We start from the raw sequence: 114,150 nt of genomic DNA, 5'->3' as shown, positions 1-114,150 counted from the left end.
TCTTGAGTTTCCGCAGAATTATCCCCTTAGATAAATCTACCGTATTTCGTTATCCACAACTTTCAAAAAATGGCCAAAATATAAGGAATCCTAATCCTTTTTGATGTAAAATTAAGCTACCAAACAAAAACCTTACTAAACAAAAAAGAAAGGGGATTCCTTATGGCTAATTCTACATCAATTACTTACCGTTTGAAAAGAAAAATTTTGACTTTTACAAATAAAATCTCCCGCAGACTTTCGAAACCAGACCGGAAGTTCACAGCAGATATGGTTTATGGCATTCTGGCATCCAGAAGCTGTCTGCTCACTGATATTTCCGACCAGCTTCATGAAACGGTACATAAGGTGAATACTGTAAAACGGCTTTCAAATCATCTTTCGGAAGGAACGCCGGCTTCTGCTACCGCTTCTTATCTCCACACCGTAAAGAGACTCGTTCCCTCTGAACCAGTGGTCCTCATTGATGAAAGTGATATCGTAAAACCAGATGGAAAACAGTTTGAAGCTCTTGGTATCGTTCGCGATGGTTCTGAAAGCACACAGACGAAAAGTGTTTATAAAAAAGGATACCATGTAACAGAGGCCTGTGTCCTGACTGCCAACAAGCATCCTGTCAGTGTTTTTTCCATGATCCATTCTTCTGTTGAGAAGGACTATAAATCTGTAAATACCATCACATTTGATGCGATCAAACAGGCATCTGCTCTTTTCGGAAAGGCCACCTTTGTTATGGACCGCGGTTATGATGACAATAAGATCTTTCTCATCCTCGACCATCTGAAGCAGGATTACGTGATCCGCCTGAAATCCAACCGGAAACTTCTTTATCACAACAAATGGACAAAGGCAACGGAACTGCAGAATCGGAGGAAAGGGAAAGTAAAAGCGGATGTTTTCTATAAGGGAAAAGAGCATACCGCATATCTTTCCCACGTAAAAGTTCAGATCACTGCCTCCCGGAAAAATATTTATCTGGTCCTGGTCTATGGGATCACGGAACATCCCATGATGCTGGCTACAAACAAAGAGATCCGTTCAAAGGATGATGTGATCCGCATTGCCAGAACTTATTTTTCCAGATGGCGGATCGAGGAATATTTCCGTTGTAAAAAGCAGACCTATCAGTTTGAAAATTTCCGTGTAAGGAAACTGGAAGCCATTAATGCGCTTAACTTTTATATTACTTTAGCCATGGCATTTTTAGCTCAGGAAGAATTAAGTCCTGAGACAAACGCCCTGAAAGTTTCAATCATACAGGAAGCAGACCCGATCAAGGAAAAAGTCAGTTTCTGCTATTACCGGCTGGCAAAAGGCATCTCCGGCATACTGTCACATGCCAAAGAGGGCATCCGGCTCTGGTACAGGACAAAGCGTCCGACATACCGTCAACTCTGCCTTAAGCTGACCGCCTGAATAGATAAAAGTATATGTCTCCCAAAGCCCGGTTCCGGCGGGGCTTATAAAAGTGCCTCTACTCTCGGTGCTGCCATTCTAAATCTCTCAAAAAATGGGCAGATTGGTACTTTGGGTAGACATAGCTATTTTTTTATTGCAGTTTGCGGAAACTCAAGGCTTTTTTTCGTTTCAATACTGGCTATATCCTTCTCCAGCTGTTTTACCCGTTTTAATTCCCTATCATCTTTCAATACATCTTCAATGGTACACAATACGGAATCCAGAACATCATCAAAGTTATCTGCCAACAGCCGGAATGCATCCAGGAATGCATTTTCAATAATTACCTCATCAATCGCTTTACAATTCGGACAATTACTGATTCCATTCTTGGTTGCATTCATGCACTGCCAGACTGGTTTTTTCGTTGTGGTCGTCTGGTGTCTTGTTCTGCGGGAAAGTTTATGACCACAATACCCACACTCCAGCATACTGCTGAATGTAAATTGTCTGGTGTAGCGTTCTCTGTTCCCGGTTGTCTCCATCAGCCTTGGTCGTACACGCTTCAGGCGAATTTGTTCTGCTTTATCCCAGATTTCCCTTGAAACAATGGGTTCATGATGATCCCGGATATAATACCGCTCCTCTTCCCCCATATTAGCAAGCCGTCTCTTCGATATGGGGTCAACGGTAAATGTTTTACCAAAAAGAACATCTCCCTTATATTTCTCATTTTTGATAATACCCATCACACCATGCGTATGCCACTCTACAGTTCCACGCTTATTTTTGATTCCTAATTCCATCAACCTTCTTGCAATACTCGAGGTACCATATCCCTGCAGATACAAATCATAAATAAAACGTACCGTTTCAGCTTCCTGCTCGTTCACAGTAATTGTTTTAGTCTCCCTGTCGTAATCATACCCCAGGCATCCATTGAATCCAATCAGTTCGCCCCGCTTCATTTTCATTCGTAATCCCATCTTCACATTCTCCGAAAGGGATTCCACTTCTCCCTGCGAAAGAGAACTAAGGATGGTAAGAAGCATTTCACCATTCATATCCAGTGTATTGATATTTTCTTTTTCAAATATAACGGCTATATTCCGGTCACGGAGCATACGCACATATTTCAACGTATCCTGTGTATTTCTGGAAAACCGTGAAATAGATTTTGTAAGGATCATATCAATTTTTCCATTCTGACACTCCCTTATCATTTCCTGAAATCCTTCCCTTTTGTCCACTTTCGTTCCGGTGATTGCTTCATCTGCAAAAATGCCTGCCAGCACCCATTCCTTATTTTGGCGTATTTTTTCTTCATAATAAGATTTCTGAGATACAAAGCTGCCAAGCTGTTCATCTCCGTCCGTAGATACACGGCAATATGCCGCAACACGGATACGCTGAATCGGCATCCCCATACTTCGTCTTCCCACACTGTTTGTTGTTGTTTTCGTTGCTTCCAAAATCTGAACTTGTCTCATACCCATAAACTACCTCCATTTCTTTTACCTGCCACATTTTTCTTCTTTTCCATCTGGCTTGTTTCTTATTTTGCAATATGATTTTATCTAAAATAATAAATGTGAACCAATGTTGCATTGCTGTGTCTTCCATTGTCTTTCTCAACTTCCTACTTTTTATGCGATTGCCTTCCTTGGATCATCACTGCGTTCCCCTGCAATCAGATAACTGTCCATCAGCTTCCGTCTGATTCTTTCATATTCTTTTTCTGTCAGAAGTTCCAAACGGAATAACTTTGCAAGCAAAGCTATTTTCTTTACATATTCCAGTTCTTTCCTCATTTCTTCTCCCCCTTTCCTCATGATTTTTCGGCATCACTCCCTTCGATTAAAAATCTTGTACTTGTTTTGGCTTCCATTTGTACTATCTGCTGTCAGTGTTACAACTGACCTCTATCAGATCTGAATCTGAAAACTGGCAGCTTCCTCTAGGGCATACCAGCCGTTGCCGGAGTATCTTCAACGCTCGCCTGAATATAAAATATTACAGGGTCGTGGCATTTGTGTTGGCAGATCATACAGCTCATTTCATTTTCAAAGTCCAAGCATTCGCTTTTATGCGAATCATATTGTACTGTCATTATATTTCGCTTTTCTGCTAATGTCAAGCTTGTTATTCGCTTTTTAGCGAATGTTTCTGTTTACAAAACCGCATTATGAGGTTAAAATATTAATATCAATAAGAAAGCAGGGATCTGATATGACGATTGGAGATAAAATAAAAAAAATCCGGACATTCCGGAAAATGACACAGGCTGAGCTTGGTGCAGCCCTTGGGTGGGGTGAAAAAGGGGCAAATCGTCTTGCCCAATACGAAACCAATTACCGGGTTCCAAAAAAAGAACTGGTAACAGAAATGGCTAAAATCCTGGATGTAAATCCATGGACACTATATGATACCACAACAATGGATGCTACTGAATTCATGGAGCTTCTGTTCTGGATAGACGAATTCAATCCGTTTGCAATCAACTTATTCCAACTGGAAACTTATCCCGGAGAAAAATGCAATTCTTCCGAAGATACCGCTGTCCGTTATCACGATAACGATAGCTGGCCTGCACATCCACCTGTGGGATTATGGATTAATTATGGGCTTGTCAATGATTTTATGAAAGAATGGGTAATCCGGAAAGAAGAACTCAAATCCGGTAAAATTACAAAAGACGAGTATTTTGAATGGAAAATCAACTGGCCGCAGACCTGTGATGATTGTGGAAAACATGAACCGATGAAACAGTGGAGAAAAACATTTCCTCTTTAAACCTGGAGTGGTAACGTTTAAGTAGAGTCGTAAAATTCACCAAATCTATGATATTATCAATACATGGAAGGTGAGAAAAAATGCAATACGACAAATCATTTAAAGAAGAAGCACTGAAGCTTTCCGACGAAATCGGAGTAAAAGCACCCGCCGCTCAATTAGGTATCCCATATTACACGCTGTCCGGGTGGCGTAATAATCGAAAAAAATACGGAGCGGATTTATATTGTGGCAGTGGTCATAAACAGATGTCTGCAGATCCTGTAGAGCAGCGTATCCGGGAACTGGAAAAGGAAAATGCAGAACTCAAACATGCCAATGAGATTCTTCAGGAAGCACTTGGTTTTTTCGCACAACGCCGAAAGAAGTAAGAGCTCATCAGCGTTATCAGTTCATCTATGAAAAACATCATGGCAAATGGACTGTGAAACTGACGTGCAGAATCCTTTGTGTCAGTGTTTACGGTTACTATAAATACCGGAGAAACCTTGGCAAACCAGATAAAGATACTGTTCTTTCGGCAGCGATACAGTTCATTCTGGACGAATCGGCGGTGTGAAAGTTTTTCTGTAAATACGTAAATATAAGAGGTTCTTCTATGATAAAATCTAAATCATAGGAGGGCCTTTTATTATGGCAAAACAAAAGAAACCTGTTCATCGGGTACAAATGACGGAAGGAAAACGAAACATTATCCATCAACTCCTGGAAGAATACGACATTCAGACCGCTGAAGATATCCAGGATGCCTTGAAGGATCTTCTTGGCGGGACCATTAAAGAAATGATGGAAGCAGAAATGGACGATCATCTTGGCTATGAAAAGTCCGAACGCTCTGACAATGACGATTACCGGAATGGCTATAAGCGCAAACGGGTAAACAGCAGTTACGGATCTATGGAAATCGAAGTCCCGCAGGACCGCAAATCAACCTTCCAGCCGCAGGTGGTCAAAAAACGCCAGAAAGATATCTCGGATATTGACCAGAAGATCATATCCATGTATGCAAAGGGAATGACAACCCGGCAGATTTCAGAGACCATAGAGGATATTTACGGTTTTGAAACATCTGAAGGTTTTATCCCAGATGTGACGGATAAGATCCTGCCGCAAATAGAGGATTGGCAAAACCGGCCTTTGGATGAAATATATCCGATCCTTTTTATTGATGCAATCCACTATTCTGTGCGGGATAACGGCATCATCCGAAAACTGGCGGCATATGTGATTTTGGGTATCAATACAGATGGCAAGAAAGAAGTCCTAACCATTCAGGTTGGTGATAATGAGAGCTCCAAATACTGGCTGTCTGTCCTGAATGAATTAAAAAACCGCGGTGTAAAAGACATCCTGATCCTTTGTGCAGATGGTCTGACTGGAATCAAGGAAGCTATTGCAGCTGCCTTTCCGAAAACAGAGTATCAGCGCTGTATCGTACATCAGGTACGGAATACGCTGAAATATGTTCCGGATAAAGACAGGAAAGCCTTTGCAACGGATTTAAAAACAATCTATCAGGCATCTGACGAGAAGAAAGCCCTGGACGCACTTGACCGGGTAACAGAGAAATGGACGCCGAAATATCCGAACTCCATGAAACGCTGGAAAGATAACTGGGATGCGATTTCTCCGATTTTCAAATTTTCAACAGATGTGCGGAAGGTCATATATACGACCAATGCCATAGAATCATTAAATTCCACCTATCGGAGACTCAACCAGCAGAGAAGCGTTTTCCCGAGCGATACAGCACTACTGAAAGCCCTGTATCTGGCCACCTTTGAAGCCACCAAAAAATGGACAACTACCATCCGAAACTGGGGCCAGGTGTATGGTGAGTTGAGTATTATGTATGAAGGACGGCTGCCAGATTAAATTCATATCCAGGTTAAAACAGGCGGAAAAGCCGCCTGTTATTGACATGCCATCAAACGGATGGTATATATAAAACAAGGGTGAAAAGCTTATTTTTCAAAACTTTCACCCGTTCTTATCATAGAAGAATCCTATTTACAGACTTTTCTTCACAGGCTCGACGAATCTCCATATAATGATAATTATGGGGCTCCCCGTATGCAGTTAGCACTTCTGCAAAAAGGAATCAAAGCAGGAATCCGCCGTATTACCCGTATCATGCGGCAACACGGATGGCTTCACAAACCTCATCGCAAACCGAAAGGACTTACACATGCAACAACCGAAATCCAGGAACAGGAAAATCTCATCAAGCAGGTTTTTTCAGCATCACAGCCATTAAAAAAGTTGTTAACAGATATTTCGCAGATCCCTTGCCAGGATGGAAAACTGTATATTTCTCCGATTTTGAACTGTTATAATGGAGAAATCCTTTCTCTGATCATGAGGGACAATATGAAGAAGGAATTATGTATCGATACTTTTCGTGCTGTTACAAAACGGTATAAACTTAACGGCTGCATCCTGCATTCCGACCGCGGAAGCCAGTATACCAGTGAAGCATTTGGAGATGCATTATCCAAAGCGGGAGTGAAGCAGAGTCGGAGTGGTGTGAATCACTGCTATGACAATTCCCGAATGGAAAGCTTTTTTGCAACACTGAAAAAGGAACTTCTCTACCGGATCCCTACATACAAAATGAAACGGGATACAGTGAAGACTATCATTTTTCGTTATGTCTTTACTTATTATAATCGAATGAGAATTTATACATCTAACCCGGGTGGATATCCACCTGTGGTATATCGAACGCTGCAGGAGGAACTTCTTGCGGCATAGGTACTGAAAAAATTTAGTGAGTTTATACGACTACACTTTTCTTGACAATTCCAGATTGCTAATTTTCGGGTGGCTTGTTTGCTATACTCTTTTTTGGTGGTTTACCTCTACTTCTTTGTTTCAAACTTCTCCCCTCGTACCTTATCGCATTCGATTATTTCAGGGCGCAAAAGCCCTTTACCCACTTAGCTTTGACCTCTGTCTGGCACAAAATAATTTACAATTGTTTTTACTGCTCTTTTTCATCATCTTTAGGCTTTCCCAACTGAAAAACATTCATCTATGTCCACTTAGTCCCTATCGTATTCGCATTATCAAACTGAGAAATACATTCCATCACCACAAGAATCTCAAGGAGCGATCTCCCACATTTCTCGCTCAACTTATTTTTTATTTCCGCAAGTTCTTCATCCAGTTCCATAATCTTCTCAATAAACTGGCATGTTCCTGTTCTATCAATTCCTGTTTTTCATATATTGATGCCAGATTGTTCAGCGATGTCAGCGTATGGGGATGATCCTCCCCTAGCACCTTACAGCTCAGCTCATATACTTTCTTGGTCAACTCAAGCGCTTTTTGGTACTCCCCGTGTTTCCCGTATTCATATGCCAGATTGTTCAGCGACGTCAATGTATGGGGATGATCCTCCCCTAGCACCTTACAGCGCAACCCATATGCTTTTTTTCTTACCCTAAGCGCTTTTTGATGCTCATCAAGTTCACTGTATGCTGTTGCCAGATTGTTCAGCGATGTCAACGTATCGGGATGCTTCTCCCCCAGTACCTTACAACGACGCTCATATGCTTTCTTGATTAACCCAAGCGCTTTTTGATATTGACCGAGTTCACTGTATGCTGTTGCCAGATTATTCAGCGACGTCAACGTATCGGGATGATCCTCCCCCAGTACCTTACAGCGACGCTCATATGCTTTCTTGGTTAACCCAAGCGCTTTTTGATATTGACCGAGTTCACTGTATGCTGTTGCCAGATTATTCAGCGACGTCAACGTATCGGGATGATCCTCCCCTAGCACCTTATAGCTCAGCTCATATGCTTTCTTGGTTAACCCAAGCGCTTTTGAGCACTGACCGAGTTCACTGTATGTTGTTGCCAGATTATTCAGCGACGTCACCGTATCGGGATGATCCTCCCCTAGCACCTTACAGCGACGCTCATATGCTTTCTTCTTTAACTCAAGCGCTTTTTGGTACTGACCGAGTTCACTGTATGTTGTTGCCAGATTGTTCAGTAATGTCAACATAGCCGGATGATCCTCCCCTAGCACCTTACAGCTCAGCTCATACGCTTTCTTGGTTAACTCAAGCGCTTTTTGGCACTCCCCGAATTCACTGTATGTTGTTGCCAGATTATTCAGCGACGTCACCGTATCGGGATGATCCTCCCCTAGCACCTTACAGCGACGCTCATATGCTTTCTTGGTTAACCCAAGCGCTTTTTGATATTGACCGAGTTCACTGTATGTTGTTGCCAGATTATTCAGTGACGTCAACGTATCGGGATGATCCTCCCCTAGCACCTTACAACGTAGCTCATATACTTTCTTCCTTAACTCAAGCGCTTTTTGATGCTCACCGAGTTCGCTATATATTGTTGCCAGATTGTTCAGAGACATCAGTGTATCGGAATGATCCTCCCCTAGCACCTTACAGCGACGCTCATATGCTTTTTTCGTCAACTCAAACGCTTTTTGATGCTCACCGAGTTCGCTATATATTGTTGCCAGATTGTTCAACGATGTCAGTGTAGCTGGATGTTCCGCCCCTAGCACCTTACAACTCAGCTCATATGCTTTCTTGGTTAACCCAAGCGCTTTTGAGCACTGACCGAGTTCACTGTATGTTGTTGCCAGATTATTCAGCGACGTCAACGTATCGGGATGCTTCTCCCCTAGCACCTTACATCTCAACTCATATACTTTCTTCTTTAACTCAAGCGCTTTTTGGTACTGACCGAGTTCACTGTATGTTGTTGCCAGATTGTTCAACGATGTCAGTGTAGCTGGATGTTCCGCCCCTAGCACCTTACAGCGACGCCCATATGCTTTCTTCTTTAACTCAAGCGCTTTTTGGTACTGACCGAGTTCACTGTATGCTGTTGCCAGATTGTTCAGCGACATCAACGTATCGGGATGATCCTCCCCTAGCACCTTACAGCTCAGCTCATATGCTTTCTTGGTTAACTCAAGCGCTTTTTGACACTCACTAAGTTTGCTGTATGTTGATGCCAGATTGTTCAGCGATATCAACGTATCGGGATGATCCTCCCCTAGCACCTTACTGCGCAGCTCATACACTTGCTTCGTTAACTTATACGTAGCGCTATATTGTCCGTTTTTGCCATATGCAAAAGCAAGCTTGTTTATGGCTACAAGCGTATACCCCTCTTTTTCCCCATAATCTTTTTCGCACTGCTCCACGATTCTCTTCGCCCAGTAAAGTGACTTGCGGTAATCAAGTTCGACACCTATGCCGGCATTATACATATCATAAAGTTTTTCCATTGCCTCAATAAGTCCTGCTTCGGCGGCTGCGGTGATGAGTCCAACAGCGCGTTCCCTGTTTATCTCCACGTCAATGCCATCAAGATATGCAAGGCCAATCAGGAAATTATGCTCCGGCTCGCTGCCGTTTTCAGCAGTCGCTATTTTCTTTATTCTTTCAAGCAGCGCTTGAGTTACAATGTCCCCATCTTTAGCGTTAATGCATTTCGGTATACCTTCAAACTGCTTTTCAAGTTCTTTTCTGTCCGTCTTTTCCGCTTCGATAGGCAGTATCGGCTTGCCGTTGCTGCGCGCCTGAGGGTATTCATATGTGCGGACGTAGTTTTCCTCATTTATTAAATTTGGCGTTACTAGCAACGTGAAAAGCTCACTCTTTTCAAGTGCTTTTCGGATGTTTTCGTCAAATTCTTCACTCGGCACAAGGTATTCGTCATACCATATGGCAATATCCCTGCAAAGTGGATCTTTATGTATAAGCCGCATAAGATCGTTCGCAAACCGCCTGTCCTTTTTTCTGTAACTCAAAAAGATGTACGCGTCAAATGCACGGCGTATCCTCTGTGCCGTATCATCATCCACAAGCACGGAATGAAGGAATTTCTTTAGCTTCTCCGCATACGGCACGGCGGTAGGATCAGTGGTTACGCTGTCCAAATACTGCCTTTTGCCAAATTTATCCGGGCGAGCATAAACAGACTCAACGCCCGACTCTATCATTATTGGCAAAACAGTTATGCCGTGGTTCTGTGCAAAAGGAAAATCGACATCCATTGCCCTGTTCGGCTCAAGTAGCAACTTAAGAGAAACAGGTATAACAACAAGGTTCATGGCTACGATATCCACCTCCATATCCTCCTGTGGGATACGATATTCCATATCAGGCGTGTAAAATATCGCACAGTTCTGTGCAGCAAAAATATCGGCACATATTTTTTCAAATGAGCGTTCAAAATCCGCTGGATGACAGGTAAAAAACACTCTGGGCTTTCCGTTTGTGCTTCCCCCGCCCAGCGTTTTGCATTTCAAATATTCATTGTTCATGAAATCATCCCCTTTGCTTTTGCGTTTATTGTACGTCACTGTTTATTCCTTTGTCCTTGATGAATCAAAAAGTTCTCACGTAAAATGTTTTGTTTAAGTGTTAAAATATTTATCAAAACATAAAATTCTTTCTTCCTGCTGATTCTCTTGGTAAAAAGAATATTCGAGAATAACCCAGTATCATTAAACCTATTATACATCTCAGCACACCTGCCAAACAATGGAAATGATACCAAAGCTTCTCTCACTGCTATTTACCGTTTACTCCGCAGATTGATTTATCAAGTCCTCATAAAATTTAACTCTTTCTTCTGCATATTCTCTGGCATCAGTCTCGCATTGCTGTTCATAATAATCCGAATAAGTATCTTCTCCATCATTGTAATGCTCAAATTCTTCTGCATATATATTGACTTTACGGAAAATCCATAAATTTTTATTACTTGAATCTATTTCTTTATACAAATCTACCATACGATGCTCGAAGGAATGGAATGCCTCATGAACCAGACACCGCAATAAGTCTTGTACACTTCCATTTAAAAGTAAATCTATGTCTATTACTATTTCATGTGTCGAATCGTCATAGTATCCCCAGAGACCTTCCTCCTCCAAATTGGCAACACAAATATTCAGCTCATTTGATATTCCTAAATTACTTCTCTCCAGATTCGCAATTTTCTGAAGTACTCCCGCCTTTTCCTGTACAGTAATCGAAGACCAACTATCTTCATCTAATAAAGCAATTGTTTCCGCACTTTCAGAAAGAAGTTGATTATATGAATCAGCTGTAACTGAAGGTTTTACGGATGATTGAATGATGGACGAGCCAAATAGAAAGTTTCCACCCGCAACAATCAGAATAACCAGAAACCCCAACCCGATGATCCTTTGCGTGGCTCCAGCGATAGTAAGTATGGCTGACCGGATAGTTTTCCTGAAATAATTTCTCCGTTTTATCTGGCGTTGCATAATATAACCACCGATTATAATTGAAATGCTCACTGTAATTGAAAGGACTGTTATAATGAGATTTCGTTGGATTTGAAAATATGTAAGAACTGTATATAATCCATATCCTGTCACAATATTAAAGAAAACACTAACATCATTTCTATCCTTTTTTATATTGCAGAGAATCCCCTGGATACAAGCCATTCCAAAAATAAGTAAAAATATAATTTTAGATTCCGTAAACGAATAGTTCCCAACACAACAGAATAATATATTTTTATACCAGATCCAACTAACAATCGCCCAGAACAAATGTCCTGAAAGAAATTCCGATTTTGTAAGCGTATTGTTTCTCTTCATATCCTACTTTCACCAATCATTTGAATTTATTAAACACAACATACATCATTTCTTTGTCATCAAATGCTGTCCTGTCCATTTTCTTTGCAAGCACATTCTGCCATCTGCAGGCAGTTTCATCATCCAGAGGTATTTATCAGGGCGAAAACAATTTTTTGAAACTTCTAATCCTCAGATGTGGTGCCGAAAAGTTCATCGAAACGCCTCTCGAGCTCCTTCTGCAGATCATACTCTTCCTGTCTTGTCATATTATGAACCTGATTGCTCTGTGTCCCCTGCCCACTTCTTCCGTTGTCAGCTTCCTCTGATGGAAGTCGTATACTCTTCAGAAATTCTAAACGCTTATTTCCCTTCATTACACTCCCCGCTTTCCCTGTGATATAATCCATCCGTCTGTGTCAATCTCATATTGATCCTAACGTGTGGACTGAGACAGCTCTTTCTCAACATGCTTCTCATATGCTGCCGTTATTTTCTTATACATCTCGTTCTGGAAGATGTTATATCTCTTTGTAAAGATCGGCTTCATGCCACGCCGGAAGATGATTTCTGATCCAATCGGCATGTACAGGACATCCTCCAGGGGTCTGTTCGCTCTCGCTGAAATGCTCCTTCCCGTATCCAGATCCATAGATCCCAGGAACACGATCGTGTCGCAATTGTTAATGATGGTGGTCGCCTTCTCGCTGCCATAAAGGGAGCTTAACTGCGACTCTGACTGGATCAGAGCTGTGACAGACAGCCCCTTCTCACGGAAAATGGACACATACTGATCGAACATATTCACAGGACAGCCAGTGGCGAAATCGTCGGCAAGAACATCTACAGGTATCGGCAACTTTCCGTCTACCTGGTCTTCCGCAAACTCAAACAGTTCCTTAAACACTGAACTATAGAAGGAGGAAACGAAGCTGTTCAGCGAAGAATTAACCGGGCTGGTTGTTATAAATAGCACCGTCTTTTCAGAAGCCAGCTTCTCAAAATCCACCATCTTTTTCATGCGAAACATTTCCTTTAGTTCCGGAGTGAAGATAGAATCGATTGTAGTGTTCAACGCCGAAAAAATACAACTGGCCGTCTTAATGGGGAGCTGTTTGAACGATTTCCAGCAGGATACAGCAAAGGACGACGGATCTTTCTCTGCAAGATACTCAAACTTCATGTCATAGTTCGTGGTAACAACACCGTTTCTCTCCTCAAAAGTCAGCTTGTTGTGAAACTCCAGCACATCTGCGAATGTGGGGTTGTCTTTTGTCTGCAATATATAGCACAATTCCGCACTGAAAAGACTTGTTGCGCCATCATCCCAATACGGATCGGCATTTGACAGAGCCTTTTGAGGATTGGCCATGACAATGCTGCGTGCCAGGAAGGTGATGTCGTTATAGGAGCCGATATGCATCAGGGGATCGTATCCACAGTTTCCCTCACTGGGATGCACAAAATTCAGATCCAGAACCTTATACCCTCGCTTCTTCATCACCATAGAGTACTTCTTCACAATCCTGCGTTTCGTTACCGTGGCAATGAGACTCTTGTTGAATGTCTCAAGAATACGAGGTTCCATGATACTGACCGTCTTTCCACAGCCGGAAGTACCGATCACGAGGATATTATTGTTCAATCCAGTCTTCTGCGAATCTGAACTGAAGATGCAGTTCTCGCCGTCTCCAAGAATCAGTCTATCGGTATCGCTGCCGTTGCCGGATTTCAAAAGCACTCTCTCGTTAAAAGAAATATCGTTTACATTCATCTGTCCATCGTTATTAATCATGCACAGCCCTCCATCATTTCCTTAAAGCTTCTAATGCCATCCGCAAGTCCCATCTCAACCGCTTCCCGGGCTGAAAAGTAATGGTCATAGGATGTCAGTTCATCCATCTCTTCTTCCGTCTTTCCGGAATGGAAGGCCAAAAGTTTATTTATCATGGCCTTCGTCTCCAGCAGACTTTCAGAAATGGATTTGATAGAGGATGCATTGCCGCCAATCTTGCCGCCAAGCAATGGTTCATGGAGCATAAGCTTGCTGTGCGGAAGCATGTATCGCTCTTTCCCACAGGTAAACAAAACTGCCCCCATACTGTAAGCACATCCGCTGCAGAAAGTACGGACAGGGGCTTTGGAGTCGACAATCGCATCATAGATCAGCAGACCATTATCAATCTCGCCTCCCGGAGAATTAACGAACACCGAAATCGGTTCCTTATCATCCTCCAGATTCAGGAGCATCATCTGCTTGAAGAAATCCATAGCGCTGTCAGCGTTGATCTCGCCAGTGATAAATAACCTGCGGTCACTCATCAATTTAGATTCAATCGCAACCGTCTGAACGCCGCTGCTGCTCTTCAGTAATATTGGTGTACTCATCATTCCTCATCCCCTTTCATGGCAAAAGGATTCAGATGGATGCCTTCCGGGCTGTCATAATGCCAGTCGTCCTCTGTCAGAAACTGCTTAACAACATTAACGATTTTGTCTGAAGATTCATATCTACGCATAGCTTATTCTCCCTTCCCGGGAGACCTTAAGGCCTCCCTATGCGCTCCTTCCCATATCTGTAACCATCTGCCGCTCCGGCAGGCTGTACCAGGTACGGTTTCCCGCCTCATCCAGTTCATACAGGTTCTGCAATGTCTGACGGACATAAAACAAATCCTCTGTATACAGCAGACTGTCTGTCTCACTGATCAGACCTCTGCTTCGAAGATACTGATCGATCTTTACGCAGTGCTCATAGTTCTCTCCGCAGATGACAAGCTGCGGGACTGCCTCGTGCCCGTAATAGTTGTTTTCACGATAACGTCTGTCATTGATCAGGATGTAGTAACGATTCACCTTGTCTGCCAGCTTGCGCATCGCGTGCGGTGTGGATCTGACCACCTCATACAGGAGGATTGACTCCTCATCCAATTGAATATTTGCAGCTGTCCGAATGATACAGCCATCTGTAATCGGAGGTTCCTGTACAGGACGCATCGTCTCCATGATACCGAAGCGCTCACAGGCTACCCCGTTCATCAGACCAGAGAGAGCGATCATATTGCCAACAAGGATTCTCTTGATATCCTCTGCTGTATCGAACGCGTCCAGTTCCTGTTTCTTTGTGTTGCTGAGGTATCTGTTGCCCTTGTGGAAAAGCACTCCTCTGTGGCGGGCAATCAGGAAACCTTTATAATCCAGATCATATACCTTCAGGCCTCTTTCTGCCTCCGGAGTCTTTAGCTCATACTCGCGAATGACCCGCAGCTTCATCATTTTGTTCAGTCGATTGCGAACGCCGTGTCTCTGGACTTTGAAACCACGGAGTCCTACAAACTGGTATATCTGCAAAGAGCTTAAATACTTGCTGCGTCCCAGTTCCTCAACCAGAGCATAGTCGACCGCGTCAAAGGACTCTTCGATTTCTTCAACAGGCACCCCATTGAAAGGTAGCACAGTCATAAAGACCTCTTCTCCCTCGCGAGTCGCATATACCGGAATATCCGGTATATGGTCCGCTCTGAAACCAAAATCAAAAGCTCTGTTGCTGTAATTCACAGTGCCATTGAACTTTTCCATCTTCTTCATATATACTACGCCCCTTTCACGCTGCAAAGTCGCTCATGACCATCTTGGTTACCTTCTCCTGAAGGGTATTTCCCGACAGGTTACACACATAGTAATCACAGAAGTACTCGATACATTCCGCCTTGCTGTCTGAGATATAGGCATCTACCAAGAGCAGGTGGTCCGGAACGATGTTATAGGTCACTCCCAGCTCAGCAAAACTGCTCCAATCAGAGAAGCATTGACCGCTCTTGCATTCCACAATGTACCAGATTCCGTTAAACTGAAAAGCAATGTCGAACTCATTTTTCAGCTTGCCTTCGCTGTCTGCCACACGGACATTCCGGTAAATCTCATATTCTGCTTTATATTTCACCGACAGTTTCTGCAGTACGCCCTTGATTGTCTGATAAACCGCAAGCTCCAAATACTGTCCTGTCAGGAACATCTGTGCCTTTGGCATCACAACCAGTGAGCCATTGAGAGACTGGAACGCCGGGAAGTAACGGACATTGCTGACCAGTCCGGCCATATCCTGAAACAGAGAAATAATCTGCTTCTTCTCCGCATCACTTTTGCCCGCCAGTGACAGACGGAAGTCTTTCTGTCCGCGGATGTAAAACTGGCGAAGCTCATGCAACAGATCCTTGATGAGATCATTGTTCTTCATCATTTTGATTGCCAGCTGTCCAACTGCCTCTGGTATCTTTTCATCACTGCCGACCGACTCGATCACGATGTTCTGTATACCGTCGATCAGGTCACGAAGACCATTGCCATGTGTGTCAGCTGTTGGAACCGGAGCCTCCCCCACTGACATCAGTGGTCTGATCTCCGGAGCCAAATTGCCATTCACCGCACAAAGTGCTTTTGCTTTCAACATATGAAGTATCCCTCCTCTCTGATAAAATGGCTGCCTCCCTTTGCTACTACAGTCTCTCATAGTATTTCTGTTTCATAAACCGACAGGTTTCGCTTTGAAAGAAGTCTGTACCTATTCACTTAAAATATCCTTTGCAGTATCGCTCGATGCATCCAGCAGCACCACTTTGCGGTTTTCTGATGCAATGCTGCCTTCGTAACCGGCACCATATACATGCCATGGATCGCTGGATCCGAGCCCCACAGTAACAATACGAGACTCATCAACGCCAAACTGGATCAGCGTATTCCTGACCGCATCCGCTCTTTCCTGCGAAAGTTTTATGGTGTAATCGCTATCTTCATCCCCTGCCGTGGTACCGGCGAGCAGGAGCTTGATCTGCTCATGTTCGATGAGGTAATCCGCGATCGGCTGGATTGTCGCCACTGCCTCTTCTTCGTTCAGATATGTGGATTTATCCGGTACAAAGGATACCTGCTCTTCAGGGAGGATGACCGGCTCCTCCAGAATGCTCTCATCTTCCGTATCAAACATCGTTTCGTCAAAGCCAATAGGGGTTTCCGTTGGGAGATCTACTGTGTCTACCGCAGGATAAGATGCCTCTGTATCCACCGGATTCGCCATGATGTCATTGTAAACAAATGTCCCGCCGCCACGTTCTACAATACCACTCCAGATTTCCTGCAGACGCTTTCTCTGTGTCTGCGAAAGATCCTCCTGTGGAGAAGCCACATCACCCATCTGCTGCCAGACTACCGTAATACCGGTAAAATCCGGAATCTCATTCTTCTCTTCCAGCTGATCCAATACAGCCTCCGGCTCAACAGAAAGGAGATTATTCTGGAAGTTGAGCGTTCCCTGTGTGGAAAGGCCTGTTCCGACGACCACAATCGTCTTGGAATCATAACCTTCCAGCGAGGACAAGGAGCGTACCGCCATTCTCAGCCCTTCCAGATAATCCACCTGGGCATCGTTGGCAACCTGACTCTCCATATAGGCAATCAGATTCGTCGCCTTTGCACGGGCATCTGTCTTCAGTTTCTCTTTGGATGCTTTCTTATACTGTGCATCGATATCATAGCTGTCCGCCGCAACCATTTCTGGCTCACCATCAACCACCACCACTGAAATATAACCGTATTCAAGAATCGTATCATAGATGGTATCCTGTACCAGCGGAGAACTCATGTTCAAACCCTGACTATTGGCGGTCGGTGCGATTGCGTAGCATACTGCATTCATGCTGGATGTCGTTTCTGCAGAAGTCTGGTCTCCGCAGCCGGTAAAACCAACTGCAGAAACTGCCAGGCATATGGTTAAAAATAATGCTGTAAATCTCTTTTTCATAGCGCGTCTCCTCCTTATGCTGTAGCTTTGTTAGCGGGGATCATAGTTGTATATCTTGTTTCTTTTTCTGCTGGTACGTCCATCGCAGGAACTGCCACAGCCGGTGTGTCAGTGACAGCCTGCGTGTTCAGCAGCCCCAGTTCCTTATCCAGTCTGTCCAGGATAGTCTCACAGACAGATTTGGAAAGTACATTATTGGATGTCGGATTGCCAAGCTGTTCCTTCAAACGTTCTCTGACATAATCGCAATATCCGATTACCTGGGCTATATGCATCATCTGCATTTCCTTATACTTCGCCTCATCCTCCATCTCGAGATTTTCCGAAAAATCCGGTTCAGCATCATAGTCATCCAGAATGGCCTCAAAACGTCTGACCTCATCTCTGGTATCTTCCATCATCTCTGCTATACGCTGCTTTTTGATCTTCAACGGATTATATGTAATAAAGCTAATCAGGAAACTGCCAACGGAAGTCACAACAGGAATACCCATACCAAAGATGGTTAGCGCAATTGTCGTAGCATCGATGCCGGATTCTGCAGTCTCCTGTGCCATCGTACTCATATAGCTTGTTGCAATACTGACCGATGAAGCTGAAGTCTGATTAATTGTTAAAATACGAAGAACTATGTTCATAGCAAATGCCAGACCACAGACAACCAGTGCCATAATCAGTACAAACTTGTCTTTTGTAATTCCCTGCCGCAGACGCTTATACTGGATGCCTCCAAAGATTGGCGTTATGTCAAATCCAAACAGTAACGCTCCAATCTGTACCCAGAGCATCAGCGGGCTGTCATAAGAGAGTCTGCTGAACAGGCTGTAGAATACAACACCGTCTACCGTCGCACAGAAGATCATAATCAGGTACGGCACAATACTGTTATCAAATGGAGTATCCGCCTTGAAGCGCTTGCGATTGTTATAATGAAGGCATTCGTTCGTAATCTCGCCTGTTTTTCTGTCTACCGAGTAGATCTCTTTATATTTTTTACTCATAATGCTTAACCCTCCTCTACTGCTGCCATCTTACTGCATACATCTTTATATTCCTGTTCCAAGCGTTCCAGTTCTTCCTTGCGCTCATCGCGGATCCTTTCGAAATCCATACGGTCAGAAACCCTGCGTGCAACCAGACGACGGTTCATATCCTTGTGGTTAAGACGCTGAATATTCAAATACGGCACCGACTCTCTGTACGGTCCAAAAATGATATTGTCGAGCATATCGCCGTTACCATCGTCCACGTCCCCGGCAAACAAAGCTTCCAGATGCCTGTCAATCTTCGGCTTCATCTCTTCCTCACTGAGCCCGGTATAAAGTCTGTAATCAGTGGAACGATAGGACTCAAACAGACACTGTATACGACGCTTGAAATCATATACAGTCACTCTGGAATCATCCATCGTATTGAACTGAGCCTGCTTCTTTTTTCTTCCGAACATTTACGCCACCTCCTTTTCTGCTGCCTCATCCTGAATCGCATCACGGATCGCAGCCGCACGCTTCATCAGTACCTTATGCAGGCTAAGATATGCTTCCTCCGCCTCATCCTCCAATTCTATTACAGGTACAACCGGCATGGATGCGCCATCCGGATGACGTCTCAACGCAGAATTCCAGTACACATCAAGGCGCATCCGAATGTGATCTCGAACACGATGGCAGATCAGACGAGTCGTGTTGTCATCCTCGACCAGCTTGCTGTACAGAGCTGAAAACGCCTCTTCCGCATTTTTCAACTCCCGCTCCAGACCTGCTACCTTTTTCTTTACCGGAGCCAACTTCTTTTCCTTTTCAGCTTTACGTCTTGCCCGGATCTGAGCATCCGTCAGATTATCCTCGCCTTTCTTGCGGGCAAATTCCGAATCATTCTCCCTTGTAGCAACAACGGCAAGATCCGCTTTTGCCATCTCCAGAAGTCCCTTCTTCTGGCTAATACCGTCCATTAATTCCTCCAGACGGGCATACTCTCCTTCATTCTCAATCTGGAGACTTCCCCAAGTATGACTGCAGAACTCCCCAAAGCTGTTAGCCTCTTGGTTCATAAATGGTGAATACCAATCGTTACTATCGGTCTGGCGCGGAAATCCGTTGCGCCCATCACAGAAACCTCTGATATTCAGGCAAATGGCTTCAAAGGAACCAATCTTCTTTCCTTTTCCATTATTCACCTTTTTATAGCGCTGCTTACGCATCTTCTCTCTATCCACAAGTGCAGCCTCCTTTCCTCTTCTGGTAGATTTGGTACTATTGGTAATGTTATCTCTCATAGCAGATCACCTCCTGTCTTGCTGCTACAGTCTTTGCATTGGTTAATGAGTGCTCCAGTTCACGGAACAGCGTCGTTACGACGCTTGTAAGCTTCTTGTTATACCAGGCCTTAAAGCCATAAAGCTCGCCGATGGTGTGGCCATGGCAGCCAAAGTACTTCTTGACCGAGAGAGAAAACGGAATCTCATAAAAGCAGGTAGCTTTCTCTCTTCTGTTGCTGTTGTTATAGTAGAACTCGATACGATCACCGGTGTTATAGATGGTGATGCGGTCGGTATTCTGGATTGCGAGTTTTACATTGAGTTTTTTCATGTCTATTTCCTCCCTCTGTGCTACAGTTTTCTTGATGATTCTATATTAATTCAAAAAGGAGATTTCAAATATGCTCATAACAAGCCTTCTCTGAATGAAACCATCCTGTTCTGGAACGTTCTTTTGAAACTTCTTTTCGAGGAAATATTGAGCATGTATCTTTTTGTGGGTATAATAACTTTAAGAATTATTATTATGATGGTCTTTAAATCCGATTTCAATTATGCAAAGGAGGCTAACATGATACGTATTACCTGGAATAATTTAATCCCGCCTGGCTATCAATCCGAAGACATTGTAGAATATTTGCTGAAGCCAGCGATTTTCGACAATCCTGAACTTAAAGAAAAAATTAAGACATCCGCTTTTTATGAACGAGAGCAGCGGGGAAAAACAAATAATTTTTATACTTATCTTGTTGAGAACAAAACCGCACGAACCAGACTTTTTTCACGCACACAGAACCCACTTGATTCTAAAAGTATCTCCGAAAGGATGCTACATTTGTTATTAGAAAACACAACTTCTAAAGGCATTCCGTATAACATGAATTCATTTCCTATTCGCCATGAATTTAAAAGACAATGGATGAAGGTATTGACTCCTATTGAAAAATTAACAGCAGAAGAACGGAAGCACTTGGAACCCGACAAAAACGATCAGTATACTCTTAATGGTCGAAGAATCCTGAAAGAGTCAGATATCGAACTTTATTGCGAATATATTTGTGACATTCTAAAGGTGGATATAGATAACAAGAATCTTAAGGAAAATGGGGATAGCGATAATCTTAATAAAAATAATAATCTATCAAAATTGAAGAAAAACCTTGATAAATGGTCAGCAGGTAATCGAAGTAAAAGAGACTTTGAAAATGTAGATGTTCAGTTACACTATAGAGAAAAACAAATTTCGTTATATTCACTTATCAAGGACATTCCATCCTGTGACGGCCGCTCCAAATACTATAAAGACGACGAAGAATTTGCCCAACTTTCGGAAGAAAAAAATCTGTTTTTTGAACGTATTGCCTCATTATCGGTCATTGCATCTATATGGTATATTTGGGAAAATGCGACCGATAAGAACACTTACTATCAGGAAGAACTATTTCGAATAGCGAATATGCTTTTTCCGTCAGAATCATTGTCAATTTTTAATACGTCTAATCAAACAACTGCAACTAGTAGCCAAGTTGATGAAAACGATGACACCAAACAGGCATATGGTGAATTACAAAAAATAAAGGCAAAATTAGGAGCGCACGAGTTTAACTCTGCCGGAGAACTATGCGAGAAAATATTTTGTACTTATAAGAATGCCTCTGACGAAATTATGGCAAAAACCTTAAGCCATCTTATTATGTGTTGTGAAAATGGTTATCCAGTTCCCGCTTATTTTGGAACAATAAAAAATATTATTCGTGGAGCTATCTATTATAAAAGTTCCTATATTTCTAAAGAGAAAACCGAAATAAAAAATCACCCGTTACCTTCCAATATAGATAGCAATGGGACGTATACATTAAACTGTGATTATGAAAGTTCAATTTGTGATTGGATAATTCACACCGCACCTCCTAAATGGCATGAAATTATATCCGAAGCGCCGGAATCTACTTTAGTAAGCAATCAGAATCAACGGATTCTTCTTGTAAATGATGATTATAGTTTAAATCTTCGTGACGCAATCAATATATTAGATAAAATAAAATCCAGTATCACACAGGGTGAAACAAGTATCTCTGATTGGCAAAATCTGGATTTATACATTCGTTGTCACGAGGCAGAGATCACACCTCTACTGGACACAGCCCTCAGCTATTTTACAGAAGATAGTGAAATAACTAAACAATCTGGATTGAAGTTGATAAAAATATATCTAATAGATGAAGCAAAGCGAAGCGCAGACTTTTTGTTTGCTCGACATCCACACTTTTATCCACTTACCCTTGCCAGAAATGCTGGTAACGATACTCAGTGCATACATATTGTGTTAGCAACAGATAATAAAAATCTTAAATATTCAGAATGGCTTATTAAAGAAGCATTTTGGACATTACCTCGCTTTGATACTAACGTGAAATCAAAAATAAGTATAATTTCACCTTATGCTACTGAATTATATCATTCAATAATATCACAATGCCCCGGACTAGCCTCCGTTTCATTACTGAATGGAAAAATTGAAAACCCGGGTGCTCGTGACATTAAGGCTAAGATAACGGATATAAATTTCCCTGATATAGAATTCACACACACTTCCTTTTCCAGCCAGGCCTTACAAGCAGAACTGGAAAAGCTGTGGAATCCTTCTGAATATCTATATTATATAGTTGATTCCTCTTCTGATACAGAAGGTATAAGCCTTGCTATAAAAATACGTGAACATACGGTCCGTCAATCTGTATTAACCGGTCACAGTAATAATTATTCAAAATATAATGCTACTATTGCCGTGCGCTGTTTTGATCCGGATATTGCTGGACTAGTCAATGAACTAATTGTCCCGAAAGAAGAAGAACATGGAAAACAATGGTTCAATGACTACAACTTGATTCCCTTTGGAACTAAAGAGAGTTTATATTCCTGGGATCAATTATCTGGCGGCATAATAGAGACCGTATCTCAGTGTATACATCTACAATATCGTAAGGCGAGCCTGGATAATAATAGTTGCAATAAAGAACTAAATTCATACTTTAAAAGACTATATAATCGCGACTCTTCCTTCGGAGCGGCTGTCAGCATTCCCTACAGACTCTATGAGGCAGGGGTTTTCCCCGACTCATGGTTCATACAGAATAGTGATGCTTGGTGGAATAAAAAAATCCGTAAAGAGCTTGCCTCTAATTACAAGGCCAAAATCACGTCAAATAAAAGGTTGATTGAACAATTAGCGCGTTACGAACATATGAGATGGTGCTGTTTCCAACTGACACGTGGATGGTTACCTGTCGATTCCAACCGGGTAATTCAGTTTATGAGTTCTGGGGTCAAACGACATGTTTTGCAAATTGCTAAATTACATCCTTGTCTTTGTTCTTGGGATGACTTGATTGACTTACATCGACAATTAAGTGTAACCGCCATGCGCAAGGTAAACTGGAAAGATTATGAGAGTTTTAAATCTCGAGAAGAAATTGAACCGTATTTGGATAAAAGATTTAGTCGTTATTTCTCCTTTGAAGAAATCTATACTTATTTCCAGGAAGTGGATAATACCAATATCGAGCAAACAGATTTGATCATTGAAACTGCTTGGGATATTGAAGGAGAGAAAAACAATACTTTTGAGAGGTAAAACTCCTGCCTGAAACTATAAGAATACTAAAGAACCATCTGTATTGGTGCTTCAATACCGATGGTTCTTTCCTGCTTATTCTGCTCACGCCTTGAACATTGAATTCCACAGCGTCTCCGTCCCCCAGAGCGTAACATTCATCTGATTTGCCCGCTCCACAAACGCAGCTCTGCTCTTATTCCGATAGTCCGAAGAGACCGCCAGCACACCCTTTGACTGGAAGTGATCCGATACCGCTCTGATCTCATATACCCACTGCATATTATCATTATCGGTATTAGCGTCGGGTTAAAATAACCATCTAGTGTCAGGCTAAAATAGCCAATCCTAGTCAAATTAAAAAAGCCATTACATACAGGTCTTCATCCTCTTATACTGATGATAAGCCAATGCATCAGAAAAGGAGGATTTATGCACGAAGATGCTACATGTAATGACTTACAAAAAATCATAACACAAGCAATCAACGAAATAAAGCAGGAACAAGGCGAAAATTTCAACCTTGCCAAAATTAATCTTGCAGAACTGGAACGCCGAACCGGGCTCAGCAGATCCAGGCTAAGGCACTTAAAAGAAAATAACTTTATTGTTACGCCACATGGGAGGACAGGACAAAAATCAACAGCTACGGTTCTGACCGGATATAGCGGCATTATTGACGGACTGCTCCGAAAAGGCGTCACGAATTCTTCTGTATGCTTTGAGCGGCTGCAGGAAGCTGGATATACCGGTGGGTTAACAACCGTAAAAACTTATATCGCTGATCACCGGGATCTTGTCCCGCCCAAGCGTCAGCTCGTTGCCCCTCAGGGAAACCGGGGACGCAGATATCAAACTTCCCCTGGGGAATCCTATCAGATGGACTGGGGCTTTGTCCAGGTAGATACAAATACCGATGCTTCCTATAAGGTCGCATGTTTTGCTATGATCTGCCATCATTGCGGGGAAAGATACATCGAATTCTTCCCCAATGCCAGACAGGAAAATCTTTTCATAGGGATGATCCATGCTTTTACTTATATGGGAATCCCGCACTATATACTGACAGACAACATGAAAAGTGTCGTGATCCGGCGTGATCCAGAGGGACATCCTATCTGGCAGAAAGATTATAAAGTGTTCATGGAAACGATCGGTTTCCAGACGAAGCTCTGTAAACCAAGGCATCCTTTCACCAAAGGAAAGGTGGAGCGCCTGATCCGCTTCGTAAAAGATAACTTCCTTGCTGGCAGAGTTTTTGGCACGATTACCGAATTAAATCTGGAAGCCATCGGATGGTGCAACCGCCAGAACAGCATATACCATAAAGCGGTGGACTGTATCCCCTGTGAAAAGCATCAGGAAGACTGCATGGCTGTTGCTTCCGTATTAACAAAAACACAGGCACTTGCTTTCTATCTCTGTCCGGAAAGAAAAATTTCTTTCGATGGATTTGTCCATTATGAAGGGCGGCGCTTCGGCGTCCCGTACTGGTACACCCAGAAGACCTGCAGGATCCGGAGAGATTCCTTTACCCTCTATATCTACGCATCCGATCTCAGCAAAGTCCTGACCACCCATGATGTTACCTGGATGAGAAGAGACAGTTTCTGCCGGGATCAGTATGTGACAGAACAGCCGGAAGAAGTCCCATCAATGCCAGTCAAAACCCGGATCTTTCAGATAGAGCCACCCAAACAGCACTCCGGATTTGAAAAATTCAACTTTGAGGAGGGCCTGTGGGATGAATGAATCAATACTTGAAAGAATCCAGTCCAGTGCAAAGGCACTGAAGATCGATCTTTATACAACAGAACTGGCCAGCTATGCCGATGAAAAAGAACTTTCGCCGGAAGCTCTGGAGGCAGTCTGCGGAGTTTTTGAATACCTGGAGCAGAAAAAATATGACTCCATGGTCCACACAATGCTAAAACTGAGCAAGCTTCCTATGAATGAGCCGAAAACCTTTGAAAGATTTGATTTCAGCCGGCTCCATGGAAAGCATGTGCAGTCACTGAAGAACCTCTCTTCTCTGTCCGCTCTGTATGCAGGAAAAAATCTGGCATTTATTGGGCCGCAGGGTGTAGGCAAAACTCATCTGGCCATGGCTTTTGGGCGGGAATGCTGCCTGAAAGGATATAAGACTTATTTCTTAAGGGCAAGCGAACTCAACCAAAAGTTGACGGATGCAAGGAAACACGGCCGGGAGGGGGCTGTCATCAACGGGCTGGTAAAGCCTTCCTGCCTGATCATTGATGAGATCGGCAGGTGTGTGTTCGATAAAGAGAACACCCGTATGTTCTTTGATGTGATTGACCGCCGCTATAATAAAGATGGTCCCAGCACCATGATTTTTACCAGCAACAAAACACCAAACCAGTGGGGCGAATATTTCAGCGAAGATGATACGCTGCTTTGTTCTTTAGACCGGGTTTTTGATGACGCCACTGTATTTATGATCAAAGGTGACAGTTACCGGGGACGCAAGCTGGAAACACTTGGTCTTGAGGCTGGTATCGCAAAACATACGGAGTATAAAAATGCGTAACTGTTAATAACATACATACATGATGCATTGGCGATTTTAAATTGACTGAGATTGGCGTTTTTAATCCGACTCTGAATGGCGAAACTCGCCCGACGCTAACACGGATGTCTTGCAGGAAACCATCGTGGCATTCATTCCGTTTAAAGCGATGATATCAATCTCATTTTTTACAGATTCACTTTCACCAATGATGGTCTGTTTGATTACTTCTGGCTTTTACATATTCACTGTATCCAAAGCAAGATGGCCCCTTTCGATCAAGCATTTCAATCAACTGTTGCTCCTGTGGAATATCTTCAGAATCCCAGGCAATCTTAACGCCGGTTTCCACATCATCATATTTTCCCGATTCACGCATCAGGTAATAGACAATCAACTCAAAAATCAGTCCCTGTGTTTTCATAAGTCTCATGGTGGCTGTATCGCGGAATGCAAAGGAAACCGTATCGTCATCCGAATTAATCTGCAGATTCTCTATGTATCTCCTCTGCTGAAGATCCTGCAAGAAAGCCATTTTCACCTTTCTATGTGCTTCCGTTTCACCGGGAGATATGATCGGCGCCTGCTGCACAAGGCGGCTGGAAACCTTCAAACCGCCATTCATTGGAATAAATTTTAATGACTTATACTGATCTTCTTCGGTTACCTGCCCCAGTTCAAACCGTCGTAGCAAATCTCCAATCTCTGGATTTATATATACAAAATCAACCGCAATTATGTTGCCTGCAATATTCCTCTCATAATCACGAATGATGTGATACGTCTGCAATTGTTCCAGCACATTGCCGATCATTGAATTTCGGAAGATAGCTTCGGGGAATGAACCTGTATAATGTAGTTCATCACCTTCCAGTTCCTGCTTTATTCCATCGCCGTAATTCGTGTCTTTTGCCGACTGAGAAAAGAATTTTGTAACTGCGGCCCAGGTATTGAAACTGCCAGAAGCCTTTCCATTGGCACATTTAAGATGCGTCGGCTCACAATATTTCTTAAACAATGCCATGATAGACTCATACTCACTGCTGTCATAAAGACCAGCATATTCATTGGCAATCCTTCCGCCCATAAGCTGGATATATTCCGCAAGCGAAAAATTCCTATTATCCAATCCAACACCAACATTTTTATCTGTCGAAAACGATACGATCCCCTTATTTTGCAGATACTGGACAGCATTGATATTTCCCGGATACTTTTCCATCAGTCGCCCGATAGCAAGAGCCGCATCATACCCCCGATTTGGCACACAATTAATGACGATATCATGATGTCCATACTTTATAAGTTGCTCCTCAAGGCAAGCAAATATCGACTCCACATCCATGGATGATAGTGTTATAAACTCCGGCATCGTATTCTTTCCACGACTCTCAAAATATTTTGCAATCGCCTTCTGGTATTTCCGGCTGTTGACTGCTTTCCCAATAAATATAGCATTCTGCGCACAGAAAAGCGTTGGAATGATTACATCATATGTAGATGTGGTCATTCCATCACTCAAAGTGATTACTGTTCCATACTTCTTCCCATACCAAAGCGCAAATGGCAACATTTCCACCAGCTGTTCATCCAGGCTGAAAAAATCCATCCTGGCATTTCTGATTTTAATCGTTGAAAGCATCTGGTCTACTTCTGTAAGGCGGTCTGCCTCCTCTGAGGAAATTGATAACGCATATTCCATTGCTACATCCAGAGACTTCTGATAAAGCACCAGAGAATTATCGTCATCATTGGCCAGTTTCGAAATCGCACGTCTCAGGTTGGAATACTCGGGACTACTGCCGGCAACATGATGAAGAACAGCTTCTATGTCAACCTGGCTGGATAGCTTTTTGGTGAGCTGATGTGCTCTCAAGCTGGCCCGGTCAAGTTCAGACGGATCGTTTACCGGGCATTTTTTTCTGATCCATAAATCATACTGATGATCAAAGTCATTTGTCAACGAAGCTTTCGTTCCACAATCACACAGACACATATGTAGGAGTCGCTGTTTATCCTGATGGGTATTACCATTTTGGTAAAGCAGTGTTTCCTCTTCCTCAGGTGTCGGTGCACGGAACCCGCGTGTTACGGTATATGCATTCCAGCGACGATGTTCCAAAGCAACCAGACTCCAGTAAAGCTTATTCTTCTTTCGGATAGCTTCCTTTAGTGTATCCACGGGATCCTTCTTTTTGTCCGCTTTTCTGCACATAGCCAGCTTTACCGGAATATGAACTGCAGATGCAAAGGAAGAATCCGCCGCGTACTTTGCACCGATAAAATTGGCTATGACGCTGATATCCCCAACCTCATAGTCCTTTGGAGACTCCACAAATTCGGCAATTCGGCTTTCCTCAAACTGATTATCCGCATCCTGTTTGTTAATGCGCTGGTCATATTTCATACTATAGCTAAAATTGATATTGCGGGCGATTTGATCAAGTTCTGTGCCAATCACAGATTCATTACCAAAGAAATGTACCTCGATGCCATTGTCCCGACCTTCATCCATCAGCATCTCCTGCTCATCTGTACTGATACTGTCAGAAAATTCGTTGAAGATATTGACAAGTACTCCGTGTTGCTGCTCTGCCGATTCTGCCTGTGCCTCAGAAATCTGCGTAATCAGTTCCGAAGCCGCCAGCCAGTTATATTCTGCATCACCCAGAGAGATGATAACATAATTATATCTATTAGCAGCAAAATCAAGCGGAGCCAGTCCGGCAGCATCCACTCCTTCTTCAACATCAATATCGACAAAACACAGATTCGCATAATGTTTCTGCTCCGCATATAATTTAAGCGCAGGCATATATGCTCCAGCCTTTGCAGAAAGGACCTGCTCCTTATAAGCTGCCGCATTCTGAGAAGCCACGGTGATATTCAGTTCCGTATCCAGTGCCTGACCGGCCCAGAATGCCGCCTTGAATGCCTCGTTTCCGGTCCATCCGGTTCCAAGGATCAGAACATTACTCTGCTTCTTGTTTCCTCTGGTTTCTGCATATTCGCAAATAGGTTTTTCATATAGAAGATCATAAATCCGCAGTCGGTATTCTCCTATCTTTGCCATAAGTTATTCCCTCATCTAATTCACATGGAAAACCAGATACGATGTTTGCTCTTCGAAAGTCTTAACGACATTCGCATAACGATTATCATTTAAATATTTAGCGCTTACTATTATTCATTCAACATCTTAACTATTTCCTTTAAAATTTTAGTTGCTTGGTCTATATCCACTGTATGAACTACTAATTGACAGACATCACTGGTATCCAATTCCATCACCGCTGTCAAACACTTTGCGTCCACGCAAAATCTATTCTGACAAATATCGAATTCTAACTCCGATTTTGATGTAAAGTCTATTAGCCAACGAATTTTATCAAATGAGTTTATCATTATCTCGTGTGATAGCAATTCTACGTCATCTTCTTCACAGCTTTTTAGAATTTGGGGACTGGTAATCAATTTTCTGGAGTATTTCTTTATAGTTGGTCTGAATTTTCCCACCTTAAGAAGCTCCGTTTCAATTTCCCACAAACTAATTATTGCAAATCTAGTTGCCTCCTCTGTTCTATTAACCGTAGTTTCATCTTCATACCCATGGTATACAGTGACATCGTTCCATTCCCTGCCGTAAAACACACCATTGTTCTGAATCGTCTCCAAAACTTCCTGATATAAAATTTTTGCTCTTAATAATTTGCCACGCTTTTGGCAAAAATCACCAAATTCACACAATGACGTCAGCAGATTTGTATATGTAATAGAGTTATATGTAGAATTTCCATCATTCAGCATACGATCAGTATCAACTGACTTTTTATAATACTCTTCTGCTATGTCATAATCTTCCAATGCATCATATGTCTTTGCCAGCAACAAACTTGCCACGCTCAAATACGTATATAGCTTACTTGGCTCTTGTTTCTCTAATGGTTCAACATATTTATAAAAAAGGAGTAGCGGCTCCAAAGCTTGTTTGAACATATTCTCATTCAAATAAAACTCACCATATTTTCTAAGACAATCAAGCAAGGGAATAAAGCAACTTTCAGTCGAATTTATCTCATATCTTTCCTTTAGAATCTTAATATATTCATCAAAAAGTCTCTTAGCCTCAACAATATCTTTATAAGATTCTTTATAAATTATGGGTTTGTTATCATCCTTTTTTTTTATACAATCGTTCAGACATTTCACCGTTGTCATCATTCAACTCTGAATTATCTTCTATCCCCTTCAAGTGATTCGCTTGAAAATATCTATTCATTACAGATTTCTCATACTCTCCAGTTTTAATTTCAATCAATTTTGTATACGCATCATGATATTTGTATTGTATAGCCTGATATAACAACCCGCATGCAATTTGCATATTACATTCAACATCATTGCCATCTATATATGCTGTTGCAAGCCTATAAAGATGACGTGGATATGAATCTATCTCTGGAACAGGAATTCCAGCATCAAATAAGATATCGGTAAATGAATCCCATTTTTGTATTCTATATATTTTTTCTACTCCATATAAGTCTCGTATGACCTTCAAATCGGTTTCTTCCATCATAATACCGATTATAGGCTTACCACATTCTTTTGCAAATGGCACTTCAACCCTTAACACATAGTTATTAGGTTCCAATAAGTGTGGGGTAATTACTAATATCACAGCAGAACATTTATCAATAATTCTCAGCAAATTATTATCGTAATTCTCCCCAGGCACAAGATAGGCATCATACCACAACTTTGTATCTACAAGAGATGATTCTTTGTGAATTCTATGCTGTAAATAATCAATGTATTTGCCATCAACCTTCCTATAACTGATAAAATATGTCTGAGAAAAAGATTCCATATTCCTGTTTGAGAGTTCGAACCACTGATTTTTCCTTTTTTCATGTAACGGGAGTCCTTTAATAAATTTTTCAATAGCATCAAATTTTAACGTTTGATTTTCATTATACTTAACAAAATGTATATGCCCATACTTCTGTTCAAATATCTGTTCCAAATTTTTGCCATCTAAAATTGGGAGAAACGGATATTTTTTTTCTATTATTATCGGAATCAGATCATCTCCAATTACATTTGATGTTAAGACCAGGAGTTCTGTTACAAAGCAGATTACTGCATCTACCTGATCAACTTCTTTCAGCAGTTGATTCTTGTCAGCAATTTCTAAATTAGTCTGCCATATTGTAATGTTTGTAAAGCGTTCCCAAATAAAATCCTTTAGTTTAGGAAGATAAAATGGAATTTGTTGAGGATGACATATTACCAAAACATTCCTGTTATTGTGTGATGGACAATTCCACTTTACATTAGGTATTAATTCAGTATATTTCATGTACTTCCCCCCTTCAAGTCTATGGTAGTGTCATTAATTTGCCTGAATTATTGAATTTCGACATACTTTTTTGATATGAAAAGTTTTAGCTGTTATATCCATTAAACCTTGTGAAAATAACCTAACCTATCGAATCACACTGTATGTTCTATTAAATTCACCTCTCTCAACGAAATTCCAGTCACAATCGGTTACATTGCCTGCATCATCATAAGAAATACTGTAGAAAACGATCATTGCATCCTCTGCTGCTGCCTCTGTGGTTCCCCATAGCTGCGCCGTATATCTTCTGTCTGAAGATGCCTTATCAATGACCAGTTCCTTCTTTTCTACCAGAAACATTACCTCTGGGCACATCTCAAGCTTCGCATCCCAGGCTGACAGAGGCTTCGGAAACTGCTCAAAAGTATCGCCTTCGATGTGTCTGTGATTCGCCTCAAAGTATTCCTTATCATTGGGATATGGACTGCCGGTACTGTCCAGCTTGATCCAGTCACCGACCATCGCTTTCTCTCCGCCGACAGCTCCGTTGACTGCCTCCTGCGAATGAATTTCATACCTGCCATCACCAAGATCACAGATCTTTCCATTCTGCACCAGTTCTTTTATCACAGTATTATCGCTTCCCAGCTGATAAGCCTTCACCAATTTGCCTTTATTCTTAATCACTTCATACATGATTTTCACCTCATAATGCTACAGTTTACATCAACCCTTGCTTTCTGTTTGCTTTAGGGGCTATGATTAAAGATTAACAGAGAAGCTGTTAACAGCTTTCTTTATTTTATCATAGAATCTTCCTATGAACCATTGCAAAATGCTGCCCGCCTCTCCGTTTTCTAAAGTTGTATAGTTACCTCCGTCCTGGGATTTACTCTGATCACCTCCTTCCCAAGAACGGAACTCGCTGTTATGCCGTTTTTTCGGATTTATTGTCGCTTTCCACCTCCTTTACCATGATTCCCTTCCCACTGAAACTGTCTTTCAAACTTTGAAACACATTTCTGATCAAATCATGCCTACTGTCAGGCCCCGACAGGAAGAACTGTCTCCTTCTCCGGTACAATCGTTATAACAATATTTTCGATATCACCTGACAGTAAAACCTTGTGGCCTTTGTATCGACCAATATTACGATCATACACAGTTGCTGCTGTGATTGCCTCTCTCACAGCGTCCCTGACGCCCCTGGCGCCATAATTGCTATGCTGTTCCTTCAGTTGCACCATCAGTTCCTCGTCCATATGCTCAAGTTCCATCTCGTAATTCTGCAGCTCTTCCACCACAAATTTGCTGACAATGTCTGTAAGCGCATCTGCAGGAAGCTCACGGAAAGCCAGACAGTTCGTAATCTTGCCGGCGATTTCCGGATGACCGCATGCCTTAGCGAGAGTGTTTCTGCAAATCTCCTTCTTTCGGAATGCTGACGCCTCTTCATAAGCCTTCATATCTACCGGAATATTACTGGTGATAACAAAGATCACATGGCTCAGGTCAATATCCGGTGAATTGTCCGCAAGGTGAACCACACCGCTGGAAAAGCATTCCATAAGCCCGGTATAGATGCGATCCGTTGCCTTCTCAATCTCGTCCAGCAGGAAAACCTGGTATGGATTGGAGCGGACAGGCTCAAACACTGTAGGATCCTTATAGCCTACATAGGAAGGTGGGGATCCGAAAAATCTGTTGACCGAATGCTCGCCAATGAACTCGTTGAGGGCAATTTGGTGGAACCCATAAGCCTGTCCTGTCAGCTTCTCCAGTGCTCCTGGAAGAGCTTTTCCAACCTCTGTTTTGCCAACACCGGTCGGACCAAAGAGAACTATAACCTCAACCTCCGGCTTTTTTCTACGAAGATTTGCTGAAATCAGTTCACTGATCTTTTTGATAGCTTCGTCCTGCCCGTAAATATCACGCTTCAGTTCCGCAGCCAATTCATCCGGCCAGACCGTTTTTGTCTGCTTCTTCTGCTCAAGTTCACGAACTTTATCTTTATCCACAATGCATTTTAGACTATCTGCATTTGTCTTGTTCTCACTCGCCTGCGGCAAAGATCTTGCAGATTTCATCGGATTCTCCTCAGATTCCTGCGGTTTTTCCAACACTGTATAACTCCACACCTGATTGGTATTACAAATCGTTACAGTTCCACCGTCCTCCTCCGGTTTGAATTCGATAACCATATCTACAGCCGGAATGTCCTGCGGCAGGCTCACACGTGCTGTCTCCATACAGGTTTTATCAGCAAAGTTAATGTGGTAAATCTCCATCTCCTTTTTCCCGCTGATTCCCTGAATCATTTTCTTCAGTCCACTTTTACCGCTCATCAAAATGACAGAAGTCAAATGAACACGGTCTTCATCGAAACCAATTACGATACAGTCTTTATCTGAATATCTCACGTGAGATTCCCCCTTTCATTTTGATAAGTCCATTTCCTGCATCTACCGATATTTGCATAACAGTTCAACGTTTGCCTTCTCATATGCATTAAATTCATTAGCGATTTCTTCATCGGACTTACCGAGTACCGGCTCATACCAGTCCTGTGCACTGAAATAGTCAATATTCTCCTGTGTATGGAACTCACGTCCATGCTTCGCATATATCTCATTGATAATCATCTGAATCTCATCGCGGCTGTAGCCTTTAATATCTGATACCTCTAGGTATCGATCCGCACTATCCGGCATTAGATAAAGTGCTGATGCCGAATCCTCTTCTGATGTCGTTGCTTCATCATCTGAATCCGTATCCTCAGCATTCATGTAGTTGGTGATGGCCTGCTCTTCCGAAGATACATGAGAACGGTTGTAAAAAAATGCTCCGATAAACAAGATAATTACAGCACAGGCAATAACAGCCTTCCACGGAAAGCCTGCATGGACAGTTGTACCAGCCGTGCCAGTAGTATGAATCACATTGCCTGCATTACCTGTTGTCCTGCCGTTTCCGGCTGCTGTCTGCGGACGATATGTCCTGGTTGTCCTTGCTGTCCCCTGATTTCTCTGGGTCCTGCGATCAGCTTCCGCCTGAGACACATTGTCCAGTGTGGTTCTTCCGGTCCTATCATCTTTATAGTATCGTTTTCCATTAATCAGTACATAACTCATTAGAGATACCTCCTGCCCTTTGATGATTTAAGGATAAACTCTTCTGCTCATTTCATCATCAGGCGGCTTTTGTTCCTGCCGAAACTACGTTTGAAACTTATGCCACAGTATTACATCTGATATCTGAAGATGGTTTCTCTGCTCCGCAATAGGAACAGGATCCATTTTTCTGCGCCGGTCCGGACTTCCAGGTAAACGGCCTGCGCTCGGCCTCTGTACCAAACAGATGCATGTACGGATTAACATCCTGATCCATCGGATAATTTAGTAGCACCGTACACTGATTGATGTATGGAAGCAGCTTTGCCTCATATCCTTCCTCATTCTCCATCAGAAGATCAATGGCCAGCTTTGCTTCAAAGATTGCAGTAAGCTGAATATCCAGATACATCCCCGGCTGGAAATGAAGCTTCTCAAGCTCTGTCTCCGTCGCATAGAAACGTCTGCGCACCACCTGATTGGTGTAATCGACACCCTTATCCTCACCATAGGCACAGGTGTAGCATGCCATGCCGGAATTCGGTTTGTACCAGAACACTTCTCCTGTGGAGGCTCTCGGACCACAGCCTGCATCGATCATTGGAATGCCGTATTTATCTGCCAGCTCGTTACAAACATATCCGCAATGACGATTATCAGCACAGCAAAGGATAATGGAATCCTTCCAAATCACCTTCTCAAGTTCGGCAGGATCCACGTGCTGGATCAGATCCCTAAAGGTATAAACCCTGCAGTTTGGATTGATGTCAGCAGCTCTCTCCTTAAAACAGTCAACCTTATAGCGACCCACATCGTGGATACCGCATTCGTGACGGCAGACATTGTGATAAGCAAGGATGTCATTGTCAGCTACGATCAGAGAACCAATCCCTGCCCTTACCAGTTCCAGGCCAACCTTGAAACCACCGGATCCGGTACCGGAAATGATGGCCTGCTTTGCTGCCATTCTGTCCTGCTCTACAATTCCCTGGTTTCTGGAAAATACATCCTGGCGTGTGGAGTAATAATCCATATTGATCTCTGCTCCGGAATTATCTCTGACAGAGATTTCTGCCTGCTCTTCATTCCAGACAATGGAAAGACCAAACTGACCGGAAATGTCACCGTCTTCTCTCTCTGTGTACTCTTTTCTGACCGCCATACCCAAGGCCTTCGCATCTGTTCTTGCATCGTATAGCACATCCTGTATGATGTTATACGTTTTGGTCTCTGGGTGGTAATAGCCCCAAAGTTCACCCTCATAACGCTGCTTCCGGTACTCTTCCGGTATAAGAACCGTGTATGGTCTGAGCGCCTCCTGCATCTTTTCAAAGTCCATGAAGGCTTCCTCAGATGTTCCTTTCTCTGCGGTATTGTCCACAAAAGTAACTTCTGCAGTTTCGGCCTTAACCGGTTCTGTTTCGGCCGATACCGCTGCCGTCTGTAATGCATTTGCTGTTCTGTTATCCATACATTTTCCCTCCTCTGAGTGTCCTCTGAACAAATTGGACAATCTTGTGCGCATTGATCCTTTATCTTCGGCTGATGCAAGCATTCTACGCACTGCTTTTTTGGTCGCCCTTCTTGCGGCTTCATTGCGTTCCACAGTTTCTTTAAGTCTGTGCAAATCAATACGAGGCATGGCCGCTCTGACTGCCTTATCATTGATTTCATACTCTGCTTCTGTCTCGTTGCCATTCTCATCGATATACCAGAACTTAATCCGGAATTCAGGGTCGATGAAGATGAGTCCGTTTACAACCCCGCCAAACTGCTGTGCAAGTTTGATGTTGGCCGGATAATCACCAGGGCTGAAATGCAGGTACCCATCCGGATGTCTGTGAACTTGAGATACTGTCAGCCTACCATTTGAGAAGTCATAATATTCGCTGAGACGTGTTGACAAATGATCGGCATAGACATGATCCTTCTCACACATTGTTGGAGTATATGTGGCGTTAATTCCGCTGTCCGATACCATGTCAAAAAAGAAGTCATTTCCGATGCGGATACCCGGCATCTGGATAATGCTTTCGTTGCCGGGGTGCCGCCCCGCTTCGAGCAGCATCCCCCTATAGGTATTGCAGGTAATATAAACACGATACTTTCCCTTACTCTGAAACATAGACACCTCCATTATCTGTCGCGGTCAACACCGGTCTTTTCCCATACACAGTACACATCAATCCAACGAAGCACTCTGGTCATGGCCGTATAGCCATTCACGGAAGCAGGATCCGTAGTTCTTACCTGACAGATGTAAGGAAGACCCATCGTGGAATCAGAGATAAGATGATGGAATCCCGGCTTCAGCTTTGTCATAGGGTACACTTTGATCGAGCCGCCAAAAAGGCCATCGGCATCTCTGCCCGGGTGATCATGCTCGTATACCACATGGAATACAAAGGTTCGCCAGCGCTGATCCGGTGCCGGCTTAACCGGCAGGGTCACATCCACACAGAATCTGTGCTTGTTGTCATAACTAAACATCATCTTCATGTTTGGATGATTATACTCGCGCATAAACTTCAGGAAAGCATCTTTTTCAAACTGCAGTAAAGCGCCATTCTCTTTTTCGTACCAGTACATTTGCATCTCTCCTTATCGTGCATAGTTCGTCTCAGGTGCCGTATTGATTACCGGGGTGCTGGAATTCTGCGACTGACTTGCAGGCACCACCATACAATTACTGAATACAAACGCTTCAACATCTGCAGTTCCATTTGTCTGGTCTTCGAACTGGTCATAATTAGGCTCATGGTCTATCCAAATGTCAGGACTCGTAGAGTTCTCCGCCTGAATGGCAGGTTCTATTCTTCCATTGTGATATACGAATGTCTCTACATCCATAGTTTCATTTGCCTGAGACACGAGCTGGCCAAAATTAGGCTCATTGGCAGTCCTAATGACAGGAGTCGTAGAATTCTCTGCCTGGTTTGCAGGTACAACTTCGCCATTTCTGAATACAAATGCCTCTACGTCCACAGTGCCTGCTGCCTGATCCTCAAGCTGGCCATAGTTCTTATATCTTTCGGTTCTGATTATATCCATATGCTTTTCCTCCTTGTCAAAACCTGTATATCTATTAAAGTTACCATTCATTACAGATGCATTCATTGTGCAATTCTCCCTTCTATCTAAACAAAGATCTGATGATGTAGCCGATGGCAAATACCATAATCACTATCGGCATGACCGCATTGATCCATGCCCAGGTATTATTAGCAAATGCCGTAACGATAAACTCCTTATATTTGATACAGCTGACCACCACCAGCAGCACTCCTGCTATGGCCCAGCCGATCAGGAACCGTTTGATCACGGTCCATACTGTAATTGCCTGATAATCCATGTGTGTCACCACCCCCAAAAGTTCCTACGCAGCTTCCACTTCAGCCGCATGGTAAAATAAACAACAACTGCAATCACAATCAGGATTGGAAAGCCGGAGGACAACAGATTAGCCATGAAAATGGCAATCCGCGCAGTCACTGCTCCAAAATTGGCAATGATACTAAAAGCTGCCAGTCCGGAAAGCACGAAGCAGACAATCAGCGTAATGGTTACACCGGACATGGTGCGGACTCCGGTTCCTCGGTAGCTTTCCTGTTCAAAGATATTTCCTGCACGTCTCATATGCTCGTCACCTCCCTCGGTTCTGTATTTGTATATGACGCCATCTTCCCGACCTCCCTTCGTTTGTTGTTAAGCCTATTGTAAGATCTGGAATCCATTTCTTATAGGTGTACCTGATACCGAAATTGAAACTTAAATTTCAGCTTTTTGAAACTATTTTCTCGTCTGACAATAGGGCACATCAACAGCATCACATCACAACTGGAACCCCTGCCACAGCAGGCAGGAAGTCCGATGTGCGGATCAGATAGACATTCGCATTCGCTGTAGTCTTAACTGCCAGATAATCAGATGTTCCTCCAAAAAGTCCCGGTCTCGCATACATATCCTGACTCCGGACACGAAGACGTTCTTCGGTCTGTGGCTGCCAGTGTACTGCACGCTTGAACGACACGAGGATATGCGGTGTATCTCCGGTAACCGGTGCCGGATAATGATACTGATAAGAGCCGAACAGATCACGGGAAAGATCATCCGTTGCAGCCGGTGTACCATGATGGAAAAGCACCACATTCGGAAAATCCAGTTCTGCATTACCGTGCATTGCTTCTCTGACATTTTGCGAAACCATCATCAGTTCAATTTTCCCCTGACGTCTGGACTGCATAAGGTACTTCATTAATTCATCATTTTCATCCACAAACTGCATTTCATCGAGGATGATACGGATTCGCGGGACTCGTTTCAGGGTATGGAATATTTCTTCCTTCAGATAGGAGTTGAAAATATTCTGATTACAAGAGCATACGTACATGGCCATCCCCGACAAGTTCCCCTTCGCTCCGCTTTGAAAGTTATATTTCGTATCGCTGCCGGGGGTATAGATATCTTCAAATATCTCTTCCATGCGTTCAAAGAGTCTGCGAAGTACAATGCCCGCTTCATGATTAGCGCAAATATTATCGGCAATCACATTGGAGAAACCTGACTGCAGAGCAAATTCAGAGATAAAATCATCATCCTCATTCAGGAGCTTTACGATGGCCGGCAGGGATACCGGATACTTTGCGGCAACGACATTCAGAACGGCGGCAGCATATATCATCACCTGGTCGGTCAGAATGCCATAGCCCATCTCTTCCGCCGTCATACGGACAAAGCGAAGAATCTGCTGTGCAGACATGCCATAAAATGGATGATAGTTCTTATCCGCAGGATATGATGTCATAACGCAATCCATCTCATGTGCATTTATTTTCTGCTGTATAGCCGTCATCAGCCCCGGATGACTGGTGAGCAGGATTGTAGGCATGTCATTTTTCTCCAGACCGCAGCAGAACAAATCCAGCACCATTGCCTGATTCCCAGCCTCAACTCCGCTGATCAGAAGATCGCCGTGAATATTGCGGAAAAAAGATGCGCTGTCAACACGCCCCTCGAACACACGTCTTGCTGCATTCATACGCTCACATTCATTGATAATCATTCCCTTATTACTCATAGTTTCACTTCCTTCCTGCCGAATTCATATATGAATCAGGCATTCTAATTTAACCGTACAACGGCATCGTAAACAGGAACGGATCTTCACCTGCAAGTGACACCACTGCCTCACCGTTCTTCAGCTTCAACAAGTTCCAGTCTTCCACCGTATGACCGGCTCGCTGGATATTGAGATTTATCTGCTGTGCGGAAATGCTGAAGTTCTGGTAATTCTCGCCCAGGCGATTAATAACAAACTGTCTGGTATCATAATCGTTCAATCTGAACGCCACCATGTTCTGAAAAGACGACAGGATGTTCCTTGCGCCAGCCTCCCCATATTGCTCCTCAAGTCCGCACGTATTCTGCAGTCCGCACATCATCCTGACTCCCAGAGAACGACCGAAATTTAAACTGTCTGACAAATGCTCGAGCCTTGGGAGGAGGAGCATTTCGTCTAACAGAAAGTACTTATTGGTTTTCACCTGCTGTCTTCCACCCAGTGCGTTAGCAAGAGCTCTGTCGATGAGAGTGCCATACATAGGGGCAAGCAGTCTACCTTTACGCAGGTCATACTCAATAAAGACAACTTTCTTCTTTCCGCTGTATATGATATCCCTCATAGAGAATTCTCTTGCCAGATCAGCCTGTGCAAACGGACCGACAAACATCTTCTTCAACACGGAACCAATATAAGAGTTCACGCCCTGTGTCTGGTTTCCCTTTCCTGAGATATAGTCAATGCAGCTGCGCTGATCAGACATATAATCCAAGCTGAGAATCTTCTTAAGATCCTCATTGGTACTGTGAGTAAAGAAATTGATAAATTCTTTGTTGTTCAGTTTCGACTGATCAGAACGCCAGTAAGTCTTCATGAAATAAATCATAACCGCCGCAACAACCTGCTCAGCCATCGCAGGGAAAACAGGCTGTGTCTCACTCTGCATGGACTGAAACAGCTGTTCACAAAGTTCCAGTGCATCTTCGTCGGATTCCGGCGTATAGACCAGTTTTCCATCATTTCCCCGTGGCATTACTTCTGCAAAGATATTATGGTAAGAAGTAACCCTGCGATATGCATCGCCATTGCCGATAACAACCTTCATACTGTCCGGAATTCTGCTTCCGAAAGTCTCCAGATAATCACCCTTCGTATCGAAAATAATAATCACATCTGTCGGCTGCATGGTTGCAAGCATACGATCCAGTGTCATATTAAAGAAATTTGTCTTACCAGTGCCGGGTGCCCCAAGAGCCAATAAGCCATAGGCAAGCATATCTCTGCTCAAACCGAACAACTTCTGAGTCTTCGGATCCTGAAATGCAACAAACGGACTTCGTGATTTATCCGCTGTCCATACAGGAACCGGAATGTCTCCGACGCTCTGCCCTAAGATGGTCTTCGTGTACATGCCACTGTTTCTTTCTTGATTGCTGCCTGTCCCGATTCGTTTCTGTCCAAAATCATATGCCATAGGCTGACCCTCCTTTTAAATATCCATTCCATCGTCAACGCCATCTCCGTCATTATCTACACCACCGAAGTCATCGTCACCGATGCCACCTCCACTTACTCCAGAATCTACGGCACCAGTATCCCCGGCAGAAATGGCAGTCGCATCCAATGCATTGGCGTCTGTCTGAATTCCATTGGATCCAATGGACTGGGTGCCTTCGTTCATGCTTACACCGGCAGTGGTTTGCATCCCCTGTGATTCCTGAAACTCCTGAACCGCATCAATATACTTCTCACTCATCTCCGCAGTGGACTTAATTGCTTCTTCTTTCGACATAGTCGGATCATTTATTGCATGCTCATAATAAGCATTCACTGAATTTCTGAGAGCTGCATTGTACTCTTCAAGACTTACCGGTTTGTTTGGATCAAATGACATCTTCGTATCCTCCTTCGCTGACAAATTATTTACCTGTGTAATCTGCTGTTGAAGGCTTTTGTGGGTTGCAATCATCTCAGCCTTCACTGCTGCTTCCGTATTCTTATCTACCGGAACGTTAGTACCAAAATACTGGTTCTGAAGGGTTTGATTAAGATCCCGAACAAAATTTGGATTCTGAAACCGCTCTATTGCTTCCCTTTCCGTTGCGTGATAGCCTGTGGATTCTACTGATTTGGCATATGCTTCGAACGACGGTTCTGTACCGTATTTCTCTGTAAGTCCTCTCAGTATTGCCGCTGTCCTCTCTTCTGCGCCAAGGAATGCGTCTCGTTCCGTTGATTGGAAGTAATAACAGTAATATCCATTTGCAGTCTCACCGATCAGATACTGGCTGCCCAGCTGATATCTTCCATCCTGCAGGACAGCACTAGATGTAAAGCTGTTTGCCTGATACTCAGCTGTCTTTTGGGCATCCTCAATAGTTATCGTCCCATCGATGATCTGATCCTGAAAACAATGGGTGTTTTCATGCAAAACTGTGTTCAGAGACTGAACGTTGTAATCACTGATTGAATGCTGAATTGTCTGTCCGTTATATTCAAAGAACTGCGTACCATTGACAGCCATATTCCGGTTTACATTGATTACGCCGTTGGCCGCATTGCCGCTCTCGTTTGCCGGTAAATCTGCGAAACGTACTTCTGGCGCACCAACTTCACCCTTCTCAAGAGCATCACGGTTCACAGTCTCCTGAAGAAGATCCAACTTCTCGTTCTCCTCAAGCTTGCTGTAGGTCGATTCGCGGAACATGGCATAGAGCTGATCATTACTCAGATTCCCATACCGGGTGGGATGTACTCCATATGCTCCCATCCAGTCTACCTCCGCATATTCCAGATTTTCAGCTCAGCGATTCCTGTGTTACCCTTATCTAGTTCGGTCATAACCTCCATGGCTTTCAGAAAATCCCTGTTCTTCCAGATTGCGAGAATCATCGGCAGCGAATACTGACCGATGTAAATATCAGTCAGTTTCTGCCCTTTTGCCCACTCCTCTAAATTCTGAGTCAATGCAGGGGGACAGTTTTCCAACGCCTGCATGGCTCTATCCTGCGCTACCTCTTGTGTAAATCCATATTCCAGACGGATTCTATCCGTCAATTGTGTTACATCGCGGTTTTTCATATCACACCACTCCTCTGTCTCACTGCTGATTTTATCAGCATTTTAATTGATGACGGCATTGCGCTAACACCTCCTTATGCCGCCATTTCATCTTCATAAACTATAGAATCGACACTAACCAGAATGTCCTTACCTTCTCTGGCCGGCTTTCTGATACTGCACATTACCTTTGTGCCAACCGGAAGTCTTCCAGTCCAGTAACCGAATGCCGGAACGAGTTCCTTGCGATCATCAAAGTCATTTTCAATATTCAAGTCGATGTACAAACCTGATCTGCTCTGTCCTTTTACGATGCCGGGCACAGAATCCCGTAAGTTGACCATTGCTTCTTCGTTGTATCCGAAATCCCACATAACTTTTTCCTCCCTGAATCTGTGTTGTTTTTTGTTCTGATATAACTATCTCACCAACCGAGAGTTTCATCACTCCCAGTTGGAATCAGTCTTAGAAATAGCTTTTGAAACTTTACCCGTATCTGAGATCCAGATAATTGTCATCCTCTTTGCGATTTGTCAGCATGCCGCAATGTTCCGCATAATAGGTTTCCACATCAGCCTTACGGAATCTGCAGGGCACAACCTCGGAGAACAGCTTAACCTTTTCCTTGTAAAGGAGTTGTACATGCTCATAGGCCTGAGGACCCGCAGCCTTTCCATCCGCCTGTGTCCGAAAAAGTTTCAAATAAGATTTGTAATCTCTGACCTCATCAATCACCTCTGCTCTGACCAACCCTACAAAGATAGCTGCAGATCTCGCTTGGCAGTTCAGCGATTTAGTTGCCAGATCTGTAAAACAGGTGAATTTCTCCGCCAAAAGTTGTTCTTTCACCCCTTTGTTCTCCGGTTCCAAAAGGGCGTTCAGATATAGGAAATCGTAGAACTGAGATATATGCCAGGCAGGTGCATAAAATGCCATGCCATCAAACTCATACCTGTACGAATGCATTCCTTCCGAAACCGCCTTCACAAGCTTCTTACACTCCCTTCCCGGAAGGAACAGATAATCTGGAAACGGACCTACCGTCTTTACACCATCACTGTAGATACGAGAAGATTGGAACGCGCTCTCCACTGTCGTCAGCCCCCTCTGCGTTCTTTTGCTCAGGTTCATTGCGCTAAGCTTTGATCCAAGAGACATCAGACTCGTGGAAGAAATCTCAAGCACCTTCTCCTCCGGATAAGTCATCAAAAAATTCTGGTGAAGACCGATCTGACACTTGCGCTTTTGGCTCATCGCAAAGCCTGCAAACCAATCGATATTTACATGAACCTCTTCAAAAAACGGATACTCCATCTTACTGATGAAAACACTCTTCTCAGCCATAAGCCTCTCCTTTCCGAGTAAAATGCTCACTCACCAAAGCCCTGTTGTTTGATTTGAAATAAGTATCCCATGAAAACCGTGTTTCCTCATCGTCAAAGAATTTCCAGCATGGAAACTAAAAATAAAAAATTTGAAACATCTCGCAAAATATCAAGCATCAAAAAAAGAGCCATAGATAGTGTTGCTGTAATAGCAACACTGTCCGCGACTCCCTAATCTGTCGGATATCTGCTTATTCATTTTCCGCTGTTTTTCCGAAGTGTTCCGACATCTGTCATAGCAATTATACGCAGCTTTGTATCCATCTACAGATTCCTTCCACTTTCTCTGCCGGAAATATACCCAGCCTTGACGCATCCTTGTTACATAACCACTCCCTTATGCGTTCCAAAAGCCACTCTCGTCCGCAAAAATATTTCTGCTGAATCCTGTCTTTTTTTACAAAAGATAAATCCGGATGTAATTTTTCCTTCAGGAATTCCTTTTCTTCTGCATAGTGCGCTGTTTCGGAACTTTCTATGATATCTATAATCTCATTAAGCTTATATAAAACAACCGCCATGTTCCATTCTTCTAGCCTCCCTTTAAATCAATAAAATTTACTGTCATGACATGGAGTCGTTACAATCTGCAGTTATCGGGCAATGCTTCAATGACCTTGCTTTCAAACACCCCAAAATCAGTTCCATAAATCAGTTTCTGATCCCGGCTTAATTCATCCTCTATAGTCTCATCAAACCGTGCCCCATCCATAGACACACATATAATCGGCACCTCAAAATTATTAGCTGTTGTTATCTCAATCGTAACTGCAGTAGATTTAACTGCATCTTTTGAAGAAAACAGCAATATACATTCCGAAGATTTGATTCGATCCTTGAGCATCAAACGCCAGTTTTGTCCACCCGTGATTCCTTCGTCATACCAGATTCGGAACCCGTTTCTTTGAAGCATCCCCAGAACCGGATACACCTGATCTCTATTTTTATGACTATAACTGACAAAGATATATGGTTCAGGTCCTACATAAGGTAGCTGCACATACTTTTGTTTATTCAACACCAGTTCCATCTTTTTTCGCCGCTTTATGATCTGCTCAAACTGGCTCTCCAAAGCATGATAATTAAAAACCGTGTCTTCCCCTGTGTATACAACCATTTCATCAAACAGCTGAAAGTCATCCAGATATATCTTCTGCATCTTCTTTCCAGCTAAGATTCTTGCAATGCATTCCGTTTCTGTTATACCCGGCTGAGCTTCAATCAGTTTCTCATAGCAGTGATCATCAACGAACAAATTAATCAGCGTCACATAATCACCGTAAGCCTTCTTCAATTGCTCTATAAATTCTATTGCCGAAGCACCAATAGTCAGAATGCAGTCATTCACTCCATGGATAGCATCCATAATCTGATGCTGATTAAAACCCACTGCGACACCATTAAGCCCGTACTTAAAATCACATTTTCTATATTCTTCTCCTGTCACATAAACCTTATCGTTGAACCAGTCCTTATATACTCCCTCAGGATTTTTATACTGATTTGCAGATATCGGCGAATCATCAACTATCAAATTATATTTTCTTATAACATCAAATCCTTTATTCTGAAGAATTTCGCGACTTCGAAAACCAACTTCCAGAGTTCCCCCGAACAGTATAAACAACATAATACTATATCCTTTCTTGTTTCCAACTATATATGGCGGCTAAAATAATCACGCTTCATGGCTCCCACTATTCCACAGATAATCGAACTCATTTGAATACAACTTGTATGTATTATCTAATGCTTCTATAATAATCTGGCAATCTTGATCAGGGTAAGGATTTCCATATGTATAATAAGAGACTTTCATAAGCCCATTTTCTACACCAATGATATTATAGTATCTTCTCATTAGAGGGACTTCTGCAATATGAATGGACACCAGCTCTGGATAATTCTTAGAAAGTTCTATCCAATTCACAGCATTTTGATCGTACCCATAATATTTTCTAAGATTATGCCTCATATGTTTGGCGGTCTCCTCCACCGTCTCTTTTTCATTGACGATAACCCTCATCTTTATCCCTTTATCAAGAATATGTGATAAAAGTTCGACCACATCTGAATTAAGATGCCATTCTGAACCTCCGCGAAAAAACATATCTATTTGCTGAACATCCGTAATACGACTCATCCCTTCCGTAAAAAAGGTAACGGTGTCAGTTGTCTTATGTTTTCTCATCGGAGGATTCATTCCATCTTCATCGAATGCAACTGCCCGATTCCATAGATAATCAAATTCCATCCGATAAAGTTCGAAGTATGCTGAATCCCGATGAAAAATCGGCTGATAGTTTTTATCCATTCTGGCATTCCCATATGTATAATATTTCACATTGACCGTATCTTTACGCACATCTTTCATATGGAAAGAGTAATACCGTCGCAATATCGGAATATCTACAATTCGAATTTCAACCGTATCCGGATATTCATTACTCAATTCCTCCCAATACTGAATACACTCTTCAAATATCATATAACGCTTACGCTTATGGCGCATATGTTTCGCCACTATTTCCGATACATCCGGGTAATTCAACAATACCCTAAGATGAATTCCTTTATCTAGAATCGTGTATAGCTGATCATTTTTCTCTATGCTCGTAAACCACTCTGCACCGGCATGAAAGGCCATGTCAACGCTTTCAACATTCTCACTGTTCGCAATGGCATCACCAAAATATTTCTCAGTGGAAACAAACTCATTTTCTATCATTGGCTCTTCTTTGTTTGCCATAGCTACACTTGCGTTAATTCCGTTGGTCGGTACTAAATGCAACTTTTCCTGCGGCATATAACTAATAATTTTATCAATCATAGCTGGCAAGTATTCGTGAGAACCCGAAACACCATTCATATGCTCAAGACCTTGGAATTCCTCAGGAAATTCCGCGCTCCACTTCCTCGGCCATTTAAAACCATCATACATCACAGGAATGATCACTTTATTACAGCGCACCGCTTCCACAATTTCTTGACGCACCCAGTCATCCTCATTTTTGCACCTGGTCAGAGCATTCTTCGGAAGAATCAAAATAAACGTATGCGCCTCACGTATTGCAATCAAAATTTTCTCATCAAACTTTCCTGATCTCAACTCTTCCAGATCAAAAAAGCACTGGACTCCCCGATCCTTTAATCTGTCATAAATTACCTGAGCCATTAGAAAGCCATTTTCCCGTCTATAACTAATAAATGCATCGTAATGAGTTTCAGCCATTATTAACGCTCCTCTCCTATATAATCACCCACTTCATCCTCTGAATTCGGCATAAATTCAACAATGTCATCAACCACGCAGTTCAGAACACCACAAATCTTGCAGAGCACCTCCGTGGATACATTATTATTCTCCCCGAGTTTGGCAATATCCCCTCCGATTACAGTGAAATCAACTGAATAGCTTCCTACCCCCTTCTCACTACATCAACCACTCTTTCCAGCGCTGAGTCCAGATTCTCCGCGTCCATATAGATTCCGTGCTGTGTATCTATTTTTTCTAGTCCCTGTGGCAACTCTACCGGAAAAGAAAATCCGTCCACAAACACATTAATCACTTTGATCTGATTACCCGAATCCATAGCACGCCGGAGTTCTTTTAACATATAATTTTCTCCTTCGACTCCTTCGTCCAGACACTCCGGCGTCAGAACAGCAACAACATACATCCCGTTTTTCATCGCTTTCGCAAGCTGGACATTAAAGTCTCCCGCCCGCATGGATTTATAATCGTAGAATACCTTGCAGCCACTCTGTTTCAATTTATCATGAATCAGCCTTGCTGGGTATCCGCCGTACTTTCTCCGGTAGCTGATAAAGACATCGTCCTCCGAAGTTTCCTCTAACCATTCAAGCCGCTCCGGCAGGTTCCACACTGTGGTACACAGATATCTGTAGAAAAGCGTATTGATATGTATCTGGTTGGTGAGCATAACAAGCTGCTGCTGCAGATGGCGGATCTTTCTCATGGCAGGGTACACACACATATCGTTAGACGCTTCACGGCTCTGCTTCTCCAGTTGTTCTGTGCGGGCGTTCAGACTTATATAGTACAGATAAACCATCAGATAGTCCCGGGAAATGGCGGGACCCAGACCTTCCCTCAGGAACCTGACGTTCTTCTCTGCAATATCAAGAGCCTGACGCATATCCGCCGTTCCCGCAAGAGATTCTTCTGACACCACCCAGTTAATATAGGGATACTTCTCCACCTGATAAAGAAAACTGCTGTCGATCTTCTGAGAAACCTGACAGCTTCCATCCGCATTGAGGCGGAGCTTCTCAAAATAAATACCGGACGTTTCCGGATCCAGTTCTTCCACGATCCCATAGGAAAGGTTCATTGCTCTGAGGAAAGTTCCTCTCTGCGCTTCCGCTTCGAACTTCCCGAACATCCCAAGGATTTTCCGAATCAGATTTTTTACGGTAAATTCTGCTTTATCAGTTTTGTCCCTGTCTGTCTTTACTGTATAACAGATCTTCTTCTCAGCTTTTACATCAGTTAACATAGCACGGAGATCCAGAACTTGTTCTTCATCCAAGCTGTCCGCTCTTACATGCAGGGTAAGATAACCTTCGCCTCTCTTGAAAAACCAGCCGTTCACCTTCGAGATCTTAAACGGAATATCCTCCCTGTTTTCCATGCGGTAAGTCCAGTTTTCCTTGACATGCAGTCCAAGGTTCTTTCTGTACTTCTGCTGCAGTTCCAGGCACCGCACCAGCCCCTGCTCCTCATCTTTCCACATATCTTCATTCTGCTCGTTTAGGCGGTTACTCCGGATTGCTTTCCTCTGGAAATACGGTTTCCCTCCGGTATCCTCCTCTGTCCCTATCTTTTCATAAAAGGACGGATTGTACCAGAAGGGAACAATCAGAGACATCTCAAATCTTTCGTACATCATTTTCTATACCTCCCTGAATTATAAACATCAATACTAATAGTATCCGAAACATCAAAAATCCATCTCCACCCCGGGGAATTCTGGAAGTATTAGCGTTCCATCCAGGTAATTAATATATTCCACAATTTCTTTTTCATTTTTTTTTTCGACGGCTTATCCCAGTTATTAAAGACAAGTATATTTCCTGTCCCGGAGGCCATCAGAAAAGGACTCATATTCCGCACTGTATCCGAATTCTTCCTCCCGATCACTTTACGGTACGTTTCCCCCGGCCACACCGGACTGTCCTCTGTCTCAAGAGTAAGATCGTTTGCGGAGAGGATGAGAATGTTCATCAGAGCCAGTTTGAAAACCAGCTCAAACAAAATCTCTGCGTCCACATGTTCAAAGGAACCGTGTCCCCGCAGTACATTTCTCAAAGATGTAGTCAGATAAACGATTGAAGTATAGACAGGATAAGTTCTGTCGGGCCTGTAGTCCGGCAGATATTTCCGGATGACCGCCATCTCTTCCTCTGTGATGATCCGGGAAAATATCTCTTCGAAAGTTATCCGGATATCGCCCTGCTGAAATTTTTTCCGAATCACACTTTCCTCAAGTTCTTTCCCCATGCTCATAATATTCCCGATATCTTTTCCGTGTTCTTTCATCCAGGCCGTATCGTCTCCATGTTCATATGCAGCGGCCATGCGGTACTGGAGGTCAGTAAAGTCAAACACCGCGTAAATTGCAGGCAGTATTTCCAGATCATTCAGAATTTTTCTTAAAAACTGCAGGCACAGGCAGGGCCCCTTCCCAATGCTGAGATAAGTATCCGCTAGCTCTTCGTTTTTGACGAAACGCAGCGGCATCCTCACGTTTCTCTTCCTGCGGAAGTTCTGATCTGATATCAGACTCTCTATATCCATCCTGCCGTGAAGCTTCAGATCCGGAAATTCTTCTGTCCTGACATTGCTGTTTTCCGAAAGAACGCCAAGCAGACGTTTTACATCGATTCCGTTTTTCCCGTAGCCGAAACTTAAGACCAGAAGCCTGGAATGTGGTGTGTTAAGGGCAGAATAAATCCGGCTGACAAACTCTTCCCGAATGTCTTCGTCAGAATCGATACAGATAAGATAATAGACAAAGGTTTCCATTTTCACTCCGGCATCTAAGGCTTTCAAATCTTCCCCGGCCACTATGATCTGGGAAATCTTTCCTTTCCATGGAACCCGGTCAAAGGTGGACAGCCCCTCCCGCCCGTTAGAAATGCAGTACCATACCTGATCCTCGTATTCCCGGTCTGCTTTTAACAGGTTCCACACCTTATGATACTGCGCAGCAGGCAGGATACTTCTCCAGTACAGAACACTGCCGCAGACAAAAAACAGCATAAAAAGCCACGCGGCAGCAGATTCGCCTGTCAGTATTTCTGTCATCCCTCCCAGTCCTGCCGCTGCCGCCAGTTCAAGAAACAGTCCTGCAAAGACATCACACAGAAAAGAAGTTCTGTATACAAACCGGTACTTTCCGGATACACCCTGAAGCTCCGTATCCGGCAGCATACCAGCAAGATGATTCAGCAGAAAGACGATCATTACTGTCCCCGCTATGAATGTAAGTTCTGCAAAGAGTATATATCCGGCCCCGCTGATCAGCAGGCTGGGAATAATTCTTCTGTAAAAACGCTCCAGCACGTCCCTGATTACAGCGGCAGGGCCATTCTCTATGTTAAGCCAGACATGGAAATTTACCGCGGAAGCCAGCAAAATCCATATTCCTATCCAATAGTTTCTGTCCCGTCTCCGGTTATTCCAACTAATGTATCTGTTCATCTTCTTTTCTCCTGATATCTGCCGGCAGCATAATACTGCTGCTGTTCCGGAATGAATTAAAGCAGTATTCATCGTAGGTCTTGTTGTAAGAATACAGGAAATAAGGGGTATCCCCGACATAGACCATCCAGCCGAGTTCCTCCAGATTGGAAAAATCTCCATCAAGCTGATCATTTACTATCATCTGATTGATCAGAAACACCAGAATCTCAAGCAGATCCAGGTTGATTTCATCCGATATCTCAAAAGTAAATACCCCGTGGCCTCTTGTATAATTCCGCAGCCGATTGGAAGCCGCAATCAGCTCGCCTACCGTGTATTTTGAGAATGAGTACTCCCTTACCGTAACGGCTTTCCATATCCTTTGAAAGCTCTGGAAAACCGAATCCCCGCGGTGACTGCGGCTGATGATCCCATCTATATCCCTATCATGGACAACATTCTCTCTCAGCTCTGTCCACTTTTTAAAATCCGCCATCACGATCCGGTTTCTGACTTTCCCGGACAGCGGGACTGCCTGATGGGAAACAGCGATCATAGTATATAGGTAGTTCACAGTCTCCAGCCATTTAATCGCATAATCAAACACAAGAAACCGGTTTATATTCTGGTCAAAATACCGCCGGAAGGCAATGATTTCATCTACGATGCAGTTCGTAACCGTAAGACTGTCCGTCTGCAGTCTTGAAATAATCCCGGTCTGCCTCTCACGGTACTGCAGAAAACCTTTTAACGCTATGATTTCTTTCATTAATGTCTCCAGATCGGAAGCGTACCGGTCGTAGAAACGGATATAGTCTCGGAAGGCATATGTATCCTCACAGTATGCAATGTTGAACGTACCTCTTTCCTGAAGCCTAGTTTTTTCAAACTTTTCTTTGTCCTTCAGCTCTTTTCCCGCCGCCTCCCCGCTGTACACGTCCAGCATAATGAAGCTGCCGTCATTTCCTTCTGACAGGTTCCGGGGGAGTAGATAAATCTCCTGTTTTTGCAATTTCTCAATGCAGTTTCCTTTCCGCCAGAATCTTTCATAAAGAAAGGACTTCTGTGAGGAACTGTTTTCTCTCACGATTACAAGATATCTTTTGATTTCTCTGTCTTCGATAATTGATCTGTAATACTGCAAGATTTTTCTGAAATAAAAAGATGAGAGGAGGACATGCCCCAAAATCATGGCCACAAACACAATCGCAAAAAGCTCAGCTACAGGGAAATCCAAAAAGCCGGCCAAACTATAGGTTCCCGTCAGAATAATACATACAGGAATTCCCGTGCAGAGCATCTCCTGAAACAGTCTGTTTCCGCTGAAAACCTGATCTGCGGTCTCCTTTTCGATTTGGTCCCGGAAGAAAACTTTCAGGTAATTCAAAATGATTCCTGCCGCGAAAATAACACACACAAATATGAAAAAATACAGCCTCGCAGCCTGCAGGGAGCCGAAAGACTCTGTATAGGCCAGCTCCAGGCCCGACCATTCCGCCGGGACGCAGTTTTCTTCTATATAGTTCCAGTACTGGCCAAAGGACGCCGCCAGGATCAGCTCTCCCGCAACCAGAATCGCCAGAACCGTCCCTGCAGATCTTCCTGCCCTGCTTCCCAACTGCCAGACCAGATACATCACAGCGGTCAGCACTGCTGTTGCCGCGACATACTCCAGCGTTTTCTCTGTCACAAAATCATACCACCAGTCTCTCAGGCTGACCTCAAAGACACTGGAAATCATTGTGGGCATATTATCTGCCATAGCGATCAGCAGAATGAACGCCACAAAACACAATATTCCTGTTCCGATAGATTTAAATAGAATCTTCATTTTCCACCTTTATGGTTATCACCGGACGGACGCCTATATTCTCCGCTGTGTTCCACATTCCTCTCTCACTGATCAGTCCTTCGCCTGTTACAAATGGCATTCTAGCAGTTTCTCTTTTATCTTCATTTCGAATCCACCAGTATACACAGCCGCTGCCGGTGAGGATATCTCCCGGTCCGCCAGCAGATTTGCACCGCATGCGTTCTTTGTTTTTCGAAATCTGCTTTGCTTCCTCCATTGTCAGAAGATCAACCTCTCCCTTCAGGAATCCCTGCTCTATCGTGCTGAACCATTCCTGCCTGTAAACAGAATTCAACTTCTTATACAGATCAGAATTCTTCCATGAGACAAGCTCCGGGGCAGCATGGATACACTCTACTTTCAGAACCGCTCCGCACAGCAGACGGTATTCTGTTTCTTTCCTGCTGATACACTCCCACAAGATGGATTCTCCATGGATCCTACCGATTTCAAATTTTCCTGACTCCGTACACTTCTGCAGATAATCCCTAAAACAGCTTTTTCCCCGGTCGGCGCTGTCCTTATAATCCAGAACTGTACCATACAAGCAGGCGCCTTCCCGAAGCGCTCCCTCTTTCACCAGTTTTCCTGCCCGGATATAAATTCTCTGCTTTTCTAATGTTTTTCTTCCAAAATAGATACTGTCGCCGACCGCAAGCAAAAGAGTCAGCCCCACCGCTGTTACACAAAATATGATGTTTCTCCTTTGATTCTCCGTTTCTGCCGCAAATCCATAGGCCTCTTCATATTCGTTTTCCTCCAGAAGGGCGGTCAACTGTTCTGTTTCCGCGTTCGACAGCGTATGTATCCGGTAATTTGCAGTCAGGAAACTGCTGTCAAAATACCTGCTTCTGACCAGTTCATTTCCGAAAGTCCCCGCAGATAAACACTGTGAAATCCTTCCCTGATAATTCTCTTCATTATCCTGCCCCCAGAAGGAAACGATACCTGCCGCATACCGGCCCGATGTAAGACCCAGATTCACACAGTACTCTATGGTACTTTCGCTGTAGCTTCCAACCGCTATGCCAGCGTATGTATCGCCAAAGCTAAAGCATCCCCGAATGACTGCGTAATCCGAATTATTGTCAACGATCCCGCCGCCGTTCATATCTGCAAAATTCCCGCAGGATTGTATGAATCCCTGATTATATCCGGATATCCCGCCCAGATCATAAAAGTCCGAGTCGATGGATACTTCCGCATAGTTGATACATCTGCTGACTGTCCCGCTATTATCTCCGGTGATGCCTCCCGTTCCAAAGGAAGCAGACATTCCTCCCCCATAGCCGCCGCTCACGCCGGAGCCTCTGATCTCTCCAGATACGGAGCAGTCGTCTATACCGCCCCAGTTATTTCCCGCAATCCCTCCAGCAGAGCCCGCATCTGCCTCTACTGTGCCGCTAAAGCTACACTCTAGGACATATCCCGAAACATAACCGGCTATCCCGCCAGTTCCCGTGGCAGAGTAGCTGTATAGCTGGCAGTCAATAACATTCAGTTCCCGAATCACAGCTCCTTGGGTATAGCCGAACACACCCACATAATTTTCATCGGAAGATATGCTTATGTTCCTGAGCGTATGCCCGTTCCCATAAAAATTTCCCTCAAAAGGGCTTGTGTAGCTTCCTACTGGATCCAGATAAGTCTGGTCTGCAAAGTCCAGATCCGTATTTAATTCGATCCGATACCCCAGGTAGCTTCTCCCTTGATTAACGTTTTCGGAAAAGTCCAGCCAATCATCCATGGAATTGATTTCCATGGTATAGTGTTCTCCCGCTGATCCGGTCTCTTCATATGGCACTGCCCTCTGGACATAAGCACTGAGGTTACGGGATAATGCACTTTTCCAGATGAACAGCGCGGTCAGGATGCAGATCAGAAGAAAAATCTGTATGACTATGATTTTCTTCGTAGCTGTGGTTTTCTTTTCTTTGCTCTCATTCATTGATTTTCACAAGGAACCTCCTTCAAAATCCATGTTCAGGAGACGCAGACAGTTCTGTGCCTCCCTACACCCTCGATTCGCTGCCTGGCGTCTATATTCATTCCATACTCCTTGTCGCAAAACCGGCCTTCAGGATCCAGAAACAGCTATGTAATTTTATAATCTTCTTTCGGCGATCTGTCTTTCTTCAGATACTCCGTTGCTTTCATTTCGCCTTCGGGTATCCCATGCATTCATTTATATAATAACCGGCACGCTCCATATCGGTCGGAGACCACTCTTTCGTGCTTCCTTTCTGAAGTATATACAAAATAAGGATACTCCTTCTTTAACCAGACGAGGTGCTAATCTTATGATATCTCAAATAGAGTGAAATAAACATATTCAAAATCAGTTTTCTTATGCAATAAAAAACTCCGTTTATTTTCCAAACTAAATTCTCTCCCCATGTTACCAAAACTGGATTTTACTTTAGGGCAAAAGTATTGTAATTTCATTTCACGTTTTTTACACTCTTATTCAAAGTAAATCTAATAATTTTTTATCACATTAGATATAGTCTTCTTTCCTCCTGCTGATTTTCTCAATAAAAAAGTATATACGAGAATATCCCTATATCATTACTCTTATTATACATCTCAGCATATATACCAAGCAACGAAAAATGATACCAGGATTTCTAGCATTCAGAGATTATGTTTATCTTAATAACTTCAATATCTCTGGACAGTCTCACCTTCTTCCCTTTATATGTGCCAATATTACAGTCATAGATAGTCTCCTTTGTCAACGCTTCTTTTACTCCACGTGCTCCGTAGTTACTATGCTGTTCTTCCAATTATACCATTAATAATGTCTCATCCACATGTTCCAATTCCATCCCATAATTCTTATATAACAAACTCTGCTTTCTCTGTAAGGCCCTCCAACAACTCCTTCATCATCTCCAGTGCTCTTAAAAATTGCGTGCTTTTCCAAATCGCAAGAATCATCTGCATAGAATATTTGCCCACAAAAATATCCGTTAATGGTATATCATTTACCCATTCACAGATATATATGGCAATTTCATCATTCATGGATAGGCACGCTCTATGAAATTCTCCTTGAAACTATTTGACATCACCCTCTAATGAAATATGTGTACTTACATTCTCTCCTACCTTTTTATTTACCATTTCCTATTTTTATTTTCCTCGAACAAATATTCGAACAATGCAAATCAACAAAACAAACAAAATAAGTTTCTCTTCCATATTCATAACTATAAGTATCAATACAATAATACCCACACCTATATCCCATAATAATTCCGTTGCTTTCATTTGTTCTATTCTCTGATCTGCCTTTTTCTTTACTTTCCGGATTTCTGATTCTGCCTTCCGTTTTTCATTCTTAGCCACATATATTGCCGATTGTGCCCTATCATCAGCTTCTTTCTGCTTTTTCTGTGCTGCCTTCACCACATCTACAGAAGACTGTACCACCATCTTTTCCAGTTTAGAGTTCCGGGCCTGAACGTCTTTTATTCTTTCTTTGAGCTGCTCTTGCTCTTTCCTGCTCAGCAATCCGTTCCTGTTCCGCAGATCGTCGTTGCTTCTCTGCAGAGACTGACTGATATTCTGCGTTTTGGACAATTCTATTTGCAGTTTCTGATTTTCCTCGGTTAACTTCTGAAGCTCGTCTTGCAGCTTCAGACTTTCGGATGAGAGACTCCGAATCCCTTCTCGAAACTCTCCGATTCGTTCCATACATTTCCGTATCAATTCTCGATCTTTTGTCTGGGCTTTCAACAACTCGTCCCTCTCTGCAGTCACTTTCGACAGGGCCTCCGCTTGTTCCTGCGACAGCTTCTTCCACTTGTTGATAGTATCGTGTGAGATCGGCATCAACTGTGTCATATCTGTGGATATCATGGTTTTCTTTTTGTTCATTTCTGATAAATTCATCCTCTAATTCCCCCTTACTGATTTTTAAATGAAAAGTCTTAGAAAGGTTGCTGTCACGTACCTTCTTTCCTTCCTGGTTCTGGAATGTGATATGCTTTCTTTTCTCTGTCCAATTGACGCTCCATCCTGCATTCTTCATTTCTCTGATAAATTGCTCCCGGCTGCTACAATACTCCATCACATTCAACACAGCCATGGCACAATCCGCCACATAACTATCCTTTGCATGGTTACGAAATAGATTGTATTTATCTTTACTCCATGCGATCACTTCTCCGTTCTCAATCTGACTACCATCAAAATGCTTGCCTTTTTCCGCTATGGAGAGTCCACGTTCCCGGCACATCCGATTCGTCAGCTGCTTCATACGTTCCAGATCTTTTCTGGAATTATGCAGTTTTTTCCCATTTTCGTAACTTACAGAATTGGTAACTATGTGGCAGTGAATATGGTCTTTATCTTTGTGGACACTGACAACTGTCTGAAAACCGGCAAACCATTTTTCAGCAAATTCTATTCCAAATTCCAAAGCCTGCTCAGATGTGATTTTCTCATCCTTATGCCAGGAAATCACATTATGGGAATACATCCGACCAGAATCCTTCCCCCATAATCGTTTTTCCGCTAAAAACGACTGATATACCAGATCATAATTTACTTTTTCATACGGATACGGCCCAATGATATGAACAAGATGCTGCTCCGTTTTTCCCTCCCGCAGGATATACTCAATACAGTTTCTCATTGCCCCATGGGAATTTGTCCGCTTATTAATTGTCTTATTGATTGCCATATCGTTTCACACTCCTTCCGATACCCCGATATGTTTTCACTGAGACTGTTTAGCACATCTGCTCTGGGATAAAAACCGCCAGCATTCATATGATGTGCGATCTGGTTGATATTGGTTGTTGCACCTCGCAGCAGACGGTTTATTTCCCCAAGCCTTTGATTTAATACATTCAATTCCTCTTTTACCTCCGCTGACATTAGATCCACATTTTCAATTGCGGCAAGTATCACTGCCTGCTGTGTCTGACCCGATGCTTTGATCTTTTGCTGAAGCAGGGCATATTCTTTCTCATTCATCCGTATCGTAACGGTATGGTTTCTTTTTCTCATAATCCTTTCACTCCTTCCATAATCTACACTGTTATTTCTAAACACTTCCAACTACGCGGGGATTCCATAAGGGGCAGCATCGCCCCTTTGGTGGGCGCAGGGCGCATGACGTCCGGTGGACGTCAGTTTTGCGCGGACCGAAGTGGCAACGGAGACAAGCCCTAGTCAATCTGTGAATGGAATGTCCGGTGGACATTTCAGGAACAGAACTTCATAGCATTGGCGGCCAGGGTTCCAAGGGACAGCGTCCTCTGGCAAGTTTAGGAACAGCCCATAGGCTGATTCCGGTGCATAGTGGCTTGCCACTTTGCGAAACTTGCCTGTCATCTGCTGCCATTCCATACGTGCTGATTGCTTCTGCTCCTCTTCACACAAATAAAAGAAAGGCAGGAAGATGACAGTGGTTTTGTGGGATGCAAAAAGGATGTGAAGGAAATAGAAGTTCTCACCTTTCCAGAGAATTTCTATTTTCCAGAATATCTTTTGGGCATCCCACTCCGGTGCGCAGTACCGGACAATCATGTGCCGTATCCGGCACCTAACCAGACATATCTGTCTGTACTTTTTGTACATCCTGCCAATCTCTACCGTTCACCGCACTCTTTTCCACTACCCAGGAACAAAAATAGCAGTTAAAAACAATAACCGTTTTTTCCCGGGGAAATTGTCTCAACTGCTATGATCTTTTACTGCTATTATTCAATTGTCCATTCATCAAATTCTGTTAAACTTCCATCCAAGCAGATCCACTTTTCAAAAGTGCTGAAGCTCTTCCAACTCTTTCTCCAATTTCTCAATACGATGGTGCTGATACCAGATTACCCCTGGCAGACCTGCAGCCATAAGAAAGGCACAAACCAACACCTTCAAAGCATCCCATCTGGATTCTATTCCACTCCTGGAAAATCCACACACAAGATTGACGAATAGGATATAAAAATATCCACAAAATAAAGATGTACAAAACATCCCTTTTAAAAATTTCCACATTTTATTTCCCATCTTTACACCTCCTCAAAATAAGTTTAGCGATTTTTTCGCTAAATATCAATAGTGAATATTTCGCTAAGATATTATGAATCCATGAGGTGAAAATAATGTATAGTAGAATCCGAAATCTAAGAGAGGATCGTGATCTCACGCAAAAACAAATGGGCGAGATCTTAAATTGCAGCCAGCGAATCTACAGTAATTATGAATGCGGCGATGTAGACATTCCCACACAAATCCTGATCAAACTGGCCAAATTTCACAAAACCAGCGTTGATTATCTGCTTGAACTGACAGATGACAAGCGCCCCTACCCCCGTAAAAAGGATGGAAATCAATAGATTCTGCCCGGATTCTCGTTCCGGGCAGTTTTTCTGCTCTTTTTTTATTTTATTTTAAAAACTGTCTGCAAAATCCAATGCCGCATCTGCATTTTCTTCCTGCTCCCTGTCCACCGAATCAAAAGCAAAACCACCTTCTTCTTTTTCTTGCATAAACGGCTGTCCGACACCATTCATATACGGATACAGCAACTCCATGAGATTTTTCGCAAGCAACATAGGAACCGATTCTTTTACCCCTTCTTTGATAGCGTTCTGCACCTGTCTCAGAAACGCATCTTCCTTTTCCCGAGTCTCCAGGTAAGGATCTTCTTCCTTCTCATATTCTCGACCAAAATAATCATTCACTGCAGCTACTACCGCCCGTGTATAGGATTTATATTTTTTCCTGTTCATGGTCTGTAAATACTTCCAGGCCTGACGGTCTGCCTCGTCCAACAGGTTCAGGCGGATATTTGTATTGATGATTTTCCGTTCCTTTCTCATGCTCATATCATTCTGCCTCCATTCTTCTGAATTTTTCTGACTGCCAGCATCTCATAACCTTTTGCTGCTGCACAAATATCATGGATAATGGTTACCCGGTTCCTGACATAATCTCCAAAGTTTTCGATCATACAGCCACCGCCCCCGACTACATACAGCCGCATTAATTCCGGATTATATTCGTGTTCCCTCAGTTTCCGAAAGATTTCTGCTGTATAATCTCTTGCAGCCGCTTTCATAACATCCAGATATTTTTCCCCGATATCTGCCGTTCCTTTTCGAATCACCTGTTCAATAACCAGATCGTCCACTACTGCTCCCATCCTCCTTAATAACTGTTCCCTGACAGCCAGCACACATTGATGTGTCCCGTATTTTTCAGTAAAACATTTCTTTTCTACCGGTCGTGAATTATTGATATACATGATATTCATTGTCCCATTTCCGATGTCCGCCAGCATATTGATTTCCTTAAAATCCTGTAGATGATATCCGACGGCTGCAAAACCCTGTGGAAAAATATCTGCCCCGATAAACTCCACATGATAAGCTTTTCCACGAAACACAAAATCCACCACTGCATTCTGAAGCAGATAATCACGAAAAGTTTCTTTCTGACTGCTCACCCATGTCAATGGAAGTCCGGCAGCCAGATGTACTTTCGCCTGATCCACCCCTTTACTTTCCAACTCACTGGAAACGGCCGCAAGTGTAAGGATGTAATAGTCCTCATCCTCCGTTTTTTCTGCCCGAAACTCCTTGTGTTCTTCTCCAATCTGGTAATACACTCCTTGGTAAACCAGAAGGTTATTCTGGAAGGTAGGCTCCTTTTCATATCTAGTTACACCTGTCCGAAAACATTTGCAGGCTGTTTTCATGTTTCCATATCCATGATCCACACCAATCACTGTAATTATCTGATTTTCCTTATTTTTCATCATTCTCATATTATCTTTCTCCTTTATTTTTTTGAACCAAATTAATACTTACGCTCTTTGATAAGATAGATATTTTATTATCTCTTTCATTAATTCTTTAATATTGAATTTCTTACATACTTAATAGTATCCCATGATCCTGCACAGGTTTTTCCCACATAGGTTTCTCCTATGGCCTGACATTCCCAGATGGGAATAACCCATGCAGGGATTTCCTATGGTCTGATGTATCCAGATTGTAAAACCTGTACAGCATATTTTCATATCTGCTCATTCATTTTCCTTCCCCAAAGGTACTTCACGGACAATATATTCCGTATCCCCATAACAGCCGTCGTAATACCTGTTCCTGTGTCTCTCCACATATCCATGATGTTCTAATTCTTTTATAGCTGATCTTACAGAATCAATTCCATCCCTGCTTAAAGATGCCAGCCCCTGCATATTATAATTCCAGTCATCTGGCAAACTCAGCATCAGAGAAAGAAGGCCTTTTGCCTTTAAAGAGAGTTTCTTATTCTTGAAATGATGATTGCTCATAACTGTAAAATTCTTCGTCCGCTCCACCTGGAACACCTGTGACATAGCTCCACCTCCAATGAAAAAGGCACAAAGCCTTTCATGACCTGTGCCTTATCTACTATTTTCTGTTTATCTATTCTTTCACAAAACGTAAATCAGCTCCGCCAAAATCATTTCCTCTGCAATTGCCCTATGCTGATTGACTGCTCTTACCCACGCCATCTGGTCATCCCCTTTATCTGGCAAAGGATCACTCTTTTCCAGCTGTTTCAATATAATTTCTTCCCGCTCCTTTGCCGCCCGGTCAATCTCCAACAAATGCTCCCCAAGCGTATCTTTTAAAAGCATCACCTGATATTTTGCCCGTTTGCAGTTTTTCAGGTAATCCCTGCGCAAGAATCCGTATTTTCCGATATGCAACATCTGTTCTCCAGATTTATATTCCAGTTCCGGTAGCAAATACCCATTCACATTTTTATAATTCAGTTCCATAAATCTACCCTCTCTTCCCATTATATTTCCTGTTGAACATCTTTTTTCTTATTTTGATGTGCCCATCCTTTCAGTAGTTTTTCGATCAGATCTGCCTGTTGAGCCGGTGTATAATCTGGTGGGAAATACTTTCCAATCCGTTCAAAGGGAATTTTTATCTGTTCCCTCTGGTTAGGCTTGATTTCCTGCAGAATATCATAAATCATGTCCATATCAAGCTGTTTCTGCTGACTCATCCTCTTTAACCGGTTGGCCTGTGAAATATTCGGAATACACTGTTCCAGTTCCATTACAGCATGAAGCTCATACTGTTCTTCTTCTGTCAGGAATGAAATTTCCACTGCAGAACGGATTGCCAGCAATTCCCGGTCAACCATATCCAAAATCTTCGGTATCAGTTTTGTGAGACGAATATAACGCTTAATCTGGGTCACACTTTCCCCCACCATCCGGGCAAGCTGTTCATTGCTCCGATAACCGCCTGCAGAATCTGTCTTTTTAATATTTACCTTACCATTTTCAGAGACATCCGCTTTTAATAAAGATATCTCAATCATTTCCTCAATACACTTCGGTTCCAATGGGTCCGAAGACAAGTCCTTTCGTTTTCCCTGCCGGTTCATTGCCTGTAACCTCATCTTATAAGCAAAGGCTTTTTCACTCGGCAGAATTTTTTCTCTCTGTAAATTACTGTCTATCATTGCAATAACTGCCTGATCATCATCCATAGTACAGATGATAACCGGAACTTCTTTGATTCCTGCCCAGAGGGCAGCTTCTTTTCTTCGATGCCCTGCAATGATTTCAAATCCTTCTCCATCCGGATTTTTACGAACCAGCAGCGGCACCAGTATACCTTCCTGCTGAATACTTCTGCGCAACTCAAAGAGTTCCTGATTTCGTTCTACTTTAAACGGATGTTCTTTGAAGTCATGTAATTCCCTTATTTTAATCATTCCAATGTCTGCACGCGGCGCGTCAGTCTGTAATGAACACATCGCTTTCTTTTTTACCATTTGAATTTTCCTCCTATTCCGTACAAAAGAAAAAGGACTCTTACCTTCCAGAAAAGCTCTGAAAACAAGCGTCCTTTTCACTCTTATCTACGATATTCAGATTGAAATGTTACATCAACTTTTATGTGTCTACTCATACCACATGCAAAACTACAGACACTTCTATGCCATCCATAATCTGTTTTTTTCGTCCCTGTTTGCCTGTCGGTGCGAAACTTATATACCTCGCAAAATGCCTGAAACAAAGGATTTCTACGAATTCACCCGATGTAGACAACAGACGGTCTCCACATGCACCGTATGCGGAAACATATCCACCGCCTTCACTCTGTCCAGCTCATACCCGTTCTCCCGCAGGTACTTCACGTCCCGGGCCAGGGTGGCGGGGTCGCAGCTGACGTACACGATCCGCTCCGGCTGCATCTTCACCATGGTCTCCAGCACGACCTGCTCACAGCCCTTCCGGGGCGGGTCCACCACGATGACATCCGCCTGCACCCCCTCTTTTTCGTACATGCCGGGCAGCACCTCCTCCGCCTTTCCCACATAGAACCGGGCGTTGGAAATATCGTTGATAGCGGCATTGTTTTTGGCGTCCCGGATAGCCTGGGGAACGATCTCCACCCCGTAGACGCGGCCTGCCCTCCGGGCGAGGAAGAGGGAGATGGTGCCGATACCGCAGTACAGATCCCACACCGTCTCCTCCCCTGTCAGCCCAGCGAACTCCAGGGCCGTGCCGTAGAGCCGCTCCGTCTGCAGCGGGTTCACCTGGTAAAAAGAGAGGGGCGAGATGTGGAATTTCACATCGCCGATATAGTCTGTGATATAGTCCTGGCCCCAGATGGTCTGGATATCCTTTCCCATGATCACATTTGTCTTCTCTTTGTTGACGCTGCAGGTGATGCTCGTCATGCCCTGGATGGGGGACAGCCGCTCTGCCAGCACGTCGCTGTGGGGAAGGGTGTCTCCATTGATGACAAGACAGACCATCAGCTCTCCGGTGGCAAAGCCCTTGCGGATCAGCACATGGCGCACCAGCCCTGCGTGGGTCTCCTCATCGTAGGGCTGCACATGGCATTCCTCCATAAATGCCAGGATTTCCTGCAGGATAGGCTGATTTTCCTCTGTCCCCAGGGCACAGTCCATGTCCGGCAGGGGGATGATCTGGTGGGTCCGGCCGGCGTAGAATCCTGCTGTCAGATGTCCTTCCCTGTCTCTGCCAATGGGATACTGGGCTTTATTGCGGTAGCGGAAGGGCTCGTCCATGCCGATGATCCCCTCCATAGCGGCGTCCAGCACCTCTTTTGGCACTGCGCCGAGCCTCAGAAGATTGTTCTCCACCTTGTCCTTTTTAAAGTCAAGCTGCTGCCTGTAATCCATCTCCTGGATCTGGCAGCCGCCGCATCTTCTGGCCTCCTTACACCTTGCATTTTGGCGGGCACGTGAGGGCGCAAGAATATTCATTAACCTTGCATACCCATAGTTTTTCTTCATCTTCATGACCTTTGCCTCCACCAGGTCCCCGATGATCGCGTCCTTAATAAAAAGAGCGCATCCGTCTACCTTTCCGATGCCCTCTCCCCCAGTGCCCATGTCCTCTATCCGCACTGTCACCAAATCATTTTTCTGCATAAATATTCCCCTTTGTGTCACTTTTACGCACCAGTTATATGAATTTGGGACGTAACACTTTTAAACTTTGTTACGTCCCCAAATACATTTAATACAATTTACATCTCCGTCCGGCGCAGGTTTGTCTCGAAGAGCCGGTTGTAGCCCAGCCACTCCCTGCTGCCCTGCTTATCCTTGAAGATCTCGGTCAGCGTCTGCATCTTGGCGTCCGTGCAGTCCGCGAAGTTGAGGGCCATGGCCTCGGCCAGGGCCGGCTTCTTCGGGGAGCCGTACTCCAGCTCGCCGTGGTGGGCGATGACGCAGTGCTTCAGCTCGCTTGCCAGCACCTCCGGGAAATCCGGGATGGTGCGGATGGCGTCGCTGATCATCTCCACGCCGATGACGATGTGGCCAAGAAGCTGGCCGTCGTCCGTGTAGTCGTTTGCCGGGAAGGGAGACAGCTCCCTGATCTTCCCGATGTCATGGCACATGGCCCCGGTGTAGAGAAGGTCCCGGTTCAGGATGGGATAGGCTCCCGCCATGTACTCGCAGAACTTCACCACGCTTAAGGTGTGTTCCAGAAGGCCCCCTGCAAAGCCGTGGTGGACCGTCTTGGCCGCGGAATGGTTCTTGAATTTCTTAATAAAATCCGGGTCATTTTCAAAGTAGTATTCTATGATCTTCCGAAGGTACGGGTTCTTTACCTGCCGGCCGTAGGATAAGAGCTCCTGGTACATGGCCTCCGGGTCCTTCTCCGTGGAGGGCATGTAGTCCGCCGGGTTGTACTCGTCCTCGTATGCCTTCCGGATCTGCTTGATATTCAGCTGCAGCGCGTTGTTGTAGCTGATGACCTCGCCGTACACCTCGATGAAATCCATCTCATCGTAGTCCGCGATGCCGCTGGAGTTGGGGTCCCACACCTTTCCGTCCAGCGTCCCTGTCTTGTCCTGGAGGATCAGGTTGTCGTATGGTTTGCCGTTTCTTGTCTCAGCGGAACGCTTGCCCTTGCACAGGTAAATGTTCCTGATGGTCTCTCCCTCGCAGAGGGTGTTGATATATCTCATATAAAATGCCTCTTTCTGATTAAAATTGCAATTCTCTCGTGTCTTTTGAACCTTGAGTCTTTTGCGTTTTCTTACTCTTTACTTCCCACAGTCACCCGGAAGGTGATATCCACATAGCCGCCGGTCCCCTGACGCTGTCCCTCGACCCGGATCTCGTCTCCTTCCTCCTGCTGCATCAGGACACTGTTGTAGCCGGACAGGGTGGTCACCGCGGTGCCGTCCACCTCCGTGATCACATCGCCGCTCTGTATCCCAGCTGCCATAGCCGGGGAGTCAGCGCTCACCTCCTGCACGTAAACACCGGCAGGGATACCCTGGCTGGCTGTCAGCTCCTCTGTCACCGTGACACCCTGTATGCCAACGTACGGCACGGACTGCCCGTTTGAGAGGAATTCCAGGGCTTCCTTCAGGTCAGAGATGCCGTAGGCCGCCACAGGCCCCGACTCCCCGTCGCTGTAGAAGCGCTCCTGGTCTATCATGCCGATGATCTGGCCTTCTGTGTTGACCAGTATCCCTGTACCGCTGGTGCTGCCGCCGATATCCGTGCACAGGAGGCTGTATTCCCCGTCCGCCCTCCGGGCCGTCTCCCGGGTAGAGGAAATGACGCCAAAGCCCATGCCGCCATAATACCCGAAGGGACTGCCGACGGCGATGACGATGTCCCCCTTTGACACGCCCCCGGAGCTGCCCAGGGCCACTGTCTGGATCTGGTTCCAGGCTCCCTCCGACAGCGCGTTTTTCGCGATGGCATAGACGGCGATACCAAGGTTGGCGTCCTGCTTTTTCACGCTGACACTGTAGTAATTTCCGTCCATGAGCCGGCCACGCAGGGAGCCCCCCTCGGGCACCGTCAGGCTCCTGGCAGCCACCAGGAGCTCCACGCCGTTGTCCTCAAAAATGACGCCGGCCACACTGTCTTCGTCCACAAGCGTCTGGTCCTGCTCTTCCGGCTGGGAAACCTGGACAGATATCTCCACCATGCTCCTGTTCACCGTGTTTGCCACTGTCACAAGAGACTGGTTCAGTTGCTCGTAATCATCCACCGTGAGAACAGGGGAGGTCTCTTCTGTCTGTCCTTCCTCTCCTTCCTGGGTCTCCTCCTCTTCCTCCTCCGGGATGGTGATCGTCCTTGGATTGCTGGAAAACCGGTCCTCCACCCACGGTCTGAGGGCATAAAATCCCAGACAGGCCGCAAGTCCGAATATCAGACCAAGGCCCGCATATTTCATGACCGTGTTCCGGCTCTTCCTGTATCCTGCATCTTCATCCTTGATGGTCTCCTGCATAAAGGAAAATTCTTCTTTCTTTTCTTCTCCGTTTTCCTCTCTGCGCTCCTCAGGATTTTCATGATATTCCATGACCCATCTTCTCCTTGTGCAATCCTTGTTTTAGTATACAATATCCCCCCGCAATGTTCAATAATTATCCTTTTCTTTCCCCTGTAAATGAGTTATAATATGAACACTTGGCGGGGTATCTCAGGGCCTGATGCAGCCTGATACCGCGCATCCGACAAAAAAGCTGTACAGGTGAACATATCATGGATCATAAGACATTGACAAAACTGGAATTTGACAAAGTGGTGGACCTCCTCACCGCCCAGGCAACCTGCCCGGGCGGCGTCCGGTCCTGCCGCTCCCTGAAGCCATACACAGATATCAATAAGATCGAGACCGCCCAGGAGCAGACCCAGGCCGCCTTCACGAGGATCGTGAAGAAGGGCCGCCTGTCCTTCTCCGGCTGCGACCCGGTGAGCGACTCCCTGAAACGCCTGGAGATCGGCGGGACCCTGGGAGCCGGAGAGCTCCTGCGCATCTGCAAGGTCCTGAAGGCCGCCGGCAGGGCAAAGTCCTACGGGCGCCACGAGACAGTGGACGAGGCGGCCGACTGCCTGGACGTCTACTTTGACCAGATCGAGCCTCTCACCAATCTGGCGGGCGAGATCGAGCGCTGCATCATCAGCGAGGAGGAGATCAGCGACGAGGCCAGTCCGGGGCTGAAGCACATCCGCCGCCAGATCAGTCTGGCCGGGGATAAGATACACTCCACTCTGTCCTCCCTTGTAAACGGCCCCCTGCGCAGTTACCTGCAGGACGCCCTCATCACCATGAGGGGGGACCGGTACTGCATCCCCGTGAAGGCCGAGTACAGGAGCCAGGTGCCGGGCATGATCCACGACCAGTCCTCCACCGGCTCCACCCTGTTCATCGAGCCCATGTCCATCGTGAAGCTGAACAATGACCTGAAGGAGCTCTACGGAAAAGAGCAGGAGGAGATCCAGGTCATCCTGGCGGACCTGAGCAACGAGACCGCCGGGCACGTGGACGCCATCCGGGCGGACTACAAGGCCATGACAGAGCTGGACTTCATCTTCGCAAGGGGCGCTCTGGCCCTCTCCATGAATGCCAGCCGCCCCCTCTTTAATAATGAGAGGAGGATACGGATCCGCCAGGGGCGCCATCCTCTCCTGGACCCGAAGACGGTGGTCCCCATCTCCCTCACGCTGGGGGAGGATTTCGACCTGCTCATCATCACGGGCCCCAACACGGGAGGAAAGACGGTCTCCTTAAAGACCGTGGGACTTTTCACCCTGATGGGACAGGCAGGCCTCCACATCCCGGCCCTGGACCGCTCCGAGCTGGGCGTATTTACAAACGTATTTGCGGACATCGGGGACGAGCAGAGCATCGAGCAGAGCCTCAGCACCTTCTCCTCCCACATGACGAACATCGTGTCCTTTTTAAAGCATATCACCCCGGACAGCCTGGTGCTCTTCGACGAGCTGGGGGCCGGCACGGATCCCACCGAGGGAGCCGCCCTGGCCATCGCCATCCTGGAGCACCTGCACCGGCAGGGCATCCGCACCATGGCCACCACCCACTACAGCGAGCTGAAGGTGTTTGCCCTCTCCGCAAAAGGCGTGGAAAATGCCTGCTGCGAGTTCGATGTAGCCACCCTGCGGCCCACCTACCGGCTCCTCATCGGCATTCCCGGCAAGAGCAACGCCTTTGCCATCTCCAGCAGACTGGGACTGCCGGACTACATCATCGACGAGGCCAGGAAGCAGCTCTCCGAGCAGGAGGAGTCCTTTGAGGACCTGCTGACGGACCTGGAGCAGAGCCGCCGCACCATCGACAAGGAGAAGGAGGAGATCAGCGCCTACCGCCGGGAGCTGGAGAAACTGAAGAATGAGACCGCCGCCCGCCAGGAGAAGCTGGACGCCCAGAGGGACCGCATCCTGGAGGAGGCAAACGACAAGGCCCGGGCCATCCTGGAGGAGGCCAAGGAGATAGCCGACGAGACCATGAAAAATTTCCGCAGATTCGGCAGGGAGAACATCTCCGCCGCGGAGATGGAGAAGGAAAGAGAGCGTCTCCGCAAAAAGATCGCCTCCACCGGCTCCGGCAAAAAGCTGGAGACCGCAAAGCCCAGGAAGCAGCATAAGCCCGGCGATTTCAAGCTGGGCGAGTCTGTCCGTGTGCTGAGCCTGAACCTGAACGGCACCGTCACCTCACTGCCCGACGCAAAGGGAAATGTGAACGTGCAGATGGGCATCCTCAACTCCCAGGTGAACATCTCCGACCTGGAGATCATCGAGGAGAAGCCTGTGTACTCGGCGGCGAAAAATCTGCGGCGCACCTCCCAGGGCAAGATGAAGATGGGCAAATCCATGTCCGTCAGCCCGGAGATCAACCTCCTGGGGAAGACCGTGGACGAGGCTGTGGCAGAGCTGGACAAATACCTGGATGACGCCTACCTGGCCCACATAAGCCAGGTCCGCATTGTCCACGGCAAAGGCACCGGTGCTCTGCGCAGCGGCATCCACAAATACCTGCGCAGGCAGAAGCATGTGAAGGAGTTCCATCTGGCCGCCTTCGGCGAGGGAGACGCGGGCGTCACTATCGTGGAATTCAAATAGAGGACGGCAAGCGCCGTGACCATCTGAGAGGGAGGATATATATGGTAAACAAACAGAAAATACTGATCGTAGACGACGATGAAAATATCGCGGAGCTGATTTCCCTGTATCTGACAAAGGAGTGCTTTGACACCATGATCGTGCACGACGGGGAGGAGGCGCTGAAGGCCTTTGACCTGTACCGCCCCAGCCTCATCCTCCTGGACCTGATGCTGCCCGGCATCGATGGATACCAGGTATGCCGGGAGATCCGCAGCCGCTCCCAGACCCCCATCATCATGCTCTCCGCCAAGGGGGAGGTGTTTGACAAGGTGCTCGGCCTGGAGCTGGGGGCCGACGACTACATCATGAAGCCCTTCGACTCCAAGGAGATGGTGGCCCGGGTCCGGGCCGTCCTCCGGCGCTACCAGCCGGTGCGCCAGGAGGCTCCGAAAGAGGACCGCGGGAAATGCGTGGAGTATCCCGGTATTGTCATCAATCTCACAAATTACTCGGTCCTTCTGGACGGGAAAAATGTGGACATGCCGCCAAAGGAGCTGGAGCTCCTCTATTTCCTGGCCTCCTCCCCCAATCAGGTCTTCACAAGGGAACAGCTCCTGGACCAGATATGGGGGTATGAGTATATCGGTGACACCCGGACCGTGGACGTGCACATCAAGCGCCTCCGGGAGAAGATCAAGGACCACCCCTCCTGGTCTCTCGCCACCGTGTGGGGCATCGGGTATAAATTCGAGGTAAAATAATGTTCTTCAGACGAAAAAAAGCGAAAAAAAATACGCTCCCCCTGAACAGCACACTGTACCTGAAATTTATCCTCGTCTATATCATCCTCGGGTTCCTGAGCCTTTTTACCGCCGCCACTCTGGCCTCGGGGCTGACCTACAGCGGCCTTAAGTCCTCGGAGGCGGACCGGCTCTACGCCCAGGCCACCGCCATGGCAAATGACTATCTGCCGGGCTACTTCAGCGACCTGCTCACAGGCTCTGAGGTAAAGATGCAGCTGAACGGCATCTCCGCCTACGCGGACGCCGCTGTCTGGCTGGTCGACCGGGAGGGCAATGTGCTGGTCTCCTCCCGCCCCGACAGTTACCCCTCCGCCCCGGCGCGGATACGGGATTTTGACCCGGCCGCCAGCGGAAGCGCCACCTACCAGGAGGGAAACTATCACGGCTATTTTGAGGAGAATGTACTCACGGTCAGCGCACCGGTAGTCCAGGGCTTTTCCACCAGGGGCTACCTGATCATCCACAAGGAGGTGGCCGACCTGGCGGATTTCAGGAACACCCTGATGCGCTCTGTCTACGCCACGGTGATCATCATTTATCTTTTGTCCTTTATCGTGCTGCTGGCCTTCCAGTTTCTCGTGTACCGGCCTCTGCGCAGGATCACGGAGGCTGCCACCCAGTACGCCTCCGGCAACCTGGAGTACGAGATCCCGGTGACCACCCAGGACGAGATGGGGTATCTCTCCGCCTCCCTGAACTATATGTCCGCACAGCTGCGGGACATGGAGGACTACCAGAAGAAATTCGTGGCAAATGTGTCCCACGATTTCCGCTCTCCCCTCACCTCCATCAAGGGCTATGTGGAGGCCATGGCGGACGGCACCATCCCGCCGGAGATGCAGCAGAAATACCTGAACATCATCCTCTTTGAGACGGAGCGGCTGACAGACCTGACCCAGGACCTGCTGACGCTGAATGAGTTTGACACAAAGGATATCCTTCTGGACAAGGAGGTCTTTGACATACACGAGGTCATCAAGAACACGGCGGCCACCTTCGAGGGCATCTGCACAAAAAGGAAGATTTCCATCGAGCTCATCCTGGCCGCGCGACACCTGAATGTGTACGCGGACCGGAAAAAGATACAGCAGGTCCTCTACAACCTGATCGACAACGCCATCAAATTCAGCGACTCCGACTCCAGCATCACGGTGGAGACCACGGACCGCGGAGACAAGGTCTACATCTCCGTCAAGGACTACGGCATCGGCATCCCCAGGGATTCCCTGAACAAGATATGGGAGCGCTTCTACAAGACAGACGCCTCCAGAGGCAAGGATAAAAAGGGTACCGGCCTTGGCCTGTCCATCGTGAAGGAGGCCATCCAGGCCCACGGGGAGAACATCAACGTCATCAGCACGGAGGGAGTGGGAACGGAGTTCATCTTCTCCCTGTCCAAAAAAAGCAGTTAGCTTTGTATAAAAGATACGAAAAAGGAGGGCCGCATTTCCTTGAGGCCGGCTCCGGGGTTCGAGCCTGCATGACAGTCTCTCACCCCTCCCGCCGGAATATCCTCTTCGGAAATGTGGCCCTCCTTTTTCTGTTTGTATGCAAAGCTATTCTTTTCTCCTGCACGCAGGATAGAGGATCTCTAATACAGCATGGCGGCCACTTCCGGGTCCTCCATGTTGTCCGCGGTGATCCAGGTGTAGCCGGAGTCCACCTCCGCCTCATTTCCCAGCTCCAGGATGGCCCGCGAGCAGGCCACCACCGTGGCGTAGCCCATACCGTAGGGATTCTGGGCTATGAGACCGTCCACCAGTCCCTCCTCCAGGGCCTGGGCCTCCTCCTGGGTGGCGTCAAAGCCCACGATGCTCACATCCTCCTTCTCCAGCCGCTGGGTATTCTCCACAGCCGCCATGACTGCGTCCCCGCTTGTCCCGTAGATGGCTGTGACATCCGGGTTCTTTGCAAAGATATAATCCATGGCCTCCTCGTCGGAGATATCCTCCGCTGTGAGCCGGCTCTCCTCATCCTCTATGGGTGCGGCCTCCTGCCCCTCCTTCGCGTAGGTCCCCGCGTTGATCTCATCTGCAATGGCCGTCTTCAGGTCCTCCAGCGCATCCAGGTAATAGGTGTTCCCCACCGTGATATCCGGGTGGTCCGCCGCCAGCTTCTGGGTAAAGCCATCCACCCTCTCCTGAGTGGTCAGCGACCGGGAGTCATGGGCAAATATGAGGACCTCCCCGCTCTCCCCCATGGCCTCGGCCAGATGGTCCGCCGCCTCAGCGGCCGCCGCGTCATTGTCCGTGCTGATCTTTGCCATCACATTCTGGTAGTTGCTCAGAGAGTCGTAGGTCACCACGGAGATGCCGTTCTCTGCCGCCAGGTCAAACTGCACGTCCCCTGACTGTGAATCTATGATGGAAATCCCCACAGCCTGGGGATACCGGGCCAGCTCCTCATCCAGGATATTCACCTGCTCATCCACATCACCCGCCTCGGAGGGGCCGCTGTACACCATGCGCACCCGGTCCTCCCCCTTGTAGCCAAGTGACTCATTGATATCAGAGATTGCCTTCTGGGCCCCCTCCTGCACACTGTCCCAGAAATCACCTCCGGAGGCTTTTCCTATAACAGATATGTAGGTGCCCGCCTCCAGATCAAGTCCCTCCACATTGCCGTAGGCGGAGGGATCCATGGCGTCCAGCCGCACCTTCTCCGCGTCCACCTTCTCCTCTGTCCCGTCGACGGTGGTCGTCTGCTCCTCCCCGTTTCCCGTCCCTGTCTGACTGCAGCCTGCCAGCGCAAGTGCCGCGCCGGCCAGGAGCGCTGAAGCTCTCCATAACCTTCTCATCTTTTCTACACTCCACATCATTGAAATTTTGACTACAAACACTATACACCAAAACATTGAAAAAATGTTGAAAAATTTCTTAAATTTGAAAGATGTATAATTTTTATCATATTTGTATACTGTATACAAATAAATACAATCTATCTATTGACTAAATGATAGGCGTTCTCATATAATAGTGCCACAACAGCTGTTCACTAATTCACTTCAGAGGAGGAACAACATACATGGAAAAAAATTGGATCGCTGAGAGCTGGGACGGCTTCCGCCCCGGCAGATGGAACCGCACTTCTGTAAATGTGCGGGACTTTATCCAGAACAACTACACACCCTACGAGGGGGACGATTCCTTCCTGGCAGGGCCTACCGATGCCACGAAGCAGCTCTGGGACCAGGTCATGGACCTGTCCGCAAAGGAGCGGGAGGCAGGCGGCGTCCTGGATATGGACACGAAGATCGTCTCCGGCATCACCTCACACGGCCCCGGCTACCTGGACAAGGACCTGGAGCAGATCGTGGGCTTCCAGACGGACAAGCCTTTCAAGCGCTCCCTGCAGCCCTTCGGCGGCATCCGCATGGCCCAGAACGCCTGCCATGAAAATGGCTACGAGGTGGACCCGGAGGTAGTGGAGATTTTTACCAAATACAGAAAGACCCACAACCAGGGCGTATTTGACGTGTACACCCCCGAGATGCGCCTGGCCAGAAAGTCCGCCATCATCACCGGACTGCCGGACGCCTACGGCAGAGGCCGCATCATCGGCGACTACCGCCGGGTGGCTCTCTACGGTACAGACTGGCTCATCGAGGACAAAAAGCAGCAGCTGGCCACATCCCTTGTCCGCATGACCGGCGACAACATCCGCCTGCGGGAAGAGCTGGCTGAGCAGATCCGGGCCCTGGGCGAGTTAAAAGAACTGGGAGACATCTACGGATTTGACATCAGCAAGCCGGCAAAGAACGCAAAGGAGGCCATCCAGTGGCTCTACTTCGGCTACCTGGCCGCCGTCAAGGAGCAGAACGGCGCCGCCATGAGCCTTGGCCGCACTTCCACCTTCCTGGATATCTACATCCAGAGAGATTTGGACAGGGGCCTCATCACAGAGGAGCAGGCCCAGGAGTACATTGACCACTTCATCATGAAGCTGCGGCTTGTAAAGTTTGCCCGCACACCGGAGTACAACTCTCTCTTCTCCGGTGACCCAACCTGGGTGACAGAGTCCATCGGAGGCGTGGGCATCGACGGGCGCCCGCTGGTGACAAGGACCTCCTTCCGCTACCTCCACACACTGGACAACCTGGGGACAGCGCCGGAGCCCAACCTGACTGTCCTGTGGTCCACAAGACTCCCCAGGTCCTTCAAGGAGTACTGCGCAAAGATGTCCATCAAGACTTCCTCCATCCAGTACGAGAACGACGATCTGATGCGGGCTACCCACGGCGACGATTACGCCATCGCCTGCTGCGTTTCCTCCATGCGGGTGGGCAAGGAGATGCAGTTCTTCGGCGCCCGGGCCAATCTGGCCAAATGCCTCCTCTACGCCATCAACGGCGGCATGGACGAGCGCATGAAGGTGCAGGTAGGCCCCAGATACCGCCCGGTAGACACAGAATACCTGGAGTACGATGATGTGATGCAGAAATTCGACGACATGATGGAATGGCTGGCAGGGCTCTATGTGAACACCCTGAACGTCATCCATTACATGCACGACAAATACTGCTACGAGAAGCTCCAGATGGCCCTCCACGACCGGGAAGTAAAACGGTACTTCGCCACCGGCATCGCCGGCCTCTCCGTCGTGGCCGACTCCCTGTCCGCCATCAAATACGCAAAGGTGAAGCCCGTCCGGGACGAGGACGGTCTGGTGGTGGACTACGATGTGGAGGGGGATTTCCCCAAATACGGGAACAATGACGACCGGGTAGATGAGATCGCGGTGGAGATCGTGCGGTCCTTCATGGACAAGATACGCAAGCACCACACCTACCGCCACTCCATCCCCACTATGTCCATCCTGACCATCACCTCCAACGTGGTGTACGGCAAGAAGACCGGAAACACGCCGGACGGAAGGAAGCAGGGCGAGCCTCTGGCTCCGGGGGCCAATCCCATGCACAGGCGGGATACCCACGGCGCCCTGGCGTCCCTGGCCTCTGTGGCGAAGATCCCCTTCCGCCACGCCCAGGACGGCATCTCCAACACCTTCTCCATCATCCCGGGGGCTCTGGGCAAAGATGACCGAATCTTCGCCGGCGACCTGGATGTGGACCGTCTGGAGGACGAGTGCGCCAACATGGCGTGCAGCATCCCCAATATCGAGGAGAGCATTGACAGAGAATAAAAGCAAGACACGAAAGGAGAATATCATCATGGCAGTAAATCAGCAGCAGGTAGACAACCTTGTAGCAATGTTGGACGGATATGTGGAGCAGGGAGGACACCACCTGAACGTAAACGTGTTCACCCGCGAGACCCTTCTGGACGCCCAGAAGCACCCCGAGAAATATCCCCAGCTCACAGTCCGCGTGTCCGGATACGCGGTCAACTTTAACAAACTGACAAAGGAACAGCAGGACGATGTCATCTCCCGTACCTTCCACGAGGGAATGTAAGGGCTGGATCCACTCCATCGAGAGCTGCGGCACCGTGGACGGGCCGGGCATACGGTACGTGGTCTTCTTCCAGGGCTGTCCCATGCGGTGTCAGTACTGCCACAATCCGGACACCTGGGAGTACGGGAAGGGGAGCCTCATGAGCGTCCATGAGGTGCTGGAGGGATTTTATTCCAACCTCCCCTTCTACCGGAACGGAGGCGTCACCGTGACAGGCGGGGAACCCATGATGCAGATGGATTTCCTCACGGAGCTGTTCCGGGACCTGAAGCGCAGCGGCATCCACACCTGCCTGGACACCTCCGGCATCATGTTCAACCCACACAGCGAGCGCTTTATGGCACAGCTGGGAGAACTCCTGCCCCTGACAGATCTTGTGCTCCTGGACATCAAGCACATGTCCGACGAGAGGCACCGGAGGCTGACAGGCCACACCAACCGGCAGATCCTCTCCTTTGCCAGGCATCTGGACGAGCAGGGCATCCCTGTCTGGATACGCCATGTGGTGGTGCCGGGCATCACCCTCTACCGGGAGTACCTGGAGGAGCTGGGCACCTTCATGGCCTCCCTCCACAATGTGCAGGCCCTTGACGTGCTCCCCTACCACACGCTGGGCAGGAGCAAGTACGAGAAGCTGGGCCTCCCCTATCCTCTGGAGGGGACCCGGGAGGCTGCAGGGGAGGAGGCGGCAGCCGCACGGCAGCTCATCCTGGCGGCGTACAAAAAGGCAAAATTGTGCTAAATTTAGAACATCACTAAGGCTTGTATATTTGAGGCATTTGTATTATTATATGTATAAACAACTGACAACAGTCAAAGGAGGAATATATCATGGCACATGTAATTAGTGATGAATGTGTAAGCTGCGGCGCTTGCGAAGCTGAATGTCCAGTAGGAGCTATCTCTCAGGGAGCTGACCACTACGAGATCGATCCGGACGCTTGTGTAGACTGCGGAGCATGCGCAGCTCAGTGTCCTACAGGAGCTATCTCTCAGGGCTAATCCTGACGGAAGCTTTTCGCATCCGACATATGAACATAGCAAAAGGCGGGCGGTCTGCACAAAAGTGCGGGCGGTCCGTTTTTTTGCCGTATTTTCGTACACGATACCGACCCGTTTTGACAGTCTTGTCCCTCTGTACATGCTATACTCTTTTACGTGTAAAGGGGGTATGAATATGGGAAATGCACTGAATACTTTAAGCAGCGCCACAAAAGAAGACACAAAGCTGTATAACTGCATCAAAGAACTGTACGAGCAGGGTGTTCCCTTTGACGAGCTGAAGGCTCTCATTCCCGACATGAAGCGGACAAGGGAACAGCTCCGCATCAAGCGCATGCTGGAAAACAACAACGAAGTTCTTGCGGCCATGATCACAAAAGAAATGTCCTTCCTCCTGGACGCCAAGGAGCGGCAGGAGGAAGAACAATTTAAAAAGCTGGACCAGCTCATCCGGCAGCAGCAGTCCTTTCGAAAAGAAACTGCCGGAAGCCAGGGAGCGGCCCAGCGGTTAAAACGCCTATTCCTTCCAGGTTAAGTTTGCAAACTTCGTGTAATCCGGCAGCCATGCCAGGTGAACGGTCCCTATGGGGCCGTTTCTTTGTTTTGCGATGATGATCTCCGCCTGGTTGGGGGTCTCTGTATCCTTATTGTAGTAGTCGTCCCGGTAAATGAACATGACCACGTCCGCGTCCTGCTCGATGGCACCGGACTCACGCAGGTCCGAGAGCATGGGCCTGTGATCCGGCCGCTGCTCTACCGCGCGGCTCAGCTGGGAAAGGGAGATGACAGGCACATTCAGCTCCCTGGCCACCCCTTTCAGGGACCGGGAGATATCTGAGATCTCCTGCTGTCTCGACTCGGACCGGCCGCCTACCCGCCCGCTCATGAGCTGCAGGTAGTCGATGATGATCAGGTCCAGCCCCTGCTCCAGCTTGAACTTGCGGCACTTGGACCGCAGCTCCGAGATGGAGATGCCAGGCGTGTCGTCTATGATCAGGTGGGACTTTCCGATGATGCCCGCGCTCTCGATGAGCTTCTCCCAGTCGTCATCCTTCAGATTACCTGTACGCAGGGACTGGGAGTCCACCTGGGACTCCAGGGAGAAAAGGCGGTTCACCAGCTGCTCCTTGGACATCTCAAGGCTGAAGATAGCCACTGTCTTCCCGCTCTTGAAAGCCGCGTGCTGGGCGATGTTCAGGACAAAGGCTGTCTTTCCCATGGAGGGGCGGGCCGCCACCAGGATAAAGTCCGAGGGCTGCAGACCGGACAGCTTGTAGTCCAGGTCCAGGAATCCGGTGGGGATACCGGTCACAGTCCCCTTGGTCTTGGACGCCTTCTCGATCTTCTCCAGCGCGTTCAGGACCACTTCCTTGATGGGCACATAGTCCCCTGTCCCCCGCTTCTGAGCCAGCTCGAATATGCTTTTCTCCGCTGTCTCGAGGACCGCCTCCATAGGCTCACTGCCCGCATAGCAGGCACCCGAGATCTCATCATTCACCTTGATGAGCTTCCGGAGCATGGATTTCTCAAAGACGATCTCCGCGTAGTATTTCACATTGGCGGATGTTGGCACAGCGGCTACCAGCTCGCGGACAAACTCCAGGCTGGAGATCTCCTCCGGCACATTCTTCTCCTTGAGCCGCTCCTGCAGGGTAATGAGGTCCACCGGCTTGCCTTCGTTAAAAAGCTCTGTCATGGAGTCAAAGATGACCCCGTATGAGGTCTGGTAGAAGTCACTGCCGCTGATGATCTCGGAAGCGGTCATGATGGCGTCCTTGTCCATCAGCATGGCGCCGACTACCGACTGCTCCGCCTCGATACTGTGGGGCGGCACACGCTTGATGAGGGCTTCCTCCATATCCGGCATCCTTCTATGCCTCCTCCGTAACGTTTACTGTCAGCTCTGCTGTTACCTTTGGGTGAAGTTTCACAGGAACATGGAAGGTTCCCAGGGATTTCAGCTGCTCCTTCAGCTGCACCTTCTTCTTGTCGATATCCAGGCCAAGCTGCTCCTGAGCCGCCGCTGCGATCTCCTTGGAGGACACAGAGCCAAAGGCCCTTCCGCCCTCTCCCGTCTTGATGGAGACAGTCACCTTGCTCTCCTCCAGCTTCCTGCCCAGCTCGCGGGCAGCCTCCAGCTGCTCCTGGGCGATCTTATCCTGGTTGGCCTTGTGGAGCTTCAGGTCGTTCATATTCTTATTGTTCGCCTCCACGCCCTTCTTTGTCTTGAGAAGGAAGTTTCTTGCGTATCCGTCGTTCACTTCCACGATGTCTCCCTTTTTTCCAAGGGATCTTACGTCCTGTAGTAAAATAACTTTCATCTATAAATCTCCTTTTTCTGTCATTTCGTCGATAACTCTCTTGAGGGCTGTCACAGCCTCGTCCATGTTGGTGTGGTCGAACTGGGCGCCGGATGCGTTCATGTGGCCGCCGCCGCCCAGCTTCTCCATGATCACCTGCACGTTCACCTCGTCAATGGAGCGGGCGCTCACATAGATGCGCCCATTGTAGGTGGTAAGGACAAAGGTCGCCTTGATGCCGTCGATGTCCAGCAGCTCGTTGGCCGCCTGGGCGCCGATGATGGTGGGGCTCTCTATATGAAGCTCCTCCCCCCGGGCAATGGCATATATATCCCGGTATACCTCCGCGCTGCTGATGATGCCGGCCTTGGCCTGATAGGACTTCATATCGTCCCGCAGCATCTTCCGTACAAAGGGGATATCTGCCCCGCAGCGGCGCAGGAAGGCGGCCGCCTCAAAGGTGCGCACGCCGGTCTTGTTCATAAAGTTGTTGGTGTCAATGACAATGCCCGCATACAGGCTGTTGGCCTCCACGGCCGGTATCTTCACGTCGTCCGTGATATACTGGAGCACCTCGGAAACCATCTCGCAGGACGAGGAGGCATAGGGCTCGATGTAGGACAAAAGGGCGTTGTCGATATTGTCGCTTCCCTGCCTGTGGTGGTCGAAGACCACGATAGTGCGGGTCATGTTCAGGAGCTCCGGGCACTCCGTCATACCCGGCCGGTTGGTGTCCACCACAATGACCATGGAGCTGTCACCTGTCATCTCCTTGGCTTCCCCGGATGTGACGAACATGTCATCCGGGTAGGAGGGATGCTCCTGGAATTCCTCATACAACGGCCGGATGGTAGCCGACACGTCGTTGATAACAATGTGGGCCTTCTTCTCCAGCGCGGCTGCAGCCCGGTAAATGCCGATGGCAGCGCCAAAGGAATCCATGTCTGTCATCTTGTGCCCCATGACGAGAATGGTGTCATTCACTGTGATGAACTCCCGCAGAGCCTCCGCCTTCACTCTGGCTTTCACCCTGGTATTCTTGGAGGTCTGCTCCCTCTTGCCTCCGTAGTAGGTAATGCCATTGCAGTCCTTGATGACCGCCTGGTCGCCGCCTCTTGCAAGGGCCAGGTCGATGGCCGCTCTGGCGTAGGTGTAGCTCTGCACGTAGGCGTTCTTGCTCAGACCCAGGCCGATACTTAAGGTGGCCGGGATGCTGTTCCCAATGTTGATGGCCTTCACGTCCTCAAGAAGAGAGAAGCGGTCCGCCTCCAGCTCCTTGAAGCAGGACTTCTTCATGACGATAAAATACTTGTCCGTCTCCATCTTCTTGACAATGCCGTCCAGACGCGCGATATACTGGTTGATCTTCCTGTCGATGAGAGCCACCAGAAGACTCTGGCGCACCTCCTCCACACTGTCGATCATCTCGTCGTAGTTGTCAATGTAAATAAGGCCTGCCACAAGCCGCTGCTCTTCATTCTGGCGCAGCGCCGTGTTCAGCTCTGTCACATCGGACAGGTAGACAGCGATAAAGTACTCCTTCTCCTCCGGCATGTCCAGAAGGCGCTCGGAGTCGCTGAAGCCCTCCACGGACACCTTCCGCAGCTCGGCCCGGTACTCCTTGTCGTGGTAGTAGACCTCCATCTCCACGATCTGATCCTCTTCCCTGGGGAAAATGCTCCGGTTCAGCTCGGGTATATACCGGCTCAGCACCGCCTCCCCCTTCAGCTTGCTGCCCAGGATCTCTCTGAACTGGTCGTTCATCCACATGAGCCTGCCGTCCTCCAGCAGGAGGGCATAGGGCACTGCCAGCTTTTTCAGAAGCGTGTTCTGTATGATGCCATACTGCGCCGCAAAGTCCACCAGGTCCTTCATGACAAGGGATTTGTTGTAGACATACATGATCCCCACGATCGCGATATAGATCAGGACGAAGAACAGCATCAGCACACCGGCCCGCTTATCCAGGCGGTAGATCCATATATTCATGGCGATCAGGAGGATGGTCATGAACGCCGGCCACTGCATATAGAGCTTCAGCTGTCCCTTCAGGCGCACATTTTGTTTTGCTTTCTTCTTCATATCCGTTCCCTCGAAAAAAACTAAAAAGCTGCTCACCGTATTATAGCACTTTTCTGCGGAAAAGAAAAGAGAAAAGGCAGGGGGAGCCTTCTGACGGCCCTCGTCCCTGCCTGTGTAGCTATCTGTGTCCTTTTGTTTTCCGTGCCTTTTCTTTTTCGGCTTATTCCTCGTATCCGTTGGGGTTCTGTGACTGCCATCTCCATGTGTCCTCGCACATCTCGTCCAGTCCTCTCTCGGCCTTCCAGCCAAGCACTCTGGCCGCCTTGGACGGGTCTGCGTAGCACATGGCGATATCTCCTTCCCGGCGGGGTTTGATCTCGTAGGGGATTTCCTTCCCGCATGCCCTGGAGAATGCCTTCACCATATCCAGCACAGAGTAGCCCTGTCCGGTTCCCAGGTTGATGACATCCAGTCCCGGGTTTGTGAAGATATAGTTGATGGCCTTCACATGCCCGATGGCCAGGTCCACCACATGGATGTAGTCGCGGACGCCGGTCCCGTCCGGTGTGTCGTAGTCATTTCCAAACACGCCAAGCTTCTCCAGCTTTCCGACAGCAACCTGTGAGATGTAGGGCATCAGGTTGTTGGGGATACCCTTCGGGTCCTCTCCGATGCGTCCGCTCTTGTGGGCTCCAACCGGGTTGAAGTAGCGCAGGAGGATCACGTTCCAGGACGGATCAGCCTTCTGCACATCTGACATGATCTGCTCCATCATGGATTTTGTCCAGCCGTATGGATTGGTGCACTGTCCCTTTGGGCAGGCCTCTGTGATGGGCATCTCCTCCGGGCTTCCGTACACAGTGGCGGAAGAGCTGAACACGATGTTCTTCACGCCCACTTCCCGCATAACTTTCAGAAGTGTCAGGGTTCCGGAAATATTGTTCTGGTAGTACTCGAGAGGCTTCTGCACAGACTCGCCCACTGCCTTCAGGGCCGCGCAGTGGATGACTGCATCGATCCTCTGCTCTTTGAACATGTCTGTCAGAGCCTTTTCATCCTGCACATCCCCCTCGTAGAAGCGGATCTGCTTTCCTGTCAGTTCCTCCACGCGCCGCAGGGACTCCCTGGAAGAATTGCACAGGTTGTCGTACACAACTACGTCATATCCCTCGTTCAGCAGCTCCAGAGCCGTATGGCTTCCGATGTATCCGGCTCCTCCTGTGATCAAAATCGTCATGATGGTCTCCTCCTTTTTGGATCTGTTTTCCTGTATCTACTGTAATTATAATTTGGCCGCTCTGCGATTTCTATAATAATAGTGGCTGAAACTATAAATATATTGCGGATTTTTCTTCCTGGCCTATTTCTGTTCCCACAGGTGCTGCGGGTATACGCCATCGTCTTTCAGCTTCTGGATGGCAGCCATGACTACCGGCTTGTCCTCCTTGTATGTGACGCCGTACCATTTATCCGCAGAGTGGAGCACTGCCACGGAGGCCTTGTCCTGTCCGATCAGGTCACTGACTACAGACGGAAGGAAGTACTCGCATTTCATGGGATTCGTCTTAAGCCCCTCCTCCAGGAAGGCCGGGAACCCTTTTTTGATCTCGTCCAGGATGCTCCTTGTGAATCCCCACATGTTCATGGAGACTGTCGTGTCTGCCGGCACGGATACCCATGTCTCCCCGTCGTCCTCAGAGTAGGCAATGCCGCCCTCCCTCTTCTCGATGCGGGTGCGCTCGTGGATGCCTGTCAGCTCTCCGGCCGCGTTCATGTCGCACAGTCCTCTGGCCACATGTCCGTTGTCCGTCACTGTGTTTCCAAGCTGGTATCCCACCATGGTATAGCGGTATTTCTCATCATCCTCGTGAGTGGACAGGTAATCGTAGATCACCTGGAAGGCCTCTTTTCCATAGTAGTCATCCGCGTTGATGACCGCAAAGGGGCCATCGATGAGGTCGATGGCTGAGAGGACAGCGTGGGCGGTCCCCCACGGCTTCACCCTTCCCTCCGGCACCTCAAAGCCCTCCGGGATATTGTGGAGATCCTGGTAGGCGTACTCCACCTCCATGATCTGGCTCATGCGGTTGCCCACTCTATTCTTGAAATCCTCTTCTATCTCCTTCTTGATGATGAATATCACCTTCTCAAATCCGGCTCTCTTTGCGTCGTACATGGAGAAGTCCATGATGATATGCCCCTCATTGTCCACCGGATCGATCTGCTTAAGCCCCCCGTAACGGCTTCCCATTCCTGCTGCCATAATGACTAATACTGGTTTTTTCATCTCTTTCATATCCTTTCTGAATATTTCTGATGTTCTCAACTGCTACGCTTATTGTAGTATAAATGCCGGGAAAAATCTTTATCCTATTTTATGATTGATTTGTACAATCTGCATTTTGTTTTTGCTTTTTCTGCAAAATTAGGCTATGATAAGCATAAAGAAAAAGGAAGGAGGCGCACACCGTGCCCTATATCGGAATTGACCTGAAGGACTCCATCACCGTGGGAAAGCTGTACAGCATCCACTATTTTGAATATATGAGCGACTTTAAATTTCCAGGGGAAGCCCACGACTTCTGGGAGTTCATCTGCGTGGACAAGGGGGATGTGGCTGTCACCGGCGGGGACAGGCATATGATCCTGAACCGGGGGGAGGTGGCCTTCCACCAGCCCGGCGAGTTCCACACCGTGCAGGCCACGGGCCACAGCGCCCCCAACCTGGTGGTCATATCTTTCCAGTGCGACAGCCCGGCCATGGACTTTTTCCGGGAGAAGATCCTCCAGGTGGACGAGACGGAGCGCAACCTCCTGGCAGACATTGTCATAGAAGCCCGGCACTGCTTTGACTGCCGGCTGGATGACCCCTATCTCCAGAACATGCCCCAGAAGGAGGCGGAGCAGTTCGGGGCGGAGCAGCTGATCCGCCTCTACCTGGAGCACTTCCTGATCCATCTGCTGCGCCGCTGCTCCCACCCCATCCCGCTGGTGAAATCAGCCATCCGCCCCCAGCCCCAGAAGGCCACGAAAAAGAAGAGCGACATCGAGCTGTTCAACCGGGTGGTGGATTATCTGGAGGCGCATCTGGGCCTGCATGTCACCATCGAGCAGGTGTGCCGGGAAAACCTCATCGGCCGCTCCCAGCTCCAGAAGATCTTCCGGGAACAGAGCGGACTTGGCATCATCGAGTATTTCTCTCTGATGAAGGTCAACGCGGCCAAGCAGCTGATCCGGACAAACAAGATGAATTTCACCCAGATCTCCGAGCAGCTGGGCTACACCTCCATCCACTACTTCTCCCGCCAGTTCAAGAAGGTCACAGGCATGACTCCCTCTGAGTACGCCTCCTCCATAAAAGCAATGGCAGAGGGGGATTTCAAACCGTAAGGTCTGAAATCCCCCGCCGCTGTATCCCTGTCGCGTCAGGAGGCCGTCTGCCGTCCTTCCTCACCGAAAACATACTGTCTGAAGTACTCTCCCCGCTCTTCAAAATTTTTGAATATCCCGTAGCTGGCGGCTGCCGGCGACAGCACGCAGGCTCCCCCCTCCTCTCCCAGTCTCCTGGCCAGGTCCACTGCCTCCCCCAGGTGACCGGTCAGCTCCAGCCGCCCGCTGGCAAAGAGGGTGGGATAGTTTTCCTGTATTTCTCTGTAGATCCTCTTTCCCGTGGCCTCCATGAGGATGATATGGCGCACGCTGCTGCCTGCCAGATATTCCTCCAGCTGGCTGTAGTCCACGCCCCGGTCCATGCCGCCGATGAGGATGCTGTCCACATTCTTCACGCTCTCCAGGGCCTGGATGGTGGTCTCACCGATGGTGGAGATGGAGTCGTCGTAAAACCGCAGTCCCTCCTTCACGCCCAGGTACTGGAGCCTGTGGGGAAGGGTCTGGAAGGTGCGCAGCGCCTTCAGGAATTTCTCGTCCGTCACGGAGAACTCCTTGCAGATCCCGTAGACCACGCCGATGTCAAAGTAGTTGTGCCGCCCGAACAGGGAGATGCCCTCCTCCGGGATGCGCAGGCCGCTGCCCCTGTAGCGGACCGCGTTCCCGGCCACCTCGATGTCCCCGGCGCCCCGGGCCTTCTCCCCCTCCGGCACCATGACGGCGGAGATGACCTCTCCCCGGCAGGGCACGCGGGCACTCTCCCTGCCCGCTCCTTCGATCTCCTTCCCGGGGAGCACATCCACGCTGCAGAAGAGGATGTCCCCCTCCCTCTGCCAGGCGTAGATGTTCTGCTTGGCCCGGACGTATCTCGCCATGGTCCCGTAGTGGTCCAGGTGCTCCTCGTAGAGGTTGAGAAGGACCGCGATGCGGGGTGACACCCGGATGTGCTCAAGCTGGTGGCAGGAGAGCTCCAGCACGATGACCTCCCCGGGCATGATATCCTCCGCAATGTCGAACACGGGGATACCGATGTTGCCCGCCAGCACCGTATCTTCTCCCGTCTCCTTCAGGATATGGTACAGGAGGGAGGACGTGGTGCTCTTTCCCTTTGTCCCGGTGATCCCCACGATCTGGTCCCGGAATCTCTCGATGAAGAGCTCTGTCTGGGACACGAACCGGCACCGGTAGGCATCCGGCTCCTCCGGCAGGACGATGCCCGGGGTCTTGAACACGATGTCAAAGGAGTCCAGGAGCTCCCTGTCCATGTAGTGTTCGCCGGTGTGGAGCTCCACCTGGCACCCTCCCGCCTCCTTCGACGGGTCCACCTCTCTTAGGTCCGACACGGCCAGTCTCTCCCAGCCCCCCGTCTTGCAGACCAGCCGCAGGCTGGAGCGGCCCTCTCTTCCAAATCCAAGGATCAGCACTTTCTTACCTTCTATCGTCTGACGTATCTTTTCCAGCATCCTTTGTCTCCCCCTTTATAAACACTTTTCCTTTATCAGAGCAAGACAGGACGGCGGCAGAAGATTTTCCCCGTCAAAGTAAGTAAAGAAACGCCTGTTTTCCGGGTCCTCTTTCCTGTAGAGGCCGGAATTCTTGTAGTATGCAAAAAGCTCCGGCAGAGCCTGTCCTTCTTCTTCCATTTTATCGATTGTAAGGGATACGGCCGCGTTCACCTCATCCCTGCTGCCCACGCACTCAAAGGGCTTCTCCTTCTCCATCCCGGTGAGCTTGCGGAAATCCTCCAGCATATCCGGGTCATCCAGCATGTCCCGCCCGAAGATGGCGATGACCTCCTCCCGGGAGAGGAAGGGGGACAGGATGAGGCAGACAAAGAGGCACTTGGGACAGTGGCCGCACCACTTGTCCTCCTTGCTGCCGGCGTTGCAGCTGCGGAAAATGTCGTGGAACTGGCGGCACTTCGCAAAGTACCGGGCGATCTGGAACTCGCTTAAGGGCCGCAGCATGCTGAAGTAGTAGGTGCCGCTCCCGATATGCGCCGCCTCGTAGTCATGGAATGCCTTCTCAAATCGGAAGCTCTTGGAGTACTGGTGGTTCACGGTGCTTCCCTCCACCGTGCTCTCATTGGCGCTGGACTCGTTGGACAGGGCAATGTATTTCACCCCCCGCATGTAGGCCGCTATGGTGGCGGAAAATGCCACGATGGCGGAGTAGGGCGTATGCCCGTTTAAGTATCCCTGGCGGTTCAGCTCCAGCATGTTCTTGTCCAGGGTCCGCTTTACAGTCACCAGCTGGTCCTCCCCGTAGCCGGCTCTCTCCACCGTCTTTAAGGTAGCGCCCCGGGGATTGATGATATAGCAGCAGTTCTTCTCCTTCTCCCCCTCCAGAAGGGACAGGGTCACAGCCGAGTCCTTGCCTCCGCCCACAGGGATCAGATAGCCCTCCGCCCCGGCTCCCAGGGGCATGTCCGGCTCCGCTGTCCCGGCTCCCAGGGACCTTATCTCCATAAAGTGCTGCTGGTCCTCCCGAATGCCGTTTGTGTAGTAGAATTCTCCCAGCCCGTTAAAATACAGGTCCTTCCACCACTCACACTGCTCCTCTGTCAGGCTTCCCGCCTCCACCTTGACCACAGGGGGGCAGGCTGTCTTCCAGTAGCTGATGAGCTCCACCATGCCCAGGGAGAAGACCAGCTTCTGAAATGTGCCGCTCTCCTTAAAACACCTCTCCTCCCCCTGCCTCTTGGGGAACTCCCACGTAGGCCGGAAAGAAGCAAGGCCGGGGATTTCCAGATCATAGACGATCCCCACCCTGTCCGCGCTCTCTTCTATCTCATACCCGCGGTAAATGAACTCCGGGTATCGCTTCCTCAGTTCTGTATATGAAAACATACCTGCACCTTCCTCGTCATTCTTTTCTTTGTCTATCTTATCTCATTTCAGGCCTTTTCTCAAGTCATTCCGCCAGCCTGCAGGCTGTTTTATGCTGGTCCCAAAACACTGTTTGCGCAAAATTTGATCTATTTTGTCAAAGAGATTGACAATTTATCCATCCTGTGCTAAAGTCTCTTTAAACCATTGACGAAGAGTGAGTACTTTCTGGCACCTGTCTCACAGAGAGCTGCAGGCGGTGGGATTGCGGCAGATCAGACCGGAGAGGAATGGGCTTCGGAGGGCGAGCGGAAATCAAAGTATGTGAGCCGGAGAGAGGACTCCGTTATCAAAGACGCATATGTCAGTATGCATGAGTGGATGTATATGTTACATCAAGCCGGGTGGCACCGCAGGAGCCTTTTATTTATCATGAAACAGACCACAAGCTCCTGTCCCTGCATTTTATCTGCAAGGGGCAGGGGCTTTTCTTTTGGCTTCCCCCGGGCAGAGCGTTTCCTGATATATTTCACCACCAAAAAGAAAGGAGAACAAGACAATGACAGCAGAGACAAAGATCCCCTACAAGATCTACCTGGAAGAGAGCGAGATGCCAAAGGAATGGTACAACGTGAGAGCGGATATGGTGAACAAGCCGGCTCCCCTCCTGAACCCGGGCACCTTAAAGCCCATGACGGCACAGGAGCTTGGCGCGGTGTTCTGCGACGAGCTGGTGAAGCAGGAGCTGGACAACGAGGACCGGTATATCGAAATCCCCAAAAAGATCCGGGATTTCTACAAGATGTACCGCCCCTCTCCCCTGGTGCGGGCCTACTGCCTGGAAGAGAAGCTCCAGACCCCGGCAAAGATCTACTATAAATTCGAGGGAAACAACACGAGCGGCAGCCACAAGCTGAACTCCGCCATCGCCCAGGCGTTCTACGCAAAGGACCAGGGGCTGAAGGGCGTGACTACCGAGACGGGGGCCGGACAGTGGGGCACAGCCCTCTCCATGGCCTGCTCCTACCTGGACCTGGACTGCATCGTCTTCATGGTGAAGTGCTCCTACGAGCAGAAGCCCTTCCGCCGGGAGGTCATGCGCACCTACGGGGCCAGTGTCACCCCCTCCCCCTCTGACACCACAGAAGTAGGCCGGAAAATACTGGCCGAGCATCCGGGCACAACGGGAAGCCTGGGCTGCGCCATCTCCGAGGCGGTGGAGGTGGCCACCGGCAGGGAAGGCTATCGGTACGTGCTGGGCAGCGTGCTGAACCAGGTGGTGCTCCACCAGTCCATCATCGGCCTGGAGACAAAAACTGCCATGGATAAGTACGATATCAGGCCGGACATCATCATCGGGTGCGCCGGCGGCGGCTCTAACTTAGGCGGCCTCATCTCCCCCTTCATGGGCGAGAAGCTGCGGGGCGAGGCGGACTACCAGTTCATCGCCGTAGAGCCGGCCTCCTGCCCCAGCCTCACGAGGGGCGTCTACGCCTACGACTTCTGCGACACCGGCATGGTGTGCCCTCTGGCGAAGATGTACACCCTGGGCAGCGGCTTCATCCCCTCCCCCAACCATGCGGGGGGCCTGCGCTACCACGGCATGAGCCCCGTCCTCTCCCAGCTCTACCACGACGGCTTCATGGAGGCCAGGGCTGTAGAACAGACAGCCGTGTTCGCGGCAGCGGAGCAGTTCGCCAGAGTGGAGGGCATCCTCCCCGCCCCGGAGAGCAGCCACGCCATCAAGGTTGCCATTGACGAGGCCATGAAATGTAAGGAGACCGGGGAGGAGAAGACCATCCTTTTCGGCCTCACCGGAACCGGCTACTTCGACATGGTGGCCTACGAGAAATACCACAACGGACAGATGACCGACTACATCCCCTCCGACGAGGACCTGCAGGCTGGCTTTGCCGGACTGCCGAAGGTACCGGAGGAGCTGTAGGAACAGCAATGCCCCGGAGCGCAGACCCAAAAAGCGCTCCGGGGCATTTATGAAATAAAAGAGAAAAACTTCTATACAGCGGCAAGCTTTTTCAGTCCGTCCAGTATTTCCCTCTCCACCTCCAGGGAGAAGCCGTCCACACTCAGCGTGTGCTCCTTTGTCACACCGTCCACGCTTCCCATGTCCACGATCCTTGCCAGATATTCCTTCAGCTCGGAAAATTTCGGAAGTACACGGATCCCTGTCAGCTTCTGTATGTAGGCGGCCACCGCATAGGCGCCCCAGTTGGACACAGTTGCTATGACAAGGGTGTCCACCCTCACTCTGCAGGGCACAAGCTCCAGCTCCTCGGCGATCACATCCCTGAGATTCCCCATGCCAATCTCGTTGCCTCCGTCCCCCACGCCAAAGGTGGGGATCCCCCTCTTTCTGGCTTTGATGAAGAGCCAGTCCATCTGGGCCGTATGTTCCCGAATGCTGACCCCCCGCATATTGGCATAATCATCCTCTGTGTTGCGCCCGCACCTCTCGATAGAGATCAGGGCCACAGGCTCATAGACATCCAGCACTTCCTCGTACTCGTCCTCATAGGCATCCACATCCATGTAGCAGACATCCAGATGCACAGACTCAAAGAACCCCCGGCAGAACTGGTCAGTGACAATGACCGGGCGGAACCCCTGGCTCTCCAGGGCTCTGGCAAGGACTACCGTGCCCAGAGGGCCGTCGGTCTCCGCATGGCCCGCCACATAGAACCCGGTGGTGAGGAGGATGGTCCCCCGCGGCAGCGCCAGAAGCTGCCTGGCCGCCTTCTGGCAGTAGTCCGCCTCCATGTGGCCGCGGAGCACCGTCATTCCCCGCCTGGAATGCCGGAGTACTACATCTTCAATGGTTTCCTGTCCTGCAAGTGCTGCTTCCATCCGCTTTTCTTCCTTTCTTTTTAACATCTTTTTAACAGGCTCGCGCCTTCTGTTCAGTCTGACACTGCTGCACTAGTATTTAAGCTCTGCGTTTTTTACATCTGTGATCAGCATATGCCCGGGTGAGTGGGTGATCACGATCTCCGGCTTCACGTTCATGACCACATTCTGAGGGGTCACGCCGCAGGGCCAGAACACCGGCACCTCCCCTTCCCGGATCGTCACATCGTCGCCGAAATCCGGTTTGTGTATATCGGAAATGCCTATCACCGACGGGTCTCCGATGTGGATGGGCGCTCCGTGGACTCTGGGCATCTCGCCGGTCACAAGGACAGCCCTCACCACCTGGTCGTAGGGCATGGGCCGCATGCTCACCACCATATTTCCCCTGAAAATCCCCGCCGGCGTGCAGGGGATATTGGTCCTGAACATGGGCACGTTCCGGCCCTCCTCGATCTGGCGGACCGGCACCCCCACCTCCAAAAGTCCGGATTCAAAGGAAAAGCTGCAGCCGATGAGGAAGCTGACAAAATCATCCTGCCAGAACTCCTCCACACTGGTGTACTCCCCCGCCAGCTCTCCCTTCCGGTAAATCCTGTATTTTGGTATATCCCTGGCGATGTCCACATCGCTGGCAATGTAGTGGAGCTCCCGGCTCCCCACATCGCTGACCTCCAGCACCGGGCACGACTTCGGGTTCCTCTGCGTGAAAAGCAGGAAATCGTAGGCCAGGTCCTTGGGCAGGACCACCAGGTTTGCCTGGGCATATCCGGCGCACATGCCGGAGGTCTGCCCTGTTATCCGTTCCTCCCGGATGAGCTTTCGCACCTCCCGGGGCGTCATTGTCGTGTAATCCATACTGTATCCCTCTATTTTCTATTATTTTCGTTGATCCTCTGGGCCTCCTCCAGGCTTATCCTCCGGAAGCAGACCGTGTCCCCCGGCTTTCCCTGGACAAGCCTTGGAATGTCAAAGGAGCACACCGTGGCAATCTTGGCGTATCCCCCGGTGGTCTGCCTGTCCGCCAGGAGCACGATGGGCCTCCCGCTGGCCGGGACCTGGACAGCCCCGAAGGCGATGCCGTCGGAGATGATGTCCGTGCCGTCCACACTCTCGATCGCCTCCCCCTCCAGGCGGTATCCCATCCTGTCACTCTGGTCGGAAATCGTATACCGGGCACTGTAGAAGGTCTCTTTCCCTTTTTCTGTAAAATACTCTGCCTGGGGTCCCTCGATGACCCGCACCTCAATGGGGGAAGTGTACACCTCCGCCGGGAAGCTCCTGTCCCGCACCTCCTCGTACCGCTCGGCGGCTTCCTCCCCCCACAGGCCTGTCTCAAACGCGTCTCCTGTCTGCAGGGGACGGCCCTCATAGCCTCCCATGCGGCACTTCATGTTGGTGGAGCGGCTTCCCAGGACTACAGGCACATCCACGCCGCCCGCAAAGGCGATGTAGCTGCGGCAGCCGCTCTTTGCCATATCCAGGGAGAGGGTGTCCCCGGCCCGCAGAAGGACCGGCCGGTTCATCCCGCAGGGGACATTGTTGACCTTTGGCTCCATGTCCGCTCCGGTGACCGCTGCCACCGTGTCTGCGGTCACCTCCATCATGCCCCCGAAGAGAGTGGCCTCCAGAACCGCCTCCCCGCCGGTGTTTCCCACAAGAGCGTTGGCTTCCTCGTAGGCCTTGTGGTCCATGACGCCGGAAGTCTGGATGCCGGAGCTCTGATAACCGTACCGCCCTGCGTCCTGGACCGTGGTCAGGGCGCCGGGTATGATCACTTTCACAGACATGTCTCATCCTCCTCCACTGTCTCCACTTTGTAGGTCCCCTTCACGATCATCCTGCGGATGTCATAGTAGTCGTCAATGGTGATGGGGACAAAGCGGATATACTCTCCCGCTTTGCAGAGGATAGGCTCCTCCCGGTCCGGGTCGTAGAAATCCACAGGCGTGCCGCCCATGAGCCTCCACCCGCCGGGGGAGGCCATGGGGTAAACGCCGGTCTGGCTGCCGCCGATCCCCACGGCTCCGGGCTGTATCTTCACCCGGGGCGTCTTCAGCCTGGGCATCTCGATCCGCTTGTTAAGCCCTCCCAGATAGACAAATCCGGGCAGGAAGCCCATCATGTAAATCTTGTAGTCCACGGAGCTGTGGATGGTGATGATCTCGTCCCGGTCCAGCCCCGTATGCTTCTCCATGTCTGCCAGGTCCAGTCCAAATCTGGCGCCGTAGCAGCAGGGAATCTTCAATATCCGTCTTTTTCGTCCCCCGGCACTCTCTCCCAGCCCGCCGGATCCCAAAAAGGTATCCCTGAGCTTCGGGTAGGAGGTCTGCCAGGGATCATAGTAGACCATCAGCGAACGGAAGGTGGGAACAAGCTCCAGGACCCCCGGCACCTGCTCCCGTTTTATCCTCTCCGCCAGGGCGTGTACCTGGTTGTTGACGCCGGTACTGATCTCGTTTCCGAACTCAACGACCATGGCCCTGTCGCCGGATGGCATGAATTTCATCTCTCCCATGCCTTCTTTGTCTTCTCCCTTTCTTATTTAGTCTTCTTTTGTCGCCTCGTAGAATTCTTCCAGGAGGGCTGCCCGTATCTTCTCCAGGAGCTCTGCGTTCTTTCCTCCCACCGGCTTCCCGTCGATCTCGTCCGCGTGGAGGCAGAGGTTGCTGGAGCTGGTCACAATGACCTCCTCGGCGTTGAACAGGTCGTCCAGCGTGTAGGGCGTCTCGCTCACCGGAATCTCAAGCTGCTTGCATATCTTGATGAGGTGGGCCCTGGCAATGCCCGGAAGGATCAGGTTGTCCGTGGGCGCTGTCACCAGCTTCCCGTCCTTTAAGATATGTACATTGCTGTGGGCGCACTCTGTCACCCGGCCACCGGGTCTGTAGAAGACCGCCTCCTGACATCCGGCCTTTCTCGCCTTTTCCGCCGCCATGCAGGAGGGGATCAGGTTCAGGGTCTTGATATTGCAGTGCAGGAATCGTGTGTCCTCTGTAGTTATCAGCTTGATGGGTTCCCTTCCCTCTGAAATCTCCGCCGGCTTCAGCATGATCCACAGGTTGCCCGGTCCCTCTGTGAACACATGGTTCCTCATGCCTGTCCCCCTTGTCACCTGATAGTAGACGAACAGGTTCCCTGTGTCCATTTTGTCCACCATCTCCTGGAGCAGCGCTTTCAGCTCGCCCTTTGTCACCGGCATTTTGATATCCAGAAGTCCCGCACTGTTGAAAAACCGGTCCACATGCTCGTCAATGGCAAAAATCTTGTAATTTCTCGACGGGCCGGCGTCATACACGCCGTCCCCGAACCAGCACACCCGGTCGTTCATGGGGATCGTCATCTCGTCCAGCTCTCCATATTTTCCGTTGTAGTAGCCTAAAGTTTTCATGATCTCTTCTCCTCTTTCTTTTCTATTTTTCATTCAGGCAGGACACTATAGCAAAAAAGGGCGCAGGAAAGCTGTCTGCGCGACTTCTTTGCCTGCGTCCTTTTTGTAAATCTGACTGTATTGTAGACCTTTCACATTTAGATGTCAAGATGCTGATCGCATTTCGTCTTTCTGCACTAAAATTAATGCAGCACAGTCTCCTTCGCCTTTTCCACGTACGACACCCTCACATCATCCGGCACCAGGGAGCCGCCTGTGGCCCACACGATATGAGCCGCCTGCTCCATTTTGTCTGCCAGCCCATGTTCCCGGATATAACGGGCACACTCCGGGTCCTTCTCCATCTTCACAGCCTCTTCAAAAGCCGCGCAGGAGCTGGGCTCTATGAAGACACCCTCTCTATCCAGGAGCTCTTTCATATACACGAAAAGCCTGTCGTCCTCCACGGTAAATTCACCGGAGAGGAGATGCTCCACCGTCTTTCCCACGAATTTTGACGGTCTTCCCACGGCCAGTCCGTCCGCCTCCGTCCTTCCGGTAAGACCGATATCCTGGACGCAGATCTCGTTGTGGAGTCCTGTGGCCATCCCCAGGAGCATACAGCAGGCCTGCACCGGCTCTGCATAAAACACATGGACCAGGTCGCCGTATACCAGCTTCAGCCCGAAGGTGATGCCTCCCGGGGCCCCGCCTACGCCGCAGGGAATGCTGACAAAGAGGGGATGCTCTTCATCCACCTGTACCCCGGCCTCTTCAAGCTGCCTCTGAAGCCGCAGCGCCGCCACCGCGTAGCCAAGGAACAGGCTGACGGAATTTTCATCGTCCACAAAGTAGCTGGCAGGGTCTCTCATGGCCTCCTCCCGGCCCTTTTTCACCGCCGCTCCGTAGTCCCCGGCATACTCGATGACCTGTACGCCCTTTGAGCGGAGCAGGTCTTTTTTCCACTGCTTCGCATCCTGGGACATGTGGACATACACCCGGAATCCCAGAGCCGCGCTGATGATGCCTATGGACAGACCCAGGTTACCGGTTGAGCCCACATGCACCGCGTACCTGGAAAAGAACTCCCGGAAGGTGTCCTCAGCAAACACCTCGTAGCTCTGCCCCTCCCGGAGCAGTCCCTCTCTAAGAGCAAGCACCTCCGCATGCTTCAGGATCTCATAAATGCCTCCCCGGGCCTTCACTGACCCGGCCACCGCCAGGTCCGAATCCATCTTCAAAAGGAGCCTCCCCTTAAGACCGGCTCCGTGCTTTTCATTCAGCCCGTCCTTCATCTTCTCTGTCTCCCGGATGGGGGACTCGATGAGGCCACCGTCCTTCTCCGTCTCCGGGAAGGCCCGGCGGATAAAGGGCGCAAACCTCTCCAGCCGCGCCTCGGCGTCCCGCACATCCTCCATAGTCAGATCGATCTTTCTCATAGCCTCCTCTGTACTCTCAAGCAGCGGGTTGATCCAGGTCACTTCCTCTGCTTTCCGTAAGCTTCCCACGATGGGGGCCTTCTCTTCCAGTCTATCTGTGTTCATCATTTCCATCCTCCTGACATCATATTTTCTTTCATTATAGATGCCGGAGCCTCTGCGCACAACCGGCTCTGTAAAATTCTATGGACAGTAGTGGTGAAAATGGCTTTAATACAAACGGCTCCCGCTTTTCAAAACCGGCAAGCTCTTCTTCCTGCAGGTTTGCTTTTAAAACAACGGATTTTATTGTTCTGTTCACATCTCCATACCGGACCGGCGCTCCCTGCTGTGTTGTAAATACCATATCATCAAACGGAGGAGTGGTTGCCGACTGTGAACCATAGAGCATACGGTTTCGCAGTTGCCTCTTCCGTACTCTTTTTAAAATCATTTCCGTTTCCGGCAGTAATGGGATACATCTGTCACTTGTAGTTGTCTTTGGAGAAGTAAAAAAGAAATGACATGACTCGTTTTCCTGAACCTTCCCATAATGAAGAGTTCTCTGTATATGTATCATTTTCTTATCGAAATCGATATCACTCCACTTCAGTCCCAGAACTTCCCCAATCCTTGCCCCCATCGAAAGACTTACGCAGAAAATGTCATAATGATAATATTCCCTGGCCACTTCCAGAAACATTTCCTGTTCCCGTTCAGTCAAAAATCTCGGCTCATATGTAACCTTTCTGGGCATGACCACCGCATCGCATGGATTGATCAGCATATATCCATTTCCAACCGCCTTCTTGAACATTTCGTTGAGCAGGGATTTCAGCAATCGGATTGTCCCATACGTAAAGCCTTTCTCATCCAACTCATTGATCAGTCTCTGCACATGATCCGCCCTGATTTCCCGAAGACGCATCATCCCCAAAACGTTCTTCTTACAGGGAGAAAACGTCTGACGGATCCGGAACAGTGTAGTGTCTTTCACCTTTCCTTCTTTATACAGTTTCAGATATTCTTCGAACCATTCTGCCAGTGAAATATTGCCTTCCGATGAAATTATCCCCTGTTCAGATTCATATCTTTCTTTTTCTAATCTGCGGCGCAACGCTTTTAAATCTCTCCCATAAAATGTATGCCGTTTTTTATAGCGGTCCACATAGCGTGCCATGTAATTGCCGTCTGCTCTCTGAGATATGCCTGTTCCTAATTCTTTCCCTTTCAGATCCTTTCCCATAATTATTTACCATCCTTTCCTTTTGAGAAAGAATGGAGTAAAAGCATGACTGCATTATACCATGTATTTACTCCATTTTCTGCTCGTTTTTGTTTATATGCCGGAAATGCTGTCTAAATGTTTTTCCAGCAGTTTGCGATTGGCATACAGTCGATTCCCTTTTCTGACGACATATGGACATTTGGGATGATTCAATTCATCCCGGACAGTGTTCTCGCCCCAGCCCGTATATGTCATCATTTCAGGAACAGTCAACAGTGCTTTTTCGCATATTTTTATCTGTTCTTTCAATCAAACAATCTCCTTTCACATAATCCCCGACAATGAGAAGAATACGTATCTCTCATTTACTGTAATTCCAGGCACTTTGTCAGGCAGTCTTCAGGCAGTTAAAAGCTGCGATTATCCTTAAATTTCTGTCCCTTTAGGCAGTTCAGGCGGTTTATTTTTACTCTTGAGAGAAAAAAATAAATCATAAAATAAAAAGGGATTCATTTTTACCCACCTGAAGTGCCTGAAACGCCTGGATTAATTTCCGTTACTCCGTGCGGATTGCCACGTGGATCCCACGGAAACCACGCACTGTCTTCCCGTTGCTGCCGAAAAGGTTCTTATCATAAGTCAGCCCCAGCGACTGCGCATTTTCATTCAAATACTTTTTGAAAGTATTCTCCGCCCTGGGCTTTTCCAGATTATCCTCGCACCATTTACGATAGGCATAATAAAGTTGTCTGGAACTGGAATAGGTTCCCTCTTCCTTTCTCACGTATCCGGATGAATTCAGAAACGAAATAATATTATTCTCGTTCTCCATCAGATCTTCCAGGTTCTTCTTTGCCCGGTCGCTGATGCTGAATTCAAATCCGTTCCAGATCAGTCTGTGAAGGCCTTCCAGACACCACAGTACGATTCCTTCCGCCTCCCGGATCAGTTTGTCCCCCAGATACCGGTCATCCTTCCGGTCAGCGGGACGCTCTTTTGTCGTCAGGAGTATTTGTCTGCGGTAGAATCCGTAGGACTGGTCGTGAAGTGATTTCAGCGAACCATTACCAAAGCAGATAATGCGTACATACAGAAGACCCTGTACACTCTGTTTGCCTTTCCGTTCCAGATCGATCTTATCTTCCATCGTGACGATACTTTTAATATTGTTTGTGGAAGGCAGGGCTTCTGTCCGCATATCATCATCCATGAACAGAAGTTTCCCTTCCTGATCGGCACGGTTGAACCGGTCATTCTCCAGTTTCTGAATGCTGCCTGTATTCATGTTGTCCCCAAGAATCGCCCGGAGCACCCGTCCGATCCGGCTTTTCCCTTCGCCGCCGTTTCCGATCATCAGGAGCATTTTCTGACCGCGGTTGCTGGGGATCATCACATATCCCATGAATTCCTGAAGTACCGGAATATCCTCTTTTTCCAACAGGTCATCCAGAAAAGCCAGCCATTTCTCCGGCGCCGGAGCGCCCGGATTATATGCGACAGGAAGCCGGTTCATTGTCCATTCTTTTTCTTCTGAAAAATATCCGGCCAGATGATACGTCCCGTTGTGGAAATGAATCCTGTCTTCCCTGATTGGCGGCATTTCACACTGACACATTAATTTCAGTGTGTTCAGGATACGCTCTACGGTTTTTGCAACATTGGTTTTCTGATAAGGCCGGATCTCATCTAAAATTTCTTTTCGGGCGGTTTCATCTTCAATCTCACCGTCCAGATCATAAAGCCTGCCATGAATACATTTCCGTTCCTTCTTCCGGAGCAGATACTCACACAAGGCAATCTCATCGATCCTTTTTCCATCAAACCAGTCCGCAAATTCGGAAGACTCCGCAGTGTACGATTTACCCAGAAGTATTTTCAGAGCTTCCAGCTGTTCCGGCTTCAGACTTTTGAAGTCTTCCTGCATACCCCGCAATCTCCTTTCCGGCGGACAGCAGCAGTTCCACCCGTTCTTCCACCGATGAATGCAGCAGGACATCCATCAGATACTCAACTCTGGTCAACCTGTCCAGAGCTTCGCAGAATCTGGAATCCCATTCTTCATCCGGTCTCTTTGGTGCATAATGTACTTTCCAAAACTGAAGCTGCTCCCGATACTGCCCGAGAATAGAAAAACAGATCTGTTCCAGTTTCCCGTAATTCTGCTCCAGGGACTCTGCTTTCACCTTCTTTTTGTGTTTTCCTCTGTCCAGCGGACGCTGTACCTCATACCGGACTCCGAAATCCTCTGCCAGTTTCTCGGCAGCTTGCCGGACAGATAATCCAAAATATGCAGCTGTAAAATCAATCACATCTCCGTCAACCTGACATCCAAAACAATGAAACCTCTGATCCAGTTTCATACTGGGATGTCTGTCTCTGTGGAACGGACAGCACGCCATCCCTTTTCTCGTCACCTTAAGCCCGTAATGTTCAGCTGCCTGCCTTGCAGTTACAGTGTTCTTGACTGCTTCAAATACGTTCATTTCATATCCCTTCCTTTCATTTATCGACAGTCTCTGAAAGGGAAAAAATATTTTCCCCTTCACTTAACCCAACAGGGAGGGGAAATTTTACAAGGTAAAATCAAATTTTTTTAATTATTTATCCACAATGCAGGAATCAAATACGATCCTTGACGTTGTCACCCAAATATTTTCCCTTCACTTATTAGGGAGGAAAAGAAGCGTTATACAAACGAAAAGAAAAATTTTTTTAATCTATAAACAATTGCAGTAGTAAATTTACGCATATTAAAAGCCGGGCAGCTTTATGCCACCCGGCTCTTACAAGAGATTGCTTTCAATACCGCAAATCGAAGGTTGCTGTGGAGTAGTACAACACTACCATGATCTTACTGAATGGGAACGCAAGGTTAGAGAGAACCGTAGACCAGCTGAAAAAGAACGGTATGTGCCGCCCAAAAAGAAAAGCGCCCGTTACCAGCTTAGACGATTGCAGGCAGAGGATAGAAAACAAAACCAAGGCAAAAAACCCATGACAGAAAACGATAACAACACCGCAGTTTTCCTGCGGTGCATACATAAAAATGCTCCCTGAGGTTTTGTTCCACAGGGAGCTCTGTTATATGGATTTATCTGCTGTATTTTCTCTTACGGCTATAAAGGGAGATGCCGGTCAAGGCAGTACCCGCAGACAGCATAACTACAACCCAAATCACCATATTGCTGTTGTCGCCGGTCGCCGGTGAATTGGTATGATTATCTGCTTTCGTCGGCTTATAATTGGGATCAGTTACCCCGCAGACAGTGCATTTACCGTTTTTATATTTATGTCCTGTAGCCGGAATCACGGTGCTTTCAGAAGTAATTTCATTCTCTCCTTCAGCGTCACTGAAATACTTGCCGCAATTTTTGCAGTACCAGTATTCTTCGTTACCTTCCGCTGTGCAGGTAGGAGCTTTATAATCTACTTTTTGTAAATTGTGTGTAACTGTCGGGAACTGCAAAGTGAAGGTGAACATTTTTCCGTCATCTGACACACCCTGTCCTGTTTTCACAACCGCAGTAACACCATGTATTTGATATTCATCTTTATAGAAGTTTTCTGCAAATTGATCTAAATCCTGCCAATCGTATATGATAAACTGACTGGGATCAAAATCCTCTGCAAAATAATAGCTATCTCTATTTGTACCACTGATATCGGTTCTCATGACAACTGTCAATTCGGGAATATCTCCCGCCTGCCAAGTTTTTCCGTCAATGTCTGAATAACCGCTCCATACGGCGGAAGTAACAGCTGCATAAAATTCATTTGGAACATCGATATAGGTCTTACCGGGTTCTTTATCCACTACATCACCGGAGCACTCTGGAGCGAACGCAACATGAAGCGGGCCGCCTGCTACAAGTTTTTCCGTAACAATCAAGCAGGGATCCCCATAAGTGCTTGTTCTGCACTTTAGGGTGAACTTTCCGTTTTCAGTATCGTTCAGTACGAAATCATCTGCCCATTCAGGACTTTCTTCCGGTACTTCAATCACGAGAGTACCGTTTGCAAGACTGCTTGGAGTAACGGTCACAGGCTGTTTAACCGTACTGGTTTTTGCAATGCTTCCTGTACCGTTCAAAACTAAAGCTGCATTTCCTTTCGCCACAAAATCATTACAGCTAAATTTTCCGGTCAGTGTTGACTCATCCAGTTCCAAAGTGTTGGTTTGTAAATTCTTACTGCCCAAAGAAGAATTTTTCAATGTCACAGAATCTAAATTTGAAACACTAATATTTCCGCCGGAAACATTTTGGAATATCAAACTGCCGGTTCCCGTTGAATTTGGATATTTGGTGAATAAATCACTACGGTTGCCAAAATCGATGTTATCAAAAGTGACTGTAACGCCATCTCCAATGTATGTTTCTTTCCATGTGGTCAGCGTACTTTTTTCTGTACCCGAGCCTTTAATTGTAATATTTTCTAAGAACGAATAGACATATTCACCATCTGTTGTTGCGTCATAATCTCCGATCAAATAGATTGTGCCGCCTGCATCAATATTGTCAATCGCTTTATAGAGTGTTTTCAAAGGCTGATCTTCTGTACCAGCATTGTTGTCATTTCCGTTTATCATATCAACATATAAAGTTGTATTAGTGACGGTTCGGACGGTGCCGGACCATTGTGAAATTGATGTTTTTATATTTGAATTTGAATCCAGCATAACATACGGACTGCCAGATTTAATAGAAGCAGTCACAGTGATTTTTTTGCCACTCATATTTAGAGGTATCTGGCAAGTAGATTCACTGGAGAGCGTAGAAGAATTTCCTTTCCACTGAAACTTAAAAACTTCGTCAAGATTAATTCCGTCGACCAAATTATCAATTGTAGCAGTAATCGCATTACCCGGAATTAAATCTGCTTCGTTCATAGTAAAAGTTGCATTTTTTGATGTGTCTTTGATGATATTGATCTTGTAGTTTGTACTGGAAGCGTTAAACATTTCGCTGGGAATCGCTCCATAATCAATACAAACTGTTTTATTACATGTTTCTGTACTGCATATACCGGTTCCCGTTGTTTTAGCATGCCAGTATATAGAACCACCATTATCGGTTTGCTTTGTCATCAAAATGGTACCATTATTTTCAACAGTTCCATACACATGTGCCGGCCATGAAACACTGGTTGCTATAACTTTCAATGTAGCACCATCTGAGATAATAAGGTTACCAGTTTGAAAATCACTTGCACTGCTCACTGTCAACGTGTAACCGGAATCTATCACGATTGTTTTATCCGTATTTAAGTCGCCGGTATAAACGGTCATGTTGCCTGCAATATGAATTTCTGTGATATTCGAATCCGCCAGAGCTGCTGAAAGCTCATTTTTTTTCGTAATCGTTGTTGAGCCAGCAGCAAATACTGTTGTCGGCAATAACATAACAATCAGCATTAACGATAATAATGCCGCAAATGCTTTACTAAATGATTTAGATTTCATGTTTTTTCCTCCTTCATTCGTTTCCTTTTGCAAACAGCTTTAATCAGGTATCAAAGCAGATTGCAGATTATGTGCCTTTTCAGCATATCTCTTTTATTCACCATAGACCACCTTCCATTCGACAGAATGATTTGACAGAAAATTAGTACAAAAAAATTTGCGTCATCCGCCTGCCAATACGCCTTAAAAAATGTACAAGTTTGTTCTTGACAAGAGGCATATCATTATGCCGATCTGGCATTGTCTCCTTTCTCGTTTTCATTGTCAAGCCCCCACTTTACATACGTATCATATCAAAAAAGACGGCTGATTTTCAACTGTTTTGGAGGACTTTATTAAATCACTCTGATTTTCGATCTATTCTGATCCTTAGATACATTTTTTATTTTTCTCTAGTAGCCCCTATATTCTTTTTGCTCCTAGTTGCTACAGATAAACGAGTTTAAATTTCCAGAGCAAGATCCACCCGGTAATACAAAACAGAATTTCTGTCTTTTGTATGCTCCGTGGTCGGCATCTTATTGGGGATTACGATTTCCCCAAACCCTCGTTGATCAGCCATGTATGCAGCTGATGGCCTTCGCAGTAATTTGCCTGAGTAACTATTCAGAAATGACACCGAAACATTACCAAATCATAAATTCGAACATCAAACAGGATAATCCTAAGCTGATTATACCCGCCGTCAAAAAAGCTCATGTAAACCTATGAAAATTGTAAAAAAAGATACCGAAACACGACCCAAATTCCTGCTCTGTCCGCAAAACTGAAAAACCTATGAATGCGAGGAAGACTAATACGACATTCCTATTTATTTTTTCTTTCCTCATATCTTTTTATCTTCCGTAACAGTCCTCTATAGATCGGATCCCTCAGTAATTTTATTTTATTGCGATCTATCGGATAACCGGACAGGAAATCAGGGTTTTCCGCAAAGAACTTTACCTGTTCCTCATCCGTCAGGTGTATTGTATATTCCTCATAGAAATCCATATCGTCACCCAGTATAAATTTTTCAAATCGCTCCCATTGATCTTTTGTCCATTTCATATTTCCAAAATACATATTATTCCTGTTTACTTTATTATATTGTTTCGTCTGATTAGCTGATTAATAATCTATCTACATCATTCTCTTATAAATTATAGTCTCTTTAATGACTATAGTCAACAAAACAACCACATACTATCCTTTAGATGTAGGAGGTATGACATGATTGATTATAGTCCATTCTGGGAAACATTAAAGAAATCGAACGAATCAACATATACACTGATTAACAAGCACCATATCTCCAGTTCTACGATAGATAAACTGCGAAAGAATAAACCATTAAATACTACAACGCTGAATGATCTCTGCCGTATCCTGAACTGCGACATTCAGGATATTTGCAAATACATTCCAAGCGACACAGATCAGTCATTATAAAATTGAATCCTTAAATCAAAAATGCCCTGACAGATTTCTTCTTTTACAGATTCGCCAGGGTATTTCTGTTATTAAAAATATAGTGATCATCTTATTCTGCTTTACTCCATTCTTCCCTTCTGTTTTTACACCATGCTTATTCCATACACCAAATTTTACACCATTTTCCTAAGAAATCCTAAGAACTGTTAAGAAAATACAAGACTTCCCGGATACAGAAAAAAGCCCTTAAACACCGGATCTCCGGTATTTAAAGGCTTTTCTTTCATTCACTCATACTTGACTAATTAAATTAGTCCTGAACATACGGCATTAAAGCGATATGTCTTGCTCTCTTGATAGCTACTGTCAGAGCTCTCTGATGTTTTGCACAGTTTCCTGTAATTCTTCTGGGAAGGATCTTTCCTCTCTCAGAGATATATTTTCTTAACTTTGCTACATCCTTGTAATCGATCTCGTTGTTCTCTTTTCCACAGAACACGCAAACTTTTTTTCTTCTGCGTCCGCCGCCTCTTCTCTTGAAGCCGCCTTCAGGACGATTTCCTTTCTCGAAAGCCATGATGGTCTCTCCTTTCTATACACAATATGCCCTTAGTTAAACGGTAATTCTTCGTCTATTCCATCCGGAATATTCATGAAGCCGTCACCGGCCGGTGCGGCTGGTGCCGGTTGGGGAGCTGACTGGAAACCGCCTGCATGTGCATCGCTTGCAGCTTTGCTCTCGGCAAATTCCTGTTCTTCCACTACAACCTCTGTTGTGTATACCTTCACGCCGTCCCTGTTGGTGTAGCTGCCCGTCTGGATACGCCCGCAGACAACGATCTTGATCCCCTGTCTGTAGTATCTCTCCGCATGCTCAGCCTGCTTTCCGAAGGCAACGCAGGAAATGAAATCCGCGCTCTGCTCTCCGTCACGCTTGAACCGGCGGTCTACAGCCAGTGTAAATCTGGCGATGGCCAACGGGTTCTCTCCCTGTGAGTATCTCACTTCCGGGTCTCTCGTCAAACGTCCCATCAAAATTACTTTATTCATTCTTCTACCTCTCTGTATACTATGCCTCTTGTTTTACGCATAAATATCTGAGTACGTTGTCCATGATGCGGATCCTCTGCTCGATCTCGCCTGGAACTGTAGCATCAGCTTCGAAGTGGACGAAATAGTAATAAGCTTCTTTCATCTTCTGAATTTCGTAAGCGAGTCTTCTCTTACCCCATTCATCAACGTCTGTCACATTGCCGCCGAAACGAGTGATCATCTCTTTCACCTTCTCGATGACCTGTGCTCTCTCTTCGTCTTCGATCTTTGCATTGACTACAACAGCTAACTCATACTTATTCATGTAGTTTGCACCTCCTTCTGGTCTTTTGGCCCCTGGCCTTCGCCGGGAGCAAGGATACCCTTCCGGACGATCTCCGGTCGGATACTGATATATCACGAGTTAATATGATAGCATATGAGCATGCTTATTTCAAGCTTTTTTCCTCAAATCTTTTGTGTTTTTCTCCACAAGCTTTCTCGCGATCATGATCTGGTGCCCGCACCCGAGACACTTCAGGCGGAAGTCCGCTCCTACCCGGAGGATCTCCCACTCAAAGCTCCCGCAGGGATGCTTTTTCTTCATCCTGACAATATCTCCCACTTCGTATGTGTACGGTGTCATCTTCCTTCCCCCCTCTCTCCTGTCTCATCCGACTTTCCCACACTAATCGATCTGCTCCTCGCTTTCCTTCACTCCCACAACGACCATCCTGTGTTCGTCGCTGGCTCTGGTGCAGGTGGACAGTGTCACCACCGTGTCCTGGGTAGTCACCTCCACGCCCGTGTCGTAGGCGGAGGCCTCCTTCGTATAGTCCAGGAATGCCTGGTAGGCAGCGTCATCGGCAAAGTCTGTCAGATACGTGTCCGATGTCTCCGTCACCTGCCCTGCCGCATAGATATGGTAGGTGATCTCCCTCCCGTCCGGCGTATAGATATAGAAGTAGGGATTGGACTCCCAGAAGGACTTCTCCTCATATTTGGCCAGATCGTGGAACATGGAGCTGTCGTTCATGCGGTGGCCGTATACGATGGTATTCCTGTCATTAAAATCCGGGTTATTGTACGTGTTGACAAAAATAGCCCCCACCGTGTTGTCACTGGCAGAAAACGTCTTGTTCAGATAGGTGCTGTTGTCCGTAGTCTGGACCAGGGGATAATTGATCTGGGCAGGTTCCGGGTCAAAGCGGATCCACCCCACCGTGTCCGGATTGATCCCCAGCAGCGCGTCAAAATCCACTTTAAAACGGGGCTCCCCTTCCGCTGTCTCCTCCTCCGTGACAGCCAGCTCCTTCACCTCGTCGTACTCCTTGCGCCCCTCATAGTAGCCCGAGAGGATGCGGAAGAGCTGGAAGGCGGACACGCAGAAGACAATGATGGCCACCACCAGGATGATGTTGCTGACCAGGCGGCCCTTCCGTCCATTCTTTTTCTCGCTCTTTCCGGGAGTTTTCCCTTTCTTTTTCCCGGCGGCCGCCTTGCCTCCGGAACCAGCTCTTCTCTTCCCTTTAGCCTTCACCTGGTCCGGTGTTCGCAGATCCTCATCTTCCTCCAGATCGATCCAATCGTTCTCCCAATCTTCTTCCGGCCGTTTCTCCACCTGACGCGCAGCCCTTTCCCGGCTGCTGTCCCGGCTGCTGCCGCGGCTCCCGGCCGGGCTGGAAGAGCGCCTTCTCCCTCTATGATAATGCTTCTTTTCGCTCAATGTCTTAACTCCTTTTCTCCATAAACACACGTCTTATTGCACGATGCCTGTTCTTTCCCAGTATACCACATCAAAAGATGCGCTTCTATTATTTTATATATTTTTAATTTCCAGTTTATTGACTTTGCCGGCATCGGGAGTATGATTGCAGATAGGAGGATGAGAAAATGAAAGAAAAACTGATACGATTTATGGCCGGGCGCTACGGCTTTGACTCTTTTGGAAAGGCGACCCTGATCGTTGCTCTTATCGTGATGATCCTGTCCGGTTTATTCGAGAGCGCCATCCTGTCGCTCCTTTCCTGGGCTCTGATCATCTACACATACTTCCGGCTGTTTTCCAGGAACATTTACAGGCGCTCTGCCGAGAACCAGGCCTACCTGGCAAAGACACGCCGGATCCGCACCTGGTTCGCCACCCAGAAAAACCTGATGGCACAGCGCAAGACCCACCACATCTACAAATGTCCCACCTGCCGGCAGAAGATCCGGGTTCCGAAAGGCAAGGGCAAGATCGAGATCCGCTGTCCCAAATGCCAGACCCGGTTCATCAAGAAGAGCTGATAAAGATATCATGAAAGAAGGTACGTGCATATGTTGGATTATTTAGTTTTATACAACAGCCAGTCCGGAAACACAAAGAGCGTAGCTGCCGCCATCTTCTCCGCCCTGCCGGAGGGCTCCAGAGATCTGATCGACATAGACAGCGGCAAGCCCATCCCCGAGGCTTCCACTTATTTTATCGGCTTCTGCGTTCACAGAGGCTCCTGCTGCATAGAGGTGAGCGATCTGCTCAGCTCCCTGGAGAATAAGAACATTGCCCTCTTCGGCACCTGCGGCATGGGAAGATCCGCGGAATACTACAGCCTTATTGAGAAAAATGTCAGCGCATGGATCAACAGCAGCTGCCGCTACCTGGGCTGTTACATCTGCCAGGGAAAGATGCCCATGCAGGTCCGCCAGAAATACGAGAACATGCGCACCAGCGAAAACGCCCCGCAGGTAGACGGGTTTATCCGAAACTTTGACTGCGCCATGACTCACCCGGACCGGGAGGATCTGAAAAAGGCACAGGAATTCGCATTATCCTGCATTTCCCATGCCTCCTGTGTTTAAACAGATCTGCTGATTCATTTTATCAATCTAGCATGATCTTTTACCCCTTGATAGATCCCCCTGTCATTCCTCTAACGAGAAGTTTCCGGAAGACAAGCGCTGCAATGGCCGGCGGCAGAATGATCAGCATCCCCGCAGCAGCAGTAATTCCGTAAAGCACTGTGTCTTTTGTCATAAACTCCGAGGCCACAATGGCCGCCGGCTTTGTGTCAATATTCGACGCCAGGATCAGGGGAATCTGAAACTGACTCCAGGCGCTCAGGAACATAATGAGCATACTGGCACATATGATAGGATAGGACACCGGAAGTATAATCCGGAAAAATGTCCTTAGCCGTCCGCAGCCGTCCACAAGGGCGGCTTCTTCTAATTCCCTGGGTATCGTCGAAAAGTAATTGCTCATCAGCCAGATGCTCATAGGCAGAAAGGAGCTGGCATATACCATGCTCAGCCAAAAAGTGCTGTTGAGCAGTTCCATAGCCGAGAACATCCTGTATAGAGGAATGATAGTCGCAAACACCGGAATGACCATAGTAATCAAGATCGCGTTCTTGATGATCTTCTTCCCCCTGAACTCCATCCTGCTCAAAGTGTAGGCTGTGACTGCAGCCACAGGAATCCCGATGACAAGTGTACACGCCACTGCCTTCAGAGAGTTCTCAAGCCCTCGGAAAAGCCGGATATGCTGCTGACTGATAGAATCAAACAGCGTAAGATAGTTATCCCAGGTAATCTCGCTGGGGAACATGTTCATAGTGTTTTTAAACATCTCATACTCCGGTGTGACAGAAATCGAGAAGGCCCACACAAAAGGTCCCACTGTCAAAACAAGAAAGATAACCACCGCCACCCTGTAGAGAGGAGAAACTTTTTTCTTCAAAATTCCACCTCCCTGTTCAGACTTCTAAGATAAAAGAACCCAAGCACGGCCGCCATCAGCATAATCAGATAAGTAAGAGCGCTCCCCTTTCCAAAATCCAGAAAGGAGAAGGTCGTGAGATAACTCTCGATCAGAAGATTTTTCCCCAGATCTTTGTACCCTGCAAGGGCTACGATCTCGTCAAAAATATTGATGGCCGTGATCGATGCAGATGTAATGCCAATACCGATAAAAGGCATCATGAGCGGTGCCGTTATATATCGGAAGACAGTCACCCTGCCGCCGCCGTCTATCTTTGCTGCCTCATAGAGTTCTTCCGGGATAGCGTGCAGCCCCGAGAGGCAGACGATTGCACAGAACGGAATACTCCTCCACGCCACCACGATAGCCACGATCAGAAGAAGCAGCCACCGGTCTGTCAGCCACATAATGGGCTCTTCTATAAAATGCAGCCTGATAAGGAGCTTGTTCATAAAACCATATCCTGGATGAAAAATAAAACGCCATATGATCCCATTTACAATGGGCGGGAGCGCCCAGGGAAGGACGGCCAGCGCCATCAAAAGCCCCGATATCTTTGTATCCACATTGAGCAGAAGAGCCACACCAAACCCCAGGACTGTAGTCAGGATAACAACTACGCCAAGGAGGAACAGAGTATTTTGCAAGCTATACATAAAAGAGTCTGAAGTAAGGACATCCACATAGTTGGACAGGCCCACAAAGTCTGTGTCCTCCGGGCTGGTCAGCTTCATCTCCTTTAAGCTATATGAAAATGTCATGATCGTCGGATAAAACACCAACACGCCCATTATAAGAATAATGGGCGCCAGTAATGCATAAGGTAATATCTTACTTCTTTTCAATTAATTCATTCACTTTCGCATTCATCGCATCAAATGCCTCCTGGGGAGTCTGCTCTCCGAGAACCATCTGATTAATGTTATTGTACATAGTGTTGCTCATCTCAGAATAGTAGGAAGGAACGCCATTGGGAAAAACAGACTTGATCAGGTCTGCCTCGTCCAGCATGGCCCCTGCATTTTCAAATGTGCCATCTTCTACCATTTCTGCCAAGACTGAGTTTCTTGTCGGAATGGAACTGTTGACTGCGTACATTCTCTTCTGGACATCTGCTGAGCTGTACCATTTAACGAACTCCTGGGCTGCTTCTTTGTTTTCTGAGAAGGAAGTAATTCCAACTGCTTCCGGAAGAGCCATTGTCTGCGGAGATGTTCCGTCTGTTCCCGGAAGAAGGATAGGAACAATGTTTCCGATCTCTGAGCACTGCTCAGGATCATTGCTGATACCCACAAACTTGGTAGGACCTACCATAAAGCTGGCCTCGCCCGATGTGATCTTGCGGTAGCAATCCATGCCATTGAAAGAAATAGATGCTGGATCCACAAATCCATCCTGCACAAGCTGGTTCTCAAATGTCAGAGCATCCATGACCGCTTCTTCATTCAGTGTATCGTCATCATTGAACACCTGGCCACTTCTTGAGAAGGCCATCCACATCATAGAAGTGGTGGCAGACTCATCCGCGTTCATCGGCATTGTGTAGGGATACTCTACGATCCCTGCTTCTTTGATCTTTTTCAGAGCATCATATACCTCATCCCAAGTCTCAGGAACTTCTGTAATTCCAGCCTGCTCAAAATGCTCTTTATTATAGTAGGCGATCCGGTAATCATTTGCATAAGGCACAGCAAGTATCTCACCATCAATGGTAAAGGTCTCAAGCGTAGGCATGTCCTCCTTGTCCTCATCTGTCATCTCGATAGGCTCCAGCCATCCCGCGCTGTTCATCTCTCCTACCCATGACCAGTCTACCTCGATCACGTCAGCTGCTGCCTCTCCGCCGCTGGCCGCAATAGACACCTTATCCCGGATATCATCCCAGCTCACCTCATTAAAAATGACAGAGATACCTGTCTCCTCCGTGAATTCTGCCAGCAGCTCATCTCCCGGGTTTGCCCAGTCAGGCGCCATAAAAGTGATTTCCTTACTTTCACCGGAAGAAGAGCTTTTCTCTCCGCTTTCACCGCTGCTGTCCGAGCCGCATCCTGCTGTCAGTGTCGCTGCCATAGCTGCACAGAGCAGCATGCTCACCAGTTTCTTTTTCATAATTGTATACCTCCTACCATACCTTTTTCTCTGGTATCAAAGAAAGTATAGCAAGCAGGGAATTGGGCGTCTAATCGTTTTTTCACATGTATGATCCCACTTATCGTTTTCATCAATATGTCCTGCGGGTTTACTCTCTCGTAAGCTTCCGTATCCAGTTCCCGTAGTGGGACTCCAGAAAGGCAGGCACGCATTTAAATATCTGGTCTGCGTTGAGGCAGCACACCACCACCGCCGGAGAAGCCTTCACCACAAAAGCCATAGCAAAGGACAGGGGGATGACGATCATCCAGATGCTGACCAGGTCCATCTTCACTACGAACATGGCATTGCCGCCGCCACGGATGATGCCGTTGTTGGTGGGCATCTGGTAGGACATACCCACACAGACCACGCTCAGGATGATGAGGAACGTATTCATCATCTCCATCGCCTCCGGGGACAGGTCATAGAGCGTCATAACGGGGATGCGGATCAGAAAGAGGAGCAGACCGGACACAAGGCCGATCACCACGAACATCCTCTGCATGATGGAGGAGTAATGCTTCACAAGAGGGATGTTGCCCGTCCCGATAGTCTTTCCCACAATGACCGACGCGGTGGAGGAAGCCCCCACAGACATGGATTTCACCAGCAGGAACAGGGTGGACGCCGCACTGTTTGCCGCAATGGCGGCAGCGCTCATGTGCCCCAATATGACTGTCTGCAGAGCTGTGTTGAGCCCCCACAGTCCCTGCACCACCAGCATGGGCAGGCACACCCGGAAATAGTCCCCCGCCATCAGGCGGTCCGCCCGGAAATAATCTTTCAGCTGCAAATGCAGCTTTTTTTCTTTTTTCGCTATATAGACAAGGAGCACAGCGCACTCCGCGATCCTGGCCGCCAGCGTCCCTATGGCCGCTCCTTTTGCCCCCAGCTCGGGCGCTCCGAATCTCCCGTAGATCAGCACATAGTTGATACAGCAGTTGACGCAGAACGCCATGACCGACAGCCAGAAGGCGATCTTTACCGTCTCCACGCTCCGCAGTGTGGCCAGCAGGATGATAGTCACCGCGAAGAAGACGTAGGTGTATTTTACGATCCCAAGATAGGCTGTCCCCTCCCGTATGATGGACTCTTCCGTGGTAAAGAGCCCCACCGCTCTCTGCGGAAAGAGGCTGACCGCCGCAAAAAGAACGACTGCTATAAACAGTCCCGCCCGCATGGCCACCGAGGAGATCTTCCGCATGGGCTCTGTCTGCCGTTTTCCCCAGTACTGGCTGCAGAAGATTACAAGCCCGTCCCCCAGAGCCAGAAGGAGCTGCTGATAGACAAACTGGATCTGGTTCACAGCCGCCACGCCGGAGAGGGCGGCCTCACTGTACCCTCCCAGCATCACATTGTCCGCCAGATTGACACTGATGGTCACCACATTCTGGAGCACCAGCATGATGTAAATAGAAAAGAAATTTTTATAAAATGCTTTCTCCGGCCTCACTGTTCCCTTCTCTCCCTGTCTTTAGCCTTTCTGTATTCCCCCGGCGTACAGCCTATATATTTTTTAAACTGGCGGGAAAAATAGTTCTGGCTGGAAAATCCGGTCTCCATGGCAATGGAGTAGATGGACTCCCCTGATCCCCGGAGCATCCTGCAGGCGTTCTCCATCCTTACATCCATCAGATAGCGGCACACGGATGTCCCCGTGTATTCCCGGAACAGCTGGTTCAGCCTTGTCTTGCTGTACCCGGACCAGCGGCACAGGCTATCCAGCGTGATATCCTCCCTGTAGTGCTCGTCCAGGTACCTGACGATCTCCCTGGCTGTTCCTGTAGCGTTCACCGGGAACTGATGGTGGTTGGCTATATAGTCGGCACAGACCCGGCACATGGTGACAAAGGTCTCTCTCTCTTCCAGATCAATGCGCACCAGCCCGTCCACAGCCTTTCGGATCTCCTCCTCGCTTCCCAGCCTCAGTCTTCTTGCTTCCCGCACAGCCTCCTCCTCTGCCCCCTCTCTTTTTTCCAGCATCTGCCCTGTCATCATGTACCCCGCCAGCCGGCCGTAATGATAGAGGGGGAACACAGCCTCATAGAGTCCCATATGGCATTGATAAATATGCATCCTGTGCTCTCTGCGCACTATGTCAAACGCCTCTCTGTTATCCTTTGAGCAGCGCCCGGCGCCCTCCGGGCTCCTGCACACAAGATGGCAGAAGGCGGCCCCGTCGTCCGGGTACCTGGCAATGGAGCGCCCCTCCAGATTGTACACATCAATGAGGATTCCCGACATGGCATACAACTGCCGCAAAATATCTTCCAGCGAAATTTCATCCGTCACAGGCTCGTCCCCCTTTTTCATTTCCCATTCCTCCAGATAGCAATTTCTGACATGTGTGTCCGATCATGCTAATCATGACCATATTATACATTGTTTTTACCCGGTATGCTATATTAATATATTCCTGCGGAAATCAGCCGGACTACACAGTCATAAAACATTCAGAAAGGACAGGATTTCGTTATGAACTTTATGCAGGATATGACAAAAGGCTCACCTTTAAAGCTGCTTTTGACCTTCTCTCTCCCACTGCTGATAGGGAGCATGTTCCAACAGTTTTACACTATGGCAGACTCTGTGATCGTGGGAAAGTTTGTCGGTGCGGACGCGCTGGCTGCCATTGGCGCCTGCTCATCCGTTATCTATCTGCTTTTTTCCCTGTTCCTCGGACTCTCAGCCGGGATAGGGATTGTCATATCCCAGTATTTCGGCGCCGGAGACGGCAGCAGCGTGCGCAGGGGCATTGCCTGTTCCGTGTACATCCTGCTCTCTGCGTCCATCCTCCTGACAGTGATCGGTCTCACCCTTGCCAGGCCAATCCTCACCTTCCTTGGCACGCCTGAGGACATCCTGCAGGAGGCTGCCGCCTATTTTCAGATCACAAGCGCAGGCCTTATAGCCGTAGCTTTTTATAATGGCATATCCTCCATCCTGAGAGCTCTCGGGGACAGCCGGACCCCACTGATCTTTCTGTCAATGGCAGCGCTCTTAAACGTCGGCCTGGACCTGCTTTTTGTCACAGTGCTCCACATGAGCGTGTCAGGCGCGGCCCTGGCCACCTCCATCGCCCAGTTTACATCCGCCTGCTCATGCCTTATTTTTTCCCTGCGGACCAATCCCTACTTCCGGATCAGAAGAGCGGAGTTCCGTCCGGACATGGAGATCATGAAACAGATGGTGCACATCGGCATGCCCCTGGCCCTGCAGAACGCCATGATCGCATTCTCCTGCGTGGTCCTCCAGAGTGTCATCAACTCCTTCGGCACTGTCATCGTGGCAGCTTTCACCGCCACCAACCGCATCGAAAACCTGGTGGGACAGATCTACATTGCGCTGAACACAGCTCTGTCCAACTATACAGCCCAAAATCTGGGTGCCAGGGATACGGACCGGGTACGCCGGGGCACGCGGTGCTGCCTCTGGATCACAGCCGGTTTCACCCTGCTCATGCTCCTTGTCATGTACGCCTGCGGTTCCATGTTCATGGGCTGGTTCGTGTCGGATCCCCAGGTGATCCGGATCGGCGCGCACGCCCTCAGGCTGATCAGCCTCTTCTTTATCTTCTGGGGTTTTCTCTACGTCTTCCGGGGCATCCTCAACGGAGCCGGAAACGCCGCATTCGCCTTCGGCAGCGGTGTCCTGGAGGTAGTCGGGAGAGTAGGCTGTGCCTTCCTCCTGACAGGCCTTCCCTTTATCGGGCACTGGGGCATCTGGATGGCGGAGGGAGTGACATGGATCCTTGTATCCTCGGCCGGTGTCCTCTGCTATCTCAGAGGCAGCTGGACGCAGCGTGAGCTGATTGGCCGGAAACCCGGCAGACAGGAAAAGAGCAGCCCCGCTTAGGACTATCCCAGGGCTGCCAGGTGTTCAAATGGACAGAGATAAAAAAGAAAGAGAAATGCCGGTTTTCAGCATTTCTCTTCTTTTTATTTATAAGAGGCGCAGACCGGATTTGAACCGGTGGATCGAGGTGTTGCAGACCTGTGCCTTACCACTTGGCTACTGCGCCTGATACATGACTCCGACGGGAATCGAACCCGTGTTACCGCCGTGAAAGGGCGATGTCTTAACCTCTTGACCACGGAGCCTGAAATGATATCTCCCGGACAGCTCCCGCAAGCTGACCGAGGGATATCGTATCACACTCCGCAGTAAATTGCAAGGTGTTTTTCTGTTTCAATCCTGGATTTCCTCACACATCCTCATCTCAGGCAATCCTGCATGTTTCGTGCCTTTTCCACTTCCTCCCCCGTGGCCCCGGTGAGGCGCGTGATCTCTTCCGGGCTGGTGCCGCCCTCCAGCATCCGCCGGACTATGGACAGCCGGCCCTGCTCTATGCCCTGCTCTATGCCCTGCTCCATGCCCTGCTCTATGCCCTGCTCCATGCCCTGTTCTCTTCCTTCCTGCAGGCCCTTTTCTCTTCCCTCCTGCAACCCCTTCTCTCTTCCTTCCTGCAGGCCTTTCTCCAGTCCGGTCTCCCAGGCGCTGTTCATAATAGCATCGTGGTCCCTGATGGCCTTCTGCCGGGCCTCGTACTCCAGCCTGGCCCTCTCGTCCGCGCTCATCCTCTCCAGCTCCCTGTAGGCCTCCTCAATATATTCGCTTGTACCTGCCATATCCTCCAACTCCTTCCTGCTCTTCCCTGCCAGGAAACGCATCCAGCGGACGACCTCGTCATCCTCCCGCAGGTCCCCAGGCAGCTTCTTAAGCTCCAGGATCTGCATCTCCAGAAGGTCTGTGTACTTTTTCCCCGTCTGCTCATCACACAGGCGGATGGTCCGGTGGCATTTCTCATCATCCGCAAAGCGGATAAAATCCAGTATGCT

109 protein-coding genes and 2 tRNA genes are annotated in these 114,150 nt (G+C 47.7%); 23 read left to right on the top strand and 88 right to left on the bottom strand.

From position 1 onward, the window contains the following. The first annotated feature begins 270 nt into the window (after positions 1 to 270). On the top strand, positions 271 to 1,416 hold the full coding sequence (locus tag B5E62_RS10265) for a transposase (protein WP_242957837.1): 1,146 nt from the start codon (positions 271 to 273) through the stop codon (positions 1,414 to 1,416). A 125-nt stretch (positions 1,417 to 1,541) separates the two neighbouring features. On the opposite strand, the gene B5E62_RS10260 is transcribed toward B5E62_RS10265, so the two are convergent. After that, complete coding sequence (locus B5E62_RS10260) at positions 1,542 to 2,894, bottom strand: recombinase family protein (protein WP_242957836.1); 1,353 nt, start codon at positions 2,892 to 2,894, stop codon at positions 1,542 to 1,544. A gap of 150 nt (positions 2,895 to 3,044) precedes the next feature. Beyond that, complete coding sequence (locus B5E62_RS16940; protein ID WP_162610298.1) at positions 3,045 to 3,209, bottom strand: hypothetical protein; 165 nt, start codon at positions 3,207 to 3,209, stop codon at positions 3,045 to 3,047. Positions 3,210 to 3,627: 418 nt separating this feature from the next. On the opposite strand from B5E62_RS16940, the gene B5E62_RS10255 reads away from it, so the two are divergent. From B5E62_RS10255 to B5E62_RS10240, 4 genes are all read left to right on the top strand, one after another. Continuing rightward, positions 3,628 to 4,191 (top strand): helix-turn-helix domain-containing protein, encoded by a 564-nt coding sequence (locus tag B5E62_RS10255; RefSeq protein ID WP_087174475.1) that lies wholly within the window; start codon positions 3,628 to 3,630, stop codon positions 4,189 to 4,191. Positions 4,192 to 4,271: 80 nt separating this feature from the next. Next, complete coding sequence (locus B5E62_RS10250) at positions 4,272 to 4,562, top strand: transposase (RefSeq protein ID WP_087174474.1); 291 nt, start codon at positions 4,272 to 4,274, stop codon at positions 4,560 to 4,562. Positions 4,563 to 4,824: 262 nt separating this feature from the next. Continuing rightward, positions 4,825 to 6,066, top strand: coding sequence for an IS256 family transposase (locus tag B5E62_RS10245; RefSeq protein ID WP_087174473.1), 1,242 nt, complete (start codon positions 4,825 to 4,827; stop codon positions 6,064 to 6,066). Positions 6,067 to 6,183: 117 nt separating this feature from the next. After that, the gene (locus B5E62_RS10240; RefSeq protein ID WP_087174472.1) at positions 6,184 to 6,945 is read left to right on the top strand and encodes an IS3 family transposase; all 762 of its coding nucleotides are present in this window, start codon (positions 6,184 to 6,186) and stop codon (positions 6,943 to 6,945) included. 390 nt (positions 6,946 to 7,335) lie between these two features. On the opposite strand, the gene B5E62_RS10235 is transcribed toward B5E62_RS10240, so the two are convergent. From B5E62_RS10235 to B5E62_RS10180, 13 genes are all read right to left on the bottom strand, one after another. Continuing rightward, a complete protein-coding gene (locus B5E62_RS10235) occupies positions 7,336 to 10,509 on the bottom strand; it encodes a tetratricopeptide repeat protein (RefSeq protein WP_087174471.1) in 3,174 nt (1,057 codons plus the stop codon). A gap of 261 nt (positions 10,510 to 10,770) precedes the next feature. After that, positions 10,771 to 11,823 (bottom strand): hypothetical protein, encoded by a 1,053-nt coding sequence (locus B5E62_RS10230; protein ID WP_087174470.1) that lies wholly within the window; start codon positions 11,821 to 11,823, stop codon positions 10,771 to 10,773. Between the two features lie 164 nt (positions 11,824 to 11,987). Beyond that, on the bottom strand, positions 11,988 to 12,179 hold the full coding sequence (locus tag B5E62_RS10225) for a hypothetical protein (RefSeq protein WP_162610297.1): 192 nt from the start codon (positions 12,177 to 12,179) through the stop codon (positions 11,988 to 11,990). Positions 12,180 to 12,238: 59 nt separating this feature from the next. Next, positions 12,239 to 13,597: a type IV secretory system conjugative DNA transfer family protein gene (locus B5E62_RS10220; RefSeq protein ID WP_242957834.1), complete on the bottom strand. Its 1,359-nt coding sequence runs from the start codon at positions 13,595 to 13,597 to the stop codon at positions 12,239 to 12,241. After that, complete coding sequence (locus B5E62_RS10215; RefSeq protein WP_242957832.1) at positions 13,594 to 14,193, bottom strand: ClpP family protease; 600 nt, start codon at positions 14,191 to 14,193, stop codon at positions 13,594 to 13,596. The genes B5E62_RS10220 and B5E62_RS10215 overlap by 4 nt, the downstream gene beginning before the upstream one ends. Beyond that, on the bottom strand, positions 14,190 to 14,321 hold the full coding sequence (locus B5E62_RS17420) for a hypothetical protein (protein WP_275532585.1): 132 nt from the start codon (positions 14,319 to 14,321) through the stop codon (positions 14,190 to 14,192). The genes B5E62_RS10215 and B5E62_RS17420 overlap by 4 nt, the downstream gene beginning before the upstream one ends. Positions 14,322 to 14,358: 37 nt before the next feature. After that, on the bottom strand, positions 14,359 to 15,390 hold the full coding sequence (locus B5E62_RS10210) for a hypothetical protein (protein ID WP_143468847.1): 1,032 nt from the start codon (positions 15,388 to 15,390) through the stop codon (positions 14,359 to 14,361). Positions 15,391 to 15,406: 16 nt separating this feature from the next. Next, on the bottom strand, positions 15,407 to 16,252 hold the full coding sequence (locus tag B5E62_RS10205) for a DUF1887 family protein (protein WP_087174467.1): 846 nt from the start codon (positions 16,250 to 16,252) through the stop codon (positions 15,407 to 15,409). 111 nt (positions 16,253 to 16,363) lie between these two features. Beyond that, entirely contained in the window at positions 16,364 to 17,599 is a 1,236-nt protein-coding gene (locus B5E62_RS10200; RefSeq protein ID WP_087174466.1) for an OmpA family protein, read from the bottom strand. Between the two features lie 14 nt (positions 17,600 to 17,613). After that, positions 17,614 to 18,600, bottom strand: coding sequence for a hypothetical protein (locus B5E62_RS10195; RefSeq protein ID WP_087174465.1), 987 nt, complete (start codon positions 18,598 to 18,600; stop codon positions 17,614 to 17,616). Between the two features lie 5 nt (positions 18,601 to 18,605). Continuing rightward, on the bottom strand, positions 18,606 to 19,046 hold the full coding sequence (locus B5E62_RS10190; RefSeq protein WP_087174464.1) for a hypothetical protein: 441 nt from the start codon (positions 19,044 to 19,046) through the stop codon (positions 18,606 to 18,608). After that, positions 19,047 to 19,874, bottom strand: a complete 828-nt coding sequence (locus B5E62_RS10185; RefSeq protein ID WP_087174463.1) for a hypothetical protein — start codon at positions 19,872 to 19,874, stop codon at positions 19,047 to 19,049. Beyond that, positions 19,864 to 20,187 (bottom strand): hypothetical protein, encoded by a 324-nt coding sequence (locus tag B5E62_RS10180; RefSeq protein ID WP_087174462.1) that lies wholly within the window; start codon positions 20,185 to 20,187, stop codon positions 19,864 to 19,866. The genes B5E62_RS10185 and B5E62_RS10180 overlap by 11 nt, the downstream gene beginning before the upstream one ends. Positions 20,188 to 20,427: 240 nt before the next feature. Between B5E62_RS10180 and B5E62_RS10175 the strand changes: the two genes are divergently transcribed. Then, the gene (locus tag B5E62_RS10175) at positions 20,428 to 23,490 is read left to right on the top strand and encodes a hypothetical protein (protein ID WP_143468845.1); all 3,063 of its coding nucleotides are present in this window, start codon (positions 20,428 to 20,430) and stop codon (positions 23,488 to 23,490) included. Positions 23,491 to 23,574: 84 nt separating this feature from the next. On the opposite strand, the gene B5E62_RS16935 is transcribed toward B5E62_RS10175, so the two are convergent. Further along, positions 23,575 to 23,751 (bottom strand): hypothetical protein, encoded by a 177-nt coding sequence (locus tag B5E62_RS16935; RefSeq protein WP_162610296.1) that lies wholly within the window; start codon positions 23,749 to 23,751, stop codon positions 23,575 to 23,577. 150 nt (positions 23,752 to 23,901) lie between these two features. Between B5E62_RS16935 and istA the strand changes: the two genes are divergently transcribed. Together istA and B5E62_RS10165 are read left to right on the top strand one after the other, a co-directional pair. Further along, positions 23,902 to 25,221: an IS21 family transposase gene (istA, locus tag B5E62_RS10170; protein ID WP_087174460.1), complete on the top strand. Its 1,320-nt coding sequence runs from the start codon at positions 23,902 to 23,904 to the stop codon at positions 25,219 to 25,221. After that, positions 25,181 to 26,017 carry an ATP-binding protein gene (locus B5E62_RS10165; protein WP_206414315.1) on the top strand — a complete coding sequence of 279 codons (837 nt, stop codon included), beginning with the start codon at positions 25,181 to 25,183 and terminating at the stop codon, positions 26,015 to 26,017. Before istA ends, B5E62_RS10165 begins: the two co-directional genes overlap by 41 nt. 181 nt (positions 26,018 to 26,198) lie before the next feature. Here B5E62_RS10165 and B5E62_RS10160 read toward each other — a convergent pair whose 3' ends face one another. The 31 genes from B5E62_RS10160 to B5E62_RS10010 form a co-directional block, all read right to left on the bottom strand. Further along, positions 26,199 to 29,069, bottom strand: coding sequence for a hypothetical protein (locus tag B5E62_RS10160; protein ID WP_087174458.1), 2,871 nt, complete (start codon positions 29,067 to 29,069; stop codon positions 26,199 to 26,201). Positions 29,070 to 29,179: 110 nt separating this feature from the next. Next, complete coding sequence (locus tag B5E62_RS10155) at positions 29,180 to 30,217, bottom strand: tetratricopeptide repeat protein (RefSeq protein WP_087174457.1); 1,038 nt, start codon at positions 30,215 to 30,217, stop codon at positions 29,180 to 29,182. Further along, on the bottom strand, positions 30,168 to 31,358 hold the full coding sequence (locus B5E62_RS10150) for a toll/interleukin-1 receptor domain-containing protein (RefSeq protein ID WP_087174456.1): 1,191 nt from the start codon (positions 31,356 to 31,358) through the stop codon (positions 30,168 to 30,170). The genes B5E62_RS10155 and B5E62_RS10150 overlap by 50 nt, the downstream gene beginning before the upstream one ends. Positions 31,359 to 31,484: 126 nt before the next feature. Beyond that, complete coding sequence (locus B5E62_RS10145; RefSeq protein ID WP_087174455.1) at positions 31,485 to 32,036, bottom strand: hypothetical protein; 552 nt, start codon at positions 32,034 to 32,036, stop codon at positions 31,485 to 31,487. Between the two features lie 347 nt (positions 32,037 to 32,383). Further along, positions 32,384 to 33,760: an AAA family ATPase gene (locus B5E62_RS10140; protein WP_087174454.1), complete on the bottom strand. Its 1,377-nt coding sequence runs from the start codon at positions 33,758 to 33,760 to the stop codon at positions 32,384 to 32,386. Positions 33,761 to 33,802: 42 nt separating this feature from the next. Next, positions 33,803 to 34,471: a YARHG domain-containing protein gene (locus B5E62_RS10135; RefSeq protein ID WP_087174453.1), complete on the bottom strand. Its 669-nt coding sequence runs from the start codon at positions 34,469 to 34,471 to the stop codon at positions 33,803 to 33,805. 97 nt (positions 34,472 to 34,568) lie between these two features. Next, positions 34,569 to 36,575, bottom strand: coding sequence for a HesA/MoeB/ThiF family protein (locus tag B5E62_RS10130; protein WP_162610295.1), 2,007 nt, complete (start codon positions 36,573 to 36,575; stop codon positions 34,569 to 34,571). Between the two features lie 11 nt (positions 36,576 to 36,586). Then, positions 36,587 to 37,039 (bottom strand): hypothetical protein, encoded by a 453-nt coding sequence (locus B5E62_RS10125; protein ID WP_087174451.1) that lies wholly within the window; start codon positions 37,037 to 37,039, stop codon positions 36,587 to 36,589. A 12-nt stretch (positions 37,040 to 37,051) separates the two neighbouring features. Then, positions 37,052 to 37,567 (bottom strand): hypothetical protein, encoded by a 516-nt coding sequence (locus B5E62_RS10120; protein WP_087174450.1) that lies wholly within the window; start codon positions 37,565 to 37,567, stop codon positions 37,052 to 37,054. A gap of 16 nt (positions 37,568 to 37,583) precedes the next feature. Beyond that, positions 37,584 to 37,802, bottom strand: coding sequence for a hypothetical protein (locus B5E62_RS10115; protein WP_143468844.1), 219 nt, complete (start codon positions 37,800 to 37,802; stop codon positions 37,584 to 37,586). 5 nt (positions 37,803 to 37,807) lie between these two features. Further along, complete coding sequence (locus B5E62_RS10110) at positions 37,808 to 38,086, bottom strand: hypothetical protein (RefSeq protein ID WP_087174448.1); 279 nt, start codon at positions 38,084 to 38,086, stop codon at positions 37,808 to 37,810. A gap of 190 nt (positions 38,087 to 38,276) precedes the next feature. Beyond that, the gene (locus B5E62_RS10105; protein WP_087174447.1) at positions 38,277 to 39,527 is read right to left on the bottom strand and encodes a hypothetical protein; all 1,251 of its coding nucleotides are present in this window, start codon (positions 39,525 to 39,527) and stop codon (positions 38,277 to 38,279) included. A gap of 49 nt (positions 39,528 to 39,576) precedes the next feature. Further along, the gene (locus B5E62_RS10100; RefSeq protein WP_087174446.1) at positions 39,577 to 40,983 is read right to left on the bottom strand and encodes a type IV secretory system conjugative DNA transfer family protein; all 1,407 of its coding nucleotides are present in this window, start codon (positions 40,981 to 40,983) and stop codon (positions 39,577 to 39,579) included. 15 nt (positions 40,984 to 40,998) lie between these two features. Further along, positions 40,999 to 42,279, bottom strand: coding sequence for a hypothetical protein (locus B5E62_RS10095; protein WP_087174445.1), 1,281 nt, complete (start codon positions 42,277 to 42,279; stop codon positions 40,999 to 41,001). Between the two features lie 5 nt (positions 42,280 to 42,284). Further along, positions 42,285 to 42,590 carry a hypothetical protein gene (locus B5E62_RS10090; RefSeq protein WP_087174444.1) on the bottom strand — a complete coding sequence of 102 codons (306 nt, stop codon included), beginning with the start codon at positions 42,588 to 42,590 and terminating at the stop codon, positions 42,285 to 42,287. Positions 42,591 to 42,664: 74 nt separating this feature from the next. Next, positions 42,665 to 42,943 (bottom strand): hypothetical protein, encoded by a 279-nt coding sequence (locus tag B5E62_RS10085; protein ID WP_087174443.1) that lies wholly within the window; start codon positions 42,941 to 42,943, stop codon positions 42,665 to 42,667. 112 nt (positions 42,944 to 43,055) lie between these two features. Beyond that, on the bottom strand, positions 43,056 to 43,913 hold the full coding sequence (locus B5E62_RS10080; RefSeq protein ID WP_087174442.1) for a DarT1-associated NADAR antitoxin family protein: 858 nt from the start codon (positions 43,911 to 43,913) through the stop codon (positions 43,056 to 43,058). Between the two features lie 283 nt (positions 43,914 to 44,196). Continuing rightward, positions 44,197 to 44,475: a hypothetical protein gene (locus tag B5E62_RS10075; protein ID WP_087174441.1), complete on the bottom strand. Its 279-nt coding sequence runs from the start codon at positions 44,473 to 44,475 to the stop codon at positions 44,197 to 44,199. A gap of 59 nt (positions 44,476 to 44,534) precedes the next feature. Further along, positions 44,535 to 45,584, bottom strand: coding sequence for a toll/interleukin-1 receptor domain-containing protein (locus tag B5E62_RS10070; protein WP_087174440.1), 1,050 nt, complete (start codon positions 45,582 to 45,584; stop codon positions 44,535 to 44,537). 48 nt (positions 45,585 to 45,632) lie between these two features. Next, the gene (locus B5E62_RS10065; protein ID WP_087174439.1) at positions 45,633 to 47,186 is read right to left on the bottom strand and encodes a toll/interleukin-1 receptor domain-containing protein; all 1,554 of its coding nucleotides are present in this window, start codon (positions 47,184 to 47,186) and stop codon (positions 45,633 to 45,635) included. A gap of 2 nt (positions 47,187 to 47,188) precedes the next feature. Further along, a complete protein-coding gene (locus tag B5E62_RS17650; RefSeq protein WP_275532586.1) occupies positions 47,189 to 47,335 on the bottom strand; it encodes a helix-turn-helix domain-containing protein in 147 nt (48 codons plus the stop codon). A 38-nt stretch (positions 47,336 to 47,373) separates the two neighbouring features. Next, positions 47,374 to 48,867, bottom strand: a complete 1,494-nt coding sequence (locus B5E62_RS10055; protein ID WP_087174437.1) for a toll/interleukin-1 receptor domain-containing protein — start codon at positions 48,865 to 48,867, stop codon at positions 47,374 to 47,376. An 89-nt stretch (positions 48,868 to 48,956) separates the two neighbouring features. Further along, complete coding sequence (locus B5E62_RS10050) at positions 48,957 to 50,681, bottom strand: hypothetical protein (RefSeq protein WP_143468843.1); 1,725 nt, start codon at positions 50,679 to 50,681, stop codon at positions 48,957 to 48,959. Continuing rightward, the gene (locus tag B5E62_RS10045) at positions 50,665 to 52,413 is read right to left on the bottom strand and encodes a hypothetical protein (RefSeq protein WP_162610294.1); all 1,749 of its coding nucleotides are present in this window, start codon (positions 52,411 to 52,413) and stop codon (positions 50,665 to 50,667) included. The genes B5E62_RS10050 and B5E62_RS10045 overlap by 17 nt, the downstream gene beginning before the upstream one ends. Before the next feature lie 64 nt (positions 52,414 to 52,477). Continuing rightward, positions 52,478 to 54,262: a hypothetical protein gene (locus B5E62_RS10040; protein ID WP_143468842.1), complete on the bottom strand. Its 1,785-nt coding sequence runs from the start codon at positions 54,260 to 54,262 to the stop codon at positions 52,478 to 52,480. Positions 54,263 to 55,353: 1,091 nt separating this feature from the next. Further along, complete coding sequence (locus B5E62_RS10035; protein WP_087174433.1) at positions 55,354 to 55,542, bottom strand: hypothetical protein; 189 nt, start codon at positions 55,540 to 55,542, stop codon at positions 55,354 to 55,356. A 108-nt stretch (positions 55,543 to 55,650) separates the two neighbouring features. After that, positions 55,651 to 55,926 carry a hypothetical protein gene (locus B5E62_RS10030; RefSeq protein WP_143468841.1) on the bottom strand — a complete coding sequence of 92 codons (276 nt, stop codon included), beginning with the start codon at positions 55,924 to 55,926 and terminating at the stop codon, positions 55,651 to 55,653. A gap of 37 nt (positions 55,927 to 55,963) precedes the next feature. Then, positions 55,964 to 57,205, bottom strand: a complete 1,242-nt coding sequence (locus tag B5E62_RS10025) for a relaxase/mobilization nuclease domain-containing protein (RefSeq protein ID WP_242957828.1) — start codon at positions 57,203 to 57,205, stop codon at positions 55,964 to 55,966. Beyond that, the gene (locus B5E62_RS10020; protein ID WP_087174430.1) at positions 57,154 to 57,534 is read right to left on the bottom strand and encodes a plasmid mobilization protein; all 381 of its coding nucleotides are present in this window, start codon (positions 57,532 to 57,534) and stop codon (positions 57,154 to 57,156) included. The genes B5E62_RS10025 and B5E62_RS10020 overlap by 52 nt, the downstream gene beginning before the upstream one ends. Positions 57,535 to 57,699: 165 nt before the next feature. Continuing rightward, positions 57,700 to 58,056 (bottom strand): hypothetical protein, encoded by a 357-nt coding sequence (locus B5E62_RS10015; RefSeq protein WP_143468840.1) that lies wholly within the window; start codon positions 58,054 to 58,056, stop codon positions 57,700 to 57,702. 231 nt (positions 58,057 to 58,287) lie between these two features. Further along, positions 58,288 to 58,536, bottom strand: coding sequence for a hypothetical protein (locus B5E62_RS10010; protein ID WP_087174428.1), 249 nt, complete (start codon positions 58,534 to 58,536; stop codon positions 58,288 to 58,290). Between the two features lie 95 nt (positions 58,537 to 58,631). Here B5E62_RS10010 and B5E62_RS10005 point away from each other — a divergent pair, with 95 nt between their 5' ends. Next, positions 58,632 to 58,865, top strand: coding sequence for a helix-turn-helix domain-containing protein (locus B5E62_RS10005; RefSeq protein ID WP_055220643.1), 234 nt, complete (start codon positions 58,632 to 58,634; stop codon positions 58,863 to 58,865). Between the two features lie 54 nt (positions 58,866 to 58,919). Here B5E62_RS10005 and B5E62_RS10000 read toward each other — a convergent pair whose 3' ends face one another. The 8 genes from B5E62_RS10000 to B5E62_RS09965 all read right to left on the bottom strand — a co-directional run bounded on the left by B5E62_RS10000 (position 58,920) and on the right by B5E62_RS09965 (position 66,352). Then, on the bottom strand, positions 58,920 to 59,357 hold the full coding sequence (locus tag B5E62_RS10000) for a hypothetical protein (protein ID WP_242957827.1): 438 nt from the start codon (positions 59,355 to 59,357) through the stop codon (positions 58,920 to 58,922). Continuing rightward, positions 59,354 to 60,298 carry a ParM/StbA family protein gene (locus B5E62_RS09995; protein ID WP_087174427.1) on the bottom strand — a complete coding sequence of 315 codons (945 nt, stop codon included), beginning with the start codon at positions 60,296 to 60,298 and terminating at the stop codon, positions 59,354 to 59,356. The genes B5E62_RS10000 and B5E62_RS09995 overlap by 4 nt, the downstream gene beginning before the upstream one ends. A gap of 261 nt (positions 60,299 to 60,559) precedes the next feature. After that, positions 60,560 to 60,829, bottom strand: coding sequence for a helix-turn-helix domain-containing protein (locus B5E62_RS09990; RefSeq protein WP_242957825.1), 270 nt, complete (start codon positions 60,827 to 60,829; stop codon positions 60,560 to 60,562). A 123-nt stretch (positions 60,830 to 60,952) separates the two neighbouring features. Continuing rightward, a complete protein-coding gene (locus tag B5E62_RS09985; RefSeq protein ID WP_087174483.1) occupies positions 60,953 to 61,303 on the bottom strand; it encodes a TnpV protein in 351 nt (116 codons plus the stop codon). 20 nt (positions 61,304 to 61,323) lie between these two features. Further along, on the bottom strand, positions 61,324 to 62,319 hold the full coding sequence (locus tag B5E62_RS09980; protein WP_087174425.1) for a ParB/RepB/Spo0J family partition protein: 996 nt from the start codon (positions 62,317 to 62,319) through the stop codon (positions 61,324 to 61,326). A 252-nt stretch (positions 62,320 to 62,571) separates the two neighbouring features. Then, positions 62,572 to 63,951 (bottom strand): 23S rRNA (uracil(1939)-C(5))-methyltransferase RlmD, encoded by a 1,380-nt coding sequence (rlmD, locus tag B5E62_RS09975; protein ID WP_087174424.1) that lies wholly within the window; start codon positions 63,949 to 63,951, stop codon positions 62,572 to 62,574. Positions 63,952 to 64,049: 98 nt separating this feature from the next. Beyond that, positions 64,050 to 64,994, bottom strand: coding sequence for a 3'-5' exoribonuclease YhaM family protein (locus B5E62_RS09970; protein ID WP_087174423.1), 945 nt, complete (start codon positions 64,992 to 64,994; stop codon positions 64,050 to 64,052). 71 nt (positions 64,995 to 65,065) lie between these two features. Continuing rightward, a complete protein-coding gene (locus B5E62_RS09965) occupies positions 65,066 to 66,352 on the bottom strand; it encodes a S1C family serine protease (RefSeq protein WP_087174422.1) in 1,287 nt (428 codons plus the stop codon). Between the two features lie 182 nt (positions 66,353 to 66,534). Here B5E62_RS09965 and B5E62_RS09960 point away from each other — a divergent pair, with 182 nt between their 5' ends. From B5E62_RS09960 to B5E62_RS09950, 3 genes are read left to right on the top strand one after another with little or no spacing between them, the layout of a single operon-like run. Further along, positions 66,535 to 68,913 (top strand): endonuclease MutS2, encoded by a 2,379-nt coding sequence (locus B5E62_RS09960; RefSeq protein WP_087174421.1) that lies wholly within the window; start codon positions 66,535 to 66,537, stop codon positions 68,911 to 68,913. A gap of 41 nt (positions 68,914 to 68,954) precedes the next feature. Next, a complete protein-coding gene (locus tag B5E62_RS09955) occupies positions 68,955 to 69,656 on the top strand; it encodes a response regulator transcription factor (protein WP_087174420.1) in 702 nt (233 codons plus the stop codon). A gap of 41 nt (positions 69,657 to 69,697) precedes the next feature. Then, positions 69,698 to 71,110 (top strand): sensor histidine kinase, encoded by a 1,413-nt coding sequence (locus B5E62_RS09950; RefSeq protein WP_087174482.1) that lies wholly within the window; start codon positions 69,698 to 69,700, stop codon positions 71,108 to 71,110. A gap of 179 nt (positions 71,111 to 71,289) precedes the next feature. Here B5E62_RS09950 and B5E62_RS09945 read toward each other — a convergent pair whose 3' ends face one another. After that, entirely contained in the window at positions 71,290 to 72,495 is a 1,206-nt protein-coding gene (locus B5E62_RS09945; protein ID WP_162610293.1) for a substrate-binding domain-containing protein, read from the bottom strand. 227 nt (positions 72,496 to 72,722) lie between these two features. Between B5E62_RS09945 and pflB the strand changes: the two genes are divergently transcribed. The 5 genes from pflB to B5E62_RS09920 all read left to right on the top strand — a co-directional run bounded on the left by pflB (position 72,723) and on the right by B5E62_RS09920 (position 76,648). Continuing rightward, positions 72,723 to 74,840 carry a formate C-acetyltransferase gene (gene pflB / locus B5E62_RS09940; protein WP_087174418.1) on the top strand — a complete coding sequence of 706 codons (2,118 nt, stop codon included), beginning with the start codon at positions 72,723 to 72,725 and terminating at the stop codon, positions 74,838 to 74,840. A gap of 28 nt (positions 74,841 to 74,868) precedes the next feature. Beyond that, positions 74,869 to 75,111 (top strand): autonomous glycyl radical cofactor GrcA3, encoded by a 243-nt coding sequence (grcA3, locus tag B5E62_RS09935; protein WP_033126228.1) that lies wholly within the window; start codon positions 74,869 to 74,871, stop codon positions 75,109 to 75,111. Further along, positions 75,077 to 75,853 (top strand): pyruvate formate-lyase-activating protein, encoded by a 777-nt coding sequence (gene pflA, locus B5E62_RS09930; protein ID WP_087174417.1) that lies wholly within the window; start codon positions 75,077 to 75,079, stop codon positions 75,851 to 75,853. The genes grcA3 and pflA overlap by 35 nt, the downstream gene beginning before the upstream one ends. An 89-nt stretch (positions 75,854 to 75,942) precedes the next feature. Then, positions 75,943 to 76,113 (top strand): DUF362 domain-containing protein, encoded by a 171-nt coding sequence (locus B5E62_RS09925; RefSeq protein WP_081958046.1) that lies wholly within the window; start codon positions 75,943 to 75,945, stop codon positions 76,111 to 76,113. 175 nt (positions 76,114 to 76,288) lie between these two features. Then, complete coding sequence (locus B5E62_RS09920; RefSeq protein ID WP_076780260.1) at positions 76,289 to 76,648, top strand: hypothetical protein; 360 nt, start codon at positions 76,289 to 76,291, stop codon at positions 76,646 to 76,648. Here the strand turns inward: B5E62_RS09920 and dnaB are convergent. The 5 genes from dnaB to B5E62_RS09895 form a co-directional block, all read right to left on the bottom strand. Continuing rightward, on the bottom strand, positions 76,631 to 77,971 hold the full coding sequence (dnaB, locus tag B5E62_RS09915; RefSeq protein WP_087174481.1) for a replicative DNA helicase: 1,341 nt from the start codon (positions 77,969 to 77,971) through the stop codon (positions 76,631 to 76,633). The two genes, B5E62_RS09920 and dnaB, sit on opposite strands and share 18 nt — an antisense overlap. A 13-nt stretch (positions 77,972 to 77,984) precedes the next feature. Next, positions 77,985 to 78,434: a 50S ribosomal protein L9 gene (rplI, locus tag B5E62_RS09910; protein ID WP_087174416.1), complete on the bottom strand. Its 450-nt coding sequence runs from the start codon at positions 78,432 to 78,434 to the stop codon at positions 77,985 to 77,987. After that, positions 78,435 to 80,495 carry a DHH family phosphoesterase gene (locus B5E62_RS09905; RefSeq protein ID WP_087174415.1) on the bottom strand — a complete coding sequence of 687 codons (2,061 nt, stop codon included), beginning with the start codon at positions 80,493 to 80,495 and terminating at the stop codon, positions 78,435 to 78,437. A 160-nt stretch (positions 80,496 to 80,655) separates the two neighbouring features. Continuing rightward, positions 80,656 to 81,672: a UDP-glucose 4-epimerase GalE gene (gene galE, locus B5E62_RS09900; RefSeq protein WP_164488612.1), complete on the bottom strand. Its 1,017-nt coding sequence runs from the start codon at positions 81,670 to 81,672 to the stop codon at positions 80,656 to 80,658. A gap of 123 nt (positions 81,673 to 81,795) precedes the next feature. Further along, positions 81,796 to 82,722 (bottom strand): nucleotidyltransferase family protein, encoded by a 927-nt coding sequence (locus B5E62_RS09895; RefSeq protein ID WP_087174480.1) that lies wholly within the window; start codon positions 82,720 to 82,722, stop codon positions 81,796 to 81,798. Positions 82,723 to 82,904: 182 nt separating this feature from the next. Between B5E62_RS09895 and B5E62_RS09890 the strand changes: the two genes are divergently transcribed. Beyond that, positions 82,905 to 83,825, top strand: a complete 921-nt coding sequence (locus tag B5E62_RS09890) for an AraC family transcriptional regulator (protein ID WP_242957823.1) — start codon at positions 82,905 to 82,907, stop codon at positions 83,823 to 83,825. 35 nt (positions 83,826 to 83,860) lie between these two features. Here B5E62_RS09890 and murD read toward each other — a convergent pair whose 3' ends face one another. Next, a complete protein-coding gene (gene murD, locus B5E62_RS09885) occupies positions 83,861 to 85,285 on the bottom strand; it encodes a UDP-N-acetylmuramoyl-L-alanine--D-glutamate ligase (protein WP_087174413.1) in 1,425 nt (474 codons plus the stop codon). 15 nt (positions 85,286 to 85,300) lie between these two features. Next, the gene (locus tag B5E62_RS09880; protein ID WP_087174412.1) at positions 85,301 to 86,671 is read right to left on the bottom strand and encodes a hypothetical protein; all 1,371 of its coding nucleotides are present in this window, start codon (positions 86,669 to 86,671) and stop codon (positions 85,301 to 85,303) included. Positions 86,672 to 87,209: 538 nt separating this feature from the next. Between B5E62_RS09880 and B5E62_RS09875 the strand changes: the two genes are divergently transcribed. Continuing rightward, on the top strand, positions 87,210 to 88,595 hold the full coding sequence (locus B5E62_RS09875; RefSeq protein ID WP_087174411.1) for a TrpB-like pyridoxal phosphate-dependent enzyme: 1,386 nt from the start codon (positions 87,210 to 87,212) through the stop codon (positions 88,593 to 88,595). Between the two features lie 71 nt (positions 88,596 to 88,666). On the opposite strand, the gene B5E62_RS09870 is transcribed toward B5E62_RS09875, so the two are convergent. The 12 genes from B5E62_RS09870 to B5E62_RS09815 form a co-directional block, all read right to left on the bottom strand. Then, positions 88,667 to 89,542, bottom strand: coding sequence for a DUF4392 domain-containing protein (locus B5E62_RS09870; protein ID WP_242957821.1), 876 nt, complete (start codon positions 89,540 to 89,542; stop codon positions 88,667 to 88,669). A 45-nt stretch (positions 89,543 to 89,587) separates the two neighbouring features. Continuing rightward, the gene (locus tag B5E62_RS09865) at positions 89,588 to 90,373 is read right to left on the bottom strand and encodes a putative hydro-lyase (RefSeq protein WP_087174410.1); all 786 of its coding nucleotides are present in this window, start codon (positions 90,371 to 90,373) and stop codon (positions 89,588 to 89,590) included. Between the two features lie 11 nt (positions 90,374 to 90,384). Beyond that, complete coding sequence (locus tag B5E62_RS09860; RefSeq protein ID WP_087174409.1) at positions 90,385 to 91,305, bottom strand: biotin-dependent carboxyltransferase family protein; 921 nt, start codon at positions 91,303 to 91,305, stop codon at positions 90,385 to 90,387. Next, complete coding sequence (gene pxpB / locus B5E62_RS09855; protein ID WP_087174408.1) at positions 91,296 to 92,033, bottom strand: 5-oxoprolinase subunit PxpB; 738 nt, start codon at positions 92,031 to 92,033, stop codon at positions 91,296 to 91,298. The genes B5E62_RS09860 and pxpB overlap by 10 nt, the downstream gene beginning before the upstream one ends. A gap of 27 nt (positions 92,034 to 92,060) precedes the next feature. Then, positions 92,061 to 92,906, bottom strand: a complete 846-nt coding sequence (locus B5E62_RS09850) for an aminotransferase class IV (RefSeq protein ID WP_087174407.1) — start codon at positions 92,904 to 92,906, stop codon at positions 92,061 to 92,063. 182 nt (positions 92,907 to 93,088) lie between these two features. Continuing rightward, positions 93,089 to 94,438 (bottom strand): D-serine ammonia-lyase, encoded by a 1,350-nt coding sequence (locus B5E62_RS09845; protein ID WP_442911355.1) that lies wholly within the window; start codon positions 94,436 to 94,438, stop codon positions 93,089 to 93,091. A gap of 25 nt (positions 94,439 to 94,463) precedes the next feature. Continuing rightward, complete coding sequence (locus B5E62_RS09840) at positions 94,464 to 95,549, bottom strand: tyrosine-type recombinase/integrase (protein WP_087174405.1); 1,086 nt, start codon at positions 95,547 to 95,549, stop codon at positions 94,464 to 94,466. Between the two features lie 93 nt (positions 95,550 to 95,642). Next, a complete protein-coding gene (locus B5E62_RS09835; RefSeq protein ID WP_087174404.1) occupies positions 95,643 to 95,840 on the bottom strand; it encodes an excisionase in 198 nt (65 codons plus the stop codon). Between the two features lie 247 nt (positions 95,841 to 96,087). Next, positions 96,088 to 97,455, bottom strand: coding sequence for a DNA primase family protein (locus B5E62_RS09830; RefSeq protein ID WP_087174403.1), 1,368 nt, complete (start codon positions 97,453 to 97,455; stop codon positions 96,088 to 96,090). Beyond that, positions 97,391 to 98,014: a CHC2 zinc finger domain-containing protein gene (locus B5E62_RS09825; protein ID WP_087174402.1), complete on the bottom strand. Its 624-nt coding sequence runs from the start codon at positions 98,012 to 98,014 to the stop codon at positions 97,391 to 97,393. The genes B5E62_RS09830 and B5E62_RS09825 overlap by 65 nt, the downstream gene beginning before the upstream one ends. Before the next feature lie 608 nt (positions 98,015 to 98,622). Then, entirely contained in the window at positions 98,623 to 100,992 is a 2,370-nt protein-coding gene (locus B5E62_RS09820) for a DUF1565 domain-containing protein (protein WP_087174401.1), read from the bottom strand. An 807-nt stretch (positions 100,993 to 101,799) separates the two neighbouring features. Further along, complete coding sequence (locus B5E62_RS09815) at positions 101,800 to 102,042, bottom strand: hypothetical protein (protein ID WP_143468839.1); 243 nt, start codon at positions 102,040 to 102,042, stop codon at positions 101,800 to 101,802. A 162-nt stretch (positions 102,043 to 102,204) separates the two neighbouring features. On the opposite strand from B5E62_RS09815, the gene B5E62_RS09810 reads away from it, so the two are divergent. Next, entirely contained in the window at positions 102,205 to 102,423 is a 219-nt protein-coding gene (locus B5E62_RS09810) for a helix-turn-helix domain-containing protein (RefSeq protein ID WP_087174399.1), read from the top strand. A gap of 292 nt (positions 102,424 to 102,715) precedes the next feature. Here the strand turns inward: B5E62_RS09810 and rpsR are convergent, their stop codons facing one another. The 5 genes from rpsR to srtB all read right to left on the bottom strand — a co-directional run bounded on the left by rpsR (position 102,716) and on the right by srtB (position 105,163). Then, positions 102,716 to 102,982, bottom strand: a complete 267-nt coding sequence (rpsR, locus tag B5E62_RS09805; RefSeq protein ID WP_033126215.1) for a 30S ribosomal protein S18 — start codon at positions 102,980 to 102,982, stop codon at positions 102,716 to 102,718. Between the two features lie 32 nt (positions 102,983 to 103,014). Further along, the gene (locus B5E62_RS09800; protein ID WP_087174398.1) at positions 103,015 to 103,455 is read right to left on the bottom strand and encodes a single-stranded DNA-binding protein; all 441 of its coding nucleotides are present in this window, start codon (positions 103,453 to 103,455) and stop codon (positions 103,015 to 103,017) included. 19 nt (positions 103,456 to 103,474) lie between these two features. Next, complete coding sequence (gene rpsF / locus B5E62_RS09795; protein WP_087174397.1) at positions 103,475 to 103,762, bottom strand: 30S ribosomal protein S6; 288 nt, start codon at positions 103,760 to 103,762, stop codon at positions 103,475 to 103,477. A 129-nt stretch (positions 103,763 to 103,891) separates the two neighbouring features. Further along, a complete protein-coding gene (locus B5E62_RS09790) occupies positions 103,892 to 104,083 on the bottom strand; it encodes a DUF951 domain-containing protein (RefSeq protein ID WP_087174396.1) in 192 nt (63 codons plus the stop codon). A 42-nt stretch (positions 104,084 to 104,125) separates the two neighbouring features. Next, positions 104,126 to 105,163 carry a class B sortase gene (gene srtB / locus B5E62_RS09785; RefSeq protein ID WP_242957818.1) on the bottom strand — a complete coding sequence of 346 codons (1,038 nt, stop codon included), beginning with the start codon at positions 105,161 to 105,163 and terminating at the stop codon, positions 104,126 to 104,128. A 167-nt stretch (positions 105,164 to 105,330) separates the two neighbouring features. Here srtB and B5E62_RS09780 point away from each other — a divergent pair, with 167 nt between their 5' ends. Together B5E62_RS09780 and bilS are read left to right on the top strand one after the other, a co-directional pair. Beyond that, positions 105,331 to 105,726 (top strand): hypothetical protein, encoded by a 396-nt coding sequence (locus tag B5E62_RS09780; RefSeq protein ID WP_087174395.1) that lies wholly within the window; start codon positions 105,331 to 105,333, stop codon positions 105,724 to 105,726. Between the two features lie 30 nt (positions 105,727 to 105,756). Further along, a complete protein-coding gene (gene bilS, locus B5E62_RS09775) occupies positions 105,757 to 106,278 on the top strand; it encodes a flavodoxin family protein BilS (protein ID WP_052084062.1) in 522 nt (173 codons plus the stop codon). Positions 106,279 to 106,318: 40 nt separating this feature from the next. Here the strand turns inward: bilS and B5E62_RS09770 are convergent, their stop codons facing one another. From B5E62_RS09770 to B5E62_RS09750, 5 genes are all read right to left on the bottom strand, one after another. After that, on the bottom strand, positions 106,319 to 107,158 hold the full coding sequence (locus B5E62_RS09770; protein ID WP_242957815.1) for a carbohydrate ABC transporter permease: 840 nt from the start codon (positions 107,156 to 107,158) through the stop codon (positions 106,319 to 106,321). Continuing rightward, on the bottom strand, positions 107,155 to 107,940 hold the full coding sequence (locus B5E62_RS09765; protein WP_330398092.1) for a sugar ABC transporter permease: 786 nt from the start codon (positions 107,938 to 107,940) through the stop codon (positions 107,155 to 107,157). The genes B5E62_RS09770 and B5E62_RS09765 overlap by 4 nt, the downstream gene beginning before the upstream one ends. Before the next feature lie 70 nt (positions 107,941 to 108,010). Continuing rightward, positions 108,011 to 109,288, bottom strand: coding sequence for a sugar ABC transporter substrate-binding protein (locus tag B5E62_RS09760; RefSeq protein ID WP_033126208.1), 1,278 nt, complete (start codon positions 109,286 to 109,288; stop codon positions 108,011 to 108,013). 130 nt (positions 109,289 to 109,418) lie between these two features. Next, complete coding sequence (locus B5E62_RS09755; protein WP_330398091.1) at positions 109,419 to 110,765, bottom strand: MATE family efflux transporter; 1,347 nt, start codon at positions 110,763 to 110,765, stop codon at positions 109,419 to 109,421. Next, on the bottom strand, positions 110,762 to 111,625 hold the full coding sequence (locus B5E62_RS09750; RefSeq protein WP_087174393.1) for a PocR ligand-binding domain-containing protein: 864 nt from the start codon (positions 111,623 to 111,625) through the stop codon (positions 110,762 to 110,764). The genes B5E62_RS09755 and B5E62_RS09750 overlap by 4 nt, the downstream gene beginning before the upstream one ends. Positions 111,626 to 111,796: 171 nt before the next feature. On the opposite strand from B5E62_RS09750, the gene B5E62_RS09745 reads away from it, so the two are divergent. Then, positions 111,797 to 113,167, top strand: a complete 1,371-nt coding sequence (locus tag B5E62_RS09745) for an MATE family efflux transporter (RefSeq protein ID WP_162610292.1) — start codon at positions 111,797 to 111,799, stop codon at positions 113,165 to 113,167. A 94-nt stretch (positions 113,168 to 113,261) separates the two neighbouring features. Here B5E62_RS09745 and B5E62_RS09740 read toward each other — a convergent pair. From B5E62_RS09740 to B5E62_RS09730, 3 genes are all read right to left on the bottom strand, one after another. Continuing rightward, positions 113,262 to 113,333: transfer RNA gene (locus B5E62_RS09740), tRNA-Cys, on the bottom strand. 7 nt (positions 113,334 to 113,340) lie between these two features. Next, positions 113,341 to 113,412 (bottom strand) — tRNA-Glu (locus tag B5E62_RS09735). Positions 113,413 to 113,526: 114 nt separating this feature from the next. Continuing rightward, positions 113,527 to 114,150 (bottom strand): Rpn family recombination-promoting nuclease/putative transposase (locus B5E62_RS09730; RefSeq protein ID WP_143468838.1); only part of this gene is annotated, 624 nt, incomplete at its 5' end.

The sequence above is a fragment of the Lachnoclostridium sp. An118 genome (assembly GCF_002160985.1).
Taxonomy (GTDB): Bacteria; Bacillota; Clostridia; order Lachnospirales; family Lachnospiraceae; genus Claveliimonas; species Claveliimonas stercoravium.
The sequence above is the reverse complement of the archived record's forward strand: the minus strand, read 5'-3'. Positions and strand labels throughout refer to the sequence as shown.

What these genes read in the sequence shown, in the direction of transcription:
- B5E62_RS10265 (WP_242957837.1), top strand. Translation starts at nt 271, where the DNA reads ATGGTTTATGGCATTCTGGCATCCAGAAGCTGTCTGCTCACTGATATT.
- B5E62_RS10260 (WP_242957836.1), bottom strand. Translation starts at nt 2,894, where the DNA reads ATGGGTATGAGACAAGTTCAGATTTTGGAAGCAACGAAAACAACAACA.
- B5E62_RS16940 (WP_162610298.1), bottom strand. Translation starts at nt 3,209, where the DNA reads ATGAGGAAAGAACTGGAATATGTAAAGAAAATAGCTTTGCTTGCAAAG.
- B5E62_RS10255 (WP_087174475.1), top strand. Translation starts at nt 3,628, where the DNA reads ATGACGATTGGAGATAAAATAAAAAAAATCCGGACATTCCGGAAAATG.
- B5E62_RS10250 (WP_087174474.1), top strand. Translation starts at nt 4,272, where the DNA reads ATGCAATACGACAAATCATTTAAAGAAGAAGCACTGAAGCTTTCCGAC.
- B5E62_RS10245 (WP_087174473.1), top strand. Translation starts at nt 4,825, where the DNA reads ATGGCAAAACAAAAGAAACCTGTTCATCGGGTACAAATGACGGAAGGA.
- B5E62_RS10235 (WP_087174471.1), bottom strand. Translation starts at nt 10,509, where the DNA reads ATGAACAATGAATATTTGAAATGCAAAACGCTGGGCGGGGGAAGCACA.
- B5E62_RS10230 (WP_087174470.1), bottom strand. Translation starts at nt 11,823, where the DNA reads ATGAAGAGAAACAATACGCTTACAAAATCGGAATTTCTTTCAGGACAT.
- B5E62_RS10225 (WP_162610297.1), bottom strand. Translation starts at nt 12,179, where the DNA reads ATGAAGGGAAATAAGCGTTTAGAATTTCTGAAGAGTATACGACTTCCA.
- B5E62_RS10220 (WP_242957834.1), bottom strand. Translation starts at nt 13,597, where the DNA reads ATGATTAATAACGATGGACAGATGAATGTAAACGATATTTCTTTTAAC.
- B5E62_RS10215 (WP_242957832.1), bottom strand. Translation starts at nt 14,193, where the DNA reads ATGATGAGTACACCAATATTACTGAAGAGCAGCAGCGGCGTTCAGACG.
- B5E62_RS17420 (WP_275532585.1), bottom strand. Translation starts at nt 14,321, where the DNA reads ATGCGTAGATATGAATCTTCAGACAAAATCGTTAATGTTGTTAAGCAG.
- B5E62_RS10210 (WP_143468847.1), bottom strand. Translation starts at nt 15,390, where the DNA reads ATGAAGAAGATGGAAAAGTTCAATGGCACTGTGAATTACAGCAACAGA.
- B5E62_RS10205 (WP_087174467.1), bottom strand. Translation starts at nt 16,252, where the DNA reads ATGTTGAAAGCAAAAGCACTTTGTGCGGTGAATGGCAATTTGGCTCCG.
- B5E62_RS10200 (WP_087174466.1), bottom strand. Translation starts at nt 17,599, where the DNA reads ATGAAAAAGAGATTTACAGCATTATTTTTAACCATATGCCTGGCAGTT.
- B5E62_RS10195 (WP_087174465.1), bottom strand. Translation starts at nt 18,600, where the DNA reads ATGAGTAAAAAATATAAAGAGATCTACTCGGTAGACAGAAAAACAGGC.
- B5E62_RS10190 (WP_087174464.1), bottom strand. Translation starts at nt 19,046, where the DNA reads ATGTTCGGAAGAAAAAAGAAGCAGGCTCAGTTCAATACGATGGATGAT.
- B5E62_RS10185 (WP_087174463.1), bottom strand. Translation starts at nt 19,874, where the DNA reads ATGAGAGATAACATTACCAATAGTACCAAATCTACCAGAAGAGGAAAG.
- B5E62_RS10180 (WP_087174462.1), bottom strand. Translation starts at nt 20,187, where the DNA reads ATGAAAAAACTCAATGTAAAACTCGCAATCCAGAATACCGACCGCATC.
- B5E62_RS10175 (WP_143468845.1), top strand. Translation starts at nt 20,428, where the DNA reads ATGATACGTATTACCTGGAATAATTTAATCCCGCCTGGCTATCAATCC.
- B5E62_RS16935 (WP_162610296.1), bottom strand. Translation starts at nt 23,751, where the DNA reads ATGCAGTGGGTATATGAGATCAGAGCGGTATCGGATCACTTCCAGTCA.
- istA (WP_087174460.1), top strand. Translation starts at nt 23,902, where the DNA reads ATGCACGAAGATGCTACATGTAATGACTTACAAAAAATCATAACACAA.
- B5E62_RS10160 (WP_087174458.1), bottom strand. Translation starts at nt 29,069, where the DNA reads ATGGCAAAGATAGGAGAATACCGACTGCGGATTTATGATCTTCTATAT.
- B5E62_RS10155 (WP_087174457.1), bottom strand. Translation starts at nt 30,217, where the DNA reads ATGATGACAACGGTGAAATGTCTGAACGATTGTATAAAAAAAAAGGAT.
- B5E62_RS10150 (WP_087174456.1), bottom strand. Translation starts at nt 31,358, where the DNA reads ATGAAATATACTGAATTAATACCTAATGTAAAGTGGAATTGTCCATCA.
- B5E62_RS10145 (WP_087174455.1), bottom strand. Translation starts at nt 32,036, where the DNA reads ATGTATGAAGTGATTAAGAATAAAGGCAAATTGGTGAAGGCTTATCAG.
- B5E62_RS10135 (WP_087174453.1), bottom strand. Translation starts at nt 34,471, where the DNA reads ATGAGTTATGTACTGATTAATGGAAAACGATACTATAAAGATGATAGG.
- B5E62_RS10130 (WP_162610295.1), bottom strand. Translation starts at nt 36,575, where the DNA reads ATGTTTCAGAGTAAGGGAAAGTATCGTGTTTATATTACCTGCAATACC.
- B5E62_RS10125 (WP_087174451.1), bottom strand. Translation starts at nt 37,039, where the DNA reads ATGTACTGGTACGAAAAAGAGAATGGCGCTTTACTGCAGTTTGAAAAA.
- B5E62_RS10120 (WP_087174450.1), bottom strand. Translation starts at nt 37,567, where the DNA reads ATGAATGCATCTGTAATGAATGGTAACTTTAATAGATATACAGGTTTT.
- B5E62_RS10115 (WP_143468844.1), bottom strand. Translation starts at nt 37,802, where the DNA reads ATGGATTATCAGGCAATTACAGTATGGACCGTGATCAAACGGTTCCTG.
- B5E62_RS10110 (WP_087174448.1), bottom strand. Translation starts at nt 38,086, where the DNA reads ATGAGACGTGCAGGAAATATCTTTGAACAGGAAAGCTACCGAGGAACC.
- B5E62_RS10105 (WP_087174447.1), bottom strand. Translation starts at nt 39,527, where the DNA reads ATGAGTAATAAGGGAATGATTATCAATGAATGTGAGCGTATGAATGCA.
- B5E62_RS10100 (WP_087174446.1), bottom strand. Translation starts at nt 40,983, where the DNA reads ATGGCATATGATTTTGGACAGAAACGAATCGGGACAGGCAGCAATCAA.
- B5E62_RS10095 (WP_087174445.1), bottom strand. Translation starts at nt 42,279, where the DNA reads ATGGGAGCATATGGAGTACATCCCACCCGGTATGGGAATCTGAGTAAT.
- B5E62_RS10090 (WP_087174444.1), bottom strand. Translation starts at nt 42,590, where the DNA reads ATGAAAAACCGCGATGTAACACAATTGACGGATAGAATCCGTCTGGAA.
- B5E62_RS10085 (WP_087174443.1), bottom strand. Translation starts at nt 42,943, where the DNA reads ATGTGGGATTTCGGATACAACGAAGAAGCAATGGTCAACTTACGGGAT.
- B5E62_RS10080 (WP_087174442.1), bottom strand. Translation starts at nt 43,913, where the DNA reads ATGGCTGAGAAGAGTGTTTTCATCAGTAAGATGGAGTATCCGTTTTTT.
- B5E62_RS10075 (WP_087174441.1), bottom strand. Translation starts at nt 44,475, where the DNA reads ATGGCGGTTGTTTTATATAAGCTTAATGAGATTATAGATATCATAGAA.
- B5E62_RS10070 (WP_087174440.1), bottom strand. Translation starts at nt 45,584, where the DNA reads ATGTTGTTTATACTGTTCGGGGGAACTCTGGAAGTTGGTTTTCGAAGT.
- B5E62_RS10065 (WP_087174439.1), bottom strand. Translation starts at nt 47,186, where the DNA reads ATGGCTGAAACTCATTACGATGCATTTATTAGTTATAGACGGGAAAAT.
- B5E62_RS10055 (WP_087174437.1), bottom strand. Translation starts at nt 48,867, where the DNA reads ATGATGTACGAAAGATTTGAGATGTCTCTGATTGTTCCCTTCTGGTAC.
- B5E62_RS10050 (WP_143468843.1), bottom strand. Translation starts at nt 50,681, where the DNA reads ATGAACAGATACATTAGTTGGAATAACCGGAGACGGGACAGAAACTAT.
- B5E62_RS10045 (WP_162610294.1), bottom strand. Translation starts at nt 52,413, where the DNA reads ATGCCCACAATGATTTCCAGTGTCTTTGAGGTCAGCCTGAGAGACTGG.
- B5E62_RS10040 (WP_143468842.1), bottom strand. Translation starts at nt 54,262, where the DNA reads ATGGATGATTGGCTGGACTTTTCCGAAAACGTTAATCAAGGGAGAAGC.
- B5E62_RS10035 (WP_087174433.1), bottom strand. Translation starts at nt 55,542, where the DNA reads ATGAATGATGAAATTGCCATATATATCTGTGAATGGGTAAATGATATA.
- B5E62_RS10025 (WP_242957828.1), bottom strand. Translation starts at nt 57,205, where the DNA reads ATGGCAATCAATAAGACAATTAATAAGCGGACAAATTCCCATGGGGCA.
- B5E62_RS10020 (WP_087174430.1), bottom strand. Translation starts at nt 57,534, where the DNA reads ATGAGAAAAAGAAACCATACCGTTACGATACGGATGAATGAGAAAGAA.
- B5E62_RS10015 (WP_143468840.1), bottom strand. Translation starts at nt 58,056, where the DNA reads ATGATTGTCCGGTACTGCGCACCGGAGTGGGATGCCCAAAAGATATTC.
- B5E62_RS10010 (WP_087174428.1), bottom strand. Translation starts at nt 58,536, where the DNA reads ATGGGAAATAAAATGTGGAAATTTTTAAAAGGGATGTTTTGTACATCT.
- B5E62_RS10005 (WP_055220643.1), top strand. Translation starts at nt 58,632, where the DNA reads ATGTATAGTAGAATCCGAAATCTAAGAGAGGATCGTGATCTCACGCAA.
- B5E62_RS10000 (WP_242957827.1), bottom strand. Translation starts at nt 59,357, where the DNA reads ATGAGCATGAGAAAGGAACGGAAAATCATCAATACAAATATCCGCCTG.
- B5E62_RS09995 (WP_087174427.1), bottom strand. Translation starts at nt 60,298, where the DNA reads ATGAGAATGATGAAAAATAAGGAAAATCAGATAATTACAGTGATTGGT.
- B5E62_RS09990 (WP_242957825.1), bottom strand. Translation starts at nt 60,829, where the DNA reads ATGAGCAATCATCATTTCAAGAATAAGAAACTCTCTTTAAAGGCAAAA.
- B5E62_RS09985 (WP_087174483.1), bottom strand. Translation starts at nt 61,303, where the DNA reads ATGGAACTGAATTATAAAAATGTGAATGGGTATTTGCTACCGGAACTG.
- B5E62_RS09980 (WP_087174425.1), bottom strand. Translation starts at nt 62,319, where the DNA reads ATGGTAAAAAAGAAAGCGATGTGTTCATTACAGACTGACGCGCCGCGT.
- rlmD (WP_087174424.1), bottom strand. Translation starts at nt 63,951, where the DNA reads ATGCAGAAAAATGATTTGGTGACAGTGCGGATAGAGGACATGGGCACT.
- B5E62_RS09970 (WP_087174423.1), bottom strand. Translation starts at nt 64,994, where the DNA reads ATGAGATATATCAACACCCTCTGCGAGGGAGAGACCATCAGGAACATT.
- B5E62_RS09965 (WP_087174422.1), bottom strand. Translation starts at nt 66,352, where the DNA reads ATGGAATATCATGAAAATCCTGAGGAGCGCAGAGAGGAAAACGGAGAA.
- B5E62_RS09960 (WP_087174421.1), top strand. Translation starts at nt 66,535, where the DNA reads ATGGATCATAAGACATTGACAAAACTGGAATTTGACAAAGTGGTGGAC.
- B5E62_RS09955 (WP_087174420.1), top strand. Translation starts at nt 68,955, where the DNA reads ATGGTAAACAAACAGAAAATACTGATCGTAGACGACGATGAAAATATC.
- B5E62_RS09945 (WP_162610293.1), bottom strand. Translation starts at nt 72,495, where the DNA reads ATGAGAAGGTTATGGAGAGCTTCAGCGCTCCTGGCCGGCGCGGCACTT.
- pflB (WP_087174418.1), top strand. Translation starts at nt 72,723, where the DNA reads ATGGAAAAAAATTGGATCGCTGAGAGCTGGGACGGCTTCCGCCCCGGC.
- grcA3 (WP_033126228.1), top strand. Translation starts at nt 74,869, where the DNA reads ATGGCAGTAAATCAGCAGCAGGTAGACAACCTTGTAGCAATGTTGGAC.
- pflA (WP_087174417.1), top strand. Translation starts at nt 75,077, where the DNA reads ATGTCATCTCCCGTACCTTCCACGAGGGAATGTAAGGGCTGGATCCAC.
- B5E62_RS09925 (WP_081958046.1), top strand. Translation starts at nt 75,943, where the DNA reads ATGGCACATGTAATTAGTGATGAATGTGTAAGCTGCGGCGCTTGCGAA.
- B5E62_RS09920 (WP_076780260.1), top strand. Translation starts at nt 76,289, where the DNA reads ATGGGAAATGCACTGAATACTTTAAGCAGCGCCACAAAAGAAGACACA.
- dnaB (WP_087174481.1), bottom strand. Translation starts at nt 77,971, where the DNA reads ATGGAGGAAGCCCTCATCAAGCGTGTGCCGCCCCACAGTATCGAGGCG.
- rplI (WP_087174416.1), bottom strand. Translation starts at nt 78,434, where the DNA reads ATGAAAGTTATTTTACTACAGGACGTAAGATCCCTTGGAAAAAAGGGA.
- B5E62_RS09905 (WP_087174415.1), bottom strand. Translation starts at nt 80,495, where the DNA reads ATGAAGAAGAAAGCAAAACAAAATGTGCGCCTGAAGGGACAGCTGAAG.
- galE (WP_164488612.1), bottom strand. Translation starts at nt 81,672, where the DNA reads ATGACGATTTTGATCACAGGAGGAGCCGGATACATCGGAAGCCATACG.
- B5E62_RS09895 (WP_087174480.1), bottom strand. Translation starts at nt 82,722, where the DNA reads ATGAAAAAACCAGTATTAGTCATTATGGCAGCAGGAATGGGAAGCCGT.
- murD (WP_087174413.1), bottom strand. Translation starts at nt 85,285, where the DNA reads ATGCTGGAAAAGATACGTCAGACGATAGAAGGTAAGAAAGTGCTGATC.
- B5E62_RS09880 (WP_087174412.1), bottom strand. Translation starts at nt 86,671, where the DNA reads ATGTTTTCATATACAGAACTGAGGAAGCGATACCCGGAGTTCATTTAC.
- B5E62_RS09875 (WP_087174411.1), top strand. Translation starts at nt 87,210, where the DNA reads ATGACAGCAGAGACAAAGATCCCCTACAAGATCTACCTGGAAGAGAGC.
- B5E62_RS09870 (WP_242957821.1), bottom strand. Translation starts at nt 89,542, where the DNA reads ATGTTAAAAAGAAAGGAAGAAAAGCGGATGGAAGCAGCACTTGCAGGA.
- B5E62_RS09865 (WP_087174410.1), bottom strand. Translation starts at nt 90,373, where the DNA reads ATGGATTACACGACAATGACGCCCCGGGAGGTGCGAAAGCTCATCCGG.
- B5E62_RS09860 (WP_087174409.1), bottom strand. Translation starts at nt 91,305, where the DNA reads ATGTCTGTGAAAGTGATCATACCCGGCGCCCTGACCACGGTCCAGGAC.
- pxpB (WP_087174408.1), bottom strand. Translation starts at nt 92,033, where the DNA reads ATGGGAGAGATGAAATTCATGCCATCCGGCGACAGGGCCATGGTCGTT.
- B5E62_RS09850 (WP_087174407.1), bottom strand. Translation starts at nt 92,906, where the DNA reads ATGAAAACTTTAGGCTACTACAACGGAAAATATGGAGAGCTGGACGAG.
- B5E62_RS09845 (WP_442911355.1), bottom strand. Translation starts at nt 94,438, where the DNA reads ATGGAAATGATGAACACAGATAGACTGGAAGAGAAGGCCCCCATCGTG.
- B5E62_RS09840 (WP_087174405.1), bottom strand. Translation starts at nt 95,549, where the DNA reads ATGGGAAAGGATCTGAAAGGGAAAGAATTAGGAACAGGCATATCTCAG.
- B5E62_RS09830 (WP_087174403.1), bottom strand. Translation starts at nt 97,455, where the DNA reads ATGCAGGAAGACTTCAAAAGTCTGAAGCCGGAACAGCTGGAAGCTCTG.
- B5E62_RS09825 (WP_087174402.1), bottom strand. Translation starts at nt 98,014, where the DNA reads ATGAACGTATTTGAAGCAGTCAAGAACACTGTAACTGCAAGGCAGGCA.
- B5E62_RS09820 (WP_087174401.1), bottom strand. Translation starts at nt 100,992, where the DNA reads ATGAAATCTAAATCATTTAGTAAAGCATTTGCGGCATTATTATCGTTA.
- B5E62_RS09815 (WP_143468839.1), bottom strand. Translation starts at nt 102,042, where the DNA reads ATGAAATGGACAAAAGATCAATGGGAGCGATTTGAAAAATTTATACTG.
- B5E62_RS09810 (WP_087174399.1), top strand. Translation starts at nt 102,205, where the DNA reads ATGATTGATTATAGTCCATTCTGGGAAACATTAAAGAAATCGAACGAA.
- rpsR (WP_033126215.1), bottom strand. Translation starts at nt 102,982, where the DNA reads ATGGCTTTCGAGAAAGGAAATCGTCCTGAAGGCGGCTTCAAGAGAAGA.
- B5E62_RS09800 (WP_087174398.1), bottom strand. Translation starts at nt 103,455, where the DNA reads ATGAATAAAGTAATTTTGATGGGACGTTTGACGAGAGACCCGGAAGTG.
- rpsF (WP_087174397.1), bottom strand. Translation starts at nt 103,762, where the DNA reads ATGAATAAGTATGAGTTAGCTGTTGTAGTCAATGCAAAGATCGAAGAC.
- B5E62_RS09790 (WP_087174396.1), bottom strand. Translation starts at nt 104,083, where the DNA reads ATGACACCGTACACATACGAAGTGGGAGATATTGTCAGGATGAAGAAA.
- B5E62_RS09780 (WP_087174395.1), top strand. Translation starts at nt 105,331, where the DNA reads ATGAAAGAAAAACTGATACGATTTATGGCCGGGCGCTACGGCTTTGAC.
- bilS (WP_052084062.1), top strand. Translation starts at nt 105,757, where the DNA reads ATGTTGGATTATTTAGTTTTATACAACAGCCAGTCCGGAAACACAAAG.
- B5E62_RS09765 (WP_330398092.1), bottom strand. Translation starts at nt 107,940, where the DNA reads ATGACATTTTCATATAGCTTAAAGGAGATGAAGCTGACCAGCCCGGAG.
- B5E62_RS09760 (WP_033126208.1), bottom strand. Translation starts at nt 109,288, where the DNA reads ATGAAAAAGAAACTGGTGAGCATGCTGCTCTGTGCAGCTATGGCAGCG.
- B5E62_RS09750 (WP_087174393.1), bottom strand. Translation starts at nt 111,625, where the DNA reads ATGAAAAAGGGGGACGAGCCTGTGACGGATGAAATTTCGCTGGAAGAT.
- B5E62_RS09745 (WP_162610292.1), top strand. Translation starts at nt 111,797, where the DNA reads ATGCAGGATATGACAAAAGGCTCACCTTTAAAGCTGCTTTTGACCTTC.